Source organism: Sphingopyxis sp. LK2115, assembly GCF_014595975.1.
In the GTDB taxonomy this organism is placed as follows: domain Bacteria; phylum Pseudomonadota; class Alphaproteobacteria; order Sphingomonadales; family Sphingomonadaceae; genus Sphingopyxis.
In genome coordinates this window covers 1-110,883 of sequence record NZ_JABWGQ010000047.1, presented here as the reverse complement: position 1 = coordinate 110,883, position 110,883 = coordinate 1, and the positions used below count along the sequence as shown (strand labels likewise).

The 110,883-nt window shown below is 65.9% G+C and carries 115 protein-coding genes and 2 pseudogenes (1 of these 117 only partly in view); 73 read left to right on the top strand and 44 right to left on the bottom strand.

All coding sequences use genetic code 11. From position 1 onward, the window contains the following. Positions 1-347 carry the 3' end of a YeiH family protein gene (locus tag HUW43_RS10725; RefSeq protein ID WP_223181462.1) on the top strand. The gene continues 754 nt to the left of window position 1, outside the view, so the window shows 347 of its 1,101 coding nt (coding positions 755-1,101); its start codon lies beyond the left edge, outside the window; its stop codon occupies positions 345-347. 125 nt (positions 348-472) lie between these two features. Here HUW43_RS10725 and HUW43_RS10720 read toward each other — a convergent pair whose 3' ends face one another. Continuing rightward, positions 473-1,237 (bottom strand): zinc-ribbon domain-containing protein, encoded by a 765-nt coding sequence (locus HUW43_RS10720; protein ID WP_188237393.1) that lies wholly within the window; start codon positions 1,235-1,237, stop codon positions 473-475. A 157-nt stretch (positions 1,238-1,394) separates the two neighbouring features. On the opposite strand from HUW43_RS10720, the gene ftsE reads away from it, so the two are divergent. Genes ftsE through HUW43_RS10700 form a run of 4 tightly spaced genes read left to right on the top strand, consistent with a single transcriptional unit; the run spans position 1,395 to position 4,308 of the window. Beyond that, on the top strand, positions 1,395-2,123 hold the full coding sequence (gene ftsE / locus HUW43_RS10715; protein ID WP_223181461.1) for a cell division ATP-binding protein FtsE: 729 nt from the start codon (positions 1,395-1,397) through the stop codon (positions 2,121-2,123). Positions 2,124-2,133: 10 nt separating this feature from the next. After that, complete coding sequence (locus tag HUW43_RS10710; protein ID WP_188237392.1) at positions 2,134-3,039, top strand: cell division protein FtsX; 906 nt, start codon at positions 2,134-2,136, stop codon at positions 3,037-3,039. Continuing rightward, entirely contained in the window at positions 3,036-3,566 is a 531-nt protein-coding gene (locus HUW43_RS10705) for a YdcF family protein (protein WP_188237391.1), read from the top strand. The genes HUW43_RS10710 and HUW43_RS10705 overlap by 4 nt, the downstream gene beginning before the upstream one ends. Positions 3,567-3,576: 10 nt before the next feature. After that, positions 3,577-4,308, top strand: coding sequence for a lysophospholipid acyltransferase family protein (locus HUW43_RS10700; RefSeq protein WP_188237390.1), 732 nt, complete (start codon positions 3,577-3,579; stop codon positions 4,306-4,308). A 101-nt stretch (positions 4,309-4,409) separates the two neighbouring features. On the opposite strand, the gene HUW43_RS10695 is transcribed toward HUW43_RS10700, so the two are convergent. Next, a complete protein-coding gene (locus HUW43_RS10695) occupies positions 4,410-5,324 on the bottom strand; it encodes a prephenate/arogenate dehydrogenase family protein (protein ID WP_188237389.1) in 915 nt (304 codons plus the stop codon). Further along, positions 5,324-6,439 carry a histidinol-phosphate transaminase gene (gene hisC / locus HUW43_RS10690; RefSeq protein ID WP_188237388.1) on the bottom strand — a complete coding sequence of 372 codons (1,116 nt, stop codon included), beginning with the start codon at positions 6,437-6,439 and terminating at the stop codon, positions 5,324-5,326. Before hisC ends, HUW43_RS10695 begins: the two co-directional genes overlap by 1 nt. Before the next feature lie 317 nt (positions 6,440-6,756). On the opposite strand from hisC, the gene HUW43_RS10685 reads away from it, so the two are divergent. Together HUW43_RS10685 and metW are read left to right on the top strand one after the other, a co-directional pair. Beyond that, on the top strand, positions 6,757-7,878 hold the full coding sequence (locus HUW43_RS10685) for a homoserine O-acetyltransferase MetX (protein ID WP_188237387.1): 1,122 nt from the start codon (positions 6,757-6,759) through the stop codon (positions 7,876-7,878). Further along, positions 7,878-8,465 (top strand): methionine biosynthesis protein MetW, encoded by a 588-nt coding sequence (metW, locus tag HUW43_RS10680; protein WP_188237386.1) that lies wholly within the window; start codon positions 7,878-7,880, stop codon positions 8,463-8,465. The genes HUW43_RS10685 and metW overlap by 1 nt, the downstream gene beginning before the upstream one ends. Before the next feature lie 209 nt (positions 8,466-8,674). Here the strand turns inward: metW and HUW43_RS10675 are convergent, their stop codons facing one another. Further along, complete coding sequence (locus tag HUW43_RS10675) at positions 8,675-9,310, bottom strand: TetR/AcrR family transcriptional regulator (protein WP_188237385.1); 636 nt, start codon at positions 9,308-9,310, stop codon at positions 8,675-8,677. A 204-nt stretch (positions 9,311-9,514) separates the two neighbouring features. On the opposite strand from HUW43_RS10675, the gene HUW43_RS10670 reads away from it, so the two are divergent. After that, the gene (locus tag HUW43_RS10670) at positions 9,515-11,881 is read left to right on the top strand and encodes a TonB-dependent receptor (RefSeq protein ID WP_188237384.1); all 2,367 of its coding nucleotides are present in this window, start codon (positions 9,515-9,517) and stop codon (positions 11,879-11,881) included. Positions 11,882-12,028: 147 nt separating this feature from the next. Here HUW43_RS10670 and HUW43_RS10665 read toward each other — a convergent pair whose 3' ends face one another. The 5 genes from HUW43_RS10665 to hemC are packed head-to-tail and all read right to left on the bottom strand — an operon-like array spanning position 12,029 to position 16,954. Then, positions 12,029-13,150, bottom strand: a complete 1,122-nt coding sequence (locus tag HUW43_RS10665; protein ID WP_188237383.1) for a CaiB/BaiF CoA transferase family protein — start codon at positions 13,148-13,150, stop codon at positions 12,029-12,031. Then, entirely contained in the window at positions 13,143-14,345 is a 1,203-nt protein-coding gene (locus HUW43_RS10660) for an acyl-CoA dehydrogenase (protein WP_188237382.1), read from the bottom strand. Before HUW43_RS10660 ends, HUW43_RS10665 begins: the two co-directional genes overlap by 8 nt. 47 nt (positions 14,346-14,392) lie before the next feature. Next, complete coding sequence (locus tag HUW43_RS10655) at positions 14,393-15,301, bottom strand: hypothetical protein (RefSeq protein ID WP_188237381.1); 909 nt, start codon at positions 15,299-15,301, stop codon at positions 14,393-14,395. 19 nt (positions 15,302-15,320) lie between these two features. Then, positions 15,321-16,010 (bottom strand): uroporphyrinogen-III synthase, encoded by a 690-nt coding sequence (locus HUW43_RS10650; RefSeq protein ID WP_188237380.1) that lies wholly within the window; start codon positions 16,008-16,010, stop codon positions 15,321-15,323. Then, a complete protein-coding gene (gene hemC, locus HUW43_RS10645) occupies positions 16,007-16,954 on the bottom strand; it encodes a hydroxymethylbilane synthase (protein ID WP_188237379.1) in 948 nt (315 codons plus the stop codon). Before hemC ends, HUW43_RS10650 begins: the two co-directional genes overlap by 4 nt. A 276-nt stretch (positions 16,955-17,230) precedes the next feature. Between hemC and tsaD the strand changes: the two genes are divergently transcribed. The 3 genes from tsaD (at position 17,231) to HUW43_RS10630 (ending at position 20,860) form a co-directional block, all read left to right on the top strand. Continuing rightward, positions 17,231-18,265: a tRNA (adenosine(37)-N6)-threonylcarbamoyltransferase complex transferase subunit TsaD gene (gene tsaD, locus HUW43_RS10640; protein ID WP_188237378.1), complete on the top strand. Its 1,035-nt coding sequence runs from the start codon at positions 17,231-17,233 to the stop codon at positions 18,263-18,265. After that, positions 18,262-19,254, top strand: coding sequence for an NAD(P)H-dependent glycerol-3-phosphate dehydrogenase (locus HUW43_RS10635; protein ID WP_188237377.1), 993 nt, complete (start codon positions 18,262-18,264; stop codon positions 19,252-19,254). The genes tsaD and HUW43_RS10635 overlap by 4 nt, the downstream gene beginning before the upstream one ends. A 76-nt stretch (positions 19,255-19,330) precedes the next feature. Further along, positions 19,331-20,860, top strand: a complete 1,530-nt coding sequence (locus HUW43_RS10630) for a lipopolysaccharide biosynthesis protein (protein WP_188237376.1) — start codon at positions 19,331-19,333, stop codon at positions 20,858-20,860. An 87-nt stretch (positions 20,861-20,947) separates the two neighbouring features. Here the strand turns inward: HUW43_RS10630 and HUW43_RS10625 are convergent, their stop codons facing one another. Continuing rightward, complete coding sequence (locus HUW43_RS10625) at positions 20,948-21,946, bottom strand: adenosine kinase (RefSeq protein ID WP_188237375.1); 999 nt, start codon at positions 21,944-21,946, stop codon at positions 20,948-20,950. A 109-nt stretch (positions 21,947-22,055) separates the two neighbouring features. On the opposite strand from HUW43_RS10625, the gene HUW43_RS10620 reads away from it, so the two are divergent. Together HUW43_RS10620 and HUW43_RS10615 are read left to right on the top strand one after the other, a co-directional pair. Then, a complete protein-coding gene (locus tag HUW43_RS10620) occupies positions 22,056-22,745 on the top strand; it encodes an EI24 domain-containing protein (protein ID WP_188237444.1) in 690 nt (229 codons plus the stop codon). Further along, positions 22,735-23,109 (top strand): hypothetical protein, encoded by a 375-nt coding sequence (locus HUW43_RS10615; protein WP_188237374.1) that lies wholly within the window; start codon positions 22,735-22,737, stop codon positions 23,107-23,109. The genes HUW43_RS10620 and HUW43_RS10615 overlap by 11 nt, the downstream gene beginning before the upstream one ends. Positions 23,110-23,125: 16 nt before the next feature. Here the strand turns inward: HUW43_RS10615 and queG are convergent, their stop codons facing one another. Then, positions 23,126-24,184, bottom strand: a complete 1,059-nt coding sequence (gene queG, locus HUW43_RS10610) for a tRNA epoxyqueuosine(34) reductase QueG (RefSeq protein ID WP_188237373.1) — start codon at positions 24,182-24,184, stop codon at positions 23,126-23,128. Between the two features lie 49 nt (positions 24,185-24,233). On the opposite strand from queG, the gene HUW43_RS10605 reads away from it, so the two are divergent. From HUW43_RS10605 to msrB, 4 genes are all read left to right on the top strand, one after another. Continuing rightward, positions 24,234-25,208 carry an ABC transporter ATP-binding protein gene (locus tag HUW43_RS10605; protein ID WP_188237372.1) on the top strand — a complete coding sequence of 325 codons (975 nt, stop codon included), beginning with the start codon at positions 24,234-24,236 and terminating at the stop codon, positions 25,206-25,208. Continuing rightward, complete coding sequence (locus HUW43_RS10600; RefSeq protein ID WP_188237371.1) at positions 25,205-26,458, top strand: ABC transporter permease; 1,254 nt, start codon at positions 25,205-25,207, stop codon at positions 26,456-26,458. The genes HUW43_RS10605 and HUW43_RS10600 overlap by 4 nt, the downstream gene beginning before the upstream one ends. Positions 26,459-26,548: 90 nt before the next feature. After that, entirely contained in the window at positions 26,549-27,805 is a 1,257-nt protein-coding gene (locus HUW43_RS10595; RefSeq protein WP_188237370.1) for a cytochrome P450, read from the top strand. Between the two features lie 55 nt (positions 27,806-27,860). Next, positions 27,861-28,346: a peptide-methionine (R)-S-oxide reductase MsrB gene (msrB, locus tag HUW43_RS10590; protein ID WP_188237369.1), complete on the top strand. Its 486-nt coding sequence runs from the start codon at positions 27,861-27,863 to the stop codon at positions 28,344-28,346. On the opposite strand, the gene HUW43_RS10585 is transcribed toward msrB, so the two are convergent. From HUW43_RS10585 to HUW43_RS10575, 3 genes are read right to left on the bottom strand one after another with little or no spacing between them, the layout of a single operon-like run. Continuing rightward, a complete protein-coding gene (locus tag HUW43_RS10585) occupies positions 28,304-30,193 on the bottom strand; it encodes a hypothetical protein (RefSeq protein ID WP_188237368.1) in 1,890 nt (629 codons plus the stop codon). The genes msrB and HUW43_RS10585 overlap by 43 nt on opposite strands. Continuing rightward, complete coding sequence (locus tag HUW43_RS10580) at positions 30,190-30,621, bottom strand: GtrA family protein (protein WP_188237367.1); 432 nt, start codon at positions 30,619-30,621, stop codon at positions 30,190-30,192. The genes HUW43_RS10585 and HUW43_RS10580 overlap by 4 nt, the downstream gene beginning before the upstream one ends. 25 nt (positions 30,622-30,646) lie before the next feature. Further along, positions 30,647-32,182: an NAD(P)/FAD-dependent oxidoreductase gene (locus HUW43_RS10575; protein ID WP_188237366.1), complete on the bottom strand. Its 1,536-nt coding sequence runs from the start codon at positions 32,180-32,182 to the stop codon at positions 30,647-30,649. Between the two features lie 170 nt (positions 32,183-32,352). Here HUW43_RS10575 and HUW43_RS16020 point away from each other — a divergent pair. Further along, positions 32,353-32,490, top strand: a pseudogene (locus tag HUW43_RS16020) (patatin-like phospholipase family protein); the annotation flags it as partial. A 136-nt stretch (positions 32,491-32,626) separates the two neighbouring features. Here the strand turns inward: HUW43_RS16020 and HUW43_RS10570 are convergent. The 9 genes from HUW43_RS10570 to HUW43_RS10530 all read right to left on the bottom strand — a co-directional run bounded on the left by HUW43_RS10570 (position 32,627) and on the right by HUW43_RS10530 (position 43,413). Continuing rightward, positions 32,627-35,395: a collagen binding domain-containing protein gene (locus HUW43_RS10570; protein ID WP_188237365.1), complete on the bottom strand. Its 2,769-nt coding sequence runs from the start codon at positions 35,393-35,395 to the stop codon at positions 32,627-32,629. Between the two features lie 32 nt (positions 35,396-35,427). After that, positions 35,428-36,252 carry a molecular chaperone gene (locus HUW43_RS10565; RefSeq protein ID WP_188237364.1) on the bottom strand — a complete coding sequence of 275 codons (825 nt, stop codon included), beginning with the start codon at positions 36,250-36,252 and terminating at the stop codon, positions 35,428-35,430. A gap of 204 nt (positions 36,253-36,456) precedes the next feature. Next, entirely contained in the window at positions 36,457-36,954 is a 498-nt protein-coding gene (locus HUW43_RS10560; protein WP_188237363.1) for a DUF4402 domain-containing protein, read from the bottom strand. A 313-nt stretch (positions 36,955-37,267) separates the two neighbouring features. After that, positions 37,268-38,227, bottom strand: coding sequence for a ParB/RepB/Spo0J family partition protein (locus HUW43_RS10555; RefSeq protein ID WP_188237362.1), 960 nt, complete (start codon positions 38,225-38,227; stop codon positions 37,268-37,270). Then, positions 38,228-39,010 (bottom strand): ParA family protein, encoded by a 783-nt coding sequence (locus tag HUW43_RS10550; protein WP_188237361.1) that lies wholly within the window; start codon positions 39,008-39,010, stop codon positions 38,228-38,230. After that, a complete protein-coding gene (rsmG, locus tag HUW43_RS10545) occupies positions 39,007-39,645 on the bottom strand; it encodes a 16S rRNA (guanine(527)-N(7))-methyltransferase RsmG (protein ID WP_188237443.1) in 639 nt (212 codons plus the stop codon). Before rsmG ends, HUW43_RS10550 begins: the two co-directional genes overlap by 4 nt. Positions 39,646-39,844: 199 nt before the next feature. Then, entirely contained in the window at positions 39,845-41,716 is a 1,872-nt protein-coding gene (gene mnmG / locus HUW43_RS10540) for a tRNA uridine-5-carboxymethylaminomethyl(34) synthesis enzyme MnmG (RefSeq protein ID WP_188237360.1), read from the bottom strand. Positions 41,717-41,791: 75 nt separating this feature from the next. Further along, a complete protein-coding gene (mnmE, locus tag HUW43_RS10535; protein WP_317450859.1) occupies positions 41,792-43,096 on the bottom strand; it encodes a tRNA uridine-5-carboxymethylaminomethyl(34) synthesis GTPase MnmE in 1,305 nt (434 codons plus the stop codon). A gap of 23 nt (positions 43,097-43,119) precedes the next feature. Then, positions 43,120-43,413, bottom strand: coding sequence for a DUF6489 family protein (locus HUW43_RS10530; protein ID WP_188237358.1), 294 nt, complete (start codon positions 43,411-43,413; stop codon positions 43,120-43,122). A 105-nt stretch (positions 43,414-43,518) separates the two neighbouring features. Here HUW43_RS10530 and HUW43_RS10525 point away from each other — a divergent pair, with 105 nt between their 5' ends. After that, positions 43,519-44,217 (top strand): dienelactone hydrolase family protein, encoded by a 699-nt coding sequence (locus tag HUW43_RS10525; protein WP_188237357.1) that lies wholly within the window; start codon positions 43,519-43,521, stop codon positions 44,215-44,217. Further along, on the top strand, positions 44,214-44,612 hold the full coding sequence (locus HUW43_RS10520; protein ID WP_188237356.1) for a nuclear transport factor 2 family protein: 399 nt from the start codon (positions 44,214-44,216) through the stop codon (positions 44,610-44,612). Before HUW43_RS10525 ends, HUW43_RS10520 begins: the two co-directional genes overlap by 4 nt. Here the strand turns inward: HUW43_RS10520 and HUW43_RS10515 are convergent. From HUW43_RS10515 to hemE, 5 genes are all read right to left on the bottom strand, one after another. Beyond that, positions 44,609-44,995 carry a DUF1489 domain-containing protein gene (locus tag HUW43_RS10515; RefSeq protein ID WP_223181459.1) on the bottom strand — a complete coding sequence of 129 codons (387 nt, stop codon included), beginning with the start codon at positions 44,993-44,995 and terminating at the stop codon, positions 44,609-44,611. The two genes, HUW43_RS10520 and HUW43_RS10515, sit on opposite strands and share 4 nt — an antisense overlap. A 90-nt stretch (positions 44,996-45,085) precedes the next feature. Next, positions 45,086-45,808, bottom strand: coding sequence for a TerC family protein (locus HUW43_RS10510; protein ID WP_188237354.1), 723 nt, complete (start codon positions 45,806-45,808; stop codon positions 45,086-45,088). A gap of 22 nt (positions 45,809-45,830) precedes the next feature. Continuing rightward, positions 45,831-47,087 (bottom strand): transcription termination factor Rho, encoded by a 1,257-nt coding sequence (gene rho, locus HUW43_RS10505; RefSeq protein WP_120221684.1) that lies wholly within the window; start codon positions 47,085-47,087, stop codon positions 45,831-45,833. Positions 47,088-47,634: 547 nt separating this feature from the next. Further along, positions 47,635-48,084 carry a CopD family protein gene (locus HUW43_RS10500; protein ID WP_188237353.1) on the bottom strand — a complete coding sequence of 150 codons (450 nt, stop codon included), beginning with the start codon at positions 48,082-48,084 and terminating at the stop codon, positions 47,635-47,637. Between the two features lies 1 nt (position 48,085). After that, positions 48,086-49,114, bottom strand: coding sequence for a uroporphyrinogen decarboxylase (hemE, locus tag HUW43_RS10495; RefSeq protein ID WP_188237352.1), 1,029 nt, complete (start codon positions 49,112-49,114; stop codon positions 48,086-48,088). Positions 49,115-49,472: 358 nt separating this feature from the next. On the opposite strand from hemE, the gene HUW43_RS10490 reads away from it, so the two are divergent. The 12 genes from HUW43_RS10490 to HUW43_RS10435 all read left to right on the top strand — a co-directional run bounded on the left by HUW43_RS10490 (position 49,473) and on the right by HUW43_RS10435 (position 57,870). Further along, positions 49,473-50,285, top strand: a complete 813-nt coding sequence (locus HUW43_RS10490) for a pyruvate, water dikinase regulatory protein (protein WP_188237351.1) — start codon at positions 49,473-49,475, stop codon at positions 50,283-50,285. Then, the gene (locus HUW43_RS10485; RefSeq protein WP_188237350.1) at positions 50,282-50,881 is read left to right on the top strand and encodes a Maf family protein; all 600 of its coding nucleotides are present in this window, start codon (positions 50,282-50,284) and stop codon (positions 50,879-50,881) included. Before HUW43_RS10490 ends, HUW43_RS10485 begins: the two co-directional genes overlap by 4 nt. Next, entirely contained in the window at positions 50,878-51,690 is an 813-nt protein-coding gene (aroE, locus tag HUW43_RS10480) for a shikimate dehydrogenase (protein ID WP_188237349.1), read from the top strand. The genes HUW43_RS10485 and aroE overlap by 4 nt, the downstream gene beginning before the upstream one ends. Then, on the top strand, positions 51,687-52,310 hold the full coding sequence (gene coaE, locus HUW43_RS10475; protein ID WP_188237348.1) for a dephospho-CoA kinase: 624 nt from the start codon (positions 51,687-51,689) through the stop codon (positions 52,308-52,310). The genes aroE and coaE overlap by 4 nt, the downstream gene beginning before the upstream one ends. 19 nt (positions 52,311-52,329) lie before the next feature. Then, positions 52,330-53,028, top strand: a complete 699-nt coding sequence (gene dnaQ, locus HUW43_RS10470; protein ID WP_188237347.1) for a DNA polymerase III subunit epsilon — start codon at positions 52,330-52,332, stop codon at positions 53,026-53,028. A gap of 45 nt (positions 53,029-53,073) precedes the next feature. Continuing rightward, positions 53,074-53,649, top strand: a complete 576-nt coding sequence (gene hpf / locus HUW43_RS10465; protein WP_188237346.1) for a ribosome hibernation-promoting factor, HPF/YfiA family — start codon at positions 53,074-53,076, stop codon at positions 53,647-53,649. Between the two features lie 148 nt (positions 53,650-53,797). Beyond that, positions 53,798-54,262, top strand: a complete 465-nt coding sequence (locus HUW43_RS10460) for a PTS sugar transporter subunit IIA (protein WP_120221693.1) — start codon at positions 53,798-53,800, stop codon at positions 54,260-54,262. A 125-nt stretch (positions 54,263-54,387) separates the two neighbouring features. After that, a complete protein-coding gene (locus HUW43_RS10455) occupies positions 54,388-54,723 on the top strand; it encodes a DUF1491 family protein (protein ID WP_188237345.1) in 336 nt (111 codons plus the stop codon). A gap of 198 nt (positions 54,724-54,921) precedes the next feature. Beyond that, entirely contained in the window at positions 54,922-55,587 is a 666-nt protein-coding gene (locus HUW43_RS10450) for a cell wall hydrolase (RefSeq protein ID WP_188237344.1), read from the top strand. Between the two features lie 71 nt (positions 55,588-55,658). Beyond that, the gene (locus tag HUW43_RS10445) at positions 55,659-56,285 is read left to right on the top strand and encodes a DUF4136 domain-containing protein (RefSeq protein WP_188237343.1); all 627 of its coding nucleotides are present in this window, start codon (positions 55,659-55,661) and stop codon (positions 56,283-56,285) included. Further along, complete coding sequence (locus HUW43_RS10440; RefSeq protein WP_188237342.1) at positions 56,282-57,403, top strand: carboxypeptidase family protein; 1,122 nt, start codon at positions 56,282-56,284, stop codon at positions 57,401-57,403. Before HUW43_RS10445 ends, HUW43_RS10440 begins: the two co-directional genes overlap by 4 nt. Then, positions 57,400-57,870 carry a GNAT family N-acetyltransferase gene (locus tag HUW43_RS10435; protein WP_188237341.1) on the top strand — a complete coding sequence of 157 codons (471 nt, stop codon included), beginning with the start codon at positions 57,400-57,402 and terminating at the stop codon, positions 57,868-57,870. The genes HUW43_RS10440 and HUW43_RS10435 overlap by 4 nt, the downstream gene beginning before the upstream one ends. Positions 57,871-58,095: 225 nt before the next feature. On the opposite strand, the gene HUW43_RS10430 is transcribed toward HUW43_RS10435, so the two are convergent. Continuing rightward, the gene (locus HUW43_RS10430) at positions 58,096-58,554 is read right to left on the bottom strand and encodes an Hsp20 family protein (RefSeq protein ID WP_188237340.1); all 459 of its coding nucleotides are present in this window, start codon (positions 58,552-58,554) and stop codon (positions 58,096-58,098) included. Between the two features lie 191 nt (positions 58,555-58,745). On the opposite strand from HUW43_RS10430, the gene gpmA reads away from it, so the two are divergent. Further along, a complete protein-coding gene (gpmA, locus tag HUW43_RS10425; RefSeq protein WP_188237339.1) occupies positions 58,746-59,432 on the top strand; it encodes a 2,3-diphosphoglycerate-dependent phosphoglycerate mutase in 687 nt (228 codons plus the stop codon). A 54-nt stretch (positions 59,433-59,486) separates the two neighbouring features. On the opposite strand, the gene HUW43_RS10420 is transcribed toward gpmA, so the two are convergent. The 3 genes from HUW43_RS10420 to HUW43_RS10410 all read right to left on the bottom strand — a co-directional run bounded on the left by HUW43_RS10420 (position 59,487) and on the right by HUW43_RS10410 (position 63,217). Continuing rightward, on the bottom strand, positions 59,487-61,577 hold the full coding sequence (locus HUW43_RS10420) for a TonB-dependent receptor (RefSeq protein WP_188237338.1): 2,091 nt from the start codon (positions 61,575-61,577) through the stop codon (positions 59,487-59,489). Between the two features lie 123 nt (positions 61,578-61,700). Beyond that, positions 61,701-62,543, bottom strand: coding sequence for a 2,3,4,5-tetrahydropyridine-2,6-dicarboxylate N-succinyltransferase (gene dapD, locus HUW43_RS10415; RefSeq protein WP_188237337.1), 843 nt, complete (start codon positions 62,541-62,543; stop codon positions 61,701-61,703). Next, positions 62,540-63,217, bottom strand: coding sequence for a pyrimidine 5'-nucleotidase (locus HUW43_RS10410; RefSeq protein ID WP_188237336.1), 678 nt, complete (start codon positions 63,215-63,217; stop codon positions 62,540-62,542). The genes dapD and HUW43_RS10410 overlap by 4 nt, the downstream gene beginning before the upstream one ends. Positions 63,218-63,361: 144 nt before the next feature. Here HUW43_RS10410 and HUW43_RS10405 point away from each other — a divergent pair, with 144 nt between their 5' ends. From HUW43_RS10405 to HUW43_RS10250, 32 genes are all read left to right on the top strand, one after another. Next, complete coding sequence (locus HUW43_RS10405; protein WP_188237335.1) at positions 63,362-65,728, top strand: S8 family peptidase; 2,367 nt, start codon at positions 63,362-63,364, stop codon at positions 65,726-65,728. Positions 65,729-65,768: 40 nt separating this feature from the next. Further along, entirely contained in the window at positions 65,769-67,070 is a 1,302-nt protein-coding gene (locus HUW43_RS10400) for a metal-dependent hydrolase family protein (RefSeq protein WP_188237334.1), read from the top strand. Between the two features lie 43 nt (positions 67,071-67,113). After that, positions 67,114-68,172: an isoaspartyl peptidase/L-asparaginase family protein gene (locus HUW43_RS10395; RefSeq protein WP_223181458.1), complete on the top strand. Its 1,059-nt coding sequence runs from the start codon at positions 67,114-67,116 to the stop codon at positions 68,170-68,172. A 277-nt stretch (positions 68,173-68,449) separates the two neighbouring features. Further along, positions 68,450-68,821, top strand: a complete 372-nt coding sequence (gene rpsL / locus HUW43_RS10390) for a 30S ribosomal protein S12 (protein WP_058805196.1) — start codon at positions 68,450-68,452, stop codon at positions 68,819-68,821. A gap of 73 nt (positions 68,822-68,894) precedes the next feature. Next, positions 68,895-69,365: a 30S ribosomal protein S7 gene (rpsG, locus tag HUW43_RS10385; RefSeq protein ID WP_003042192.1), complete on the top strand. Its 471-nt coding sequence runs from the start codon at positions 68,895-68,897 to the stop codon at positions 69,363-69,365. 96 nt (positions 69,366-69,461) lie between these two features. Beyond that, on the top strand, positions 69,462-71,555 hold the full coding sequence (gene fusA / locus HUW43_RS10380; RefSeq protein ID WP_188237333.1) for an elongation factor G: 2,094 nt from the start codon (positions 69,462-69,464) through the stop codon (positions 71,553-71,555). 118 nt (positions 71,556-71,673) lie between these two features. Then, complete coding sequence (gene tuf, locus HUW43_RS10375) at positions 71,674-72,864, top strand: elongation factor Tu (RefSeq protein ID WP_188237332.1); 1,191 nt, start codon at positions 71,674-71,676, stop codon at positions 72,862-72,864. A gap of 148 nt (positions 72,865-73,012) precedes the next feature. Then, a complete protein-coding gene (gene rpsJ / locus HUW43_RS10370) occupies positions 73,013-73,324 on the top strand; it encodes a 30S ribosomal protein S10 (RefSeq protein ID WP_011543089.1) in 312 nt (103 codons plus the stop codon). Between the two features lie 322 nt (positions 73,325-73,646). After that, complete coding sequence (gene rplC, locus HUW43_RS10365; protein WP_188237331.1) at positions 73,647-74,420, top strand: 50S ribosomal protein L3; 774 nt, start codon at positions 73,647-73,649, stop codon at positions 74,418-74,420. 2 nt (positions 74,421-74,422) lie between these two features. Beyond that, positions 74,423-75,049, top strand: a complete 627-nt coding sequence (gene rplD, locus HUW43_RS10360; protein WP_188237330.1) for a 50S ribosomal protein L4 — start codon at positions 74,423-74,425, stop codon at positions 75,047-75,049. Continuing rightward, positions 75,042-75,350, top strand: coding sequence for a 50S ribosomal protein L23 (locus HUW43_RS10355; RefSeq protein ID WP_188237329.1), 309 nt, complete (start codon positions 75,042-75,044; stop codon positions 75,348-75,350). The genes rplD and HUW43_RS10355 overlap by 8 nt, the downstream gene beginning before the upstream one ends. 21 nt (positions 75,351-75,371) lie before the next feature. Next, positions 75,372-76,208 carry a 50S ribosomal protein L2 gene (rplB, locus tag HUW43_RS10350; RefSeq protein WP_188237328.1) on the top strand — a complete coding sequence of 279 codons (837 nt, stop codon included), beginning with the start codon at positions 75,372-75,374 and terminating at the stop codon, positions 76,206-76,208. Positions 76,209-76,211: 3 nt separating this feature from the next. Then, positions 76,212-76,487 (top strand): 30S ribosomal protein S19, encoded by a 276-nt coding sequence (rpsS, locus tag HUW43_RS10345; RefSeq protein WP_188237327.1) that lies wholly within the window; start codon positions 76,212-76,214, stop codon positions 76,485-76,487. After that, a complete protein-coding gene (gene rplV / locus HUW43_RS10340) occupies positions 76,487-76,867 on the top strand; it encodes a 50S ribosomal protein L22 (RefSeq protein ID WP_120221709.1) in 381 nt (126 codons plus the stop codon). Before rpsS ends, rplV begins: the two co-directional genes overlap by 1 nt. A 1-nt stretch (position 76,868) precedes the next feature. Next, on the top strand, positions 76,869-77,576 hold the full coding sequence (rpsC, locus tag HUW43_RS10335; RefSeq protein WP_188237326.1) for a 30S ribosomal protein S3: 708 nt from the start codon (positions 76,869-76,871) through the stop codon (positions 77,574-77,576). 11 nt (positions 77,577-77,587) lie between these two features. Further along, on the top strand, positions 77,588-78,019 hold the full coding sequence (gene rplP / locus HUW43_RS10330) for a 50S ribosomal protein L16 (RefSeq protein ID WP_120221711.1): 432 nt from the start codon (positions 77,588-77,590) through the stop codon (positions 78,017-78,019). A gap of 4 nt (positions 78,020-78,023) precedes the next feature. Then, a complete protein-coding gene (gene rpmC, locus HUW43_RS10325; protein WP_188237325.1) occupies positions 78,024-78,227 on the top strand; it encodes a 50S ribosomal protein L29 in 204 nt (67 codons plus the stop codon). A gap of 11 nt (positions 78,228-78,238) precedes the next feature. After that, positions 78,239-78,505: a 30S ribosomal protein S17 gene (gene rpsQ / locus HUW43_RS10320; RefSeq protein ID WP_188237324.1), complete on the top strand. Its 267-nt coding sequence runs from the start codon at positions 78,239-78,241 to the stop codon at positions 78,503-78,505. A 68-nt stretch (positions 78,506-78,573) separates the two neighbouring features. Continuing rightward, a complete protein-coding gene (gene rplN, locus HUW43_RS10315; RefSeq protein ID WP_011543078.1) occupies positions 78,574-78,942 on the top strand; it encodes a 50S ribosomal protein L14 in 369 nt (122 codons plus the stop codon). A gap of 2 nt (positions 78,943-78,944) precedes the next feature. Continuing rightward, positions 78,945-79,262 (top strand): 50S ribosomal protein L24, encoded by a 318-nt coding sequence (gene rplX / locus HUW43_RS10310; RefSeq protein ID WP_188237323.1) that lies wholly within the window; start codon positions 78,945-78,947, stop codon positions 79,260-79,262. After that, complete coding sequence (gene rplE / locus HUW43_RS10305) at positions 79,255-79,833, top strand: 50S ribosomal protein L5 (RefSeq protein WP_188237322.1); 579 nt, start codon at positions 79,255-79,257, stop codon at positions 79,831-79,833. Before rplX ends, rplE begins: the two co-directional genes overlap by 8 nt. Positions 79,834-79,886: 53 nt before the next feature. Then, complete coding sequence (rpsN, locus tag HUW43_RS10300) at positions 79,887-80,192, top strand: 30S ribosomal protein S14 (RefSeq protein ID WP_188237321.1); 306 nt, start codon at positions 79,887-79,889, stop codon at positions 80,190-80,192. Between the two features lie 11 nt (positions 80,193-80,203). Continuing rightward, entirely contained in the window at positions 80,204-80,608 is a 405-nt protein-coding gene (gene rpsH / locus HUW43_RS10295; RefSeq protein WP_011543074.1) for a 30S ribosomal protein S8, read from the top strand. Then, the gene (gene rplF, locus HUW43_RS10290) at positions 80,608-81,141 is read left to right on the top strand and encodes a 50S ribosomal protein L6 (RefSeq protein ID WP_188237320.1); all 534 of its coding nucleotides are present in this window, start codon (positions 80,608-80,610) and stop codon (positions 81,139-81,141) included. Before rpsH ends, rplF begins: the two co-directional genes overlap by 1 nt. 3 nt (positions 81,142-81,144) lie before the next feature. Next, complete coding sequence (gene rplR, locus HUW43_RS10285; protein WP_120221718.1) at positions 81,145-81,498, top strand: 50S ribosomal protein L18; 354 nt, start codon at positions 81,145-81,147, stop codon at positions 81,496-81,498. A 2-nt stretch (positions 81,499-81,500) separates the two neighbouring features. Beyond that, positions 81,501-82,193: a 30S ribosomal protein S5 gene (rpsE, locus tag HUW43_RS10280; protein ID WP_223181457.1), complete on the top strand. Its 693-nt coding sequence runs from the start codon at positions 81,501-81,503 to the stop codon at positions 82,191-82,193. A gap of 4 nt (positions 82,194-82,197) precedes the next feature. Next, complete coding sequence (gene rpmD / locus HUW43_RS10275; RefSeq protein ID WP_120221719.1) at positions 82,198-82,383, top strand: 50S ribosomal protein L30; 186 nt, start codon at positions 82,198-82,200, stop codon at positions 82,381-82,383. Between the two features lie 7 nt (positions 82,384-82,390). Continuing rightward, positions 82,391-82,597, top strand: a complete 207-nt coding sequence (locus tag HUW43_RS10270; RefSeq protein WP_120221720.1) for a DUF1737 domain-containing protein — start codon at positions 82,391-82,393, stop codon at positions 82,595-82,597. A 42-nt stretch (positions 82,598-82,639) separates the two neighbouring features. After that, positions 82,640-83,128: a 50S ribosomal protein L15 gene (rplO, locus tag HUW43_RS10265; protein WP_188237319.1), complete on the top strand. Its 489-nt coding sequence runs from the start codon at positions 82,640-82,642 to the stop codon at positions 83,126-83,128. A gap of 315 nt (positions 83,129-83,443) precedes the next feature. Further along, positions 83,444-84,817: a preprotein translocase subunit SecY gene (gene secY / locus HUW43_RS10260; protein WP_188237318.1), complete on the top strand. Its 1,374-nt coding sequence runs from the start codon at positions 83,444-83,446 to the stop codon at positions 84,815-84,817. Positions 84,818-84,864: 47 nt separating this feature from the next. Continuing rightward, the gene (locus HUW43_RS10255) at positions 84,865-85,524 is read left to right on the top strand and encodes an adenylate kinase (protein ID WP_188237317.1); all 660 of its coding nucleotides are present in this window, start codon (positions 84,865-84,867) and stop codon (positions 85,522-85,524) included. A gap of 140 nt (positions 85,525-85,664) precedes the next feature. Further along, positions 85,665-86,360: a hypothetical protein gene (locus HUW43_RS10250; RefSeq protein WP_223181456.1), complete on the top strand. Its 696-nt coding sequence runs from the start codon at positions 85,665-85,667 to the stop codon at positions 86,358-86,360. Here the strand turns inward: HUW43_RS10250 and HUW43_RS10245 are convergent. Together HUW43_RS10245 and HUW43_RS10240 are read right to left on the bottom strand one after the other, a co-directional pair. Beyond that, a complete protein-coding gene (locus HUW43_RS10245; protein WP_188237316.1) occupies positions 86,357-86,887 on the bottom strand; it encodes a YceD family protein in 531 nt (176 codons plus the stop codon). The genes HUW43_RS10250 and HUW43_RS10245 overlap by 4 nt on opposite strands. After that, positions 86,884-87,414 carry a ubiquinol-cytochrome C chaperone family protein gene (locus tag HUW43_RS10240; RefSeq protein ID WP_188237315.1) on the bottom strand — a complete coding sequence of 177 codons (531 nt, stop codon included), beginning with the start codon at positions 87,412-87,414 and terminating at the stop codon, positions 86,884-86,886. The genes HUW43_RS10245 and HUW43_RS10240 overlap by 4 nt, the downstream gene beginning before the upstream one ends. Positions 87,415-87,583: 169 nt before the next feature. Between HUW43_RS10240 and HUW43_RS10235 the strand changes: the two genes are divergently transcribed. Next, positions 87,584-88,069 (top strand): outer membrane protein assembly factor BamE, encoded by a 486-nt coding sequence (locus HUW43_RS10235; protein WP_188237314.1) that lies wholly within the window; start codon positions 87,584-87,586, stop codon positions 88,067-88,069. Between the two features lie 105 nt (positions 88,070-88,174). Here HUW43_RS10235 and HUW43_RS10230 read toward each other — a convergent pair whose 3' ends face one another. Beyond that, the gene (locus HUW43_RS10230; RefSeq protein WP_188237313.1) at positions 88,175-90,439 is read right to left on the bottom strand and encodes an NADP-dependent malic enzyme; all 2,265 of its coding nucleotides are present in this window, start codon (positions 90,437-90,439) and stop codon (positions 88,175-88,177) included. A 276-nt stretch (positions 90,440-90,715) separates the two neighbouring features. On the opposite strand from HUW43_RS10230, the gene mutS reads away from it, so the two are divergent. The 5 genes from mutS to HUW43_RS10205 all read left to right on the top strand — a co-directional run bounded on the left by mutS (position 90,716) and on the right by HUW43_RS10205 (position 98,215). Further along, complete coding sequence (mutS, locus tag HUW43_RS10225) at positions 90,716-93,379, top strand: DNA mismatch repair protein MutS (protein ID WP_223181455.1); 2,664 nt, start codon at positions 90,716-90,718, stop codon at positions 93,377-93,379. Further along, positions 93,376-96,135, top strand: a complete 2,760-nt coding sequence (locus HUW43_RS10220) for a [protein-PII] uridylyltransferase (protein WP_188237312.1) — start codon at positions 93,376-93,378, stop codon at positions 96,133-96,135. The genes mutS and HUW43_RS10220 overlap by 4 nt, the downstream gene beginning before the upstream one ends. Before the next feature lie 71 nt (positions 96,136-96,206). Next, on the top strand, positions 96,207-96,638 hold the full coding sequence (locus HUW43_RS10215; RefSeq protein WP_188237311.1) for a hypothetical protein: 432 nt from the start codon (positions 96,207-96,209) through the stop codon (positions 96,636-96,638). After that, the gene (locus HUW43_RS10210) at positions 96,635-97,135 is read left to right on the top strand and encodes an ImmA/IrrE family metallo-endopeptidase (RefSeq protein ID WP_188237310.1); all 501 of its coding nucleotides are present in this window, start codon (positions 96,635-96,637) and stop codon (positions 97,133-97,135) included. The genes HUW43_RS10215 and HUW43_RS10210 overlap by 4 nt, the downstream gene beginning before the upstream one ends. 9 nt (positions 97,136-97,144) lie before the next feature. Further along, positions 97,145-98,215 carry a beta family protein gene (locus tag HUW43_RS10205; RefSeq protein ID WP_188237309.1) on the top strand — a complete coding sequence of 357 codons (1,071 nt, stop codon included), beginning with the start codon at positions 97,145-97,147 and terminating at the stop codon, positions 98,213-98,215. 43 nt (positions 98,216-98,258) lie between these two features. On the opposite strand, the gene pheT is transcribed toward HUW43_RS10205, so the two are convergent. From pheT to HUW43_RS10165, 8 genes are all read right to left on the bottom strand, one after another. Next, entirely contained in the window at positions 98,259-100,646 is a 2,388-nt protein-coding gene (gene pheT, locus HUW43_RS10200) for a phenylalanine--tRNA ligase subunit beta (protein ID WP_188237308.1), read from the bottom strand. Further along, on the bottom strand, positions 100,643-101,740 hold the full coding sequence (gene pheS / locus HUW43_RS10195; protein WP_188237307.1) for a phenylalanine--tRNA ligase subunit alpha: 1,098 nt from the start codon (positions 101,738-101,740) through the stop codon (positions 100,643-100,645). Before pheS ends, pheT begins: the two co-directional genes overlap by 4 nt. A gap of 140 nt (positions 101,741-101,880) precedes the next feature. Further along, positions 101,881-102,783, bottom strand: coding sequence for a helix-turn-helix domain-containing protein (locus tag HUW43_RS10190; RefSeq protein WP_188237306.1), 903 nt, complete (start codon positions 102,781-102,783; stop codon positions 101,881-101,883). Between the two features lie 77 nt (positions 102,784-102,860). Beyond that, positions 102,861-103,112, bottom strand: a complete 252-nt coding sequence (locus tag HUW43_RS10185) for a hypothetical protein (RefSeq protein WP_188237305.1) — start codon at positions 103,110-103,112, stop codon at positions 102,861-102,863. Between the two features lie 219 nt (positions 103,113-103,331). Continuing rightward, on the bottom strand, positions 103,332-106,598 hold the full coding sequence (locus tag HUW43_RS10180; RefSeq protein WP_188237304.1) for an error-prone DNA polymerase: 3,267 nt from the start codon (positions 106,596-106,598) through the stop codon (positions 103,332-103,334). After that, positions 106,595-108,145: a Y-family DNA polymerase gene (locus HUW43_RS10175; protein WP_188237303.1), complete on the bottom strand. Its 1,551-nt coding sequence runs from the start codon at positions 108,143-108,145 to the stop codon at positions 106,595-106,597. The genes HUW43_RS10180 and HUW43_RS10175 overlap by 4 nt, the downstream gene beginning before the upstream one ends. Beyond that, a complete protein-coding gene (locus HUW43_RS10170) occupies positions 108,036-108,836 on the bottom strand; it encodes an ImuA family protein (RefSeq protein WP_188237302.1) in 801 nt (266 codons plus the stop codon). The genes HUW43_RS10175 and HUW43_RS10170 overlap by 110 nt, the downstream gene beginning before the upstream one ends. A gap of 124 nt (positions 108,837-108,960) precedes the next feature. Further along, the gene (locus HUW43_RS10165; RefSeq protein ID WP_188237301.1) at positions 108,961-109,596 is read right to left on the bottom strand and encodes a glutathione S-transferase family protein; all 636 of its coding nucleotides are present in this window, start codon (positions 109,594-109,596) and stop codon (positions 108,961-108,963) included. 103 nt (positions 109,597-109,699) lie between these two features. Here HUW43_RS10165 and HUW43_RS10160 point away from each other — a divergent pair, with 103 nt between their 5' ends. After that, positions 109,700-110,461, top strand: coding sequence for a competence/damage-inducible protein A (locus HUW43_RS10160; protein WP_188237300.1), 762 nt, complete (start codon positions 109,700-109,702; stop codon positions 110,459-110,461). Here HUW43_RS10160 and HUW43_RS15870 read toward each other — a convergent pair. After that, positions 110,434-110,559 (bottom strand): hypothetical protein, encoded by a 126-nt coding sequence (locus tag HUW43_RS15870; RefSeq protein WP_262926800.1) that lies wholly within the window; start codon positions 110,557-110,559, stop codon positions 110,434-110,436. The genes HUW43_RS10160 and HUW43_RS15870 overlap by 28 nt on opposite strands. Before the next feature lie 62 nt (positions 110,560-110,621). On the opposite strand from HUW43_RS15870, the pseudogene HUW43_RS16015 reads away from it, so the two are divergent. Beyond that, a pseudogene (locus tag HUW43_RS16015) lies at positions 110,622-110,750 on the top strand (hypothetical protein); the annotation flags it as partial. Positions 110,751-110,883 lie beyond the last annotated feature (133 nt).

Here is a 110,883-nt window from a genome sequence, read left to right as displayed (position 1 = left end):
AGCTGGCACGCGTCGCGCTGCTCGCGCCGATGCTGATGCTCGTCGCCCTGTGGCTCGGCCGTGGCGGCGAAGCGGGCAGCGGCGCGCGCATCCCGCTCCGCCTGCCCTGGTTCATCCTGGGGTTCCTTGCCGTCGTCGCGGTCAACTCGCTGGTCGCCATCCCTCGCCCGGTGCTGAACGGCGCGGCCAATGCGGCGCAGGCGCTGTTGCTGCTGGCGATCGTCGCGACCGCGATGAAGGCGCGGCTGCACCTGCTGCTCGATCAGGGCTGGCAAAGCTTTGCGCCGATCATCGTCGCGACACTGACCAGTTTCCTGTTGTCGCTGGGCGCGGCGATGCTGTTATGACGGCGTGACGCCAGACAGGACCGGATTCACGAAGCGTCGGCGATTGTCGATACGCGCCCGCCACGCCGCCCTTGCGAGCGAAGCGATGACGAATACGGATGCGAACGGGTCAACAGGGCCGCTTCTTACCCCCTGGGTAGCGCCCAGCTTACCGTCAGCTGCGTCGCGCGGCGCGGGATGTCGAGCTTTGCCTCGCTGAAATTGACCTTTTCATTGGGCGGCAGCGTCCGCACCGGCGGCTTGATCGTCCAGCTGTAAACGATCGTCCCCTGCGCATCGCGCAATTCGGCAAGAATCGGCGGCACGCGCTGTTCGCGGTCGGTCGGGTTGATGATCACCCCCGACGCGGCGAAATAGATCGTGCCGTCGGCGAGTTCACGGTGATCCTGATTGGGCGGCAGTTCGATCACCAGATCAGGCTCGGCAGTGCCGCCGGGCAGGCCCAGCCCCTCGGCCCAGCCGGGCAGCCCGAACCAGGCGAGCGCGCCCGTCGCCGCCAGCATCAGCGCCGCGGCGCTTGCAGCGATGATCGTCCAGCGCCGCGCGGGGTTGCGGCGCGGGCGGCGGAAGGGCAAGGGCGCGTCGTCGGCCGGGGGAGCCGGACGCGGCGGCGGCTCGGCGGCGAAGGCCGGCGGGGGCGGCACCGGATCGGGTTCGGGAAAGTCGGAATAGGTCGCGGCGGGGGCCGGGGTCGGCGCCGGTTTCGCCTCGGGCGCGGGTTCGGCGGCGACGCCCGGCGGGACGATGGCATCGGGCGGCGGCGGCGCGGCGGCGGGCTGCTGGAACCAGCTATGGCGGCAATTGGCACAGCGCACGGTGCGGCCCGCGGGTCCGATGGCGGTATCGGGAACGACATAGCGCGTGTGGCACGACGGGCAGGCGAGGATCATGGCCCTCTCTAAACACGCTGATTCGCGGTGTTGCAAGCGCCGCGTTCACTCGCGGCTTGTCCTTGGGCAAGAGCCGTGCGAGAGGCAGCGGGATGAGCGGACCAGCGCCCCTGTTCCTCGAGGCCGTGCGCCCCGTCGCGCACCCGAGTGCGACGCGATGACCGACGCGGCCCCGATGCGCCCCGGCGGCGCGATGGTCGAGTTCAGCGGCGTCGGTCTGCGTTACGGCCCCGATGCCGAGGTGCTTTCAGACATCAGTTTCAACCTGCAACCCGGCAGCTTTTATTTCCTCACCGGCGCGTCGGGCGCAGGCAAGACGTCGCTTCTGAAAATGCTCTATCTGGCGCAGCGGCCGAGCCGCGGCATCGTCCGCCTGTTCGGCGAAGATCTGGTCGCGATGCCGCGCCACCGCCTGCCGGGCTTTCGTCGCCGCATCGGCGTCGTGTTCCAGGATTTCCGCCTGATCCCGCATTTGAGCGCGCGCGACAATATCGCGTTGCCGCTGCGCATCGCGGGGGTCGGCGAAGCGGATCTGGCGGGGCCGGTCGGCGAGATGCTGAGCTGGATCGGCCTTGGCGAACGCGCCGACGCCTTTCCGCCGACGCTGTCGGGCGGCGAGCAGCAGCGCGTCGCGATCGCGCGCGCGGTGATCGCGCGCCCGCAACTGCTCGTCGCCGACGAGCCGACGGGCAACGTCGATCCCGACATGGCGATGCGCCTCCTGGGGCTGTTCGAGGCGCTTAATCGCCTCGGCACCACCGTCGTCGTCGCGACGCATGACATTCATCTCATCAGCCGCATCGAAAATGCGCAGATGATGCGGCTCGAAAAAGGGCGCCTTTCTGACCCCACCGGCGCGCTGCGCTATCCGCCGAACCGGGCCTGACGGGTTACCGATGCTGATCCCGCGCGTTCCCGTCCAGCATCGCCGACTGCTCCCCGACCGTCGCCTGTCGGGGCCGACGCCGTGGATCGTCGCGATCCTGATGATGCTGACCTTGCTCGCCGCCGCTGCCGGGGTCGGGCTCGCGCGCGCGGCCAATGCGATCGGCGATGCGATCGCGGGCCGCGTCACCGTCCAGATTGTCACCGCCAATCCGATGACGCGCGCCGCGCAGGCCGCGGCGCTCCGGCGCGCGGCCGACACCGCGCCCTTCGTCCGGTCGGCGCGCACGGTCGAGCGCGAGGAATTGCAGGCAATGCTTGGCCAATGGTTCGGCAGTGCCGAAGGCGACGACCCGCTGCTGCGTTCGCTGCCGCTGCCCGCTCTCGTCGACATCGACTTCGTCGGCGGCGACCGCGCGGGCGCGATGGCGGCGCTCGAAGCGCTGGTCGCGCGCGAAGCGCCGGGCGCGCGGATCATCCCGCATGCCGAATGGCTCGGTCCGGTCGCGCGGCTGATCCGCTCGCTCGCCTGGATCGCGGCGGGGCTGGTCCTGCTGATGACGCTCGCGAGCGCCGCCGTGGTGATCATGACCGCGCGCGCGGCGCTCGGCACCCATTATGCGACGATCGAGATGCTGCACCTGATCGGCGCGACCGACCGCCAGATCGCGCGGCTGTTCCAGCGCCGGATCGCGATCGACACCGCTTATGGCATCGCGCTTGGCAGTCTGGTCGCCGCCGCGATCCTGCTGCTTGTCGGCTGGCAATGGTCGGGGGTGACCGCGGGGCTCGCCGCGACGGCGTCGCTCGGCCCCGTGGGATGGGCGCTCTTGCTGGCGCTGCCGCTATTGGCTATCGCGCTCGCTGCCCTGACGGCGCGCCAGACGCTGCTCGCCGCACTCAAGAAGATGTTATGATCAAGCGCCTGATCTCGCTGCTGTTTCTTGCTTGGGTGCTGGGTTTCGCCTGGTTCGCGCTGCTCTTGCCTTTACCCGCGCCGCCGCAAAAGACCGATGCGATCGTCGTCGTCACCGGCGGCCCCGGCCGCATCGACCGCGCGCTCGAACGGCTTGAGGCAGGCGATGCCAGGCGCCTTCTGATCAGCGGCGTCGCGCGCGAGGTCAAACCGCGCGAACTCGCCGCCGAATATGACCGCCCCATCGCCTTGTTCGATTGCTGCGTCGCGCTGGGGTTCGAGGCGGAGGACACGCGCTCGAACGCCACCGAGGTCGCCGCCTGGGCCAAACGCCGCGATTACAAGAGTATCCGGCTGGTCACGACCGACTGGCACATGCGCCGCGCCGAATATGAAATCGGCCGCGCGGTCGGCAAGGATGTGACGATCGTGCCCGACGCGGTGCGCAGCCAGCCGAATCTGGCGACGTTGTTCCGCGAATATCATAAATATCTCGCGGGGCTGGCGGGCGGCCTGCTCGGCCTGTAAACGCCCCGCCGTGCGCACCGCCCTCGCCCTTTGCCGCTCGATCATCTTCTGGCTGCTGTTCGTCCTGATGAGCAGCGTCGCGTCGATCGGCGCGGTCGTCGCACTGCCGATCTCGCACCGCGCGACGATCGCCTTCGTGCGCGTCTGGGCGCGCTTTCACCGGCTGCTCTGCCGTTTCGTGCTCGGCCAGCGGATCGCCGTGGAGGGCGAGATGCCCGACAGTCCGGTGCTTTACGTTTTCAAGCATGAAAGCGCGTTCGAGACGATCGAGCAGCCGCTGCTCTTCCGCCATCCTGCGGTGTTCGCGAAAGAAGAGCTGTTTTCGATCCCGGTCTGGGGCCAGGCAGCGCATTTCTACGGGCTGATTCCCGTTGACCGCGACGGCGGCGGCAAGGCGATGCGCGCGATGCTCGGCGCGGCGAAGGCCGCGCTCGCCAGCGGTCGTCCGCTCGTCCTCTTCGCCGAGGGCACGCGCGTGCCGCACGGGCAGGCGCCCGCGCTGCGCCCCGGTTTCGCGGGCATGTACCGCCTGCTCGGCGTGCCGGTCATCCCCGTCGCGGTGAACAGCGGCATCGCCTATCCGCCGCGGCGCTGGGTCAAATGGCCCGGCACGATCACCTATCGCGTCGGCGAAACCGTCCCCCCCGGCCTGCCGCGCGACGAGGCCGAAGCGCGCGTGCGGGCAGCAATCAATGCGCTGAACCCGGCCGAGGCGTTGCTGGAAGGCAATGCCGCCCCCTGAATCCCGTTTGCGCCGAGCGCGGTCAGGGCGCGCGACGGGTCGGGCGGTGCAAACCTGTCTCGACTTCGCGCGATACGAACGGATTCCGGGCCTTTTGCCGCCTAATGCCTGCGCCCGAAATCGGGCGCCGCATCATCCTGTCCCTGTTCGATGATCGAGCGCCGGATCGCGCGCGTGCGCGTGAACCATTCCTCCAGCCGCGCGCCGTCGCCGCGGCGGATCGCCTGTTGCAGCACGGTCAGATCCTCGTTGAAGCGCTGGAGCGTTGCGAGCACGGCGTCCTTGTTGGCAAGGAAGACGTCGCGCCACATTACCGGGTCGCTCGCCGCGATGCGCGTGAAATCGCGAAAACCGCCTGCGGAATATTTGATGACCTCGCTCTCGGTGACTTCCTCAAGCTCGCTCGCGGTGCCGACGATCGTGTAAGCGATGAGGTGCGGCAGGTGGCTCGTCACCGCGAGCACCATGTCGTGATGCGCCGCGTCCATCGTCTCGACCCGCGCGCCGAGCGCCTCCCAGAATGACGTCACGGCCGTCACGGCATCCTGCGGCGCGCTCGCAAGCGGGGTCACGATGCACCAGCGCCCCTCGAACAGCGTCGCAAAACCCGCGGCGGGCCCACTGTTTTCGGTCCCCGCGACGGGGTGTGCCGGAATGACGGCATGATCGGGCAAGGCTTTGGCGAGCGCGGCGGCGACCCCCGCCTTCGACGATCCTACGTCAGAGATGATCGCTTGCGGTTTCAGCCCCGGCGCGATCGCCGCCGCCGCTTCGGCCATCCGTCCGACGGGCACCGCAAGCACGACAAGATCGGCATCGGCGACGGCATCCGCCGGGTCGTCGGCGATCATGTCGCAAAGCCCCAGCGCCCGCGCTTCGGCGCGCACCGAATCCTTCGCGTCATAGCCCGTCACCGCAACGCCGGGCAGCCGCGCCGACACGGCGCGCGCGATGGATGACCCGATCAGGCCCAGTCCGACGATCGCGACGCGCGCGACGCGCGACGTTGCAGGCATCAGCCGGCGAGCGCGGCGCGGATCGCCGCCGCCAGACCGCGCGTCTCGTCCTCGGTGCCGATCGTCATGCGCAGCGCCTGCGGAATCCCCTGTCCGGGCAGCCAGCGAACGATATAACCGGCATCCATCAGCCGATGATAGACGGTCTCGGCGCTCACCTGGCCCTCGAACAGCACGAGCAGGAAATTGGTCGCCGACGGGATGACGCGCACGCCATGGTTGCCAAGGCTCTCCAGCTCCTGCGCCAGCCAGGCGCGCCAGCGGGCATTATGCTCGCGGCTGCGGTTCACGAAATCATCGTCGCCGAGCGCCGCGACCGCCGCCGCCTGCCCCGCGCGAGTGACGTTGAAGGGCAAGCGGATACGGTGCAGCGCCGCAATCACGTCGCTGGACGCATAGCCCCATCCGATGCGTTCGGCGGCAAGGCCGTGGATCTTTGAAAAGGTGCGCGTGACAAAGACGTTGGGCTGCGTCCTTGCCAGGTCGAGCCCGCCGTCGTCCTGATCCGGCGTCAGATATTCGGCATAGGCCTGGTCGATCACGAACAGCGCGTCCCTGGGCAGCCCGGCATGAATGCGCGCCACCTCGTCGCGCGTCGCAAGCGTTCCCGTCGGATTGTTGGGATTGGCGAGATAGACCACGCGCGTCTTGTCGGTCACCGCGGCGAGCAGCGCGTCGACGTCGGTGGCAAAATCGCGGTCGTCGGCCTCGACGGGCACCGCGCCGACCCGCCGCGCGGCGATTTCGTAAACGGCAAAGCCGTAGCGGACATAGAGGATCTCGTCGCCCGCGCCGGCATAGGCCCCCGCCGCCAGGTGGAGCAGCTCGTCCGACCCGTTGCCACAGATCACCCGGTCGGGATCGAGCCCATATTTGGCGGCGATCGCCGCGCGCAACGCGACCGACCCGGGATCGGGATAGCGCGACAGCGCGTCGGGCGCCGCCTGCACCGCGGCAAAGGCCGCGCGCGCCTTGTCTCCCGTGCCGAGCGGATTTTCGTTCGCGCTCAGCTTGATGAGCGGGCGGCCGTCGGCTCCCGCCGACTTGCCGGGCACATAGGGGGCGATGCCGCTGATCCACGGCTTTGGCATAAGGGTTGGGGTCGCGTCGGTCATGCCGCGCCGTTTAACGGCTAAGGCCGCCAAGTCCAGTTTGTTGATGGGATTCGCGCAGAGGCGCGGAGCGCGAAGAGGAACGAAAAAGACCCACGCGGAGGGCATTGTCCGGCGCCGAATGGCCCCTTTTCCGGCCATGCTGCGGTGGTGCGGGAAGCCGCGGATCGACGGCCGCTTCGCGGCTGGCTTCATTTCTCCGCGTCGCCGCGTGAATCAAATCCCTGGCGGCTCGGTGTCGCTGCGCGAATAATCCAGCCCCGGCTCTGCGCGCGCGCATCGTTGACATGCCCCCCTTGCCCGCTTAGCCCCGCCTTCCCATGGCGAGCCGGCTGCACGAAATCCAGCATCAGAGCGTGACGATCGAGGCGCCGCTGCCGCTCGACAGCGGCCATCGGCTGCCGTCGGTGACGATCGCCTGGCAAAGCTATGGCGCGCTCAACGCCGACAGGTCGAACGCGGTGCTCGTCTGCCATGCGCTCACCGGCGACCAATATGTCGCTAGCGACCATCCCGCGACGGGCAAACCCGGCTGGTGGGCGCGCATGGTCGGTCCCGGCAAGCCGATCGACACCGACCGCTTTCACGTCGTCTGCGCCAATGTCCTGGGCAGCTGCATGGGGTCGAGCGGCCCGGCGACCCCCGACCCCGCGACCGGCGCGCCGCTCGGCATGGCCTTTCCGGTCATAACCATCGCCGACATGGTCCGCGCGCAGGCGATGCTGCTCGATCATCTCGGCATCGAACGGCTGCACGCGGTCGTCGGCGGATCGATGGGCGGGATGCAGGCGCTCGCCTGGGCGGCAGCCTATCCCGAACGCCTCGCCGCGGCGATCGTCATCGCCAGCGCGGCGCGCCATTCGGCACAGAATATCGCGTTCCACGAAGTCGGGCGGCAGGCGATCATGGCCGATCCCGACTGGCAGGACGGCCAATATTATGGCAGCGCGCGCGCGCCCACCAAGGGGCTCGCGGTGGCGCGCATGGCGGCGCACATCACCTATTTGTCCGAAGCGGGGCTGACCGAAAAGTTCGGCCGTCGGCTGCAGGCGCGCGATATAAAGAGCTTCGGCTTCGACGCCGATTTTCAGGTCGAATCCTATTTGCGGCACCAAGGGCTTGCCTTCACCGACCGGTTCGACGCCAACGCCTATCTCTATATCACCCGCGCGATGGATTATTTCGATCTTGCCGAACCGCACGACGGCCGCCTGGCCGGCGCATTCGCCAGGGCAAGGGATGTGCGCTTCACGCTCGTCAGCTTCGACACCGACTGGCTTTACCCGACCGCCGAATCACGGCGCATCGTCCAGGCGCTGCAGAGCGTCGGCGCGGCGGCGAGCTTCGTCGAACTGTCGGCGCCCTTCGGCCACGACAGTTTCCTCCTCGACGTGCCTGCGCTCGACCGGATCGTGGCGGGCGCGCTGGGGACCGGCCGCTGATGGCGCTGCGTCCCGACCTCGCGATCATCGCCGATGCCGTGCCGTCCGGCGCGCGCGTGCTCGATATCGGCTGCGGGGATGGCGAGCTGATGGTGGCGCTTGGTGCCAAGGGCGTCGACGCGCGCGGGCTGGAAATCGACCCGGCTAATGTCACCGCGGCGATCGCGCGCGGGCAATCGGTGGTGCAGGGCGACGCGAACCGCGACCTTGCCGATTATCCCGATAATGCGTTCGACTATGCGATCCTGTCGCAGACGCTGCAAACGACCGAGCGGCCCGACCGCGTCGTCGACGAACTGCTGCGCATCGCGCCGCGCGCCTTCGTCAGCTTTCCCAATTTCGCCCACTGGCGCGTCCGGCTCGCGCTGTTGTGGAACGGCCGGATGCCGGTGACACGCCTCTTGCCGGTTGCATGGTACGAAACACCGAACATCCATCATGTCACCGTCAGCGATTTTCGCGACCTCGTTCGCGCCAAGCAAATCGGGGTGGAGCGCGCCTGGCACCTGTCAGGCGACAAGCCGACGAGCGACGCCGCGGCAAGCTGGCGCGCCGAACATGCGATCTTTCTGATCGCGCGCGGTTGAGGCGCTCAGGTCGCGACGGCTTTCGACCGGTTGTGGACGTTTATCCAATCGTCATCCCGGCAAAGGCAAGAATCTCGCCGGTGCGTCAATCCGATAGGGTGAGATCCCGGCCTCCGCCGGGATGACGAATAAGGCAAGGGCGGGAACCCGCCCCAGAGCGGCCATTCGGCCAAGCGCGGGCGCAGTCCGCCCAAAGCTGCCAAAGCCCCTCAGTTCCGTTTCTTCAGCCCGTTTGCCACAAAATCATTCGCGATCCGGGCGATTTCGGATATGTCGCTGTCGGTGTTCCACAGACCATAGCGCATTCCCAGAAACACGTTCATGCCGCCGATCGCCCAGGCGTGGATTTCGCCGACGTCGGCGCGAATCTCGCCGCGCACCGCGCCTGCCTCCAGCCGCTGGCGGATGCGCTCGACCGTCGTTTCATAATGGCTTCGATAGCTCGCATAATCGACGAACTCGGCCTCGTCGATGATGCGGTAGATTTCCTTATGCTCGCGCACAAAGCCGAGGAAGGATTCCAGCCCGATGCGTTCGGCGCTGATCTCGTCGGGTGCGGCCTGAACGCGCGGCGTCACATGGTCGCGCAGTTGCTCGCTCATATAGCGGACGAGCGCCTGGAAGATTTCCTCTTTCGAATCGAAATAGGTGTAAAAACTGCCAAGCGCTGTCCCTGCGCGGCGCGTGATCGCGCTGATCGACGCTTCGTGAAAGCCGCGCTCGCCGAACTCGACCGCTGCGGCGTCGAGCAGCTTGCGCAGGGTGCGGCGTCCGCGTTCGGTGCGCGGCGTCTTGTCGCGCGCTTCGCCCGCGCCATCCTCCGCTGCGGCGTGCCGTTGATCCATAATGCCTTCCGCCTCTCCGTCGTTCGGCCGGGCCCTTTGCTCAATCGTGGCATTTCGGCACCACTGGCAAGCAAAAAACGACCGTTGCATATTCCAAGTTGAAACTTGGTTCATCTTTCATTATTGGCTGCGGCACGGCTTGGCAAGCTCCAGGCTCAACGAAAGCAGGGGTGGCGAGGGGCCGCCCGTGATTGGGAGACTTTCATGCGTCCTTTCGCTCGCACGCTGCGCCGCGCCATTCTCGCCTCGAGCACGCTGTCGATGCTCGGCCTTGCCCCCGCCGCCGTGGCGCAGGACGCCGGGGCCGCGCTCGCGGTCGAGGACAGCGGCGATGATGACATCATCGTCACCGCCCGCCGCCGCGACGAACGGCTGATCGACGTTCCGGTCGCCGTCACCGCCATTTCGGGCGCAGCGCTCGAAGCCGCGGGCGCGATCGACATTACCGACGTTCAGAATCAGGCGCCGAACGTTACGCTCGAAAACTCGCGCGGGACCAATTCGACCCTGACCGCCTTCATCCGCGGGGTCGGCCAGCAGGATCCCGTGTCGGGCTTCGAATCGGGCGTGGGCATCTATCTCGACGACGTTTATCTGAACCGCCCGCAGGCGGCGGTTATCGACATCTATGATGTCGAACGCGTCGAAGTTCTGCGCGGGCCGCAGGGCACCCTTTACGGACGCAACACCATCGGCGGCGCGATCAAATATGTGACGAGGCGGCTGCCGCAGGAACCGAGCCTCAAGGCCCGCGCCAGCTACGGCACCTATGACCAGGCCGATCTGGTCGTCACCGCCAGCGCACCCGTCAGCGACCTTCTGCGCGTCGGCCTGTCGGGCGCGCGTCTGTCGCGCGGCGGCTTCGGCGACAACCGCAACCTTCCGGGCGTCGAAAATTACAGCAAGGACGTCTGGGCCGGGCGCGGCAGCGTCGAGTTCGGCGGCCATGGCGAACCCGTCTTCATCCGCATCAGCGGCGACTATACGCGCGACAAGTCGGACCCGCGCAACGGCCATCGCCTGATCCCCGGCCTGTTGTCGGGGGCCCCCGTGCTCGACGACGTCTATGACACGCGCGCCGGGCTCAACAATCCCGATCAGGACGTCGAGGCTTATGGGCTGGCGATGAGCGTGAATGTCGACTTCAGCGACGCGTTCACCTTCCGCTCGATCAGCGCATGGCGCAAGGATTCCAGCTTCACGCCGATCGATTTCGACAGCCTGCCCGCGGTCGATGTCGATGTGCCGGCGGTCTACCGCAACGAGCAACTCAGCCAGGAGTTCCAGCTTCTCTATGAAGGCGACCGGCTGAACGGCCTCGTCGGCTTTTATTATCTCGACGCCAATTCGACGACCGACTTCGACGTCATTCTCGGCACCACCGGCGCTTTGCTTGGCCTGCCGGGACTCAACGCCTTCACCTCGGGCGACGTGACGACGCGCACCTGGTCGGTCTTTGGCGACTTCACCTTCGACATCACCGATCAGCTCAGCCTGTCGGCGGGGGGCCGCTACACCAGCGACAAGCGCCGTTCGCGCATCCTGCGCCAGACCAAGATCGGCGGCACGTCCCCCATTTTCGGCGGCACCGCGATTCCGATCGCGACGGTCACCAATTTCGACGGCAGCGCAAAGTTCACCGATTTCAACCCGCGGGTATCGGTCAGTTTCAAGCCGAGTGTCGATCACATGGTCTACGCCTCCTATGCCCAGGGCTTCAAGGGCGGGAGCTTCGACCCGCGCGGCGACGCACGCATTGCGCCCGACACGAACCGCGACGGCGTCCGCAGCTATGACGAAATCTATGATTTCTTCCTGTTCGATCCCGAAACGGTCGACAGCTACGAAATTGGCTACAAGGGTTCGCTGCTCGACGGCAATGTCCGCGTCGCGCTTACCGGATTCTATGGCGACTACAAGAATGTCCAGATTCCGGGCTCGGTCGGCGTCGATGCGAACGGCGACGGCGTGTTCGAGAGTTTTGCCGGGGTCACGACGAACGCGGCCAAGGCGAGTTTCAAGGGCGTCGAATTCGAAACCCAGGCCCGCTTCGCCCGCGATTTCGCTGGCGCGGGATCGTCGCTCAGCTTCACCGGAAACCTCGGCTTCATCGACGGCGACTATAAGCGCTATATCGTCAACGGCGTCGACGTGTCCGATCTGCGCCGAATCCAGAACACGCCGCGCTGGACGCTCGCCGGCACGCTGGGCGCGACGATGCCCGTCATGGACGGCGATCTTTCGATGTCGACGACACTCAGCTATCGCAGCAAGACCAACCAGTTTGAAACGCCGAGCCCCTATCTTGACCAGAAGGGCTATGCGCTGCTCGATGCGTCGATCGTGTGGACCGCGCCCGACGAGCGGTTCAGCCTCGGCGTCCACGGCAAGAATATCCTCGACAAGCAGTATATCACGTCGGGCTATCAATTTGTTGCGGTCGGCGCCGACGGCACCCCGGTGCTGAACGCATCGGGCCTGCCGACGCCGACGCTGGGACGCGAGGGTGTCGTCACCGCCTTTTACGGCAATCCGCGTCAGCTGTTCGTCACCGGCACGGTCCGGTTCTGACCCTTGGACAAGACAGGAAGGGGGCGCCCGCCGCGGCGCCCCTTTTTCCTGCCGGCCGGTCGGCTCGCAAACCCCCGGTTCGGTGGCAGTCCAGGGGCGGCGAGCGGACCTTGAATGCGAACGTCGTTCTTCCGTCCCAAACGGCCGCTAACCAGCCAGCGGCGGCGCACCCCCCGCCGCGACCATGCGCACGCCGTCGATGACGATCGGACTCGCCACCCCGTCGATCGCCGCGCCGTCGGGGCGAAGGCGCATACCGCGCGCGATAACCTGCGGGTCGGCGAAGAGCTGGGCGAGATCGTTGATCGGCCCCGCGGGCACGCCTTCGGCCTCGAGCGCGAGCGACAGGGGCTGCGCCTCCCACGACGCGATCCTGGCCGCGAGCAGCGGGATCAGCGCGGCGCGGTTCGCCAGCCGCGCCGCATTGGTGGCAAAACGCGGATCGTCGCCCCATTCGGGCACGCCCAATATGGCGCAGAGCCTGCGATATTGCGCGTCATTGCCCACCGCGATCACCAGCTGGCCGTCGGCGGTCGCAAAGAGCTGATAGGGCACGACATTGGCGTGGGCATTGCCCATCCGTTTTGGCGCGACGCCGCTCGCAAGATAATTGGCGGCCTGGTTGGCAAGGACGGCAACCTGCGAATCGAGCAGCGCCATGTCGATATGCGCGCCGTCGCCGGTGACGTCACGCCGCCTTAACGCCGCAAGAATCGCGACTGCCGAATAAAGGCCGGTGAAGATGTCGGCATAGGCGATTCCCGCCTTTTGCGGCGGCCCGTCGGGTTCGCCGGTCAGCGACATGAAACCGCTCATCGCCTGGACGATATAATCATAACCCGCGCGGTGCGCATAGGGTCCGGTCTGTCCGAATCCGGTGATCGAACAGACGATGAGGCGCGGAAAATCGGTGCGAAGCCGCCCCGGATCGAGCCCATATTTGACGAGCGAGCCGACCTTGTAATTTTCGATGACGACATCGGCGTCGGCGAGCAGCGCGCGCACCTCGGCCTGCCCCGCGGCGGTGGCGATGTCGACCGCGACGCTCCGCTTGCCCCGGTTGCAGCTGTGATAATAGGCGGCCCCCAGATTTTCGCCATTGTCGCCGACGACGAAGGGCGGCCCCCATTCGCGCGTGTCGTCGCCGACGCCCGGCCGTTCGACCTTGACCACCTCGGCGCCGAGATCAGCGAGCAATTGACCACACCACGGCCCCGCGAGCACCCGCGCCAGCTCGACGACACGGATACCCTCCAGCGGTTTAGGCAAAGGCCGAAATGCCCGTGATGGCGCGGCCGAGGATCAGCGCATGGACGTCGTGCGTCCCCTCATAGGTGTTGACCGTTTCGAGGTTCACCGCGTGGCGGATCACATGATAATCGGCCGAAATGCCGTTGCCGCCATGCATGTCGCGCGCGACGCGCGCAATGTCGAGCGCCTTGCCGCAATTATTGCGCTTCAGGAAGCTGATCATGTCGGGCGCCAGATGCCCGTCGTCGATCAGCCGACCGACGCGCAGCGCCGCCTGAAGCCCAAGCGCGATTTCGGTAAGCATGTTGGCGAGCTTCAATTGCACGATCTGGTTCGCCGCGAGCGGCCGCCCGAACTGCTTGCGTTCGAGCGTATAACCCCGCGCCGCTTCATAGCAGAACTCGGCGGCGCCCATCGCGCCCCAGCCGATGCCGTAGCGCGCGCGGTTGAGGCAGCCGAACGGCCCCTTGAGGCCCGATACGTGCGGGAGCAGCGCATCCTCGCCGACCTCGACCCCGTCCATCACGATCTCGCCGGTGATCGACGCGCGCAACGACAGCTTGCCCTCGATCTTCGGCGCCGACAGACCCTTCATTCCCTTTTCGAGCACGAAACCGCGGATCGCACCGTCGTGTGCGTCCGACTTCGCCCACACGACAAAAACATCGGCGATCGGCGAATTGGTGATCCACATCTTTGCGCCCTTCAGGCGATAACCGCCCGCAATCTTTTCGGCGCGCGTGCGCATTCCCGCGGGATCGCTGCCCGCGTCGGGTTCGGTGAGGCCGAAACAGCCGACCAGTTCGCCCGCGGTCAGGCCCGGCAGATATTTGCGCTTCTGCTCCTCGCTGCCATAAGCGTTGATGGGGTGAATCACGAGGCTCGACTGCACCGAACAGGCCGATCGGTATCCGGAATCGATCCGTTCGACCTCGCGCGCGATCAGCCCATAGCTCACATAATTGAGACCCGCACCGCCATATTCGGGGTCGATCGTCGCGCCGAGCAGCCCGAGCCGGCCCATTTCCGACATGATTTCGCGGTCGAAGCGTTCCTCCAGGAAGGCCGAGGTCACGCGCGGGAGCAGCTCGCCGGTCGCATAGGCGCGCGCGGCGTCGCGGATCATCCGCTCCTCCTCGCTCAGCTGGGCATCGAGCGCGAGGGGGTCGAGCGGGTCCAGCGCTTCGATGCGCTGCGGATCGGCGAGGGCCATGAAACGGGCTTTCCTAAAGAGGGTGGCACCCCTTGCGGGAATGCACGCTACGGAGTCGGGTCGGCCGTTGTTTTGGCCAGCGCGGCAGCCGGGCTGTCGCGCGGTTCCAATATCGCCGCCGTCTCAATAAGGTCAAGCGCGCGCCGCGCCTCGTGATAGCGGCGCGCGTCGATCAGCCATTCGCCCGCGGCGTCGACGCCGGGCATCGCCTCGACCTCGGCAATGGCCTTGTCGGCCTGCCCGGCAGCGAGATAACGACGCGCGCGATCGAGTCGTTCGGATGCTCTTGGCGACTGGGTGCCCGCCGCGCGGACAACGAACAATTCGCCGAGTTCGCGGCGCAGGCCGGTCCACAGGCTGCCGCCGGATTCGCTGCTGCGGCCGACAAGCTGCGGCGCGAGTGCGTCGAGCCCGGCGCGCAATTGTTCGAGCGTCACCGGATCGCGCGAGGTGTCGATGATCGTCTTGACCGCATTGGGCTGGTCGTCGCCGAAGCGCAGGCGCAACTGCGCCTCGAGATAGCCGAGCGACAAGCCGCGGTCGAGCGCGCGGCGCACCGCAAAGGCGACGAGCAGCCCCTCGGCGCGCGACGCATTGCCCGACGCCGATTCGGCCTGGAGCGTGATACGCGACAGCCGCTGTTCGAGTTCTGCGACGCGCGCCGCCAGCGCACCGGCCCCGTCGACCGGAGCAATGACGAGCGGCGCCCCGGCTTCGGCGGCCTTGACGGCATCACCCGCGATCAGCAGCGGGTCGGCCTCGTTCTTCGGCGTCTCCGCCGTCCGCGCCGCCGGGGCATTGGCGTCGGCCAACCATCGATGCACCGCCCATCCACCGCCCGCGAGTCCGATCAGCAGCGCCAGAAAGGCCGCGATGGCGAGGGCGCGAAACGATAGCCCCCGTGCGGGAACCGCCTCGCCCGGCGGCGAGGAAGTATCGAAATTGTCGATTGCCATATGTATCTTTCGAACGACCCTATTTTGCACCCTTGTGCCACAAAGCGCGCGCCTGTGCCAACATTGCGGCGTCGTTCGCCTCGGCGGCCACCGCAAGGGCGCGCCACCCCTGACCGGCCGCCGCCGCGACCGCCGCGCTGATCGCGACCAGCGACAGATGCGCGCGCGCCGTCCCGGCGAGCACCGCAATCCGTTCCGCCGCGCGCGCCGAATGCGCGAGAAGGATCGCCGGCACCGCGATCAGCGCGCGCCATTGTCCAGGCGGATCGACCGGATCGACCGCATAGCAGGGCAGCGGCGCCAGCGCCGCATCGCCGGTGTGCAGCACCGTCCGGTCGCGCCCGCACAGCCATAGGATTCGCGCGATTTTCGGCGACGTCATTTCGTCAAGAAGTCGCTGCGCATCGGCGGCGCCTGTCATCGCGACCGTCAACCCCGCTGCGCGGGCGGCCTCCGCCGTCGCCGCGCCGACGGCATAGGCGGGAAGCGATGCGAGCGTCGCCAGCCCCGGTCCGGCAAGCCGCGCGGCAAAGGCGCTGGTGAGCAGCAGCGCATCGAAATCGGCGGCGGCGGGCGGGGTCCAGCGGAGCGGCCGCGCGGCAAAGAGCGGCATCGCGTGCACATCAAAACCCAGCGAACGCGCGCGCGCGCGTGTCGCCGCATTGCCCGGTTCAGGCCGCGTGACGATCAGCGGCACGCCGTCGCTCATGGCGCGAACAGCCGACGGATGCTGGGCGGCGCATCGACAAGCAGGCGATGCCCCAGCGCCGCGACGACGCCAGCGTCGGTGACGATGACATGGCCCGCGACACGCTCGGCGCCATCCTCCGAATATAGCTCGGCGTCGAGGCGCAGCGCGCCGTCCGCCTGCCACGCCGCATAAGCCGCGACGGGCGAGCGGCAATCACCCCCCAGCGCGGCAAGCAGGGCGCGCTCCGCGGCGACGGCGCGATGCGTCGGCGCATGGTCGATCGCGGCGAGCAGCGCCATGGCCCGCGCATCGTCGGCGCGGCATTCGACGCCGATCGCGCCCTGCGATGCCGCAGGAAGCACCAGATCCGGGCCCAGCGCCGCGCCGATGTCGTGCATCCCCAGCCGTTCGAGCCCCGCCGCGGCGAGCAATGTCGCGTCGACCTCGCCCGCCGCGAGCCGGGCCAGCCGCGTCGCGACATTACCGCGCAGCAGCACCGTGTCGAGATCGGGGCGCAGCCGCCGAACCTGCGCCGCGCGGCGCGGGCTGCTCGTCCCCAGCCGCGCGCCGGTCGGCAGCTCGGCGATGGTTTGCGCCGCAATCCCTTCGCGCACGACCAGCCGGTCGCGCGGATCGGCACGTTCGAGCATCGCGCCGAGGAAAAAACGCGCGGCGCGCAGCGTTTCGACATCCTTGAGCGAATGGACCGCGACATCGATCGTCCCGGCGTCAAGGGCAGCATCGAGCTCGCGCGTCCACAGCGCCTTGCCGCCGACCTCGGCGAGCGCGCGATCCTGGATCCGGTCACCCGTTGCGGTCATCGGCACGATCTGGAGCGCCGCCATATCGAGCCCGTGCGCCGCGATCAGCGCCGCCGCGGCCATGTTCGCCTGCGCCATCGCCAGCGGCGAGGCGCGCGTGCCGATGCGCAGGGGATTGTCGGGAGTCGGAAGATCGATCATCGCGTCGCTGCTAAGACCAATATCCATGAAAGGAAAGACGGGGGATTGGCGCGGCGACGCGGAAACGCGGAGAAACAGGACGGCCGCGAAGCGGCTGCTCCTGCTGACGTCCCGCTGCAATCCGACATGGATGCGATGGGAATCTTTCGGTCCGACCCGGCTTCTCCGCTTCGCCGAATGACCCGAATCCCCGCGTTCCCCATGCTCTGTATTCACCCTCCCTTCCAACCGCGCTTGCTCCCGCGCACTCCCCGCGGGTAAGGGACAGGCAAGATCATGACCCTCATCCTTGGCCTTGAATCGAGCTGCGACGAAACTGCGGCGGCACTCGTCGATAGCGACCGGCGCATATTGGCGCACCGCGTCGCGGGGCAGGAGGCCGAGCACCGCCCCTATGGCGGCGTGGTTCCCGAAATCGCCGCGCGGGCGCACGTCGACCGGCTCGCGCCGATTATCGAGGGCGTGCTCGCCGATGCCGGCGTGACGCTTGCCGATGTCGATGCGATCGCCGCGACCGCCGGACCGGGTCTGATCGGCGGGGTGATGGTCGGGCTCGTCACGGGCAAGGCGCTTGCGCACGCCGCGAACAGGCCGCTGGTCGCCGTCAACCATCTTGAGGGGCACGCGCTCAGCCCGCGGCTCGCCGATCCGGCGCTCGACTTTCCCTATCTGCTGCTGCTCGTCTCGGGCGGCCATTGCCAGTTGCTGCTCGTCAAGGGCGTCGGCGACTATCGCCGCCTTGCCACGACGATCGACGACGCAGCGGGCGAAGCGTTCGACAAGACGGCCAAGCTGCTCGGCCTCGGCTATCCCGGCGGTCCCGCGGTCGAGCGCGCCGCGGCGGACGGCGATCCGAACGCCGTGGCGCTGCCGCGGCCGCTCGTCGGCAGCGCCGAGCCGCATTTTTCCTTTGCGGGACTGAAAAGCGCGGTCGCTCGCGCCGCGGCGAGCGGCGATCATGCGCTTGCCGACCTCGCCGCCGCATTCCAGCAGGCGGTGGTCGACTGCCTCGTCGATCGCAGCCGCATCGCGCTCGCGGCGTGCCCGGAAGCGAGCGCGTTCGTCGTCGCGGGCGGCGTGGCGGCGAACGGCGCGATCCGCGCTGCGCTCACCGGCCTCGCCGCGCGCTTCGACAAGCCCTTTGTCGCCCCGCCGCTGTGGCTGTGCACCGACAATGGCGCGATGATCGCGTGGGCGGGTGCCGAACGCTTCGCCGCGGGGCTGATCGACCCGCTCGACACCGCGGCGCGGCCGCGCTGGCCGCTCGATCCGGCAGCCGAGGCGGTGCGCGGCGCCGGGGTGAAAGCATGACGTCGTACAGGGGGTTTGGTATCGTCGGCGGCGGCGCGTGGGGCACCGCGCTCGCGCAATTGCTGGCGGCGGACGGCGCGCCGGTGCGTCTGTGGGCGCGCGAGGCCGACGTCGTCGCCGCGATCAATGCCGAGCACCGCAATCCGGTCTTCCTTCCCGACGCGCCGCTGTCGCCCTCGCTCACCGCCACAACCGATCTGGCGGCGATGGCCGAATGTGACGCGCTGTTGATCGTCGTCCCGGTGCCCTATCTGCGCGCGGTGCTCGCCGAACTGCCGCCGGGCGACACGCCGCTGATCTTTTGCAGCAAGGGGATGGAGGCCGTCAGCTTCGCTTTCCCCGTCGACATGGCGCGCGACCTGACGCCCGGCCGCCCGCATGCGGTGCTGTCGGGCCCGACCTTTGCGCACGAGGTCGCCGCCGGACTGCCGACCGCGATCACCCTTGCCGCCGCCGACGCCGCGCTCGCCGCAGAGCTTGCGCAAGCGCTCGCGCGTCCACATTTCCGTCCCTATGTGTCGAGCGATGTGATCGGCGCCGAAATCGGCGGCGCGGTCAAGAATATCCTCGCGATCGCGTGCGGCATCGTCGAGGGAGCGGGGCTCGGCCTCAACGCCCGCGCGGCGCTGATCAGCCGGGGCTTTGCCGAAATGACGCGATTTGGCCTGTCGCGCGGCGCCAAGGCCGAAACACTCGCGGGTCTTGCGGGCCTTGGCGACCTCGTCCTCACCTGCACCTCGTCCAATTCGCGCAATTTCGCGCTTGGCCAGGGACTTGGCCGCGGCGAGAGCATCGATGCGCTGATGGCCGACCGGCGGACGATTGCCGAAGGCGCATTCAGCGCGCCGGTCGTCGCCGCCGCGGCGCGCGCCGACGGCGTCGACATGCCGATCACCGCCACCGTCGCGCGCCTCGTCGCGGGCGAGATGCGCGTGGCCGACGCCGTTCAGGCCCTGCTCAGCCGCCCGCTGCGACCCGAGGGGCAATGACATGTTTCAGTCGATTGCCTGCCCCTCCCCACCGCGCTAGGATGGCCGCGGGGGAGCAGCAGAAGGGGCGCGAGGCTTGAGCCAGACGGACAGCGCAGCCGCGCCCTTGTCGTCCGATGACCCGGCGCGGGACGCGGACACCGCCGCGCTCGCCAAGGGCGGGCGTACCAATTTTTTCGGTTTCATCCTTCGCCTCGTCGCACGCCTGCCGTTCCTTTACGTCGCGGGCCGCTGGTACGGGCCTGAAGCGGTCGGACGTTTCGCCTTTGCCGTGCTGGTCATCGAACTGGTCGCACAGCTCGCGACGCTCGGCCTCAAGCGCGGGCTTGCCGAACAGCTGAGCGCGCCCGGCGCCGACCAGCGCACCGTCGTCTGGGACGGCATGTTCGTCGCCCTCCTCGCCTCTGCCGCCGGATCGGCGCTGCTCCTGCTGCTGCCGCAGCTCATGTATCCGGCGGGCGACATCAACGGGATCGACCGCTGGATGGCATGCCTGGTCTTTGTGATCGCGGGGACCGACATCGCGCTCGCGGCCTGCGCCTACAAGTTCGACATCGGCGCCACGGTGCGCGCGCGGGCAATCGTCGAACCCTGGGTGATCAGCGCCGCGGCGGCGGGATTCTGGTTCGTGTCGGCCGAAAACGGGCTGATGCTCTCCTATGCCGCGGCGATGCTCGGCGCCTTTCTGACCGCGCTCGTCCCGATGATCCGCCATTTCGGCGGCCCCGGCGTCTGGCGCCCGCATCCCGCGCAGCTCATCATGCTGGCGCGGCGCAACGCGCCGCTCGCCGCCGCCGACGCGATCGAATGGGGCACGCGCCGCCTCGACCTCTTCATCCTCGGCCAGTTCACCTCGCCGACGATCTATGGCATTTATTATATGGCGCAGCAGGTCGCCTCGCTGCCGCAAAAGCTCAAGACGAGCTTCGAGCCGATCCTTGGCCCCGTCATCACGCGCAACCTGGCCGAAAAGCGGCTTTCCGCAGTCGCGGCGCAGGTGAGCCAGGTCGGCTTCTGGATTATCGCAGCGCAAGCCGGCGTCGCGCTTGCGCTCGGTATTCCAGGCGAAGCGGTGATGGGCCTCGTCGGTCCCGAGTTTGTGAGCGGCACCGCCGCGCTCGCCTTCCTGCTCGCCGCGGAAGTCGTCGCGGCCACTGCGGTGGTCAGCGAAGCGGCGCTCGTTTATGTCGCGCGGCACCGCAACCTGCTCATCAGCATCGCGACGCTTGCGCTGCAGGCCGCGCTCAGCGTTGCGCTGATCCTGATCGCGCAGTCGATGGGATTGCCGCCCATCTATTACGCCGCTGCGGTCGCGCTCGCGCTGATGCTCGCGCTCGGTTTCGCGTCGCTGGTGAAGGCGCGCCTCCTGTCGCTCATCCTTGGCGCGCCGGTGAACAGCCTGCGCTGGGCACTCGTCTGGGCCACCGCGGGCGCGGCGATACTCGGCTATGGCGCGACACAGCTTCCCGAATGGGCCGAACTCTTGATCGGCGTGCCCTTCATCCTCGGCATCTATGGCTGGCTGATCTGGACGCGGGGCTTCGGGCCTGCGGACCGCGAGTTGTTCAGGAAGCATCCGCCGAGCGAAGCGGTGGCGGCCGGATAGGGCAAGCCGGGTTCGGGATGGATATCCGCCGCTCCTCCCCCGCGCGGGGCGGATCGCTACGTGCGCATTAGGCCGCTTCGGACCGCCCTATCCCAGCCGTTCAGCGACCCTGGCCTTGAGATCGGTCTGCGCGCGCGGCCCGACCTGCGCGATGATTTCGCGCGCGCATACCGCCCCCATCGTCAGGCAATCGGCGATCGAACGTCCGTCGGCAAGGCCCGCCAGAAAGCCCGCAGCGAACAGGTCGCCCGCTCCCGTCGTATCGACGACCGTTTCGATCGGTTCGGCGGGGACTTCGGTGCGCACGCCGCCCTGGATCGCAAGCGCGCCGTGCGAACCGCGCGTGACGACGAGCAACGGCACCTGCGGCGCGATCGTCGCAACGGCGGCCTCGAAATCGTCGGTTTCGGCGAGCGCGCGGATTTCGACCTCGTTGGCAAAGAGGATGTCGAACAGGCCTTCGGCGATCAGGGCACGGAAATCGGCGCCGTGGCGGTCGATGATGAAGGCGTCCGAGAGGGTGAAGGCGACCTTGCGCCCCGCCGCGCGCGCAACGTCGATCGCGCGCCGCATCGCTGCGCGCGACAGCGGCGGATCCCACAAATAGCCTTCGAGATAAAGGATTTCGGCGTCGGCGATCCACGCCTCGTCGATCATCGCCTGGTCGAGCAAATGGCTTGCGCCCAGAAAGGTGTTCATCGTCCGCTGCCCGTCGGGGGTGACAAGGATCAGGCAGCGCGCGGTCGGCGCGCCGTCCTTGAGCGCCGGTGTTTCATAAGCGACGCCCAATGCGCGCAGATCGTGGGTGAACACCGCGCCGAGCTGGTCGTCGGCGACCTGCCCGATAAAGGCGCAGCGTTCGCCGAGCGCCGCCATGCCCGCCAGCGTATTCGCCGCCGATCCCCCCGACATTTCGATCGCCGGACCCATCGCGGCATAGAGCCGCTCGGCCTCGGCGCCGTCGATCAGCCGCATCGACCCCTTGGTCAGCCCCTCCGCCTCGATCAGCGCGTCGTCGGCGCGGGCAAGGACATCGACGATCGCATTGCCGATCGCGACGACATCGAAACGGGCGGTGGCGGCCATGAACTATCCTGTGATGAATGGGAAAAGCTGCGCGCGCCTTTACGGACCGGTGCGCGTCAAGGCAAGCGGAACGCTTGACGTGCCGGGCCGCGCCGACCATCCATCGGCGATGTCCCGCGCGTTCCACGCTTTCCTGCTCGCGGTCCGCGACCTCGCCAGCCCACGCGTGCTCGCGATCCTCGCGCAAAGCCTGGCGCTGACCTTGCTGCTCCTCGCGCTGGCGGGCGCGGCGGTCTTTTTCGGCGCGCGCTGCGCACTCGACCGATGGGGCTGGGCGGGCGCGGCGACGCGCGACATGGCGAGCATATTCGTCGTCCTGGGCCTGATCGCGGGTGGCTGGCTGCTGTTTCGTGCAGTCGCGATCGTCGTCATCGGCCTGTTCGCCGACGGAATCGTCGCCGATGTCGAGCGGCGCCATTATCCCGCCGCCGCGACCCAAGCGGTCGATGTCGGCTGGGGCCAGAGCATCCGCCTCGCGCTCGCCTCGCTCGGCCGACTGATCGGCGGCAATCTGCTTGCGCTCCCGCTCTATGTGGTGCTGCTCGTCACGGGCATCGGCACGCCGATCCTCGCGCTGCTCGTCAACGCGCTGCTGCTGGGCCGCGATCTGGAGGCGATGGTGCTCGCGCGCCATCCGGGTCGCCCGCGCCTCGACCGCGGCGCGCGCTGGCCGCTCGGCCTGCTGTCCGCCGCAAGCTTTGTGGTGCCTGTCGCCAATTTATTGGCGCCACTGCTCAGCGCCGCTATGGCCGTCCACATGCTGCACCTCAGCGACGGGGACAAGAAACATGGCCGATAACCGCCGGTTGGCCGCCATTGCCGGCCTCGCCCTGACGCTGGGCGCCTGCGCGGGCCCGGCGATCCCGCACCCTTCTGCGCGCGCGCCCACGGCGCCGCCGCCAACCGCCGTACGGCCGGTGCAGAACAATGCGCTGATCGGCAGCAGCGTCGATGCGGTCGGGCGGATGTTCGGCAAGCCGCGGCTCGACATCACCGAGGGCGCAGGGCGCAAGCTTCAGTTCGCGGGGTCGCGCTGTATCCTCGACATTTATTTCTATGCCCCGCGCGCGGGCGCGGGTCCGGTCGCAACGCATGTCGATGCGCGCACGCCCGACGGCCGCAACGCCGAAGTGAACAGCTGCGCCGAGGCGCTGCGCCGCTAGCGCGTCGTGCGCCAAATCAGCGCCATGATCGCAGTTCGACGAGCGCCCAGCGCGCGGCGTCGGCAACCATCGGCGATTCGTCGTTCGACAACCGTTCGAGCGCCTGCACGAAGCGCGCATCGCCGCTGTTCCCCGCCGCGATCGCCGCGTTGCGCACCATGCGGCCGCGCCCGATTCGCTTGATCGGCGAACCGGCGAAGACCTGCCGGAACGCCGCATCGTCGAGCGCGAGCAGGTCGCCGAGCGCCGGCGCCGCCAGTTCGGCGCGCGGCAGGAAGGCGCGGTGCCGGTGGGCGCTGACGGCAAATTTGTTCCACGGACAAACGGCGAGGCAATCGTCGCAGCCATAGATGCGGTTGCCGATCGCGCGGCGCAGACCGACCGGAATCGGACCGTCATGCTCGATGGTGAGATAGGAGATGCAGCGCCGCGCATCGAGCCGGTAGGGCGCGGGAAAAGCATCGGTCGGGCAGGCCGACTGGCACGCCGTGCAACTGCCGCAGCGATCGCGCCCCGGCGCCGACGGCACGAGATCGAGCGTCGTATAGATCGCCCCCAGAAACAGCCAGCTGCCATGTTCGCGGCTGACGAGGTTGCTATGCTTGCCTTGCCAGCCGAGCCCCGCAGCCGCGGCCAGCGGCTTTTCCATCACCGGCGCGGTGTCGACGAACACCTTGACCTCGGCATCGCCGGCTTCGCCGACGAGCCAGCGCGCGGTCGCCTTTAGCGCCTTTTTGACAACGTCATGATAGTCTGCGCCCTGCGCATAGACCGAAATGCGGCCGCGATCGGGATGATCGGCGAGCGCGAGCGGGTCGAGCGCAGGGGCATAGCTCATGCCGAGCGCAATCACCGACCGGACCGCGGGCCATAGCCCCCTGGGTGATCCACGCTGTTCGGCGCGGCTTTCCATCCAGATCATGTCGCCGTGACACCCTTCGGCCAGCCATTGCCGCAGTCGCGCGGCCGTGTGCGGCGCGGCATCGGCGGCGGCGATGCCGAACGCCACGAACCCCTCTGCGCGTGCGGCGGCCTCCAGGCGAGCTTCAAGGGGGGGCAAGGGCTTGGCAACCATTGGCGCTCTATACGCGAGCGGCCTCGCCGTGCCATAGCCTGCTATACGAATGATCGGGGACCAGCTTTTGAACGATTTCAGCGTCGAGGCGACCGGCCTCACCAAATATTTCGGCGATTTCAAGGCGGTCGATGCTGTCAGCCTGGCGGTGCCGACGGGCAGCATCTATGGCGTGCTCGGCCCCAATGGCGCGGGCAAGACGACCAGCCTCAGAATGACGCTGGGTATCATCGACCCCGATGAAGGGACAAGCCGCCTGCTCGGCGGCCTGAAGCCGCAAAATGTGCGCAGCCGCATCGGTTATTTGCCCGAGGAGCGCGGCCTCTATCCCGGCATGAAAGCGCGCGAGGCGATCGCCTTCATGGGCGCGCTGCGCGGGCTCGACTGGTCAGAGGGGCGCCGCCGCGCCGCCGCCTTCATGTCCGAACTCGGACTCGAACGCGTGATCGACGAAAAGATCCGCAAGATGTCGAAGGGCATGGCGCAGATGGTCCAGCTGATCGGGTCGATCGTCCACGCCCCCGACCTTATCGTCCTCGACGAACCCTTTTCGGGGCTCGACCCTGTCAACCAGGAACGGCTTGAGATGATCGTGCGGCGCGAACAGATGCGCGGCGCGACGATCCTGTTTTCGACACATGTGATGGCGCACGCCGAGCGGCTGTGCGATCGCATCGCGATCATCGCGCGTTCGGCGCGACGCTTCGAGGGAAGCGTCGACGAAGCGCGCGCGCTGTTGCCGATGCAGGTGCGCTATACGCCGCGCGAAGCAGGCGATGCCGCCGCGATCGCCGCCTGCCTGCCGTCAGGTGCCGAGCGTCGCGGCGACGCCTGGCATTTCGCGATCGAGGACAAGGATGTCGAACCCCTGCTCGCGCGGATCACCGCGAGCGGCCATGGCGTCAGCGGCCTGTCGATCAGCCGCCCCGCGCTGCACGATGCCTTCGTGCATATCGTGCGACAGGTCGACGCCGGTTTCGACGCCGACGCCACCGAGGATGCCATCGAGGAAGCGAGCGCATGACCCCCATTCTGCGAAACATCCTCGTAGTTGCGCGGCGCGACTTTCTGGCGATCGTCGCGACGCCGGCTTTCCTCCTCTTTCTCCTCGCGCCGCTTTTCATGGTTGGCATGGGGCTTGCGGGCGGCGTCGGCGCGTCGCAGCTCGCCGACAGCGCGCGCGGCGCCGAGCGGATTGTTGCGATCGTCGATCCCGCCGATGTCGAGGCGCTGCGCGCCGCCGACCGGCGGCTGCGCGACGCTTTCCGCGGCCCCGATGCGCCGCCGCTGCTCGAGGTGCGGCTCGCCGGGCCGACCATGATCGATCCGCGCACGGTTGCGCGTGAAAAAGGCGCCGATACCTATGCCGTGATGAGCGGACCGCTCGTCGCCCCACATATCGTCGAGCGCAACGCCGACGGCCTTTCGGGCCGCTATCTGGCGCTGCTGGCAAGCGAAGCCTTGCGCGACCGCGCCGCAGGCCCTGTCGCCCCGATCGCGCCGCGCTTTGAAAGCTTGCGAAGCGGGGGAGCCAGTATCGCGGCACAACAATCCATGGGGTTCGGCGCGGTGTTCGTCATATTCCTGCTGACGCTGCTGCTCGCCGGACAGACAGTGAGCTCGCTCGCCGAAGAAAAGGGCAACAAGGTGATCGAGATCCTCGCCGCCGCGGTGCCGCTCGAAACCGTCTTTCTGGGCAAGCTGCTGGGTTTCCTGGGCGTCGCGGTGCTGTTCATCGCTTTCTGGCTGGCGATGGCCTTTGGCGCCGGACTGGTCGCCGCGACCCAGTTCGATCCTGCCAGCCTCGCCGCGGCGGGCAAGGCCGGCAAGGCCGCCGACGCGCTGGCGTCGATGCCCGCGACCGGCTGGCCCTTTTTCCTCGGCATCGGTTTCGCCTATTTCATCCTGTCCTTTCTGCTGCTCGGCGCCGTCTTTCTCGGCATCGGCGCACAGGCGGCAACGGTGCGCGAGATTCAGATGCTCAGCCTCCCGATCACCATTTTCCAGGTCGGCATGTTCAGCCTGTCTGCCGCCGCAGCGGGCGCGCCGGACAGCGGCCTTGCCCGCTTCGCGCAAATTTTCCCCTTTTCCTCGCCGCTCGCGATGGCGGCGCGCGCCGCGACCGACGGCGACAAGGCGGTTCACCTGCTCGCGCTCGGCTGGCAGGCGCTGTGGGTCGCGCTGGTGATCTGGATCGCGGTGCGGCTGTTCCGCGCGGGCGTGCTCAGCGGTGGCGGCAACTGGAAATTCTGGGCGCGCGGCAACCGCGCCTGACCCGTCGTCCCGCCGTTGACAAAGTTGTAAATAGTGGCATTCTGCAACTGAATCGGCCGCGCCAAGACGGCCGCCAGAGAGGAGCTGCCCGTGGCCACCCAGATTCGCCTTGCGCCTGAAACCCCGAATCCGCTCGACGTCAGCCGCGCCGAGCTTTGGAGCGAGGATCGCTGGCAGGAACCGATGCGCCAGTTGCGCGCCGAATCGCCGATCTATTACTGCCCCGAATCGAAATTCGGCCCCTATTGGTCGGTGACCACCTACAAGCCGATCCAGCATATCGAGGCACTGCCCAAGATTTTTTCGTCCAGCTGGGAATATGGCGGCATCACCGTCGCGGGCGACGGGGTCGAGCATCTGAAAGAGGGCGAGATTCCCATGCCGATGTTCATCGCCATGGACCCGCCGCAGCACACGGCGCAACGCCGCACCGTCGCCCCCGCCTTCGGCCCTTCCGAAATCGAGCGGATGCGCGCCGACACCCAGGCGCGCACCGCCGCGCTGATCGATACGCTGCCGGTCGGCGAGACGTTCGACTGGGTCGAAAAAGTGTCGATCGAACTCACCACCGACATGCTCGCGATCCTGTTCGACTTTCCCTGGGCCGACCGGCACAAGCTGACCGCCTGGTCCGATGCGCTGGGCGACATCGAAAGCTTCAACACGCTCGAAGAGCGGCAGGCGCGGCTCGCGATTGCCTTTGAAATGGGCGCGGCGTTCAAGGAGCTGTGGGACCACAAGGCGAAAAATCCCGGCAAGCACGACCTGATCTCGATCATGCTCCAGTCCGACGCGATGAGCCACATGAGCCACGAGGAGTTCATGGGCAACCTCATCCTGCTGATCGTCGGCGGCAACGACACGACACGCAATTCGATGTCGGCCTATGCCTATGGCCTCCACTGCTTCCCCGAAGAACGCGCCAAGCTCGAAGCGAACCACGATCCCGAACTGGCGGTCAATGCGATGCACGAGATCATTCGCTGGCAAACCCCGCTCGCGCACATGCGCCGCACGGCGATGGAGGACACCGAACTGTTCGGTCACCAGATCAGGAAGCGCGACAAGATCGCGCTCTGGTACGCCTCGGCGAACCGCGATGAGAGCGTCTTTCCCGACGGCGACCGCATCATCGTCGACCGCGAAAACGCGCGCCGCCACCTCGCTTTCGGTTATGGCATCCACCGCTGCGTCGGCGCGCGGGTCGCCGAGTTGCAGCTTACGACGCTGATTTCAGAGATGCAGAAGCGCCGCCTGCGCGTGAATGTCGTCGGCGCGCCCGAACGCGTCCATGCAAGCTTCGTCCACGGCTATCGCCGCCTGCCGGTCGAACTCGAACATTATTGACCGGGGCTGAAACCCGGCGCCTGTTTCCGCCGTATAAGGTGGCAGGAGGCAAGACATGATCGCACGACGTCATCTTCTGGGCGGCCTGGCGCTTGGCAGCGGCATCGTCGCCGCGCCGATGCTGTTCGCCAAATCGGCGCGGCCCAAGGCCGAGCCGGGCTGGCGCCTGTCCGAAGCCGAATGGAAAAAGCGCCTGTCGCCGCTTCAATATCGCATATTGCGCGAGGCGGCGACCGAGCGCCCCTTCACCAGCCCGCTCGACAAGGAAAAGCGCGCCGGCACCTTCGTCTGCGCGGGCTGCGCGCTGCCGCTGTATTCGAGCAGGACCAAATATGACAGCGGCACCGGCTGGCCAAGTTTCTGGGCGCCGCTGAAAGGCGCGATCGGCACCGCGACCGACTATGACCTCGGCTATCCACGCACCGAGGTCCATTGTCGGCGCTGCGGCGGCCATCTGGGCCATGTGTTCAACGACGGACCGAAACCGACGGGCAAGCGTTATTGCATGAATGGCGCGGCGCTGCGCTTCCGGCCCGCCTGAACCGGGGTTCGGTCGCCCTTGACCCGCCACACCGCCAGCCCCGCACGCGATTCGATCGGCACCGCTTCGAGCCACGAGGGCGGATTCCCGGCATAAAGCTGCGCGGCAAGCCCGTCCTTTCGCGCGCGGCGATAGCGCGCAAAATCATTGGCGGTCCGGCAATAGACGATCATCGCCGCCTGCTGACGCCGCACCAGCGCTTTGGCCGCGGCCGGATCGCCCGCAAAAACGCGGATCGTGTCGGCCATCGCTTCCTTGTTGCGGTGATGCGGCGTCGCGACCAGCCGATGCGGGGTCCAGAAGACGAGGGGGGCGCCCAGGTCGATAGGGGTCAGCAACGTCGTCGGCGGCAACCGATTGACGTCGGCGATCGCCGCGCCGTCAAGACAGTTATCGCGATAGCGGTTGGCATCGGCGAGCCTGGCCGCAGCGCGCGCCTCTTCCGCCCTCAAGGCGGGGACGGCGAGACTGAGCAGCGCCGCCACGGCCATGCTCCCAAGCAGCGGCAGCGTAAGCGTCGCCATGGCCGAGGCAAGGATGCGCGGCACGGCCGCGCGGATCGTGCGCGCCCATGTCCAGGCGCGCAGGCCGAGCCATGCGCAGCCGGGCAGCGCGAAAAGATGCGCGGTCGAAACGCTGCGAAAAACCAGCAGCGACAGCGCAGCAGCACCCAGCAGCGCGGCAATGACCGTCGCCCAGTTTCGCCGGTCGGCCGCAACCGGGGCGCCGCGCCACGCGAACAGCGCGCCGACCAACCCGATGAACGAAGGCACCAGCACATGGATCATGTCTTGCGCCTTTGCGGCCCAGAGCGGCTGACCCTCGAGGACGTTGCGATACCAGAAATCGACGACGATGGGGTCGAGCGCGGCAAAGGGCCCCTTTGCACACAGGGGTTCGGTCCACACCAGCGCTCCTGCGGCGGCTGCACCGCCCAGGATCAGCAGCAGGAAACGCGTCGACATGCGCGCCGGATTGGCGCTGGTCGCGGCGAAAACCACCGCCGCAGCCGCGACCAGTGCCGCCATATAGGGCGCCGAAAGCGAATCGCACCAGGTGCCGACCAGCCCGGCGGGGCCACGGGTTGCAAACTGAAACAGCATCGCCCCGCCGGCGAGCGCCCCCATATAACCGCAAAGCCGCGCGCGATCGTCGCCGCGGCCGTTGAGCGCCCAGCGCAGCGCCGCGAGGCCCCCGAACAGCGCCGCCATCGGCATCCCCTCGATCGACACCGCGAGCAACGCCGCGGCGAACAGTCCGCCGAACAGCCCCGAACCCCATGACGCCGGGCGCAGCGCCTGTGCCATCACCAGCATCGCAAGCAGGATTTGCCAGCCGTGATGATCGACGCGCAGCGGCCGGAACTGGACCAGTATATAACCCGACATGATGAGGAACAGCGGAACGACATAGGCAATGCGGCGATCCGACAGGTTGCGGTAGCCGAGCGCGCAAGCAACGCTGAGCGCCGCACCGAGCAATGGCGGCCAGGCCGCCATCACGATGCGTTCGGCCATTGCCGGTCCGAACAGCGGTTGCAGCATCAGTATGCCGATCGCCAGCGGCGCGTCGACGATGCGCGACCAGTGCATCAGCACGCCGCCGCCCGCCGGGTTGACGCGATATTGCGTGAGATCCCACCAGCCCTGCCCAGCAAGCAGGTCGCGCACCTGCGCCATGCGCATCGCGTCGTCAGTGTCGCCGAGATCGAGCGTTTCGATCGCCCGCCAGTTTGCGGCGATCGCGATCAGGCTCATCAGACCCCAGACGATCAATGCGATCCGCGTGGGCGTGAACCAGGGGCCGAGCCGGATGCCGCCCGGCGGCATTGCCGCCGCCTTGATCATCCCGCAGCAGCCCGGAACACGATATGGCGGCGCAGCAAATAGGTCGTCTGGAAGCTGACGATGATCGCCACAAGCTTCGCCAGCCGGGGGTCGAGCCCCAGCGCGCTGCCGCCGCCGACGATCGCAGTGGTGACCGCAAGCCCGACGACCGCCGATCCAACGAACAGCAGCTTCTGGCGATGCCGCTCACCCGTACCGCGCGCCGCGGCGCCGTCCGCAAAGACGAGGCGGCTGGAGATCAGCCAGTGGACGAGGATGCCCGCGCAATAGCCTGTAGCCGACGCCGGAACCGGAGCGAGGCCGGCATCGAGCAGGAGCAGGAACAGCCCGGCGTCGCTGCCGAGCGCAAGCGCGCTCGCGAGCAGGTAATTGACCCAGCGGACCTCGCCGCGGCGCACCGATGCGACGAGTCTGAGCGCGGATTGCATCGCGCCTCTCTCCCCGGCCGAACGCTCAGGCGGCCCTGGCGACGCGCGTGGGCACGTCGCGAACCGACGCCAGCGCCGCGCGTTCACCCTCGGTGCCGCTTTCGTGATATTCGGCGTCCTCGTTGACGCCCCAGATATCGTAAAGCTTCTCGCCCGCGACGATGTTGCGCACGGTCAGCATCGCGGTCATCATCGCATGATCCTGGTTGTTATAACGGTGCATCCCGTTGCGTCCGACCATGTGCAGCGTCGGGTAACGCGCCTCAAGCTCGCTGCGCATCGTCTCGACATGCGCGGCATAATCATCGTCATAGACGGGATAGGCCTTTTCCTGCCGCACCACTGCGCCGCCGACGACGTCCTCGGCCTTGCAAAGACCAAGGATCGCCATTTCCCTGGTCGCGAGTGCGATAAGATCGGCATCGCTCGACGACCAGAGCCCGTCGCCCTCAAAACAGAAATACTCAAGACCGACGCAGGCGATCTCCGGGTCGGGGACCATTTCGGGCGACCAGCTGCGGAAGTTCTGCACGCGGCCGACCTGCACCTGGCTGTCGTGGATATAGATCCAGTTGTCGGGGAACAGGTCTTCCGAGCGGACCTTGAGCGCGACGGTCAGAAAGTCGCGATATTTCAACGACGGCGCCGCGGACAGCGCGCACGCGGGCAACGGATGGATGCGGGCCGCCAGTTCGCGCATCGGCGCCGAGCTGATGACGTGCGCCGCGTCGATCACGACGTCGCCGTCGGGGCCGTTGGCGGTCAGCCGCCAGCGCCCGCTGACCTGATCCTGCGTCAGCTGCTTGAAGCTGTGACCCATCAGCACATGGTTGCCCCCCGCAACCACCTTATCGCGCGCGGCCTCCCACATCATGCCGGGTCCGAGTCGCGGATAACGGAAAGTTTCGAGCAGGGTCTTGGCCGCCATGCCGTCGTTGGGCTTCTTGCTGAGCCCCAGGCTGCGCTTCAGCCCGTCGATCACCGCGCCGCCGAGGCTCAGCCCCTTGATCCGCTGTGCCGCCCAGTCGGCCGACATTTCGTCGCACGGCATACCCCACACCTTTTCGGTATAGGTCTTGAAAAAGATCGAATAGAGCTTCCGCCCGAACTGGCCCACCGTCCAGTCCTCGAAACTGCGGACATTGCGGTTCGGCAGCAGCTTCGCCTTGGCATAACTCATCATGCACAGGGTTGATCGGATGACGCCAAGGTTCCACAGCGCCTCGAACGCGCGCAGTGGATAGCTGTAGAACTTGCCTTCATAATAGATGCGGCTCATCCGCGGGCGCTCGATGAAGTCGTCGGGCAGGATCTCGTTCCACAGCTCGACAACTTCGCGGCTCTTCGAAAAAAAGCGGTGGCCGCCAATATCAAAGCGAAAGCCCTCATGCTCGACCGTCCGGCTGATCCCGCCGACATAGACGGGGTCCTTTTCGATCACCGTGACCGAATAGCCTTCCCTGGTCAGCAGATAGGCAGCGGTGAGCCCCGCCGGCCCCGCGCCGATGATCGCCACATCGACGCCCGTCGGGCGGTTTCGCGAACCAATGGCTTCGGACATTCGATCGTTCCCCACAGACAAATCACATTCGCTTCCGCTGTGGCCAATCATGGATAAAAAGTGGTTAACACGGCACCCGATTCTTTGGCTTTCAGCCCCTCTCGCACCGTGGGAAGCCACCGGATTTGCGATAGGATTGCGCATTCGCAGGAGGCGCGCGTCATGGCAGGCTGACTGGCGATCGTTCTGAGCGGGGCGGCGCAAAAGGCGCCTTTCAGGTGGGCGTCGTCCACGAACTCGTCGTGAACCGCGGCGTCCGGCTCGACATTGTCGCCGGCGTTTCGACCGGTGCGATATCCAGGCTCTCTGCGTCGCGCGGTGTCGATGGGTGCCTCGACTTCGACAAAAGGCCGAAGCCTATCCTGAGCCTCTGCATGGCAGCCGAAGGACTCGACACGAATGGAAAGACGGGCAAGTCTCGAATCCACCCCAAAGCCGTCATCGCTACAACCCGCCACTTCGCGGCGGCCCGCGCGCTTCGCCCAGCCCCGGCGACGCATCATCGCCCGCCAGGGCATCGCGCCGCACCGGCTTCAGCATCAGCGTGCCCAGCCGCACGCGCGGGGTTGCCTTGCCCGGCACCGCCGCCACCGTGAAACGGGCGTCGAGCCGCAACGCCGCCGCCGATGCCTTGCCCAGCCGCACCATATACCGACCATAGGCGACGCCCTCGAACAGAAAATAGCCATCGAACTCGGTGACCGTCGCCGCCCGCACGCGGCCTTCGGCGTCGACCAGCTCGACAAGCAGCCCCTCGACCGGGTTGCCGCCGTCGCGCCGCGCGATGCCCTCGATCTCGCCCGCGGCGGTCATCGGTATGGCGATGCGGGTCGCGACGCCCGGCCGCGGCGTGACCACCACCCCCGGCAACGCAGGCTGGACATAGGGGTCGGGCAAGCTGCCCGCATCAACGCCGATCAGCACCGGACGAAAGGGTTCGAGCCCGTCGATCGTCCCACGCCCCGACGCGTCGGTCGCCGCGTCGGCATGGCCGTGACCTGCGGTCAGCGGCACACCTGGCAGCGCCGCTTCGCCCGACTGCCGCACGCCGTCGCCGTTTTCGTCCATCCACACTTCGGCGACCACCTGCCCGCCGCTCGCCAGTTTCTCGCTCGATACGCGCCAGCCGCCGCCGCTATCCGGCCCGAAGCTGAAAGCGAGTGACAGCGACGCCGCCACCGACCCGTCGCTCGCGACTTCGCCAAACCCGCTGAGCTGCAACGCGTTGAAACGGCGCGTATATCCAGCGCCGATGCGCGCGCGATCAAGCCCGCGATCATAGCCGAGTTCGGCGCGCCATTCGGCGTCACCTTTCCCGGCCCATTCGCCGATCAACGTCATGCGGGTATCGCCGCCCTCACCGGCCAGCGCAAAACGCGCCTCGCCGCGAAGACGCACGCGCCCGATGCGCGCGTTGGCGAGCAAGCTGGCGGTCAGATTGTCGGGCGGGTCGGGGCCGACCGGGGCCTTTGTCCGGCTCCAGTCGAGCTGGCCGGTAAAGGTGAGCGCGCGAAAGTTCGCCGATGCGCGGGCACTTGCCTCGATGCTGTCGAACCCCGATCGGCGCTCGACGTGCCGCAAATCGAAATGCAGCGGCAGCATCGTTCGCCCGAGCTTGACCGACTGGTCGAGCGAAACAGAGGTCATGGCATTGACATTGTTCACGAATCTATCCGACACAAACCGACCCCAGCCGCGCATCGCGTCGGCGCGAATATAAGTCTCGCCAAAGGCGGCGAGCCAGCTCGCGCGCGCCGCGCCTCCGCCATCGTCAGCCTGCGCCACGCCGACTTCAAGCAAGGTCGGGCCGATCGAACGCCGCAGCGCGACCTCGCCATAGTTGCGGCGGACATTCTCGATCAGCAGGCTGTGCACATAGGCGGCGATCGACGTGCGCGTATCCAGCCCGCGTTCGATCCCCAACGTGCCGCGCCAGCCGCGACGAAACGCTCCGCGCCGCCGGTTTGCGAAGCTGAAAAGGTCGGTATCCTCCTGCGCGATGCCCGCCCAGTACCAGCTTTGTTGCGGGGGAATCGAATCCATGCCGACCTGCACCTGCCGGATCTCGCGGCGGATCTGCCCCTGTGGGCCATAAAGCACGATCTCGAACCGGTTGGCGCCATATTGCAGCGGCACGTCGATAAACTCGTAGCGGCCGTCGCCCGTCGGCGTGGTAAAGGCGAGCAACTGCCCGTTGCGATACAGCTCGGCATCCCATCCCGCGGGCAGGTCGCCGCGAAAATCGGTCTTGTCAAAGGCGTCGGGCCGCTCGACCGGGCGGTTGGTCACCACCGCGCCGCGGCCGGCGGCCGAAGCGGCGACGATTCCCGTCGACAGAAGGCTGACATCGCCCGCCGCGTAATGCGTCGCCCGCAGCGGCCCCAGCAGCCGCCCTTCGGGGTCTGTGCGGTAAAGGCGCATCCTGAGGCTGTCGGGCACGCCGTCATTGTCCGACGACAGCCGTGCATCGAAGCTCTGCCCGGCCAGTTCGCCCGCCGCAAAAATCTCGTAGCGCGCCTGCACATGGGAACCGCCGCGCCTGTCCGATACTGCGCCCGCCGAAGCGACGACATCGACCGAGGGCGGTGCCCACGCCTGGTACGGCCGCGCCGCCTGCGGCAGGCTGGCGAGGTCGAAGTGCGCCTGTGGGCGGATCGCGGCGGCGCGCGCGCGGCGTTCGGCGGCAAGCTGAAAGGGCAGCTTGTCCTTCGTATCGACGCGCAACACCGCGTTCGACAGGTCAGCGGCGAGCGGCACGCCGAGCCACTCGCTGAGATCATCAAGATCGACGCACCATCCTGCCGCGGTATCGCGGATCGTCGTCGCGCCGAGGCGATAGCGTGCGCTTCCCGCGCGCACCTCGCCCGCGTCGCGATCGATCGACAGGCTGCGCCGCTCGTCGAACACCCAGCCGGTTGCGCGGCGCAACTTCCGGTCGACGCGCACCGCAAGGTCGAGCGCGAGCACGACATCGCCCAGGTCGACGCAGATCCCCTGCGGCGTCTGATAGCCGCGCACCCCGTCGCCGAGGCGATACGGCCCCGACCGCACGTCGAGCAACCAGCTGTCATCCTCATTCGGCGCCCAGCCGTCGGCCGGAATGGAAAGCGACGCGCTGTCGAGCGCCTGGGCGCCGGTCGGGACCATTGCCCCGGCCAGCGCCAGCGCGGCCAGCGCGCCCCTCCGCCATCGGCCAAGCGCCGCGCGAATCATCGCCCTGCCTGCGCCGGTCCGCCCTTATCGGCTCACTTCACCACCCGCTCGGCTTCGTCGATCGTTCCGCCGCCCAGCTCGCGGTCTTCGGTATAGCGAATGCGCACCGGACCCTTGAGCTTCGCCGCGACCTCCTGCGGCACGCGCAGCGACACCTGGCGTGCGGCGATTTCGGGATAGACCGCGATGCCGCGGGCGACGAGCAGCGGCTCGGCCACCCCCGCTCGCGTCACCTCGATGTCGCCATAGACCGAACGATTGCCCGTACGCGTCAGATCGAAGTTGAACGCTGCGCCCTCATCACTCTCGCTCACCCATGCCTCGCCGATCGCCGCCTCGGCGTCGAGCTCACCGACGCGCACGATCACCGGGATGGTGATGCCATAGATCGGCGTCAGCGCGATCGACACGCCCGTGCCCGCGGGCCTGGGTTCGGCGGTCGCAGCGGCCGCGTCGGGAACCGCGCGGAACAGCATGTGCGCGCGATACTCGCCCGGCGGCGTTCCTTCGGGCACGCGCACGCCGACGCGCACGACCTGGGGCTGGTTCGGCGGCAGGGTGACGCGGCGCGGGCTGAAGGCGATCATGTTCAGTGCCGCCTTTTCGGCATCGTTCGCATCGGATTCGGCGATCTCGTCGAGTCCGCCCGCTGCGGTCATCCGCTTGACTTCCAGGCTGATGCGATAGGTCGCGGGCTCGGCACCGATATTGTTGAGCACGACTTCGGTCCCGCGCGACCCGTCGAGAATGACGCGCGTCGGCGCGACCAGCAGGTCGCCCGCGGCGTGCGCGGGCACCGACAGCAGGGCGAGCGCGCCCGCGGCGAGCAGGCGAAAGGCTTTGAAAAGACGCAGCATGGATACGATCCCCACAATCGTTGGCAAGTCGGGGGCTGGCTGGTCCTTGCCCCCGTCGGTTGGTCGCCCCCTGCCTGGCGCAACATGGTTGATATTTCGCTAACCACCCCTTTGCCTGTCCGACAAACGAAAGCGGCCGCCGGGTCCCATCCCGACGGCCGCTTGGCGTTCCGGCGGACGCGGGGCTCGCCGGCCCCCGCCCCCTTACTGATAATTGGCGGTGACGTTGAACGTGCCGCTGTAATCGCCCGCAGTCTGGTTGGCGCCGACGTTCAGCGTGCCCCCGACCTGGAAGCTGCCCCCGCTCGCACCGAGCGTGATCGTCGCGTTCGAATAGGTCAGCGACGAGGTCATCGAGCCGCCGAGTGAGCCATTGAGCGTAACATTCGCATCGCCCCCGACCACGACGACCGCGCCTTCGGTGCCGTTGACATTGAAGTTCGCGGCAGTGGTCGTTCCGGTGCAGGTCAGCCCCGCGCCACAACTGACCGCTCCAGCGGTCGAGACGCTGACGGTCGAAGCGGTCGCGCCGCTGATGATCGTCGCGAACTGCAGGTCGCTGGTGTTGGTGAGCGTGATCTGGCGCAGGATCTTGGCAGTCGCCGTGCCCGTCGCGGTCGCCGCATGCGCCGCCGAGGCGTTGAAGGCGAAAGCAGCAATCGCGGCGCCCAGCAGGGCGCGCTTCATTCCGGTGGTGCGCATATGATTGGTCCCTTGATTCGATAAATGGTCAAAATCCGAATGGAAATCCCACCCCATTCGCCGACCTCTTTAGGCGCCCAGCCGTTCAGGCTTTGCCAGCAACCATGGTTAACAGCAGATTAGGGGGTTGCGGCCCGTTCCAGAATATAATCGCTACAAAACAATGATTTGCATTGTATCCGCCGACGGCGGCGACTTCGGGTTCCGGGCCTTTACGACCCGGCGTGATACAGTTTGGACATTGCTCGCGACGATTCGCGACTCGGTGGATCGCGCCGCATTGCCGAATCGGCCCAAACGCGGGACGCTGACCCTAGATACCTTCGCCCGACAATCGCTGGCAGATCATGTCGAGCTGATCGAGCGACGCGAATTTCAGCGTCAGCGCACCCTTGCCCTCGCCTGCATATTGAATGCCGACGCCGATGCCGAGCAGTTCGGACAGATGACGCTCGACCGCGACGATGTCGGGGTCGCGCCCGCCGGGACCGTCCATGCTCTTATATTCGAGCGGCGCCTTGCGCCCACCGCCCTTGCCCGCGCGCACGAGCGCCTCGACGGCGCGGACCGACAGGCCTTCCCTGACCACCTTGCGCGCGATCGCTTCGGCATCGTCGGCGCCGATCAGCGCGCGCGCATGGCCCATCGCGAGCGCCCCGTCGCCGACGAGCGCCTGCACGGCGTCGGGCAGGTCGAGCAGGCGCATCAGATTGGCGACATGGCTGCGCGACTTGCCGACCAGTTTCGCGAGCGCTTCCTGATTATGTCCGAAATCCTCGATCAGGCGGCGATAGGCGCTCGCTTCCTCGATCGCGTTCAAATCCTGCCGCTGGATATTCTCGACAAGCGCGATCTCATAGGTCGCGGCATCGTCCAGTTCGCGCACGAGCGCGGGGATCTGGTGCAGCCCCGCGCGCTGCGCCGCACGCCAGCGGCGCTCACCCGCGACCAGCTGATAACCCTCGCCATCGGGCGACCGGCGCACGATGATCGGTTGCAACAAGCCACGCAAGCCGATCGAATCGGCAAGCTCGGCGATCGCCTCCTCGTCGAAATGGCGGCGCGGCTGACCGGGCAGCGGGCGGATCGCGCCAACGGGCACATGCTGCACGGAATCGCCCGCAACCGGCGCGGCGCGCGCCGCGCCGCCCGGCGTTGCCAGAACCGGCGCCTCGACCGCGGCGTCGCCGAACAGTGCGTTCAGCCCGCGCCCCAGGCCGGACGGACGTTTCCGCGGCGGAGATGTGATATTTTCTTCCTTTTTTTCAGTCATTTATGCTGCCTTGCGAATCGCGGGAAGCCGGTCGATCAACTCGCGCGCGAGCGCGATATAGGCCGCCGACCCGGCGCAGCGATGATCATAGATGAGCGCGGGGAGCCCGTGGCTCGGCGCTTCGGACAAGCGAACATTGCGCGGGATCACCGTGTCGAACACCACCGGCCCCAGCACCTCGCGCACATCGTCGGACACCTGGTCGGTCAGCCGGTTGCGCCGGTCGAACATGGTGAGCGCGACACCAAGGATCGACAGTTTCTGGTTGAAACGCTCGCGCACGCGCTCAACCGTCGTGAGCAGCTGACTCAATCCTTCGAGCGCAAAAAATTCGCATTGCAGCGGCACGAGCAGCGATTCGGCGGCGATCAACGCATTGAGGGTCAGCATCCCCAGCGAGGGCGGGCAATCGATCAGGCAAATGTCCCATTGCCCCGCTTCGGTGCCCGACAGGGCTTTTTGCAGCCGGTGAAGGCGGTCCTGAAACTCGATCAGCTCGATCTCGGCGCCCGACAGGTCGACCGTCGCGCTGACGATGTCGAGCCGAGGCACGGCGGTTGCGATCGCACATTCGGTCACCGTCGCATCCCCGCGCAGCAATTCGTAGCTTGAACATTCGCGTTGCGACTGCTTGATCCCCAGCCCCGTCGAAGCATTGCCCTGCGGATCGAGGTCGATGATCAACGTGCGCCAGCCCGTCGCCGCGAGTGCGGTTGCCAGATTGATCGCCGTCGTTGTCTTGCCGACCCCACCCTTCTGGTTCGCCACGGCAATGCGAATCATGCTTTCCCTCGCTTTTTCGGCGCGATACGCCCCGTTCCGACCAATATGCCGCTGTCGGCATCGGTACGGCTCTGTTCCACGTGGAACATTCTCTGCCATGCATCGGGCAGCGACGCCAGTTCCTTAACCCCGTTTCGCCCTTTTGGCAGCAACCAGCGCGTCGATTCGGTGGAAAAGCGCGCGGATAAGTCGATGAGCCGGTCGAGCGGCGCAAAGGCGCGCGCGCTGATCGTCGCCGCGGGGCGCGTTTCAACGCGTTCGAGCGGCGCTTCGGCGACCTCCACATGGCCGAGACCCAGCTCGGCCACGACCGTGCGCAGGAAATCGCAGCGGCGGCGGCGCGATTCGACGAGCAGCATCGGTCGCGCGCTCAGGATCGCAACGACCAGCCCCGGCAATCCCGGCCCGCTTCCCATATCGACCCAAAGCCCCCCGACTCTGGTATCAAGTGCGAGCAACTGCGCGCTGTCGGCAATATGCCGCACCCAAATTGTCGGGATCGTCGACGCGGCGATCAGATTCTGCCGCTTGTTCTCGGCGACAAGCATCGCCGCGAAACGCTCGAGGCCGGCCCATTGCGCCGAAGTCGGCGCGAAGCTGCTTGCAATCCAGTCGCGCGCTTCACCTTCGTTCATCAATACGCCGCTGTCAGAACTCACCAGCTGCCCATTCCTGTCTCGTCATTGCCGCTGAGTCGCAGGCGATTTGCGGCGCCGCGCGGGAATCCAGCTTCCTCTTCATGCCTCTGCACCCTTGCGTGAAATTTGGGAAGCCTCTCGCACCGGCGCCACTATGCGCTCTCCGGCATCGTCGCGAATGAAGCTCGCCTCCGATTCAAGCCGCGCGCCGCCGGCTATGCACCATGATCGCCGTGAGCGCCGCAGGTGTCACCCCGTCGATCCGCGACGCCTGCCCCAAGGTTTCGGGGCGTGCCTTGGTCAGCCGTTCGACCATCTCGCGCGACAGTCCGCCGATCGCGCCATAGTCAAGCGCGGGGTCAAGAATGATCGCCTCGTTCGCCGCGAGCGCGCGGAGTTCGGCTTCGTGGCGCGCGATATAGGGCGCATAATGCGCGTCTTCGACGACTTCGGACAGGATCGCCCGATCGATCGATTCGATATCGGGAACCAGCCTCTTCAATCGCTCGACCGTCATGTCGGGAAAACGCATCAGGTCGATTCGCCGCCTCGCGATGCCGTCACCGGGCAGCGGCAATCCGATCGCCGCATAATCGGCAGTCGCCACCGGCGCTTCGAGCAGCGTCTCCGCGCGCGCGCGCGCGGCCATCCGCGCGTCGAACAGCGCCGCGGTCGCGGACCGCACCAGCCCCAGTGCCATCCCCTTCGGCGTCAGCCGCGTCGCCGCATTGTCGGCGCGCAGCCGCAAGCGATATTCGGCACGCGCGGTGAGCATCCGGTAAGGCTCGGTCACCCCCTGCAACACCAGGTCGTCGACCATCACCCCGATATAGGATTCGGACCGATCAAGGATCAAAGGATCGCGCCCCTGGACGGCGAGCGCGGCATTGGCGCCCGCGACCAGCCCCTGCGCCGCGGCTTCCTCATATCCGGTCGTGCCGTTGATCTGCCCCGCGCACCACAGCCCACCGATAGCGCGGACCTGCAATGTTCGGTCGAGCGCGCGCGGATCGATATGGTCATATTCGACCGCATAGCCGGGGACGACCATTTCGACCGTCTCAAGCCCCTCCATCGTGCGCAGCATCGCGAGCTGCACATCGGCGGGGAGCGAGGTCGAAATGCCGTTCGGATAAACAAGATGCGTGTCGAGCCCTTCCGGTTCGAGGAATATCTGATGCCCGTCGCGATCGGCGAAGCGGTGGATCTTGTCCTCGATCGACGGGCAATAGCGCGGCCCCGCCGCACCGATCGCGCCGGTGAACAGCGGCGAACGATGCAGATTATCGGCGATGATTCGGTGCGATTCGGCGTTGGTGCGCGTGATCGCGCAGAAAATCTGCGGCACGATCCGCGCATTGTTCCACGTGGAACAGGTCCAGGTCGCCCCCTCGGAGCTGTCCGACGGTTGTTCGGCAAGCCGCGCCCAATCGATCGTGCGCCCGTCGAGTCGCGGCGGGGTTCCCGTCTTGAGCCGCGCCATTGGCAGATCGGCGGCGCGAAGCTGCGCGGCGAGCCGGAGTGCCCCCGCTTCGCCGATGCGCCCGCCCTCCATCCGTTCTTCGCCGCGAAACAGTCGCCCGCCAAGGAAAGTGCCTGTCGCGAGCACCACCGCGCCCGCGGTCAATCTTGCGCCGTCGCCAAGCTCGAGCCCCGCCACGCGCGCGCCGTTGTCCGCAAGGATCAGCGCAGCGGCTTCGCCTTCGATGATCGCGATAGCTTCCTCCGCCGCGATCAGATCCTGGATCGCCTGCCGATACAGTTTGCGATCGGCCTGGACGCGCGGTCCCTGCACCGCCGCGCCCTTCGACGCATTGAGCATCCGGTAATGAATCCCCGCCGCGTCGGCCGCGCGCGCCATCCAACCGTCGAGTGCGTCGACCTCGCGCATCAGATGGCCTTTTCCCAGCCCCCCGATCGCCGGGTTGCACGACATCGTCCCGATCAACGCGGGGTCGAAGCTGACGAGTGCGACGCGCGCGCCAAGCCGCGCCGCGGCGGCGGCGGCCTCGGTTCCGGCGTGCCCACCGCCGACGACGATGACATCAAAGTTTGTACTGCTATCCATGATCGGCGGCCGCCTTTAGCGCAAAGCGGAGCGCGAATCCACCGCGCCCGGTGGTCCGATGTTCCACGTGGAACGTCACTTGCCGATGCAGAATCGCCCGAACAGCGCATCGAGCATATCCTCGACCCCGGCACGCCCCGTGATCCGGTCCAGCGCGGTCGCGGCGAGCCGGAGGCGTTCGGCGAGCAGGATCAGATCGCCCGCCTCGCGCGAACCGGGATCGACATCAAGCCATTGTTTTGCATCACCTAATGCAGCTCGATGGCGCTGACGCAAGGCGGCTTCGCCCTCGCGCGGCAACAGTGTCCGTGCCATTTCGACGATCAGGTGATGCAGCTTGTCCAGACCCTCGCCTGTCGCCGCCGACAGGATGAGGTCGCATCGCGCGGCCGCTGCTTCGGCCGCCGCATCGCCGCGCCAGCGGTCGGCCTGCGCCGCAATCAGGATCGTGCGCGGGTGGTCGGGCGCTTCCGTGGGCGGCCCGAGCCACAGCAATATATCGGCCGCCTCGATCGCCGCCCTGGCGCGATCGATCCCTATGGCTTCGATCGTATCGGCGCTTTCGCCGCGCAGTCCTGCGGTATCCGAAAAGCGCATCGCGATACCGTCAAGCGCCAGCGACGTTTCGATCACGTCACGGGTTGTCCCCGCGACCGGCGACACGATCGCGAGTTCCCTTTTAGCTAACGCGTTGATAAGAGTCGATTTACCGGCATTGGGTGGTCCCGCGATCACCACGGACAAGCCTTCCGAAATCACCTCGGCAGCCGGCCGCGCCAGCCATGCGCCCAATTCTCCGGCCAGCGTCGCCATCCCTTCCAGCACGCGCTGCGCAACCCCTTCGCCAACGTCGACATCATCCTCATCGGAAAAATTGAGCTCGGCCTCCGCCTCTGCCATCAGCCCGAGCAGCCGATCCTGCCATCCCGCCACTGCGCGCGATACATGCCCGCTCGCATGGTCCAGTGCCTGCACCCGCTGGCTTTCGGTTTCGGCCGCGAGCAGATCGGCCAGTCCTTCGGCCTCGGCAAGGTCGATCCGTCCATTCTCGAACGCCCGCCGCGTAAATTCGCCAGGCGCCGCGCGCCGTAATCCCGGCATCGCCGCCAGCGCCGCCTCCACCGCCGCAACCACCGCGCGCCCGCCGTGCAGGTGCAGTTCGGCGAGGTCTTCGCCCGTCGCGGTCGCTGGCCCCGGAAACCAGAGGATCAGCGCATGATCGAGCGCGCCGCCATCACAGCCCTTCAATCTGGCGAGCGAGGCATGTCGGGGCGTCGGCAGCCGCCCTGCCAACGCCTGCAACGCCTGGGCGGCATTGACCCCGCTGATCCGCACGACCGCGATCGCAGCGGGCGGCATCCCGCTCGACAGCGCGAAAATCGTGTTGCTTGCACGCGCTTGGTTCAGCTTTTGCGTCCCTTGGCGGGTTTGCCGTCAGCCGCGTCGCCACTTTTTGCCGCGCCGCCCATCAGGCCGCCGCCAAACTGGCCGAGCAGCGACTGGACAAGGCCCAGCCCGCTTTCGCCCATCGGCACCCAGCTCTTGACCATCGCCTGCACCATCTCGGGCGTGATACCCTTTGCCATCAGTTCCTTGACGCGATCGAGATAGATGTCGTGGAGCGGTTCGAGGTCGGGAAGGCCGAACAGCCGTCGCGCCTCTTCGGGGGTGCAATCGATCTCGATATTGAACTTCATCGCCTGTCTCCGCCCCGGTCATGGTAAGCCGCTTGAGCCATGGCCGCGGCGCCGCTAGCTTTGCGCTTTCACGGCCAAGAAGCAAGAGTCAGGAGAGATCCCGCCATGTCCGCGACGAACATTACCATCCCCGCGCTCGACGGGACGAACCAGATTCCCGCCTATGTCGCGCGCCCCGACGCCGACAGCTCGCGCGCGGTCATCGTCATCCCCGAAATCTTCGGGGTGAACGCGGGCATCCGCCAGAAATGCGACGATTGGGCGGCCGAAGGCTATCTGGCGATCGCGCCCGACATCTTCTGGCGTTTCGCCCCCGGGGTCGAGCTCGATCCCGACATCGAATCCGAACTCAACGAGGCTTTCGGCTATTTCAGTCGATATGACGCCGACGACGGGGTGAAAGACATTGAAGCAGCGATCCGCTGGCTCCGCAGCCAGGGCGCGAGCAAGGTCGGGTGCGTCGGCTTTTGCCTTGGCGGTCGCCTCGCCTATATGGCCGCCGCACGCACCGACATCGATGCGTCGGTCGGCTATTATGGCGTGATGATCGACCAGATGCTCAATGAAAGCCATGCGATCGCCAACCCGCTGATGCTCCACATTCCGACCGAGGATCATCTGGTCGACGATGCCGCGCAAAAGCGGATCCACGACGGGCTCGACCCGCATCCGAAGGTGACGCTCCACGATTATCCGGGCCTCGATCACGGCTTCGCCGCGACAATGGGCAATCGCCGCAACGACGAGGGCGCGAAGCTCGCCGATAGCCGCACCAGGGCTTTTTTCGCCGAGCATCTGGCATGAGCGCGCATCAGGGGCTCGCCGCCTGGCACGCCTATATGGCGGGCGGCGGCGATCCGCAAACCTTGCGGAGCCTGATCGCCGACGACGCGGTGTTCCACTCACCCGTCGTCCACACCCCGCAGGATGGGCAAGACAAGGTCTTTGCCTATCTTCACGCGGCGAGCCACGTCCTCGGCGGTGAGCATTTTCGCTATTTGCGCGAGATCGTCGATGGCGATCAGGCCATGCTGGAGTTTCTGACCGAGCTCGACGGCATCCAGATCAACGGCGTCGACATCATCCGCTGGGATGACGAAGGAAAAATAACCGATTTCAAGGTTATGGTGCGACCGCTCAAGGCCATCAACAAGGTCTGGGAAAAAATGGCCGCGATGCTTGCAGCGCAGGCGGGCTAGATCAGGCTCAGCTCGGCGAGATCGCGATAGAGTTCGGGCGGCAGCTCGCCGACGCCGCTGCCGTAGCTAAGCCCCTTGGGCGCGTCGGCATCGGTCAGATAGCGCCACCCCTGATGCGCGCGCTTCGGCTGCGGATACACACGCTCCAGATCGGCAGCGCAGACGATATCGACCCGCCCGTCGCTGCGATCGTCGAAGCGCAGGATTTGCACGCGCGCGACGAGCCTATGTCTGACGATGAAATGCAGCTTGCCGCCGACCAGCTCGTTGGCGCGTTTGGGCTTGAAGCGCGTCGGGAAGCGAACCTCGCCACCAGCAGCATAGGCGGCAATGCGCGCCTCCAGCGCCGGATAATCGGAACAGCCGACGGCGACGCGGGTCATGTGAATCTGAGACATCGCAGACAGATGGGAAGTCAATAGGGAAAGGCCAGCCCCTTGCGGGGCTGGCCTTTCATTTCCGTTGGCGGTCGGTCAGCCGAAAAGCGTACCGATGCCGACGCTGGGGTCGATCCAGCCTTCGTAGATCATCTTGAATGCGACATAGACGATCACCGCAAGGCCGAGATAGGCGATCCAGCGATAACGTTCGATATATTTGGCGATGATGTTCGCCGCGACACCCATCAGGGCCACTGCAAAGATCAGGCCGACGATCAGGATGCCCGGATGGTCGCGCGCCGCGCCGGCGACCGCGAGCACATTGTCAAGGCTCATGCTGACGTCGGCGACGGCAACCGCCCAGGCGGCGCCGGCAAAGCTCTTCGCAGGCCGGAGACCCGAATGTTCGTCGCCGACAATTTCCGGAGACCCCGCCGAATGGCCGCCGTCGCGCAGTTCGCGCCACATTTTCCAGGCCACCCAGATCAGCAGCAGGCCACCGACAAAAATCAGTCCGACGATCTGCATCAACTGCGTCACGACAAGCGCGAAGGCAATGCGCAGCACCAGCGCCGCAAGCACGCCGATGACAATCACCTTGCGGCGCTGGTCGGCGGGAAGTCCCGCCGCGAGCGCGCCGACGACGATGGCATTGTCACCCGCCAGCACGATGTCGATCATCAGCACTTGCAGAAAGGCCGCGAAGGCCGCGGGCTCGGTAATGTTCGAAAAATCGTGAACGATTGCGTCCCACATGCCTGCGGGCCCGCCAAATCCGCCGGCGTGCGCGCCGACCTGCATAAAGATATCCAGCATCTTTGCTTAACCCGCCCTGTGCCTATTGGTTCATCGAATCGAAGAAATCTTCGTTTGTCTTGGAATCCTTGATCTTGTCGAGCAGGAACTCCATCGCATCGACGGTGCCCATCTGCATGAGGATGCGGCGCAGCACCCACATTTTGCTGAGCTTGTCCTTCTCGACAAGCAATTCTTCCTTGCGCGTGCCCGATTTTCCGACGTCGAGCGCGGGGAAGATGCGCTTGTCGGCGACCTTGCGGTCCAGCACGATTTCCGAGTTGCCCGTGCCCTTGAACTCTTCGAAAATCACTTCGTCCATGCGGCTGCCGGTGTCGATCAGCGCGGTCGCGATGATCGAGAGCGAACCGCCTTCCTCGATGTTGCGTGCCGCGCCAAAGAAGCGCTTGGGACGCTGGAGCGCATTGGCGTCGACACCGCCGGTCAGCACCTTGCCCGACGAAGGCACGACGGTGTTGTAGGCGCGGCCAAGGCGGGTGATCGAATCGAGCAGGATGACCACATCCTTCTTGTGCTCGACGAGCCGCTTAGCCTTTTCGATCACCATTTCGGCGACCTGGACGTGGCGCGTCGCCGGTTCGTCGAAGGTCGAGGAAACGACCTCGCCCTTCACGCTGCGCTGCATGTCGGTGACTTCCTCGGGCCGTTCGTCGACAAGCAGGACGATCAGATACACTTCGGGGTGATTGTCGGTGATCGCCTTCGCGATATTCTGCAACAGCACCGTCTTGCCGGTCCGTGGCGGGGCGACGATCAGCGCGCGCTGGCCCTTGCCCTGGGGGCTGACCAGATCGATCACGCGCGCCGACTTGTCCTTGACCGTCGGATCGACGGTGTCGAGCGACAATTTCTGGTTCGGATAGAGCGGTGTCAGATTGTCGAAATTGACACGGTGGCGCACAACATCGGGATCATCGAAATTGACGCTGATCAGCCTGGTGAGCGCGAAATAGCGCTCGCCGTCGCGCGGCGCGCGAATCTCGCCCTCAACCGTGTCGCCGGTGCGCAGCCCATATTTGCGGACCTGGTTCGGCGAGACATAGATGTCGTCGGGACCGGCGAGATAATTGGCGTCGGACGAACGCAGGAAACCGAAACTGTCGGGCAAGACCTCGATCGTGCCCGAGCCGATGATCTCCTCACCCTCTTCGGCAAGTTCCTTCAGGATCGAGAACATCAGATCCTGCTTGCGCATCGTCGATGCGCCCTCGACGCCCAGTTCCTCGGCCATCTCGACGAGTTGCGCAGGCGATTTTGTCTTGAGTTCTTTCAGATGCATGGATGGATTCCGGACAGATATTCGGGAGATAATCAGACTAAAGCTCGTTGCACCGCCGGGTGCCTATCCGGCCGGGGGACGGCCGTCGATGATAGCTTCGGCGCGGGGGACGCACCGCCCGCCTGGGATACGGGATTGACCGGCCCCTATAACCCGCTGCGCGCCAAGTCAATCGCGACTGCAACGGGCGGCGATGCGCGCCGACCCGTCGAAAACGCAACAAAAGATACGGACGTGCGCCGCGAATCTGTCTCCTTTGTCGTCCCAGAATCAGCGTTGCAGTCAATGATATGGTGTCGCGCCAGAACGATGACGAACAATCATTGCGGGCGGGCACCGCAAAACAAGGTGGAAAAGCGATTATACGGGGCGTCGGGGACAACAGCTTTGGGTTGGGGAGCAACCGATCAGGTCCGCTATCGGTCGAATTCCGCTCTCTCAGTCATGTGTGCAGGTGTTGCAACGATAGCAGCGGTCAACGGCTGCCTCTGCGGTCCTGTCACCAACCGATCGTTCCCAGCCGACAGGGTAAAAAAGGGACAACAGTTCAGGGCCGGATAACCGCAAGGATGACGATGATCGCCGCGGCGACGCCGGGAACCTCGTTGAGCATCCGCAGCTGCTTTTCGGTGAGCGGCCGCTCTCCCTTGCTGAGCTTCTTGAAATAACCGATCAGCCAGCCGTGATAGCCCGACAGCGCGAGCACCAGGATGAATTTGGCGATGAACCAGGTCTCGCCCCAGTAATTGCCGTTGAAGGCGAGCGTCAGCCCGAAGATCCAGACGATGACCAGCGACGGATTGAGGATGATCCGCCGCAGCCGGTCCTCGCGCTCGATCCATTTCTTGTCCTCGTCGGACCCGACGGCCGCCTGCTGGTGATAGACGAAGAAGCGCGGCATCATGAACAGTCCGGCCATCAGGAAAATCACGAAAATGACATGCGCGGCTTTGACCCAAAGCATCGTTGCTCCCAGAAATCCTGCCCAGTCTGCCATATTATCCGCCGCGGACGCGCTTGATGAGATGTTCGACATGGGCGATCGGGGTGTCGGGAACGATCCCATGTCCCAGGTTGAAGATATGGGGGCGCGACGGGAAAGCCGCAAGGATATGGTCGATCGCACTGTCGAGCGCGCCGCCGCCCGCGACGAGCGCGAGCGGATCGAGATTGCCCTGCACCGGAAGATGTGGCGGCAAGGCGGCATCGGCCCAGCCAGGGTCGACCGTCTCGTCGAGCCCGATCGCGTCGACGCGCGTTTCGTCGGCATAGGCCCGAAGCTTGCCGCCCGCACCCTTGGGAAAGCCGATGATCGGCGTGTCGGGGTGCAGCGCCTTCAATCGCCGGACGATTTCGGCATTGGGCGCGATCACCCATTGTTCATATTGTGCGGGACTGAGACTGCCCGCCCAGCTGTCAAAGAGCTGCACGGCGTCGACGCCATGTTCGATCTGGCCGGCCAGATAGACGACCGTAAGCTCGACGATCGCGTCGATGATCGTCTGGAAGGCCGCGGGATCGGCGAACGCCATCCGCCGCGCCGCCGCCTGATCCTTCGACCCCTGACCCGCGACCATATAGGTGGCGACGGTCCATGGGCTTCCGGCAAAGCCGAGAAAGGTCGTTTCGCCCGGTAGCGCCGCTGCGACGCGCGCGACGGTCGCATAGACCGGACCGAGCCGCTGCGGCGCGGCTTCGAGCGACGCCAGGGCGCTGTCGACGAGCGGCGGCGCGAGCCGCGGTCCCTCACCCGCCTCGAACCACAGATGCTGGCCAAGCGCGTGCGGAATGACAAGAATGTCGGAGAAAAGGATCGCGCCGTCCAACCCGAAACGCCGGATCGGCTGCAGCGTCACCTCCGCGGCGGCATCGGGGTCGTAGCAAAGCTCGAGAAAACCGCCTTTGGTTTCGCGAAGGGCACGATATTCGGGCAGATAGCGTCCCGCCTGGCGCATCAGCCAGAGCGGCGGGCGCTCGTGCCGCACTCCGCGCAACGTCGCGAGAAGGTTCTTCGGTGACGCCTTCACGCAGCCCCTCTTTCTCTCTTCATATATTATCTTGAATATATTGTGGTGGTTTGTTGGTCGGCGGACAAATGTGGCTTTAGGCCGGGACGCCCGTTTTGCCAACAGCTTGACTCCCGGTTCACGGCCATCGCCCAAGGAGTCGCGGCGCGCATTCCCCTTTATTCACAGCATGTGGATAAGATTCATCCCATGTGGATAAGCGATGGAACGGAATCGGAGCGACGCGGGATCAGTCGCCCGTGCCGAAATCATCCCGGCGCTTTTGCCAAACTTATCCACAGCCCAAGGAATTGCCCCCGCGAAGGTCGGGGCGACGGTCGCTATTGCCTTTTTTCCCCCTGCGCCCGAAAGCGGGGCGATGAGCCGCCTGCATCTGCACCTCATATCCGATTCCACGGGCGAAACGCTCGAAAATATCGCCAAGGCGGCGATCGCTCAGTTCGACGATGTCGAGGTTGTGCGCCATTTCTGGCCGATGGTGCGATCTGAATCGCATCTCGACCGCATCATGGCCGAAGTGCAGGCAAGTCCCGGCATGATCCTCTTCACGCTCGTCAACGGCGAGTTGCGCAGCAGCCTCGAGCGCCGCGCGGGAATGCTCAACCTGCCCACCGTGGCTGCGCTCGACGCCGTGACCGACGCCTTGTCGCGAATGCTGGGACAGGAAGCCAAGGCGCGCCCGGGGCGCCAGCATGTTCTCGACGCCGCCTATTTCGCGCGTGTTGAGGCGATCCAGTTCACCGTCGCGCACGACGACGGCATTGGCTGGGAAAATTGGGAACAGGCCGACATCGTCCTTGCCGGTGTGTCGCGCACCTCGAAGACCCCGACGAGCATCTACCTCGCCAATCGCGGGTTCAAGACTGCGAATATTCCGATCGTCCCCGAATCGCCGCCGCCGAGCGCGCTGTTCAACCTGAAACGGCCGATGGTCGTCGGGCTCACGACCGGACTCGACCGGCTGGTCCAGGTCCGCCGCAACCGGCTGCTCTCGCTGAACCAGACGCCCGAGACGAGCTATGTCGACGACGAGCGCGTCAAGGCCGAACTGGCCTTTGCGCGGCGCATGTTCGCCGACAATGGCTGGCCGGTGATCGACGTCACGCGCCGATCGATCGAGGAAACCGCGGCGGCGGTGATCAAGCTGGTCGAGGACCGCGCCAGCGTATGAGCGCGCTCGTTCTCGCCTCGCAAAGCAGCGGCCGTGCCGCAATGCTGCGTGCCGCCGGGCTGGCGTTCGAGACGACGGCCGCGCATGTCGACGAAGAAGCGCTCACCGCTTCGCTGCGCGCCGCGGGGCAGACGCCGCGCGACATTGCCGATGCGCTGGCCGAAGCGAAGGCGGTCAAGATCGCGTCGCGGCTCGCGGGCGTTACGGTGATCGGCGCCGATTCGACGCTCGCGCTCGACGACGGGACGATGCTGACGAAACCGGCAAGCCCCGAAGAAGCCGCCGACCATCTCCGCCGGATGGCAGGAAGCCGCCACCGGCTGTTCAGCGCCGCGGTCGCGGCGCGCGACGGGGCGCCGGTCTGGCGCGCGATCGGCGAGGCAAGGCTGTGGATGCGCCCCTTGTCGGACGCCTTCATCGCCGACTATGTCGCGCGGAACTGGGACGGCATCCGCTGGACTGTCGGCTGTTACGAGATCGAGGGAGCGGGCGTGCAATTGTTCGACCGGGTCGAAGGAGACCCCTGGACCATCATCGGCATGCCGATGCTTCCCTTGCTGGCGTGGCTGCGCGCCACCGGGATCGCCCCGCAATGAGCAAGCCCTATGCCGAGGTCATTGGCGACCCCATCGCCCAGTCGAAATCGCCGCTGATTCATAATTTCTGGCTCGATGCGCTCGGAATCGCAGGCGATTACCGGCGCTCCCACGTCTCGGCTGATGCGCTCGCGGATTATATCGCCGGGGCCCGCGCCGACGCCGATTGGCGCGGTTGCAACGTGACCATGCCCCATAAGCAGGCGATCATGGATCTCGTCGACGATCCGGGCGACATTCGCGGCACCATTGGGGCGATGAACACGGTTGTGCGCCAGCCCGACGGGTCGGTCATCGGCACCAACACCGACGCTGCGGGCTTCTATGCGCCGCTCGCCGAGCTCGACCTTGAAGGAGCGCCGGTCGCGGTTGTCGGGGCGGGCGGTGCGGCGCGGGCGGTGCTGTTCGCGCTTGCGCGGGCGAAGGTCGGACCGGTGACGATCATCAACCGCAGCCCGCTCAAGGCGATGGGCCTGCTCGCCACCTTCGGCCTGAAGGGCGAGGTCGCCGGGTTCGACGCTCGGCTTCCGCCGGTGTCGCTGCTTGTCAATTCGAGCAGCCTTGGCATGACCGGAAACCCGCCGCTCGACCTCGACCTGTCGCCGTTGCCCGGCGATGCGATCGTGTATGACCTCGTTTATTCGCCGCTTCGGACCGGCCTCCTCAACGCGGCCGAAGCGCGAGGGCTCGCCACGGTCGACGGGCTCGACATGCTGATCGGCCAGGCGGCGCTTGCCTTCGAGCTGTTCTTCGGGGCGCCGCCGCCGGAGGGACGTGACGAGGAACTGCGGGCGCTGCTGGTCGCATGAGCCATTTCAAGCGCCCGCACCTGCCGCTTCGCCGCCCTTTCCTGCTCGGCCTCACCGGCTCGATCGGCATGGGAAAATCGACCGCGGCGGCGATGTTCGAGCGCGAGGGCGTCCCCGTCTTCGATGCCGATGCCGAGGTGCATCGGCTGCAAGGCCCCGGTGGCGCGCTGGTTGCGGCGATCGAGGCGCGCTTTCCGGGGACGACCGGCCCCGACGGCGTCGACCGGCAGAAGCTGGGTGCGCGCGTGCTCGGCAATATGCACGAACTCGCGGCACTCGAAGCCATCGTCCATCCGGCCGTGTTCCGGGCGCAGAAACGCTTTCTCGCCAGGCACCGTGCGCGCGACGTGGTGGTACTCGACATCCCGCTGCTGTTCGAAAAAGGCGGCTGGCGGCGCGTTGGCGCGATCGCCGTCGTCTCGGCGCCCGCCTGGATGCAGCGTCGGCGCGTGATGCGTCGCCCCGGCATGACTGCCGCGAAGCTGAAGGCGATCCGCCACCTGCAGGTGCCCGACCGCGTCAAACGTGCGCGCGCCGATTTCATCATCGAGACGGGCCGACCGAAAAGCGAAACGCGCCGTCAGATTCGCTTCATCGCCTCTTGTTTCCACGCGCGATAGGGTCCAGATTATCGCTTCGATGCGCGAGATTATTTTCGATACCGAAACCACGGGTTTCGATCCCAAGACGGGGGACCGGCTGGTCGAAATCGGATGTGTCGAACTGGTCGATCGCCGCGAAACGGGCGTTACCTTTCACGCCTATTTCAACCCCGAGCGCGACATGCCCGCCGCGGCCGAAGCGGTGCATGGCCTGTCGAGCCAGTTCCTGTCGGACAAGCCGCTCTTTGCGGCGCGAGTCGACGAACTGCTCGACTTTTTCGGTGACGCGCCGCTGATCGCGCATAATGCAGCGTTCGATTTCGGCTTTGTGAACGCCGAGCTCGAGCGGATCGGGCGGCCCGCGCTCGACATGGCGCGCATGTGCTGCACGGTGCAGATGGCGCGGCGACTGCATCCGGGCGCCAAGCACAGCCTCGATGCGCTCTGCACCCGCTACGGCATCGACCGCAGCCACCGCGTCAAGCATGGCGCACTGCTCGACGCCGAGCTGCTCGCGCATCTCTACATCGAAATGACGGGCGGGCGGCAGATCGGCCTTGGCCTCGCATCCGCTGCCGCGCCCACGGGCGCACCGACAGCGTGCCCGATCGCGCCGCGCGGTCCGGCGCGACCCTTTCGCGAACCCAGACCGCATAAGGCGTCGGCTGCCGAACTCGCGCGCCACGCCGATTTCGTCGCAGGGCTGAACCAGCCGCTGTGGCTCGATACGGTGTGACGACTCCCCCATTGTCGTCGCGCCGGCCATAGAAGGAGAAGAAAAATGGAAATCCGCGTCTCTGGCCATCAGATCGAAACCGGCGAAGCGCTGCAGGCGCATGTCGCGGACCGGATGAACGCGATTGCCGACAAATATTTCTCGCGCGCGATCAGCGCCCACGCGACCTTCGGCAAGGGTCCGCACGACAGTTTCCAGTGCGACATTGTCGCGCATGTCATGCAGGGGCTGGTGCTGAAGGGCCATGGCCAGGCGCAGGACGCGCATGTTGCGTTCGAGGGCGCGGCCGACCGCATCGAAAAGCAGCTCCGGCGCTATATGCGACGCTTGAAGGATCGCAACAACGGGCCGGCCGGACCCTCGCCGACCATCGACGAGATCGAGGAAAATGCCAGCTACACCGTTTTCGATCCCGGCACCGAAGAGGAAGAGGCGGGCGACGCGCCGGCGATCATTGCCGAAACGCGCGTCGACATCCCCAACAGCAGCGTCTCCGACGCGGTAATGATGCTCGACTTGCGCAACACCAATGCGCTGTTGTTCGTCAACAGCAGGACGGGCGCGCACAATATGGTCTATCGTCGCGATGACGGCACCATTGGCTGGGTCGAACCACGATAAGACTGGATTTTATCTGCCATCCGGCTTAAGGGCCGCGCCCAACGATGCCCGAAGCCCGGATGGCGGCGGGCCTGCCACGACAGATCCGTGATCGCTAGCCAGCCCTTGTTTCTGGCGGTGTCCGGCGTTTACAAGATTTGATCCGACGATGAATCTTTCTTCTCTTCTTTATCCGGCGACCGTGCGCGCGCACGTCCAGATCGATTCGAAAAAGGCGCTTTTCCCCTTTATCGGCGATCTTGCCAGCCGTTCGCTTGGCCTCGATGCCGGCGAAGTGAGCGAAGCCTTGCTCGAACGCGAACGGTTGGGATCGACGGGGTTCGGCCGGGGTATCGCGCTGCCGCACGCCAAGCTGGCCGATCTTGGCGGTGTGCGCGGCCTGTTCCTCCAGCTTGCACGGCCAATCGATTTCAACGCGGTCGATGGGTTGCCGGTCGATCTGCTTTTCGTGCTGCTTTCGCCGCTCGATGCCGGCGCTGACCATCTGAAAGCGCTCGCCGGCGTGTCGCGGATGCTGCGCAACGATGCGATCGCCGAACGGCTGCGCGGCGCCAAGAATGACGAGGCGCTCTATGCGCTCCTCGTCGACACCGAAGCGCGTGACGCGGCCTGACGAGCGATCGGTCGGGCCTCCACGAAGGCAGGAACTCATCGCGCGCCGCCACGCTTTCGGTTTCGTTGGTTTCAGGCCGACATTTTCGGCGATGGACCGCAGCCTTCGCATCGGCGGGGGCTGACATGCGCCTCAAAAGCCGTTTCCTCGTCGATCTGTTGCTGCGCCGCACCGAAGCGGCGGGCGGCTTCGCGGCCGTGCTGGCCAGAGGCGACGACGACGCGGGTGTCATTCTGGTCCAGTGCAGCGACCGCGGCGAACCCGGAGCGCTGCTCGAACGGCGATTCTCGGCCGACGGCAAATATATATGGGAGGAAGTCGGCCCGGCGGACACCAAGGATGGTGAATCCCGCGCCAACTATCGCGAGCGGCGGCGAAAGGTCGATCCCGATCTGTGGGTCGTCGAACTGGACATCGCAGATGCGGCACGTCTCGTCGCGGAGTGGGGCGCGTTGACTTGACTCTGTTGCGGCGCACAATAGCTGGCGCCCATTCGATAACGCGAAGGTCGGTCCGCGGGTTGCATCGCCACGCCATGCTCCCGAAAAAACGGACTGGACACGCAGTCGGACGATGACCGCAGGCGGCGATACAGGATCAAGGTCCCCCGTCTGTTTTTGACAAGGCTCGGTTCATCGGCCGCACTTTTGACGGACAATATGAGTCGCATTCTGAACGTGGCCAGCGTGGCTGCCGTCGGCATGACTGCCGCCACCATGCTGCTTCTGGCGGAACCGGGCTTTGCAAGCGACCTTGCTGCCGACGCCAATCTTCCCGCCATCACCCTGCCCGGCGCGGCGTCGTCGGAGCCGCAAAAGGCGGATTTGCCGACCGAGGCCGAGCTGCCCGTCGAGGAACAAGGCGATGCCGAGCGCGACGCCACCCCCGAAAGTGAAAACACGCCGCCGGTAACCGCGGCGTCGCTCGCGGCGCTTGTCGCCGCGACGCCAAAACCCGCCACGATCGACCGGGAGCTGCGCTGCCTGGCCGGGGCGGTCTATTTCGAATCGCGCGGCGAATCGCTCCCCGGTCAGCTCGCGGTCGCGCATGTCGTGATCAATCGCGCGCGGTCGGGCCGCTTCCCCGCCAGCCTGTGCGGCGTCGTTCACCAGAAGCGTCAGTTCAGTTTCGTGCGCGGCGGTCGGATGCCCGCGATCCGCGAAGGCGCACAGTGGGACAAGGCGGTGGCGATCGCGCAGATCGCGCTCGACGGCAGTTGGAAGAATCACGCGCCGGGCGCGCTTTTCTTTCACGCGCGCCACGTCGCACCCGGCTGGCGCAAGACGCGCATCGCGCAGATCGACAATCACATCTTCTATCGCTGACCGGCGGGCAGGCGCGCTCGTTCGCCATCCCGTTCATTGCCAAGCCATAAATACTGGCGCATGATACGGCCATGATGCGTCATCTTTCCGTCGCCCTGCCCTTCGCAGCGGCGCTTGCGCTTGGCGGCTGCGCCACCGCCGTTCCGCCGGTCGAGGTCACCCGTTTTCACAGCAATGCCGTGGCGGGCTGGGCGCCGGGGACACGCTACACCGTCGATACCGCGCCGCTGGGCGACGCTGCAGCGATGCCGGGCACCGCCGCGCCCTCGCTGGAATGGTCCAGCTATCGCGGCGCGGTCGAACGCCAGCTTCAATTGCAGGGCCTTGTTGCAGCGCCCGACGGCGCGCGTGCGCCGCTCAAGGTCCGCATCGGCTTTGACCGTGCGGTTCACGAAAGCGTGGGCAAGCGATCGCCGGTGTCGGTCGGCGTCGGCGGTTCGACGGGCAGCTATGGTTCGGGCGTCGGGCTCGGCGTCGGGATCAACCTTGGCGGCGGCTCCAGACGCATGGCCGACCTCCAGCTTTCGGTGCGCATCGACGATGCCGCGACGGGTCAGGCGCTGTGGGAGGGCCGCGCACTGACCGCGGTTCCGGTGAAGGCGCCCGCCAGTCAGCCGAGCCTTGCCGCGGCGAAATTGGCCGAAGCCCTATTCAAGGACTTCCCCGGCGAATCGGGACGCACTATCAGCGTTCCATGACCATCACCATCAACGCCGCTTTCGACAGCGGCAATATCGTCGTGGACGCCATCGACGGGACGTCCGCCCGCCTGTCGATCCGCAAGGATCGCGAATCGGACTTTTTCCAGTGGTTCCATTTCCGCGTCGCCTGCGCGGTCGGCGACCCGCTCGATCTTGCGATCACCGGCCTCGAAGGCTCGGCCTATCCCGACGGCTGGCCCGGCTATGCGGCGTGCGCGAGCTATGATCGCGAAAGCTGGTTCCGCCTCGACACGGCCTATGATGCCAATGTGGACGGGGGCCGTTTGACCATCCGGCACACGGCCGAAGGCCCGCTGCTCTGGATCGCCTATTTCGCGCCCTATTCGATGGAGCGGCACCACGACCTGATCGCATCGGTCGCCGAATGCGAGGGCGTAACCTATCGCTGCCTTGGCACCAGCCTTGAAGGCCAGCCGATCGACTGCCTTGAAATGGGCAGCGGGGATATTCAGGTCTGGCTCTATGCGCGCCAGCATCCGGGCGAGAGCATGGCCGAATGGTGGATGGAGGGTGCGCTCGAAATGCTCACCGACCCTGCCGACCCGCACGCGCGCTCGCTCCGGCAGAAATGCCGTATTCATATCGTGCCGAACATGAATCCCGACGGTTCGCGCCGTGGCCATCTGCGCACCAACTATGCGGGGGTGAACCTCAACCGCGAATGGCACGAACCGACCGCCGAACGCAGTCCCGAAGTATTGTGCGTGCGGAATGCGATGGACGAAAGCGGCGTCGACTGGGCGATGGATGTTCATGGCGATGAGGCGATCCCGGCGGTCTTTCTGGCGGGATTCGAGGGCATTCCGTCGCTGAAATCCGAGCAGATGGAGAAGTATAAGGCGTTCGAGGCCGCGCTCGCGGCGAATACCCCCGATTTTCAGCTCGATCTCGGCTATGCCGAATCGGCGCCCGGCCAGGCGAATCTGTCGATGTCGACGACACAGCTTGCCGAACGCTTCGGCGCGGTGTCGATGACGCTTGAAATGCCGTTCAAGGACAATCGCGACCTGCCCGATCCCTCTCATGGCTGGTCGCCCGAACGGTCGAAGCGGCTCGCGCACGCCTGCCTGCAAACGCTGGACCATATTTTGTGAGCGACGCCTGGCGGATCGTCGAGGATGATCTGTCGGGCGCCGCGATCCGTGCACTGCTCGAGCTGCATTTTGCGGGAATGCTCGCCAATTCGCCTGCGGGAAGCTGTCACTTCCTCGATTTCGACGGGTTGCGCGCGCGCGACGTGACCTTCTGGTCGATCCACAAGGATGGCGCGCTCGCGGGCTGCGGCGCGCTCAAGATGCTTGATGCAAAGCATGGCGAGATCAAGTCGATGCGCACCGCCGAGGGCTTTCTGCGCCAGGGCGTCGCCGCGCGGATGCTGGGCCATATCATCGCCGAAGCGCAGCGCCGCGGCCTCGAACGGCTCAGCCTCGAAACGGGGTCGGGCGCCGCCTTCGAGCCGGCGATTACCTTGTATCGCCGCTATGGCTTTGCGGATTGCGAGCCGTTCGCGGGCTATAAGCCCGACCCGTTCAGCCGCTTCATGACGCGCGCCTTGCGATAAGGGTTCGCCCAAAGCCGCCAGGCCACAAAGACTCCCCACCCCGTTCACCCCTTGACAAGCTCAGCACGAAGGGAATGGAGAGATGCTTTGCGACGTCGTGGTGTTGCGCGATCAAAAAAAGAAGGCGGCACCGCCGCTGCGCGTCGCCCGAAACGAGACCGCCCGGCAAAAATGAGGTCCGGAGGCGACTCCGGACCCCGCAATTTCGATAGGAACGGGCGTCGCTTATGCCGCCTTCTTGTTCTCGATCACCGGCGTGGCGCCGCCGCCGATCGCGATCTTGTGCGGCTTCATCGCTTCGGGCACTTCGCGGACCAGATCGATGGTCAGCAGGCCGTCGGCAAGGTCGGCGCGCTCCACACGCACGAAGTCGGCGAGCTGGAAACGGCGCTCGAACGCGCGCGTCGCAATGCCGCTATAGAGCAAGTGTCGTTCCTCGCCTTCGGCGACCGGTGCCTTGCGGCCGCTTACGGTCAGCATATTCTGCTGTGCGGTGATGTCGATCTCGTCCGCTTTGAAACCGGCAACCGCGACGGTGATGCGGAAATGGTCATCGGCGACCTTTTCGATATCGAACGGAGGATAATTTTCCGCGCTGGACGCGCCGGTTTCGAGGAAATCGAAAAGCCGGTCGAAACCGACGGTCGAACGGCGATAGGGGGTCCAGTCAAAATTGTTACGCATGGGTCATTCCTTCCTTGTTCAAAGCGAAGCAAAGGGACCGCGGAACGCGCCCGCGATCACCACCCGACCCCGTTCCGGCGGCCGGATAGGATCAATCTGGTAGCCGCCGAAACCATTTCAAGAGGGGCGTTGGCCTTTACCGAAAAGCCGCGCTAAAGGGCGGCGAAACCGCTCCATCCAAAGGATATGACATGCCCCAGCTCATCCTCATCCGTCACGGCCAGTCGCAGTGGAATCTCGAGAACCGCTTCACCGGCTGGTGGGATGTCGATGTCACCGAAAAGGGCGCGGCCGAAGCCTGGGCTGCGGGCGATCTGATGAAGGCCAAGGGCATCGCTCCCGACACCTGCTTCACCTCGGTCCAGACGCGCGCGATCAAGACGCTCAATCTGGCGCTCGAGGCGATGGGGCGCCTGTGGCTTCCGGTGACGAAGGACTGGCACCTCAACGAGCGCCACTATGGCGGGCTCACCGGGCTCGACAAGGCGGAGACCGCGGCGAAGCATGGCGACGATCAGGTCAAGATCTGGCGCCGCAGCTTCGACATTCCGCCGCCGCCGCTCGAAGCCGGGTCCGAATGGGATTTGTCGAGCGACCCGCGTTATGCCGGCATCGCGATTCCGGCGACCGAAAGCCTGAAAGACACAATCGCGCGGGTGCTTCCCTATTATGACGCCGCGATCGCCCCCGAGCTGGCGGCGGGCAAGACGGTGCTGATCTCGGCGCACGGCAACAGCCTGCGGGCGCTGGTCAAGCATCTGTCGGGCATTTCGGACGCCGACATCACCGGCCTCGAAATCCCGACCGGCCAGCCGATCGTATACGAATTGAACCCCGATCTGACCGCGCGTGAACGCTATTATCTGAGCGAGCGGTAAAAGGCGGCCTCACGCCCCTCTCTCCTCACCCCGGCGCGGCCGGGATGACGGTGCTCAAAGCGTCCCGGTCACGGTGAGCTGGAAATATCGTCCAAACTCGCGCCGACGGCTTTCGCTGAACGCAATCGGCCCGTTGCGCCGGTCGACAAAGACCGTGCGGTCGAACCGGTTCTTTTGCCCGGCAAGATTGCGGTACGTCAGCCTGACCGTGAAACCCGCGACATCCTTATGCTCGACAAAGGCGGTAACGAAGCCGCCGTCGTCGAACTCATGCTCAATCGCATTGAGCCGTACATTGGGGCTGAATTGTTCGTCGAAGTAACTGGCTCCCCAGGCGATCGGCGAACCCGGGATGTCGTGGCGCAGGCTGACATCGACCAGATATTCCTGCCCCTCGCTCTGATCGCGCCAACTGCCCGTCAGCGGATCCCGCACGCGGTTGCGGCGCCAGGTCAGGTCGCTGTTGATGCGCGCGCCTTTCCAGCCCAGCCGGTCGAGCAGCAGCGTCGCCTTTGAACTGATGCGATAAAGATGCGCACCTGGCAGGTTGCCGCGGCCTTCGGTGGTTGGCGACAGCGGGATCTGGTCGACCAGATCCTGCGCATAGGCATAAGCGAAGGCGATCGAAGCGTTGCCCCACGCGCTCAGGTCCTGAACGAACTCCAGCTCGGTGCGGTTGACCACCGGCGGCACCAGCAGGCCGTTGCCGCCGTTGCCCTGGCCGTTGGCGACATCGACCGAACTTGCAAAATCGAAGAAGTTGAGTTGGTCGACACGGCGCTGGATCTGATAGTTGATGGTGGTCCGCGGCCCGACTTTCCACGCCAGCGCGAGCTTGCCTTTCGGCCGCACAAAGCGGCGCGTCAGGCCATCGGGACCCGATGACGACAGCGCGCTATACTCGGCGCCAAGGTTGATCTGCGCGGTGAGGTTCGATGCCAGCGCGCGCCCCCAGGTCAGCGATGCTTCGCCGCGTTTTTCCTCGACCCTGGTCTTTTCACCACCGAAGATGACCGGCAGGAAGCTGCCGTCGGGCTGGAGCGTGGCGAACTCGGCCTCGACATCGAGCGTATTATACGCCCCCTCCAGCGCGACCTGCCAGTCGGTGCCGCCCGCGGTGCGCCAGCCATATTCGCCGCGCAGGATGGATTCGCCCTCGTCGGCAATCTGCGTGAACCGCTCGCCGCGGCGCCCGCCAATCGCCCTGTCGACGATGAACGTATCGACGGTGGGACTATGTTCGAACCGATAGAGTCCGATCAGCTTGAGCCGTCCCTTGCCCAGTCCAAATTCATAGTCGCCGCCGACGTCGAAATTATGCTCGTCTTCAACCGATTTGAACGTCTCGCGCAAAGCGCCGTTTGTTGGCCCCACCGCAATGCTGCTCGCCGCGTCGACGAACTTCTGCAACTGGCCGCCCAGATTGACATTCCACTTGTCGCCGCCGCCCGTGGTGCGCGCGAGAGCCAAGGCGAGACGCGGCCTGTCACCGCTGTAGCTGGCCAATTCGTCACGCGTCGATTGCCGCACCCCATTGCCGTCGAACCGTTGCTCCGGGCCCCAATGGCCATTCCGGTTGGCTTCATTCTTCAGGCTGAGCGTCACATTGGTGCCGCCGATCGTGCCGGTGGTCGAAACCTCGCCGTTGAGCCAATTGTCGTCGAGCCGTGGGCGCCAATCAGGTTGCCAGCGGATTGTGGTCGTGAATCCGGCCTCGTCGGTGCCCGCAACCAGAACGACGTTGGCAACCTGGCCCGTCAAGCCTGGAACATTCAGGCTGGCCCCGTCGACGATATCGACATAGGCGACCTGCGAGGCCGCAATGCGTTGCAACGCGCTGCGCGCATCGGTCGATTTATTGGCGATACGCTCGCCGTTGATCAGGACATTCTCGGTCGCCGCACCCAGCCCGCGGGTGCCCCCGTTGGTGCCGGTGACGATCAGGAATCCCGGCACCTTTTCTACCATGTCGAGCGCGGTGCGCGGCGAAAAGCTGGCGAAATCGCCGGGGGTATAACGGTGCGCGCCGTTGGTTGGCGCGTCGGTCGCCGGCGGAGCGACGGCGCCGATCTCCTGCGCCAGGGCGGTGGGACTTGTCAGCGCGAGCGCGACCGCCGATGCTGACGCACCCGAAAAAACACGCATAGTCGATCCCCCATCGCAGCCAGCGACCGTTCGCCGCACCGCGCGCCGTCTTGGGCAGGGCTGTCGTAAAACTATGCCAAACTTCTACCAAACTGAGACACTCTTCGACGAGTGGCGAGCGATTCAGTCGCGCAAAAGCTCGTTGATTCCCGTCTTGGCGCGCGTCTTGGCATCGACGCGCTTGACGATCACCGCGCAGTAAAGCGACGGGCCGGGCGACCCGTCGGGCAGCGGCTTGCCGGGCATCGCGCCGGGAACCACAACGGCGTAAGGTGGCACTTCTCCAATGAAAATCTCGCCCGTCGCGCGGTCGATGATCTTGGTCGATGCGCCAAGGTAAACGCCCATCGACAGGACCGCGCCCTCGCGCACGATCACGCCTTCGGCGACCTCGGCGCGCGCGCCGATGAAGGCGCCGTCCTCGATCACCACCGGCCCGGCCTGCAACGGTTCAAGCACCCCGCCGATCCCCGCGCCGCCCGACAGGTGGACGTTGGCGCCGATCTGCGCGCAGCTGCCGACGGTCGCCCAGGCATCGACCATCGACCCCTCGCCGACCCGTGCGCCGATGTTGACGAAACTCGGCATCAGCACCGCGCCCTTGCTGATAAAGGCGCCGCGGCGGACGATCGATCCGGGGACGGCGCGGAAGCCCGCATCCCGAAAGCGATTAGCGCCCCAGCCTGCAAACTTTGAAGGCACCTTGTCCCACCAGGTCGCGCCGCCGGCGCCGCCCTCGATGATCGCCATGTCGTTGAGTCGGAACGACAGCAGCACCGCCTTCTTGAGCCACTGGTTGACCTGCCACACACCGTCCGCGTCGCGCTCCGCGACTCGAAAGCGGCCGTCGTCAAGCCCGGCAATCGCGGTATCGACCGCTTCGCGCACCGCGCCGGTCGTGGTGAGGCCCAGCGTGTCGCGCGCTTCCCATGCGGCGTCGATCGTGGCTTGAAGGTCGGCGGTCATGAAACTCCCCAGGGTGAAGGCAGGTTGTCGAGCCAGTCGGCAATGTCGGTCGCGCGGAAATCGACATGGCTCGGCAGATGGTCGCGATGGCCGCTTTCGCTGCCATTGTCCAGCCACACCGTCGTCATCCCCAGCGCCTTCGCCGGCGTCAGGTTGCGCGCCATATCTTCGACGAACAGGCTTTTCGCCGGTTCGACGCCGAGGTGTTGGACCATCATGGCATAGGCCGCCGCGTCGGGCTTGGGCGTATAGCGGGTGATACGAATGTCGCAGATACCGTCGAACAGGTCGGCGATCCCGCGCGCGTCAAGCACGCGCGCGGCATAATCGGCGTCGGCGTTGGTGAAGACCAGCCGACGGCCGGGCAGCCGTTCGAGCCCGGCGCGCAGCCGCGGGTCGGGGGTCAACCGGTCGAGCGCGATATCGTGCACATCGACCAGAAAGTCTTCGGGATTGACACCATGATGGCGCATCAGCCCCGCCATCGTCGTGCCATGGTCGTGGAAATATCGCTTCTGCACGCGCCGCGCCTCGATCGCATCGACATCGAGCAACCGCATGATGAAGGCGCCCATGCGTTCGTCGATCAGGTCGAACAGCTTCGCCGAGGGCGGATAGAGCGTGTTATCGAGATCGAAGATCCAGGCGTCGATATGGTCGAGCGGCGGCGGCATGGCCGGCGCATAGAGGGTGGGACAGGGAGGGGCAAGGCCGTGCGTTTTACCTTCCGGCAATGTCTATGGCACAAAGCGGTGCGATGTTATCCAGATCGTCGTCCCGGCCTTTGCCCGGACGACCTAAATATCAGGGGAATCGCGATGGCCGACGCGAAGCGACGCAAGCATATCCGGCGGATGGCCGCGCGCCCCCTGCCGCTTTTGCTCGGCCTTGCGTCGCTCACGCTCGCTGCGTGCGGTGGCGGTGCTGGCCCTTCGCCGACTCCGGCCCCGCCGCCAGCCCCGGCTCCGACGCCGACCCCGACACCCACGCCGACTCCGCCACCGACGGGCAATTTCGACACGGCCGAGGTGCGCCGCTCCGACGGCGTCAATTTCCATGGCGCGATCACCGCCTATCGGGCTGGGGCGAGCGGGCAGGGGATTTTGGCGGGAGTGATCGACGACGGGATCGACGTGGACAGCCCCGAATTTGCCGGGCGCATATCGCCACTCTCGGCGGACCTTGCCGGGTCGCGCGGGATCGACGGCGAGGGGAGCCACGGCACCAATGTCGCGCAGGTGCTGCTCGGCGGGAAAAATGATGCGGGCACGATGGGTATCGCCTTCAATGCGAACCTGCTCGTGTTGCGCGCCGACCAGCCCGGCAGCTGCGCGACCGAGGATCCGTCGAATGACGAAAGTGGCTGCCGCTATCCCGAAAGCGCGATCGCGGCGGGACTCGACCGCGCGGTGAGCGCGGGCGCGCGCGTCGTCAACATCTCGCTCGGCGGCGACGATCCGCCCGGTGCGACGCTCCGCGCCGCGGTGTCGCGCGCGACCGCGGCGGGGATCATCGTCATCCTCTCGGCGGGGAACGAGGGCGATACGACCGCGGGCGGCAACGACCCGAACAACCCCGGCCGCTTTGCGCAGGGGCTGCGCGATGCGGGCGGCGGGCTGGTCATCATCGCCGGATCGGTCGACAAGAATGGCGCGATTTCGGATTTCAGCAATCGCGCGGGGGCCTATGCTTCCTCTTATCTGTCGGCGCTCGGTGAAGGCGTGTGCTGCGTCTATGAAAATGGCGCGCTCAAGACCGAAGGCAATTTCGTCTTCCTGCTCAACGGCACCAGCTTCGCCGCGCCGCAGGTTGCCGGGGCCGTCGCGCTGATCGCGCAGGCTTTCCCCAATCTGACCAGCCAGCAGATCGTCGAGCTGCTTTATCAATCGGCGCGTGATGCGGGGGCGGCGGGCGACGATGCCGTCTATGGCCAGGGCATCCTCGACATCGCGCGCGCTTTTCAGCCGATGGGGGCAACGACGCTGGCGGGCACCCCGACGGCGGTGGCGCTGGGCACGCCGCTCGGCATTTTGGGCGGGCCGATGGGCGATGCCGGCGGCGGTGCGACGGGGCTTGTCACCGACGGATTCGGCCGCGCCTTCCATGTCGATTTCGGCCAGTCGCTTGCGCAGCGCCGCCCCGATTTCAAACTGACGGGGGCGATCGGCGGGCTCGTCCGCCAGCAAAGCGCAGCCAACCGGTCGCTGGCGCTTTCGCTCGTCACCGCGCCGGGAGCAGGCGGCAGCGACGCCCTTGCGGGCTTGTCCTTTCACGATGCGCGGCGGGCGCGCGCGCTCGCCGCCTCGGTGATGACGCGGCTCGGCCCGCGCACGCGCCTCGGCTTCGCGGCGGGGCGCGGGACGGGCGGGCTGCTTGCCGGCGAGCGCGGCGAAAGCGGCCATGCCATGCTGATCGGCGACGCCGCGCACGAAGGGATCGGCTTTGCCGCAAACCCCGGTATCGGGACGATAATTCGTCATAATATCACGAAAAATCAATATATTAACTTATATGGCGAAACTGGTTTGGTGGCGGGCTTGCGCTGGCATGACGACCCGCTGCTTCGCTATCGTTTCCACCGCGACAGCCATTATCAGCGCTTTGGCGCGTCATGGGACGGCCGTTTCGGTCCGCTGGGTGCAGCATTGGGTGCAAGCTGGCTTCGCGAATCGGGCAGCCTGCTCGGCGCGCGGCTCGGCCCGCTTTTCGGCGCGGGCGGCGCGACCAGCCTTGTCGGGGATGCGCGGCTGGCGTTCGATACGCCGCGCGGCTGGCAAATCGCCGCCGCCTGGCGGCAGATGTGGACGCGCCCTGACGCGCGCGGACTCGTCGCCGGGGGCGCGCTCTGGTCGAGCGCTTTTTCGCTCGATGTCGCAACGGTGGGACTGGCGCGGCCGGGCGACCGCGCCGCGCTGCGGTTCGCGCAGCCGCTGCGCGTCGCGCGCGGCGGCATCGACCTGATGCTGCCGGTCGCTTACGACTATGCCAGCGGCAGCGCCGATTTCGGTCGCCGCGCCTATAACCTCGCCCCCACCGGCCGCGAACTGGTGGTCGAGGCGAGCTATGCGCTGCCGCTGTTCGGCGGCGACGTCGTCGCCAACGGCTGGTGGCGACGCGATCCGGGGCATATCGCCGCCATGCCCGACGATAAAGGGGCCGCGCTGCGCTTTACGATGGGCTTCTGATCGGCTTTAACGGCCTGCGACACCGAATAGGGGACGCAGGATGAAGCCTTTCCATCTGACTTCGCTCGCGCTGGTGGGCGCGGCGCTTGCCACGCCGCTCGCTGCCCAGGCACCCGCGCGCATCGTGATTCACGCCGGGCATTTGCTTGCCGAGCCGGGCAAGCCCGCGCGCGGCGCTGCGACGATCGTGGTCGAAGGCGGCAGGATTGTCAGTATCGCCGACGGCCACCAACCCGCCGGGGCGGGCGCGACGCTGATCGACCTCAAGGACAAATATGTCCTGCCGGGACTTATCGACAGCCACGTCCATCTGACCAGCGACGCGGGCGGACTCGCGGGCCAGCTCGAGGAAATGACGCTCAGCCCCGCGGCGCAGGCGTTCAATGCCGAGGTCAACGGGATGAAGACGCTCCGCGCGGGCTTCACCACCGTGCGCAACCTCGGCGACGGCGACGGGGTGACGCTGGCGCTGAGGGACGCGATTCGCGCGGGCAAGGTGCAGGGGCCGCGCATCGTCGATGCGGGGGCGAGCATTTCGGGCAGCGCGGGGCATATGGACGGTTCCCTGGGCTATCGCGACGAGTTGCGGCCCTTTTTCGCGGGCGCGGGCAACACCTGCAACGGCGCCGACGATTGCCGCCGCGCGGTGCGACTCCAGATCGGGCGCGGCGCCGACGTCATCAAATTCGCATCGACCGGCGGGGTCAACAGCCGGATCGGGGCGGGCCTGGGCAAACAGATGTTCGACGACGAAGCGCAGGCGATCGTCGATACCGCGCATATGTTCGGCAAAAAGGTCGCGGTCCACGCGCACGGCGCCGACGGCATCCGCCTCGCGCTCGCCGCCGGGGCCGATTCGATCGAGCATGGCACGATCCTCGACGAGGCGACGATCGCCGCCTGGGCGAAATCGAAAACCTATTATGTTCCGACGCTTTCCACCGTGAACGGGTACAAGGAACGGCTGGCCGCCAACCCGGACGCCTATGAACCCGATGTGCTTGCCAAGATCCGGTGGCGCATCGCGATCACCGGAAAGAGCCTGGAGCAACTTGTGCCGCGCGGCGTGCGCATCGCCTTCGGTACCGATGCCGGTGTGTCGAAGCACGGCCGCAACGGCGACGAGTTCGAGCTGATGGTCCAGCACGGCATGACTCCTGTCGAGGCGCTGAAGGCCGCGACGGTGAACGCCGCCGACCTTCTCGGTCTCGCCGACGAGATCGGCACGATCGCGCCAGGCAAGAGCGCCGACATCATCGCGGTCGCAAGCGATCCGCTCGCCGATGTGCGCGTGCTCAAGAAGGTCGATTTCGTGATGGCAAGGGGCCGGGTGGTCGATTGAGCCGCATGCTTCGCATCGCTCCCGTTTGCTCAAGGAATGAACGATGATCCTTTCGCTTGTCGCCGCCGCGCTCGCCGCTGCACAGACCGCCGCACCGCAGCCCTTTGCCGATGCGGTGACGCCGCCCGGTGAAACGCGCGCCGACACCGCCGAGACTCCGGCGACAACCGGCGGATGGACGCTCCTCGTTCACGGCGGTGCGGGCACCATCCGCCGCGACCGTATCACGGCGGAGCAGGACGCCGACTATCGCGCGGCGATCGACGCGGCGCTCATGGCGGGGCGGGCGGTGCTGGCAAAAGGCGGCAGTGCGCTCGACGCGGTGCAGGCGGCGGTTGAGCTGATGGAGGACGACCCGCTGTTCAACGCAGGGCGCGGCGCCGTCTTCACCCACGACCGCACCAACGAACTCGACGCTGCGATCATGGACGGCCGCACGCGCGCGGCGGGGGCGGTCGCGCGGTTGACGACCAGCCGCCATCCGGTCGCGGTGGCGCGCGCGGTGCTGCGCGACGGGCGGCATGTCATGCTGACCGGTGCCGACGCCGACCGATTCGGCGCCGACCGCGGGGTCGAGCAGATGGATCCCGCCTGGTTCGCGACACCGCATCGCCGCGAGCAGATCGACGAGTTTCTGCGCCGCGAGGCGGGTGCGAAGGCCGTTTCTTCGTATGACATCGACCAGAAGTTCGGGACCGTCGGCGCGGTGGCGCGCGACGCGCGCGGTCATCTTGCCGCGGCCACCTCGACGGGCGGTCTGACGGGCAAAAGATGGGGACGGATCGGCGATGCGCCGATCATCGGCGCGGGCACCTATGCCGACGATCGCGCTTGCGCGGTGTCGGCGACGGGGGCGGGCGAATATTTCATCCGCGTCGGCGTTGCGCACGAAATCTGCGCGCGGGTGCGGCTGGCGGGGGAATCGCTGCAACAGGCGGCCGACGCGGTGATGGCCGAGGTGCTGGCGCTCGGCGGATCGGGCGGGGTGATCGTCGCGGGGCCGGACGGCCGTTCGGCGTTCAGCTTCAATACCGAGGGCATGTATCGCGGCCGACTGACCAGCGACGGCGTGCATGAGGTGGCGATCTATAATGACGAATAGGCCGCCGAGCGCACACCCCATTGACCGGGGGGCCGTTCGCGGCTAGAGGGCCGCCAGTTCGGGAATAGCGCTTTGTCGCGGTTTTCGAGTCACAACAGCGCTTGAACATTGCTGGCGCGGATGGAGCCTCCGGAAGATCATGCGATCGGCCGGGGTCTTTTGCTGTTATCAGGTCGGCCGTTTTCCGCCATTTAAGGCGGGGCGGGGCCGGAGCTTCATCCCCCGCGGCAGAGTAACCGTTCGCTTTGATGGGCGAACACAAAAAGGTGAAGCATTCATGCCCACGATCAACCAGCTGGTCCGCAAGGGCCGGACTCCCCAGAAGGTGAAGTCCAAGGTCCCGGCGATGGACGCAAACCCGCAAAAGCGCGGCGTTTGCACCCGTGTCTATACGACGACCCCGAAAAAGCCGAACTCGGCGCTCCGCAAGGTCGCGAAGGTCCGCCTGACCAACAGCCGCGAAGTCATCACCTACATCCCCGGCGAAGGCCACAACCTCCAGGAACACAGCGTCGTGCTGATCCGCGGCGGCCGCGTCCGCGACCTTCCCGGTGTGCGTTACCACGTCCTGCGCGGCGTGCTTGACACGCAGGGTGTGAAGGACCGCAAGCAGAGCCGTTCGAAATACGGCGCGAAGCGGCCCAAATAAGGCCCCGCTTCTTCGGCATTGGATCATCCCGCGCTGCCTTTGTGCCGGGATGCTGTTGTAAAAGGAATTACCCATGGCTCGTCGTCGTCGTCCTGAGCGCCGCGAAATCCTGCCCGATCCCCGTTTCGGGGACGTTGTGCTGTCGAAATTCATGAACAGCGTCATGCTGGACGGGAAGAAGTCCGTCGCCGAAAGCATCGTTTACGGTGCGCTCGAGGCGGTCGAGGCCCGCGCCAAGAAGGAACCGCTGGGCGTGTTCCACGAAGCGCTGGCGAACATCCGCCCGAACATCGAAGTGCGCAGCCGCCGCGTCGGCGGTGCCACCTATCAGGTTCCGGTCGAGGTCCGCCCCGACCGCGCGCAGGCGCTCGCAATCCGCTGGCTGATCACCGCGGCGCGCAACCGCAGCGAAACCACCATGGCAGCCAGGCTGTCGGGCGAGTTGCTCGATGCCTCGAACAATCGCGGTAACGCGGTGAAGAAGCGCGAAGACACGCACCGCATGGCCGAAGCGAACCGCGCTTTCAGCCACTACCGCTGGTAAGGGGCGGCGGGTCTTTGGCCCGTCGCGCAATCGCAACAAAACTTCCTATATCGGGGGCGGCGCCAAAGGCCTCCCCCCAAATCCAAGGAAAAAATCATGGCACGCAGCCATCCGCTCGAACGCTATCGCAATTTCGGTATCATGGCGCACATCGACGCCGGCAAGACCACGACGACCGAGCGCATCCTCTATTACACCGGCAAGTCCTACAAGATCGGCGAAGTCCATGACGGCGCGGCGACGATGGACTGGATGGAGCAGGAGCAGGAACGCGGCATCACCATCACGTCGGCCGCGACGACCTGTTTTTGGAAGGCCGATGAGGGCAAGGGGCCCGAACATCGCCTGAACATCATCGACACGCCCGGACACGTCGACTTCACGATCGAAGTCGAACGCTCGCTTCGCGTCCTCGACGGTGCGGTCGCGGCGTTCGACGGCGTGGCGGGCGTCGAGCCGCAGTCCGAAACGGTGTGGCGCCAGGCGGACAAGTACAAGGTTCCGCGGATGTGCTTCATCAACAAGCTCGACCGCACCGGCGCCAATTTCTATTATTGCGTCCAGACCATCATCGATCGTCTGGGTGCGACGCCGGCCGTCCTCTATCTGCCCATCGGCGCGGAATCGGACTTCAAGGGCCTCGTCGACCTTGTCAACGAGCGCGCGATCATCTGGAAGGACGAAAGCCTCGGCGCCGAATTCTTCTATGAAGAGATTCCCGCCGACCTCGTCGACAAGGCTGCCGAATATCGCGAAAAGCTCGTCGAGCTTGCCGTCGAACAGGACGACGCCGCGATGGAAGCCTATCTCGAAGGCAATCTTCCCGACGTTGCGACGCTGAAGGCGCTGATCCGCAAGGGGACGCTGAGTCAGGCGTTCGTCCCGGTGCTGTGCGGTTCGGCGTTCAAGAACAAGGGCGTCCAGCCGCTGCTCGACGCGGTCGTCGATTATCTGCCTTCGCCGCTCGACATTCCCGACGTTCAGGGCATCAACCCGACCACGGAACAACCCGATTCGCGCGCGACGTCGGATTCGGCACCGCTGTCGATGCTCGCGTTCAAGATCATGAACGACCCGTTTGTCGGCTCGCTCACCTTCGCCCGCATCTATTCGGGCACCCTCACCAAGGGCAGCTATCTGAACTCGGTGAAGGACAAGAAGGAAAAGATCGGCCGTATGCTGCTGATGCACGCGAACAGCCGCGAGGACATCGAGGAAGCCTTCGCCGGCGACATCGTCGCGCTCGCGGGCCTCAAGGAAACCACCACCGGGGACACGCTCTGCGCCGCCAACGCGCCGATCATCCTCGAACGGATGGAGTTCCCCGAGCCGGTGATCGAGCTGTCGGTCGAACCCAAGACCAAGGCCGACCAGGAAAAGATGGGCATCGCGCTCAGCCGCCTTGCGGCCGAGGATCCGTCGTTCCGCGTGTCGACCGACCATGAATCGGGCCAGACGATCATCAAGGGCATGGGCGAGCTTCACCTCGACATCCTTGTCGATCGCATGAAGCGCGAGTTCAAGGTCGAAGCGAATGTCGGCGCGCCGCAGGTGGCGTATCGCGAATCGCTCGCGAAGCCGGTCGAGGTCGACTACACGCACAAGAAGCAGTCGGGCGGTTCGGGCCAGTTCGGCCGCGTCAAGGTCAGCGTCGCCCCCGGCGAACGCGGCAGCGGCATCACTTTCATCGACGAGATCAAGGGCGGCAACATTCCGCGCGAATATATCCCGTCGGTCGAAAAGGGGATGCGCGAGGCAGCCGAAAACGGCCACATGATCGGCTTTCCGATCATCGACTTCGAAATCCGGCTGACCGACGGGGCCTATCACGACGTCGACTCGTCGGCGCTGGCGTTCGAAATCGCGGGGCGCGCGGCGATGCGCGAAGTCGCGGCGAAGGCGGGCATCAAGCTGCTCGAACCGGTGATGAAGGTCGAAGTCGTCACCCCCGAGGAGTTTATGGGCGACGTCATCGGCGACCTCAACAGCCGCCGCGGACAGATCCAGGGCACCGACAGCCGCGGCAACGCCCAGGTGGTTGAAGCGATGGTCCCGCTTGCCAATATGTTCGGCTACGTCAACCAGCTGCGGTCCTTTACCCAGGGACGCGCGCAATACACGATGCAGTTCTCGCACTATGAAGAAGTGCCGAACAATGTCGCGGAAGAAGTGAAGGCCAAAATGGCCTGACAGGTCTGGGCCGCGCGGGCTTGCACCGCGCGGCAAAGCCTACTAAGGGCGGCGCCTGATTCAGCGGGCTCGTCCGGACTGATCAACGGAAACACATCGAACAAGAAGGTTCAATATCATGGCCAAGGCTAAATTTGAGCGGACGAAGCCGCACTGCAACATCGGCACCATCGGTCACGTCGACCATGGCAAGACCTCGCTGACCGCCGCGATCACCAAGGTGCTCGCCGAAGAGGGGCTGTCGCAGAAGGTCGATTTCGAAAACATCGACAAGGCGCCCGAAGAGCGCGAGCGCGGCATCACCATCTCGACCGCGCACGTCGAATATGAAACCAAGAACCGCCACTATGCGCACGTCGACTGCCCGGGCCACGCCGACTATGTGAAGAACATGATCACCGGCGCCGCGCAGATGGACGGCGCGATCCTCGTCGTGTCGGCTGCCGACGGCCCGATGCCGCAGACCAAGGAGCACATCCTGCTTGCGAAGCAGGTCGGCGTTCCGACGATGGTCGTCTTCCTTAACAAGGTCGACCAGCTCGACGATCCCGAACTGCTCGAACTCGTCGAACTCGAAATCCGCGAAGAATTGTCGAAGCGCGATTTCGACGGCGACAATATTCCGATCATCGCCGGCTCGGCGCTCGCGGCGCTCGAAAGCCGCGACGACCACATCGGCAAGGAAGCGATTCTGAAGCTGATGGAAGCCGTCGACAGCTGGATCCCGCAGCCGGAACGTCCGCTCGACAAGCCCTTCCTGATGCCGATCGAAGACGTTTTCTCGATCTCGGGTCGCGGCACCGTCGTCACCGGTCGTGTCGAAACCGGCGTCGTCAAGGTTGGCGAAGAAGTCGAAATCGTCGGCATCAAGGACACCAAGAAGACGGTCGTTACCGGCGTCGAAATGTTCCGCAAGCTGCTCGACCAGGGGCAGGCCGGCGACAATATCGGCGCGCTGATCCGCGGCGTCGGCCGTGAAGAGGTCGAGCGTGGCCAGGTTCTGGCGAAGCCCGGCTCGATCACGCCGCACACCGAATTCACTTCGGAGGTCTATGTCCTGTCGAAGGACGAAGGCGGCCGTCACACGCCGTTCTTTGCCAACTATCGTCCGCAGTTCTACTTCCGCACCACCGACGTCACCGGCGAGGTCATCCTCCCCGAAGGCACCGAGATGGTCATGCCGGGCGACAACGTCCAGCTGTCGGTCAAGCTGATCGCTCCGATCGCCATGGACCCGGGCCTGCGCTTCGCGATCCGCGAAGGCGGCCGCACGGTCGGCGCAGGGGTTGTGGCGACCGTCACAAAGTAATATAGGGCCGCGAGCCGCGCGATTCGGACCGATTCGCGCGGCTCGTAGCTTAAAGGTTTTTGATGGCCGATCCGGCTTCCGTCGCGGAAGCGGGAGCAGGCCATTTCGGCTCTTTCGCATCGTTAGACGGGATTCGACTGGAACAGTCATGGAAACGCAGAATATACGCATTCGCCTGAAGGCCTTTGATCACCGCGTGCTCGATCAGGCCACCACCGACATTGCCGACACGGCACGTCGCACGGGCGCGCTCATTCGCGGCCCGATCCCGCTTCCGACGCGCATCGAAAAATTCACCGTGAACCGCGGTCCGCACATCGACAAGAAGTCGCGCGAGCAGTTCGAGGTGCGCACCCACAAGCGGCTGCTCGACATCGTGCAGCCCACCCCGCAGACGGTCGACGCGCTGATGAAGCTCGATCTTGCCGCGGGCGTGAATGTTGAGATCAAGCTGGCCTGATTGGCCGGCGTGCTTCGGACTTGATCCGGAGCCCAGGGTAGAAGCGGCCGCCAGGCCGCGCTGAAACCGCCCTGGGTTCCTGCTTTCGCAGGAACAGATTCAGGTTTCGGTGGATACCGCCGGTCGCTTCCATCGGAAGCATCTCTGACCGGGCTGCGTCCCCCGTCTCGTCGCCAGCTCCTTCGGGATCGGCGGCACCTCAGCCCGGACGGGGCGATGCATCGAAATGATGGGCTGGGTGGGTGGCCGCCGGGTTTCGACCCGTGGCTTCCCGCAAGCCGTGCGGAATGGTCCGCCCGGCCTCTGTTCAGGAGTATGGATCATGCGGACTGGCGTGATCGCGAAAAAAATGGGGATGACCCGCCTGTTTCAGGACGACGGCCGCCATGTGCCCGTCACCGTCCTGAGCCTTGAAGGCTGCCAGGTCGTCTCCGTGCGCGATAAGGAACGCGACGGCTATGTGGCCGTGCAACTCGGTGCCGGCTCGGCGAAGGCGAAGAATGTCGCCAAGCCGCAGCGCGGCGCTTATGGCAAAGCCGAAGTCGAGCCCAAGGCGAAGCTCGTCGAATTCCGCGTCGCCGACGACGCGACGCTCGACGTGGGCGCCGAACTGTCGGCCGATCATTTCGTCGCCGGCCAGATGGTCGACATCCAGGGCGTGACGCAGGGCAAGGGCTTTGCGGGCGCGATGAAGCGCTGGGGTTTTGGCGGTATGCGCGCGACCCACGGCGTTTCGATCAGCCACCGTGCGCATGGTTCGACGGGCAACCGCCAGGATCCTGGCCGCGTTTTCAAGAACAAGAAGATGGCGGGCCACATGGGCGCGCGCAATCGCACCCAGCAGAATCTCGAAATCGTCCGCACCGACGTCGAGCGCGGCCTCCTCTTCGTCAAGGGCTCGGTTCCCGGCTCGAAGGGCGGTTGGCTGCTCGTCCGCGATGCGGTGAAGCTGCCGCGTCACCCCGATGCGCCTTATCCGGCGAGCATCAAGAGCGCGGCCAACACCAACACTGCCCCGGCTGACGCGCCGGTCGAAACGCCGGCCGAAGAGGCTGTCGTCGACACCGCGGCCACCGACGGCGCACAGGAGTCCTGATCATGAAGGTCAAGGTTCAGACCCTCGATGGCAAGGCTGGCGCCGACATCGACCTTAACGACGACGTTTTCGGCGTCGATGCGCGTGCCGACATCCTGCACCGCGTCGTTGCCTGGCAGCTCGAAAAGCGGCGCGCTCCGGCGCGGGCCGCGCGCGAGCGCAGCGACGTTGCCCGCACCGGCAAGAAATTCGGTCGCCAGAAGGGCGGCGGCACCGCGCGTCACGGCGACCGCAAGGCGCCGGTCTTCATCGGCGGCGGCAAGGCGCACGGCCCGCGGGCGCGCACCTTCGGCCATTCGCTGAACAAGAAGATTCGCACGCTCGGCCTCAAGATGGCGCTGAGCGACAAGGCGAAGGGCGGCAAGCTCGTCGTTCTCGACTCGCTCGAACTCAAGGACGCGAAGACCAAGCTGCTTGCCGACAAGCTCGGCAAGCTCGCGCTTGGCAATCGCGCGCTTTTCATCGACGGGGACGCGGTGCACGAAAGCTTTGCGATGGCTTCGGCCAACCTGATTGGTGTCGATGCGCTGCCCGCGATTGGCGCCAATGTCTATGACATCGTCCGTGCCGACACGCTGGTCCTGACCCGCGCGGCGGTCGAAAAGCTGGAGGCACGCTGCAATGGCTAAGGCAAAAACAGTCGACGCGCGTCACTATGACGTGATCCTCGCTCCGGTGATCACCGAAAAGTCGACGCTGCTCAGCGAAAACAACGCCGTGGTGTTCAAGGTCGCGCGCGACGCGACCAAGCCCGCGATCAAGGCCGCCGTCGAGGCGCTGTTCGATGTCAAGGTGGTGGGCGTGAACACGCTCGTCGCCAAGGGCAAGACGAAGCGCTGGAAGGGCAAGCCCTACACCCGCAGCGACGTGAAGAAGGCGATCGTCCGCCTGGCCGAAGGCCAGTCGATCGACGTCACCACCGGCGTCTGACGGATAGGGGAAGGCAGAAAAATGGCACTCAAATCCTATAATCCGACCAGCCCCGGACAGCGCGGCCTGATCCTTGTCGACAAGTCGGCGCTGTGGAAGGGCAAGCCCGTCAAGGCGCTGACCGAAGGCAAGCGCAAGACCGGCGGCCGCAACAACAAGGGGCATGTGACCTCGCGCGGCATCGCCGGCGGGCACAAGCAGAAATACCGCTTCATCGACTTCAAGCGTCGTAAGTGGGACATGCCGGCGACGGTCGAGCGGCTGGAATATGACCCCAACCGCACGGCGTTCATCGCGCTGGTCAAATATGAAGACGGGACGCAGGCCTACATCCTCGCGCCGCAGCGCCTGGCGGTCGGCGACACGATCGTCGCGGGCAAGAAGACCGACGTGAAGCCGGGCAATGCGATGGAACTTGCGCAGATGCCGGTCGGCACGATCGTCCACAATATCGAGATGAAGCCGGGCAAGGGCGGCCAGATCGCGCGTTCGGCGGGCACCTATGCGCAGGTCGTGGGTCGCGACCGCGGCCTGGTGATCGTGCGCCTGGGATCGGGCGAACAGCGTTACATCCGCGGCGAGTGCATGGGCACGGTCGGTGCGGTGTCGAACCCCGACAACCAGAACACCAACCTTGGCAAGGCCGGCCGCAATCGCTGGATGGGCAAGCGTCCGCTGACGCGCGGTGTCGCGAAGAACCCGGTCGACCACCCGCACGGCGGTGGCGAAGGCCGCACCTCGGGCGGCCGTCATCCGGTCACCCCCTGGGGCAAGCCGACCAAGGGCGCCCGGACCCGTCATAACAAGTCGACCGACAAGATGATCATCCGGTCGCGTCACGCGAAGAAGAAGAGGTAAGCCATGGCTCGCTCGGTCTGGAAGGGTCCGTTCGTGGACCTTCATCTCCTCAAGAAAGCCGAAACGGCCCAGGACAGCGGCAGTACTGCGCCGATCAAGACCTGGTCGCGCCGGTCCACCATCCTGCCGCAGTTCGTCGGGCTGACCTTCAACGTCTACAACGGCCGCAAGTTCGTGCCGGTGTCGGTCAATGAAGACATGGTCGGCATGAAGCTGGGTGAATTTGCGCCGACGCGCTTTTTCCCCGGCCACGCGGCCGACAAGAAGGGCAAACGCTAATGGGCAAGCAAAAGTCCCCCCGCCGCGTTGCGGACAATGAGGCGCTCTCGGTCGGCACGCAGATTCGCGGCTCGGCGCAGAAGCTCAACCTCGTCGCCGCGCTGATCCGCGGCCGCAAGGTCGAAGACGCGATGAACGTCCTCGCTTTCTCGAAGAAGGCGATGGCGGTCGACGTGCGCAAGGTTCTCGCCAGCGCCGTCGCCAACGCGGAAAATAACCACAACCTCGACGTCGACGCGCTCGTCGTCAAGGAAGCGAGCGTCGGCAAGTCGCTCTCGATGAAGCGCTGGCATGCACGCGGCCGCGGCAAGTCGACCCGGATCGTCAAGCCGTTCAGCCGCATCCGCATCGTCGTGCGCGAACAGGAAGAAGAGGCGTAAGATGGGCCAGAAGAGCAATCCGATCGGCCTGCGCCTGCAGGTCAACCGCACCTGGGACAGCCGCTGGTTCGCCGAGGGCCAGGATTATGGCCGCATGCTGGTCGAGGATCTGAAGATCCGCCAATATGTGTTCAAGACCCTGCCGCAAGCCGCGATCTCGAAGGTCGTGATCGAGCGTCCCGCAAAGCTGTGCCGCGTGTCGATCTATGCCGCCCGTCCGGGCGTCATCATCGGCAAGAAGGGCGCCGACATCGAAAAGCTGCGCAAGAAGCTGGGCGAGATGACGGGCAGCGACGTGTCGCTGAACATCGTCGAAATCCGCAAGCCTGAAGTCGACGCCAAGCTCGTCGCGCAGGGCATTGCCGACCAGCTCGAACGCCGCGTCGCCTTCCGCCGCGCGATGAAGCGCGCGGTCCAGTCGGCGATGCGCCTTGGCGCCGAAGGCATCCGCATCAACTGCGCCGGCCGTCTGGGCGGCGCGGAAATCGCGCGCACCGAATGGTATCGCGAGGGCCGCGTGCCGCTGCACACGCTGCGCGCCAATGTCGATTATGCCGAGGCCGAAGCGCACACCGCCTATGGCGTGTGCGGGATCAAGGTGTGGATCTTCAAGGGCGAGATCCTGGGTCACGACCCGATGGCGACCGACCGTCTGATGCTCGACGCGCAGACGACCGGCGTCCGTCCGGCGCGTGAAGATCGCCGCTAAGGAACGCTGACATGCTGCAACCGAAAAAAACCAAGTTTCGCAAGGCGTTCAAGGGCCGCATCCATGGCAATGCCAAGGGCGGAACCAGCCTGAACTTCGGCTCCTACGGCCTGAAGGCGATGGAGCCCGAGCGCATCACCGCGCGCCAGATCGAAGCGGCGCGCCGCGCGATCAGCCGTGCGATCAAGCGTCAGGGTCGCCTGTGGATCCGCGTGTTCCCCGACGTTCCCGTATCGTCGAAACCCGCCGAAGTCCGCATGGGCAAGGGCAAGGGTTCGCCCGAATATTGGGCGGCCCGCGTCAAGCCCGGCCGCATCCTGTTTGAACTCGACGGCGTTCCCGGCCCCGTGGCCGCGCTGGCGTTCGAGCGTGCGGCGATGAAGCTGCCGATCAAGACGAAGGTCGTCGCCCGCCTCGGCGACACCTCGCACCTGGAGGGTTAAGGACATGGCCAAGACCGAAGATTTCAAGGCCAAGACCGACGATCAGCTCGCCGAACAGCTTGGCGAGCTGAAGCGCGAGGCATTCAACCTCCGCTTCCAGGCGGCGACCGGCCAGCTCGAAAAGCCCTCGCGCGTCAAGGAAGTGCGGCGCTCGATCGCCCGCATCAAGACCGTGCAGACCGAGCGCGCGCGCTCGGCCGCGAAATAAGGAGACACGTCATGCCGAAGCGCATTCTGACCGGCACGGTGGTGTCCGACAAGGGCGACAAGACCGTCGTGGTCAAGGTCGAACGGAAGGTGAAGCACCCCCTTTATGGCAAGATCATCCGCCGTTCGAAAAAATATCACGCCCACGATGAGGACAATGCCATCAAGGCTGGCGAAACCGTCCGCATCGAAGAAACGAAGCCGATTTCGAAGCTGAAGACCTGGAAGGTTCTCGACAAGGTCGAAACCCGGGCCAAGACGAAAGCGGCCGAGGCCTGAGGGCTTCGTCAGATTTTCACGGAACCGCCGGGACGGCCCGGTAGGCCAAGGAAGAAGGAAATGCATCGATGATCCAGATGCAGTCACAATTGGAAGTCGCCGACAACAGCGGCGCGAAGCGCGTCCAGTGCATCAAGGTGCTGGGCGGGTCGAAGCGCCGCACCGCCGGCGTGGGCGACGTCATCGTCGTGTCGATCAAGGAAGCACAGCCGCGCGGCAAGGTGAAGAAAGGCGACGTGCATCGCGCCGTCATCGTTCGCACCGCCAAGGATGTGCGCCGCGCCGATGGATCGGTGATCCGTTTCGACAGCAATGCCGCCGTGCTCGTCAACAAGAATGAAGAGCCGATCGGCACCCGTATCTTTGGCCCCGTCGTGCGCGAACTGCGCGGCCGCGGCTATATGAAGATCATCAGCCTGGCGCCGGAGGTGCTCTGACCATGGCGAACAAGATCAAGAAGGGCGATACGGTCGTCGTTCTGTCCGGCAAGGACAAGGGCAAGACCGGCGAAGTCGTGCAGAGCCTGCCGAAGGATGGCAAGGTCGTGGTCGCGGGCGTCAATGTCATCACGCGCCACCGCAAGCCGAGCCAGCAGAACCCGCAGGGCGGTCTTGAGCGCAAGGAAGCGCCGCTGTTCGCGAGCAAGGTCGCGCTCGCCGACCCCAAGACCGGCAAGCCGACGCGCGTGCGCTTTGAAACCAGGGACGGCAAGAAGGTCCGCGTGGCCGTGAAGTCCGGGGAGACGATCAATGGCTGACAATTACACCCCGCGCATGAAGAAGCTGTATGACGACAAGATCGTCAAGGCGATGACCGAGAAATTCGGTTACAAGAATGCGATGGAAGTGCCGAAGATCGAAAAGATCACGCTCAACATGGGCGTCGGCGAAGCGACGCAGGACAAGAAGAAGGTCGAAGCCGCGGCAGCCGAAATGGAGCTGATCGCCGGCCAGAAGCCCGTCGTCACCCGCGCGAAGAAGTCGATCGCGCAGTTCAAGCTGCGTGAAGGCATGCCGATCGGTTGCAAGGTCACCCTGCGCCGTGAACGCATGTATGAGTTCCTCGACCGGCTGATCACGATCGCGATGCCGCGTATCCGCGACTTTCGCGGCGTGTCGGCGAAGAGCTTCGACGGCCGTGGCAATTATGCCATGGGCCTGAAAGAGCAGATCATCTTCCCCGAGATCAACTATGACCGCATCGACCAGGTTCGCGGCATGGACGTGATCGTCACCACCACCGCTCGCACCGATGAAGAGGCCCGCGAACTGCTCAGGCTGTTCGGCTTCCCCTTCCCGATCGAAGCGCAGGAAAAGGAAGCCGCCTGATCCCTTCCACGGGACCGGGCCGGCTCTTTCAAGAAGGAAAGAGAACTTAAGTCATGGCGAAACTGAGTTCGGTAAACAAGAATGAGCGTCGCAAGAAGCTGGTGAAGAAATATGCCGGCCGTTATGCGAAGCTGAAGGCGATGGCCGCGGATACCTCGCTCGACGATGGCGAGCGCCTGATCGCGCGCCTCAAGATGGCGGAAATCCCGCGCAACGGCAACCCGACCCGCATCCGCAACCGGTGCGAGCTGACGGGCCGCCCGCGCGCCTATTATCGCAAATTCCGGCTGTGCCGCGTGCAGCTTCGCGATCTGGCCAACAAGGGCCTGATCCCGGGCGTTGTGAAGTCGAGCTGGTAAGGGACTAGAAGATGGCAATGACCGATCCCCTGGGTGATATGCTCACCCGCATCCGCAACGGCCAGCAGGCGAAGAAGGACAGTGTCCTGACGCCGGCTTCGACGCTGCGCGTCCGTGTTCTCGATGTCCTCCAGCGCGAAGGCTATATCCGCGGCTACAGCGAAGAAGCGCTGGGCGCCAAGGGCCAGCACAAGGGCATTCGCATCGAACTGAAATATTTCGAGGGCCAGCCGGCGATCCGCCACGTGGCCCGCGTGTCCAAGCCGGGCCGCCGCGTCTATTCGGGCTCGAAAGAGCTGCCGATCGTGCGCAACGGCCTTGGCATCACCATCGTGTCGACCCCGCGCGGCGTCCTGTCGGACGCCGAAGCCCGCGAACAGAATGTCGGCGGCGAAGTGCTGGCGGAGGTGTTCTGATGTCGCGCATTGGTAAAAAGGCAGTCGAGATTCCGAGCGGCGTCACCGCCGCGATCGACGGCGGCACGCTGTCGGTCAAGGGGCCGAAGGGCACGCTCGCCATGTCGCTGTCCGACAACATCAAATATGAAGTCGGCGACGGCAGCATTTCGGTGCAGCCCGCGAACGACAGCCGCGAAGCACGCGCCTTCTGGGGCATGCAGCGGACTTTGGTGCAAAATCTTGTCACGGGCGTGACCGAGGGCTTCACCAAGGTGCTCGAGATCACCGGCGTCGGCTATCGCGCCAACGCGCAGGGCAAGAATCTGAAACTGCAGCTCGGTTACAGCCACGACGTCGATTTTGCGGTGCCCGAAGGCATCGAGATCAAGACGCCGGACAACACGACGATCGAGATCAGCGGCATCGACAAGCAGAAGGTCGGCCAGGTCGCGGCGGAAATCCGCCGTTGGCGCAAGCCCGAACCCTATAAGGGCAAGGGCATCAAATATCGCGGCGAGTTCATCTTCCGCAAAGAAGGCAAGAAGAAGTAAGCCATGGCACATCTTACCCCTTTCGAAAAACGCCGCCAGCGCGTTCGCACCGCGCTCCGCCAGCGCGCCGCCGGGCGTCCGCGCCTGTCGGTTCACCGTTCGGGCCGCCACATCTATGCACAGCTCATCGATGACGCCGCGGGCACGACGCTGGCCGCCGCCTCGACGCTCGACAAGGATGTCCGCGGCAAGACGGGCGCGACCACGGCCGCTGCTGCCGATGTCGGCAAGCGCCTTGCCGCCGCCGCCAAGAAGGCGGGCGTGACGCAGGTTGTGTTCGACCGTGGCGGCTTTCTGTTCCACGGGCGCATCAAGGCGCTGGCCGACGCCGCGCGCGAAGGCGGATTGGAGTTCTAATGATGGCTGACGAAGTACAGAACGCCGAAGGCGCTGGCGAAGCGACCGAAAACACCGGCGCCCCCCGCCGTGGCCGGGGCGGCCGCGATGGCGGTCGTGGTGGCCGCGAAGGCGGCCGCGGTCGCCGCGACGATCGTCGCCCGCAGGGCGAGGATGGCGGCGAAGAGCTGATCGAGAAGCTTGTCCACATCAACCGCGTGTCGAAGACGGTGAAGGGCGGCAAGCGCTTCGGCTTTGCCGCGCTCGTCGTCGTCGGCGACGGCAAGGGCCGTGTCGGTTTCGGTCATGGCAAGGCGCGTGAAGTGCCCGAAGCCATCTCCAAGGCGACCGCAGCCGCGAAGAAGGCGATGATTCGCGTTCCGCTGCGCGATGGCCGCACGCTGCACCATGACGGCCGCGGCCACTTCGGTGCGGGCAATGTGACGCTGCGTTCGGCGCCCGCCGGGACCGGCATCATCGCCGGTGGCCCGATGCGCGCGGTATTCGAATCGCTGGGCGTGGCCGATGTGGTGACCAAGTCGGTCGGCACGTCGAACCCCTATAACATGATCCGCGCGACGTTCGAGGCGCTCGGCGAACAGACCAGCCCGAAATCGGTCGCGCAGCGCCGCGGCAAGAAGGTTTCGGACCTGATCAAGCGCGGCGGTGCGTCCGACCGCGCGGCCGAGGCTGAAGCCGCGGCGGTGACGGAGTAAGACGATGGCCGACAAGAAGATCAAGATCCGCCAGATCGGCTCGCCGATCCGTCGTCCCAAGGACCAGCGCAAGATCCTGACCGGCCTCGGGCTGGGCAAGATGCACCGCGAGGTCGAACTGGTCGACACGCCCGAAGTGCGCGGCATGATCCGCAAGCTTCCGCATATGGTGGAAGTCGTCGAGGGCTAAAAAGGCCATGAAGCTCTACCGCCTGTTGACCGGTCCCGACGATGCCGCCTTCTGCGCGCGGGTCGAGGGATTGCTCAACCGGGGGTGGCAGCTTCACGGCAGTCCCGCGATCACCAGTGTCGACGGCCGCGCGCATGTCGCGCAGGCCATCGTGATGGAAAAGGCCGGGCCTTATCCGGGCTTCCAGCCATCGAGTGAAATCGAACCGGACTGACACCGGTCCATAGCGCGAACATAGCGAAAGCGAGTGCAAGACATGACAATCAAGCTTAACGAACTTCGTGACAACAACGGCGCCCGCAAGGGCCGGATGCGCGTCGGACGCGGCATCGGATCGGGCAAGGGCAAGACCGCGGGCCGCGGCCAGAAGGGCCAGAAAGCGCGCAGCGGCGTCGCGATCAACGGCTTCGAGGGCGGCCAGATGCCGCTCCACATGCGTCTGCCCAAGCGCGGCTTCAACAATATCTTCGGCAAGGATTTCGCCATCGTCAATCTGGGCATGATCCAGAAGCTGGTCGATGCGAAGAAGATCGACGTCAAGAAGACCGTCGATCATGCCGCGCTCAAGGCGGCGGGCGTCGCGCGCGGCGGCAAGGACGGCGTGCGTCTGCTTGCCAAGGGCGAACTGACGGCCAAACTGACCTTCGCGGTCGCCGGTGCGTCGAAGGGCGCGATCGCGGCGGTCGAAAAGGCCGGCGGCAAGGTCGAACTTCCCGCCAAGGCAGACGACGCCAAGGGCGAATAAGAGATTGCAGAGGGGCGGTTCGAAAGGGCTGCCCCTCAACATGTGGCGACATCATTTCCGGTTCGTGTCGAGCCGATCGACTGCCTTGCAGCCGCTCAGGATAAACTTCAGCTCCGGTTGAAGTCGAGACACCCATCGGAACAGCGCATGATCGAGGGGCATCTCGACTTCGCTCGATGCGAACGGTTGATCAGGCCGGTAGCGACGGGTTGCGCTGCAAATATGGCCTTTCCCCTTGCGCTTCGTGACCGGCGAACGCACATAGGCGCCGGGTCGCGGGGGGCGCGGTCCGGACTATCCTCGAGGAAAACACCCATGGCCTCTCGCGCCGACCAGCTTGCTTCCAACCTCAATTTCTCGAAATTCGGTCAGGCGACCGAACTCAAGAACCGCATCTGGTTCACGATCGGCGCGCTGATCGTCTTTCGCTTCCTGTCGTTCGTGCCGCTGCCCGGCGTCGACCCGGTCGCGCTGGCGAACCTTTATTCGCAGGCGGCGTCGGGCGGCGTGCTCGACATCTTCAATACCTTCTCGGGCGGCAGCCTGGAGCGCATGAGCATCATCGCGCTCGGCGTCATGCCCTATATCACCGCGTCGATCGTCGTGCAGCTTGCCGCGGCGCTCTCGCCCAGCCTTGCCGCGCTCAAGAAAGAGGGCGAGAGCGGCCGCAAGAAGCTCAACCAATATACGCGCTACGGCACAGTCGTGCTCACCGCGATCCAGGGCTATTTCATTGCCGTCGGGCTCGAAACGCTCGGCGCGTCGCAGGGCATTGCCGCGGTCGTCGATCCCGGCATGATGTTCCGCGTCGGTGCGGTCATCTCGATCGTCGGCGGCACGCTTTTCCTGATGTGGCTCGGCGAACAGATCACCAGCCGCGGCATCGGCAACGGCGTCTCGCTCATCATCATGGCGGGCATCCTTGCCCAGTTGCCGCGCAGCTTTGCGCAGATGTTCACGCAGGTGCGCGAAGGGTCGATGGGCGGCGGCACCGTCGTTGCGGTCATCGCCGGGGGCATCGCGATCATCGCCTTCATCAGCTTCATGGAGCGCGCGCAACGCCGCGTCCTCGTCCAATATCCGAAACGCGCGACGCAGCGCGGCGTGATGCAGGCCGAACGCAGCCACCTGCCGCTGAAGGTCAATACCGCGGGCGTGATTCCGCCGATCTTCGCGTCGTCGTTGCTGCTCATGCCGCTCACGGTCACGCAGATGATGGGCAATGATGTCCAGGGGGATACCGCGTGGGGCGATTTCCTGATCACGCTCAACCAGTATCTCGCGCATGGCCAGCCGCTCTATATGGCGCTCTATGCCGCGGGCATCATCTTCTTCTGCTTCTTTTACGTCGCGGTCGTCTTCAACCCTGAAGAAACCGCCGAGAATCTGAAGAAGCAGAATGGCTTTATTCCGGGTATCCGTCCGGGCAAGAACACCGCCACCTACCTCGATTTCGTGCTGACGCGCATCACGGTGATCGGCGCCGCCTATCTCGCGGTCATCTGCCTCGTTCCAGAATATTTCATCGCCCAGTCGGGGCTGCCCTTTTACCTCGGCGGCACCAGCCTGCTCATCATCGTCAACGTCACGATCGATACGATCAGCCAGATCCAGAGCCACATGCTTGCGCATCAATATGGCGATCTTATCAAGAAGGCGAAATTGAAGGGCGGCGTTGCGCGGCGCTGACGCCTTCGTTAGGGCAGTCCGCGACACGCACGGGAACAGGGGCTTCCATGACGCTCAATATCATTTTGCTCGGGCCGCCGGGGGCAGGCAAGGGCACGCAGGCTTCGCGGCTCGAGAATGAGCATGGCATGGTGCAGCTGTCGACCGGCGACATGCTGCGCGCCGCGGTCAAGGCCGGCACCCCCATCGGGCTTCAGGCCAAGGCGGTGATGGACGCGGGCGAGCTGGTTTCCGACGCGATCGTATCGGGCCTGATCGGCGAGCGGCTTGACGAACTCGGCCCCGATGTTTCGGTGATTTTCGACGGCTATCCGCGCACCGCGGCGCAGGCCGACGCGCTCGACGGCATTTTGTCGGCACGCGGCCGCAGGCTCGACCATGTGATCGAGCTGCGGGTGGAGGAGGACGCGCTCGTCGACCGCATCACGGGTCGCTTCAGCTGCGCCAAATGCGGCGAAGGCTATCACGACCGCTACAAGCTGCCCAAGCTGGCCGACACCTGCGACGTCTGCGGCGCGCACGACTTCAAGCGCCGCCCCGACGACAATGAGGAAACGGTGCGCACGCGCATGGCCGAATATCGCGCCAAGACCGCGCCGATCCTGCCGATTTACGAGGCGCGCGGCATCGTCACCCATGTCGACGGCATGGCCCCGATCGACCAGGTCAACGACGCGATCGAAACGATCCTCTCCACCGCTGGATAACGCCCGCGCTCAATCGTCATTGCGAGGGTCGCAGGCCCGTGGCAATCCAGAACGGTGCAGGGCCGCTCTGGATTGCGTCCCCCGGCGTTCGTCGGGGTCGCAGTGACGAAGCCCGGATACGGCAAGCGGGGGAATGGGTGATGAACGTCAAAAAAATGATGGCGGCAGCAATCCTGGCAACGGGTGGACTGACCCTCGCGCCCGGCGCGACCGCCAAGGTCATCGACCAGAGCGAGATCGGTTTCACCGTCGCGCACACCGCGCAGGTCGCGGCGGCGCCCGCGGATGTGTGGAAAATGCTGCGGATGCCGCAGAACTGGTGGTCAAAGGATCATAGCTGGTCGGGTGACGCGGCGAACTTCTGGCTCGATTCGCAGGCGGGGGGCTGTTTCTGCGAAAAGCTGCCCGATACCGGGTCCGGGCTCGGCAGCGTCCAGCATGCGCGCATCCTTTTCGCCAGGCCCAACGAGTTGCTCCGCCTGTCGGGCGCTTTCGGGCCGCTGCAGGGCGAGGCGCTGTCCGGCACGCTGACCATCCAGATCAAGCAAACCCCCACGGGCAGCGCGCTGCGTTTCGATTATGTCGTCGGCGGCTATATGCGCTTCAAGGTCGCCGACGTCGCGCCCGCGGTCGACCGCGTGATCGGCGAGCAGCTCAAGGGGCTGGCCGAAGCGCTCGGCGGCGCGCTGCCCCCGACGCGCGACGATAAGGCGGCGGATGCGCCGGCGGCGGAAAGGTCGGCGGGCGAGGCGAGGGGCAACGACGAGCGCGGTCTCGACGGCGCGGTCGCCGACCTGGTCGAGGATGTCGAACAACCGAAGCCCGACGATCGTTAACCCCCCGGCTTGCCGCGCAGCTTGGCGAGCGCCGCAAACGGCCCCGCCGCTTCTTCGCTCAGCACGCCCTTTTCGGTGAGGATGCGGTCCGCGTCGGGGTGGCGCGGAAAGGGGTCGAGCGCGAGCGACAGCGTTTGCACTGCCGCCTCGCCAATATCGGCGCGGTCGCCGTCGAGCGGCAGCAGGTCGAGTTCGTCGCGGCCGATCTCCACCTCATCGTCGGCGTGCGCGGGGGCATCGACATCGCGCAGGAAGCGCAGGTCGAAGGGTTCGGCGATGCGCGCGGCGACGGGCAGGGCGGTGGCGGCGCATGCCTGCACCACCTCTGCCCTGACCTCGCCGGTGGCGGCGAGCCCCCCGGCGACGGCGCGCAGGCTGGCGGCGAGCGCAAAATGATCGAGCGCGATCAGGCCGAGCCGCGCCGCGATTCGCGCGCGCGTCGCGACGTCGGCCTCGACCGCGATCGTCCGCCCCTGCGCCGCGTCGGCAAGCGTGACGACCAGCGAAAACTCGCTCGCTGTGCTCACCGCTCGGCTCCGGGCAGATGGTCGGCGGCGACCAGCCTGGCGACCGGCATCGCCGCGAGCGCGCCGCGCAACTCGGCCACCTTCGTCATCACATGCGCCAGCGCCGCGTCGCCCGGCGCCTTGCCGCGCCACAGGTTGCGAACCAGCGCGGCTTTGAGCGCGTCCGACCCGTCGGATGCGCGATAGGCGCCCAGACGCCCGCCGAGCGCACCCATCATGCGTCCGACCTGCTTGCCGACGACCATGTCGCCGAAACCGATCTGACGCATCTGCCCGTCCATGTCGCTTACGAACAATTCGGTGAGCTGCACCCCGGCGAGTGCCTGATCGGGATCGTCGTCGATCCGGTGCAGCACCAGCGCCATCACCAGGCTGACCATGTCGAATCGGCCGTCGAGCGTATCGGGAACGCCGCCTTCGGCATACCAGTGCGGCGCGCGCGCAGTGGCGACAATCGCCTGCCACAGCGGACGGCGCGCCTCGCGCGGGTCGGGTTGGGATCGGAACAATTTGCGGAAGGAAAACATCGCTGCTGCTTAGGCGGATTCGCGTCGCCCGAAAAGGGGCGCCGGTCAGCTTGTGGCAAGCTTTGCCGCGGCACAAGCGGCTTGTGCGCGCTCACCGCTTGCGGTTAAGAGGCGCGAGAGCCAGCGCCTCCGCCCGATGCAGCGGCGGACCGGCGCAATGGAGATTGATATGCCGAATGCGATACCTGCCTTGTCCGCCACCCGCGCGCACCTCGTCGCCCTGGGGCTTGCCGCCCTGCTTGCGACCAGCGGCTGCGCGCAGCTCAAGGGGCGGCAGGGCTATGTGGTCGATCCGGCGCTGACCGAGGCGATCACCCCCGGTGTCGACAATCGCGAATCGGTCGAACGCACGCTCGGCCGCCCCACCTTCGTCGGCCAGTTCGGCACCGGCGAATATTATTATGTCTCGCGCGAAACACGCCAGCTTGCCTTTGCCAAGCCGCGACCGATTGCGCAGCAGGTGCTGCGCGTGCGCTTTGATGCGGCGGGCAACGTCGCCGCGGTCGACCGCACCGGGCTCGAACTGGTGAGCAAGATCAGCCCCGAAGGCGACAAGACGCCGACGCTCGGCCGCGAACGCAGCTTCTTTGAGGATATTTTCGGCAACATCGGCGCGGTCGGCGCGCCTGGCGCCGGCGCCCCGACGGGACAGTAAAGGCTACGGATGTCCAGCCGTTGCCCCCGCGAAGGCGGGGGCGGCGGGCGGGCTTGCGTTACGCCGATAGCGGACCCCGCCTTCGCGGGGGCAACGCGCCTTTAGTTACTGCGCGATTCCGCCCGCAGCGAGCACCGCCAGCGTGACGAGGTCCGACGCGGTCGACGCCATCGTCGCGACCTGCACCGGATGTTCCATGCCAACCAGCATCGGGCCGATAATGGCGCCGCCGCCGAGTTCGCGCAGAAGCTTTGCCGACAGGTTCGCCGATTGCAGCCCCGGCATCACCAGCACATTCGCGGGTCCCGACAGGCGGCAGAAGGGATAGTTTTTCATCACCTTGGCGTTCAGCGCGACGTCGGGCGCCATTTCGCCTTCATATTCAAAGGCGGGTTGGCGCCGGTCGAGGATCGCCACAGCCTCGCGGATATTTTCCAGCCAGCTCCCCTCTGGGTTGCCGAAGGTCGAATAGGAGAGGAAGGCAACGCGCGGTTCGTGCCCCATGCGCCGCGCGACCTGCGCGGTGCGTTCGGCGATGTCGGCGAGCATTTCGGCCGACGGCCGCTCGTTGACCGTCGTGTCGGCCATGAAGATGGTGTGATGCTGGTCGACCAGCACATGAATGCCGAACGGCGTCTTGCCTTCGGCATGGTCGATCACGCGGCGGATTTCGCGCATCGTCTGCGAATAGGTGCGCGTCGTGCCGGTGATCATGGCGTCGCCCAGCCCCATTTTGAGCAGCAGCGAGCCGAAGATGTTGCGGTCGCGGTTGACCATGCGTTCGACGTCGCGGCGAAGGTAGCCGCGTCGCTGGAGCCGCTCATAGAGCATGTCGACCATCGCGGGGACATGCGGCGAATTGACGCTGTTGTGGACCTCGAAACTCTCTGCATCGGCGACGCCCATCGCGCGCAGCTTGTCATGCAGCCCTTCGCGCCCGACGAGCACGGGTGTCCCATAGCCGCCGTCGCGGAACTGGATCGCGGCGCGCAGCACCGTTTCTTCCTCGCCCTCGGCAAAGACGACGCGCTTCGGATTGGTGCGCGCGGCTTCATAGGCGAGCGTCAGCACCGACGTCGTCGGGTTGAGCCGCGCGCGCAGCCGCGTGCGATATTCATCGAGGTCGGCGATCGGTTTCTGCGCGACGCCGGTGTCCATCGCCGCCTTGGCGACCGCGGCGGGGACGATTTCCATCAGGCGCCGGTCGAAGGGGGAAGGGATGATATATTCGGGGCCAAAGCTCGACGCCCGCCCGCCATAGGCCGCGGCAACCTCTTCGGGCACCTGCTGGCGCGCGAGGTCGGCGATCGCATAGGCCGCGGCAATCTTCATCTCCTCGTTGATCGCGGTTGCATGGACGTCGAGCGCGCCGCGGAAGATGAAGGGGAAGCAGAGGACATTGTTGACCTGGTTCGGATAGTCCGAGCGCCCCGTCGCGATGATCGCGTCGGGCCGCGCTGCACGCGCATCGGGGGGAGAGATTTCGGGATCGGGGTTCGCCATCGCAAAGATGATCGGCGCTGGCGCCATGTCCTTGACCATTTCCGGCTTGAGCGCGCCTGCGGCGGACAGGCCCAGGAACACGTCGGCGCCGACGAGCGCTTCGGTCAGGTCGCGCGCGTCGGTCGGGACCGCGTGCGCCGACTTCCACTGGTCCATGCCGTCGGTGCGCCCCTGATAGATGGTGCCCTTGCGGTCGCACATGATGACATTTTCATGTTTGACGCCCATCGCCTTGATCAGCGCGGTGCACGCAATCGCCGCCGCTCCTGCCCCGTTGACGACGACCTTGACCGTCGCCAGATCGCGCCCGGTCAGGTAACAGGCGTTGATCAGCCCTGCGGCGGTGATGATCGCGGTGCCATGCTGGTCATCGTGGAACACCGGGATGTTCATGCGCTCTTTCAGCGCCGCCTCGATGATGAAGCAATTGGGTGCGGCAATATCTTCGAGATTGATGCCGCCAAAGCTTGGCGCGAGCAGTTCGACCGCCTCGATGAAGCGCTGCGGATCTTCGGTATCGACCTCAAGGTCGATCGAATCGACGTCGGCGAAGCGCTTGAACAGCACCGCCTTGCCTTCCATCACCGGTTTTGACGCCAGCGCGCCGAGGTTGCCGAGCCCCAGGATCGCGGTGCCGTTCGAAATGACGGCGACCAGATTGCCCTTGACCGTATAATCATAGGCGGCAGCGGGATTTTCCGCGATCGCCTTTACCGGCACCGCGACGCCGGGCGAATAGGCCAGCGACAGATCGCGCTGCGTCGCCATCGGCTTTGACGCGACGATCTCGATTTTTCCGGGCCGCCCATATTCATGGTAGAGCAGGGCCTCGCGATCCGAAAACTGCACCTTGCTGCCGCTGTCCATTCGTCATCCTCTCGATAAAGTCACAAGATGCGCGCCCGAGCCTTTCCCCTAGCGCCGCCTCGCGAAAATGTAACCGCCAATGTTGGGTGCGGGTGGCGATGGGGTTGATGAAGGTCTGGAAACGGCCGGTTTTTTGGACGTTTATCCGATCATCATCCTGGCGTTCGCCGGGATGACGAACAAGGCAGGGGCGGGACCCCGGCCCACGGCCGTCGTTCCACCCGCTTTCCCCCTTCCAACCTTGCCATGCCGCCCCCAATCACTAAGCAGGGGGCGATGGCTGCCACCGCTCCCCGACCCGCCAACAGCAACGCCGCGACGTCCGGCGCGACGCCCATGATGGCGCAATATTGGGCGCTGAAGGAAAAGGCGGGCGATTGCCTGCTTTTCTATCGCATGGGCGATTTTTTCGAGCTTTTCTTTGACGACGCCAAGGCAGCGGCATCGACGCTCGACATCGCGCTGACCTCGCGCGGCGAACATGGCGGAGCGCCGGTGCCGATGTGCGGCGTGCCCGTCCACGCCGCCGAATCCTATCTTGCACGCCTCATCCGCGCGGGACACCGCGTCGCGATCGCCGAGCAGGTCGAAACCCCGGCGGAGGCCAAGGCGCGCGGCGGGTCGAAGGCGCTCGTCGCGCGCGACATCGTGCGCTTCGTCACCGCGGGCACGCTGACCGAGGAAAGCCTGCTTGACGGGCGCAGCGCGAACCGCCTCGCCGCGCTGGCGCAGGTCGGCAGCGAGGGCGAGGTAGCGATTGCCGCCGCCGACGTTTCGACCGGGCGCTTCGAAGTCGTCGCGGTGCGCACGGAAGCGGTCGACGCCGAACTTGCCCGCCTTGCACCCTCCGAACTGCTGCTCAGCGAGAGCGCGGACGCGCTGCCCATATCGTCGGCGCGGCAGGTGGTGCGTCGGCCGTCGGCGGACTTCGCCAGCACCGGCGCGCAGAAACGGCTCGAATCTTTCTTCGGCGTTCGGACGCTCGATGGTTTCGGCCAGTTTTCGCGCAGTGAAATCGCCGCGATGGGCGCGCTCCTCGCCTATCTCGACCATGTCGGGACCGGCGGGCCGACCTTCCTCCAGCCGCCGGTGCGCGTGTCGGCGTCGGACCGCATGGCGATCGACGCGGCGACGCGCGAAAGCCTCGAACTCGTCCGCACCATGGCGGGAACGCGCGAGGGCAGCCTGCTCGGCACGATCGACCGCACCGTCACCGCAGCGGGCGCGCGGCTGCTCGCCGACGATCTGGCAAGCCCGCTCACCGACCGCGCCGCGATCCTCGACCGGCTCGATCTCGTCGATGCGCTCGCCCGCGATGCGTTGTGGCGCGGCGACCTGCGCGCGGCGCTCCGCGCCCTGCCCGACGCCGGACGCGCGCTCGGCCGCCTCGTCGCGGGGCGCGGCGGCCCGCGCGACCTGGCACAGCTGCGCGACGCGCTCGAAGGCGCGCGGCGCCTGCGCGAACGGCTCGCGCAGCGCGCCGACCTGCCGCCTTTGCTCGCGCGGCTGCTCCCCGGCCTCGACGGTCATGGCGCGCTCGTCGACGAACTGACGCGCGCGCTCGTCGAAACGCCGCCGGTCGACGCCGCGCAGGGCGGCTATATCGCCGAAGGCTATGACCATGCGCTCGACGCGCTGCGCGAAACCGCGCGCGACGGGCGCAAGGCGATTGCCGCACTCGAGGCGCAATATCGCGACCGCACCGGCATCGCCTCGCTCAAGATCCGCCACAATGGTGTGCTTGGCTATCATGTCGAGGTGCCCGCAAAGCATGCCGACGCGCTGATGGCGCCCGACAGCGGCTTCACCCATCGCCAGACGCTTGCGGGGGTCGTCCGGTTCAACTCGGCCGACCTCCACGACGCGGCGATTCGCGTGACGCAGGCGGGCGTCCATGCCGTCGCGGCCGAGGGGGCGCATCTCGAAGCCTTGACCGCCGCCGCGGTGGCGCGGCGCGAGGCGATCGCCGCCTCGTGCGACATACTCGCGCGGATCGACGTCGCCGCGGCGCTTGCCGATCATGCGATGAGCCACAATTGGTGCCGCCCGGAACTGGCGGACGAACCGTGCCTTGATGTGGTCGGCGGGCGGCATCCGGTGGTCGAGGCGGCGCTGGCCAAGGCGGGCGAACGCTTCGTGCCCAATGATGTCGCGCTGTCGGAGGCCGATCGCCTCTGGCTCGTCACCGGTCCCAATATGGGCGGCAAATCGACCTTCCTCCGCCAGAACGCCCTCATCGTCGTGCTCGCGCAGGCGGGCGGTTTCGTCCCTGCGGCATCGGCGAAGCTCGGCCTCGTCGACCGGCTGTTCAGCCGCGTCGGCGCCAGCGACAATCTGGCGCGCGGGCGATCGACCTTCATGGTCGAGATGGTCGAAACCGCAGCCATCCTTGCGCAGGCGACGCCCGACAGCTTTGTCATCCTCGACGAGGTCGGGCGCGGCACTTCGACCTACGACGGGCTCGCGCTTGCCTGGTCGGTGGTCGAGGCGGTGCACGAGGTGAACCGTTGCCGTTGCCTCTTCGCGACGCACTATCACGAACTCACGCGTCTCGCCGAAAGCCTCGAAGCGCTGTCGCTCCACCATGTCCGCGCGCGCGAGTGGCAGGGCGATCTGGTGCTGCTCCACGAGGTCGCCGACGGCCCCGCCGACCGCAGCTATGGCCTTGCCGTCGCGCGCCTTGCGGGGGTTCCGGCCGCCGTCGTCAGGCGCGCCGAGGCGGTGCTCGCCAAACTCGAAGCGGGGCGCGAAAAAACCGGCGGGCTCGCCGCGGGGCTGGACGACCTGCCGCTTTTCGCCGCGACGCTTGCCGCCGAACCCGTCGCCGCGCAGGATGCGCTGCGCGAGGCGCTTGCCGCCATCGACCCCGATGCGCTCGCCCCGCGCGACGCGCTCGACGCGCTCTATCGCCTCAAAAAACTGCTGGCGGTCGAGGCATGAGCGATCTCTTCGCCCATCTCGATCAGCGCCGCGCGATCATCGACCGCCGTGCGCTCGCGGGGCGGCTCGATATGATCGCCGCCGAAACCGGCGATGCGGGCCAGCGCCGCCGGGCGATGGTCGCGCTGCTCAAGGCGGCGCTCGATGATGGCCGCGCGGAGATCGAGCGGCGGCTGATCGAGCACCCGTCGTCGGGGCGCGTCGCGGCGCAGGCGACCGCCTTTCTGATCGACCAGATCGTCCGCCTCAGCCACGATTTCACCATCCATCACCTTTACCCCGCGAACAACCGTTCGGCGGGCGAGCGAATCACGCTGATCGCGGTCGGCGGCTATGGCCGCGGCGAAATGGCGCCGCACAGCGACATCGACATCGGCTTTTTGACCCCGTTCAAGCAGACGAGCTGGACCGAGCAGGTGATCGAGGCGCAGCTCTATACGCTCTGGGACCTGGGGCTGAAGGTCGGCCATTCGTCGCGTTCGCTGGACGAAATGGTGCGTGCGGCAAAGGACGACCTTACCATCCGCACGGCCTTGCTCGAAGCGCGCTTTATCTGGGGCGACCGCGACCTTTACGACCAGGCCGCGGCGCGTTTCGGTGCCGAGGTCGTCGCGGGCAACGCGCGCGCCTTTGTCGCCGACAAGCTTGCCGAGCGCGACGAGCGGCATAAAAGGATGGGCGATTCGCGCTATGTCGTCGAACCCAATGTGAAGGAAGGCAAGGGCGGGCTGCGCGACCTGCATACGCTCTTCTGGATCGGCAAGTTCATCCACCGCGTGCGAACCGTGCCCGAACTGGTTGATGCGGGATTGCTCTCGGCGCGCGAGCTTCGCCAGTTTGCGCGCGCGGAAAACTTTCTGCTCGCGGTCCGCTGTCACCTCCACATCCTTGCGGGTCGCGCCGAGGACCGGCTGACCTTCGATTTCCAGCGCGAGATCGCTGCCCGCATGAAATTCGCCGACCGTCCAGGCAAGAGTGCGGTCGAACGCTTCATGCAGCTCTATTTCCTCCACGCCAAAAGCGTCGGCGATCTGACCGGCACCTTCCTCGCGCATCTTGACGACCAGATGGCGGCGCGCGGGCGGCGTTTCCTGCCGACAATCCGGCGGCGACCGGGCAAGCTCAACGGCTTCGTCCTCGACCGCGGCCGACTCGCGCTGCCTTCGGATGATTTTTTCGCGGCCGACCCGGTGCGGCTGATCGAGATTTTCGCGCTCGCCGACAGGCATGGCCTCGAAATCCATCCGCAGGCGATGCGCCAGGCGCGCCACGATGCCAAGCTGATCGAGACGCAGGGCGTGCGCCGTGAACGCCGCGCCAACGAACTGTTCCTCGACGTGCTGACCAGTCCGCGCGACCCCGAAACGGTGCTGCGCTGGATGAACGAGGCGGGGGTGTTCGGCCGCTTCGTGCCCGATTTCGGCCGCGTCGTCGCGCAGATGCAGTTCGACATGTATCATCATTATACCGTCGACGAACATACGATCCGCGCGATCGGGCTGCTGGCCGACATCGAACAGGGGCGGCTCAAGGAAGATCATCCGCTGTCGACCGCGATCATGGGCCAGATCCATTCGCGGCGCGTCGTCTATGTCGCGGTGCTGCTGCACGACATCGCCAAGGGGCGCGGCGGCGACCATAGCGTGCTCGGCGCCGAACTGGCGCTTCGCGTCTGCCCGCGGCTGGGGCTGAGCGAGGCCGAGACCGAAACCGTGTCGTGGCTCGTGCGCTATCACCTGCTCATGTCGGCGACCGCGTTCAAACGTGATCTCGCCGACTTCAAGACGATCCTTGACTTCGCGCAGGTGGTGCAAAGCCCCGAGCGCCTGCGGCTGCTGCTCGTCCTTACCGTCGTCGACATCCGCGCGGTCGGACCGGGCGTGTGGAACAGCTGGAAACGGCAATTGCTCACCGAACTGTACGACGCCGCCGAAGAAGTGCTGCGCCTCGGCCACAAGCAAAAGGGCCGCGAACAACGCATCGCGAGCAAGAAGGAAGCGGTCGCGGCGCAGTTCGGTTTTGACCGCAAGACCTTTGACAAGGTCGCAAGGCGCCTGCCCGAAAGTTACTGGATTGCCGAGCCGGTCGAGGTTATCGCCGCCAACCTCGTCCATATTCGTCAGGCGGGCGATGCGCCGCTGCACATCGCCGCCGTCCCCGACGACGATCGCGGCGCAACGCTGGTGATGGTGCTCGCCGCCGACCATCCGGGGCTATTCTATCGCATCGCGGGGGGTATCCACCTGGCGGGCGGCAACATCATCGACGCACGCATCCATACGACGCGCGACGGCCTCGCGCTCGACAATTTCCTTGTCCAGGATCCGATCGGCCGTCCGTTCGACGAGCCGGGGCAGATCGCACGCCTCACCCGCGCGATCGAGGATGCGCTCGCCAACCGGCAGAAACTGCTGCCCAAGCTCGAAGCCCGCGCGCTGCCGCGCACCCGCGCCGAAGCGTTCCGCGTCGCCCCTAATGTTTTCGTCGATAACAAGGCGTCCAATCGCTTCACCGTGATCGAGGTCAACGCACAGGACCGCCCGGCGCTTCTCAACCAGCTCGCCTATGCGCTCTTCCAGTCGAAGGTCACCGTCCACAGCGCCCACGTCGCCACCTATGGCGAGCGCGCGGTCGACACTTTCTATGTCACCGATCTGATCGGCGACAAGATCGACAGCGCCGCGCGGGTGAAATCGCTGGAGAAACGCTTGCTGGAAGCGGCGGGAAGCACGAGCGAGGACGCGGTGGCGGCGTAGGAGGCTGCAAGTATTGACCTCCACGACCAGGGTGCATATATGTTCTTAAAATGTTCTCAAGGGCGCAGTCGATGGTGGGTGGTGGAACGAAAACCGGATTTGTCTCGGCCTTGAAGGTGGTCGGCGTTGTCGGACTTTGTCTGGTCTCGGGTGTGGTTGGCGGCTCATTAACACAGCATTTCGGGACGAGCAGCTACTCCCTGTCGTATGCCGACTTTGTGTCAATCATGCTCACGGCTGTGTCATTGTTGATGACGGTACTGGCGATATTTCTCGCGGTGGTTGGGTTTCTGGGCTGGACGACCATTGAGCAGAAGGTTCATGGAAAGACGGAGGACTTTCTTGCTAGTGGCTTTGAAAAAGGCGGCCGGTTAGATCGAGTCGTTGTTGAAATGATTGAACGCAAAACCGAAGAAATCATGTTCCGCGGCATTCAGCCTGTCGGAGATGATGATTTGAACGGGAATGAAGAAGATAAGGGTGACGATGGTGGGGCTGTATGAGTCTGCTGGCTGATAACCGGGTCAGAAAGAATGAAGCCGAGATTGTGAGGCGCTATACGTCCTGCTTTCCGGTGAAGGTGGGAGAGCTGGCGAATGAGCTCGGCCTAAAAGTTGTGCGCGCGCCTATGCCTCCAAAGATTTCCGGTCTTATCCAGCCTTGTGCCGATGCCCCGGCGGGTTTTGAAATCCGAGTTAACAAATATGAGATGCCGGAGCGTCAGCGATTTACGGTTGCGCATGAGATTGCCCATTACTTGTTGCATCGAGACGACATCGGCGCCGGCGTGGTGGACAGCATCATGTATCGTTCCAACCTGACGTCTCGGAAAGAAACGGAAGCTAATAGGTTGGCGGCTGATATTGTTATGCCTGCCAAGGTTGTAGGCAGGGAGTTGGAGCGGATTGGTGGTCATAGGACAGATGACGCGGTAGAAAAACTTGCCTCTCTGTTCCGGGTTTCAATTCCTGCTATGAAGGTACGATTAGGGGTAGCCTAGGGGCAATAGATGCTAGAACAGTTTCCTTATTGCCCAACGCTTCACGCCAGAGTTGCCGAAATTAAGGCTCTGACGCAACTTCCGGCAGCGACAAAGGACAGACTGTTTCCTTTGATTATCGCGAGACCTTGGCCCAATGCAAAACATCTTAATAGAACTTGGAAGAAAATAGCGGAGGCGCTCGGTAATCGCCGCTTTGCTCTAGACCTTGATCGAATGCGACAGAACTCTGGTGGCAAACTCGCGGCAGCGGCCGAATTTGATGCATTGTTTGTCAGCCGAAACGGGTTTGCAAATTACTACGACACAGTTTCTGACATAACTGAAGCCATTCCGGTATTGCGGATTAGCGGAGGCGAGGCGACGCAATTTGATGCCCAGGCCCACCATATAGACGACTTGGACCGTGGACTGGTTGTTCGAATTGAATATGGGATTGTTACCAACCCGATCGCGTTGGTCGAACAAGTTCTTGACCGGTTTAATGACGTGTCATTTTTCGTGGATGCGGGTTGGTCTCGTGATATTTTGAGCCGAGAGGCATGGGTATCTGCGATAGTTGCGCGAATTGCTCGCGATAATCCGGAGATAGAGGTCGTTATATCGGGTAGCACCTTCCCCGATTCATTCTCCAACATCGGTGATCGTGGTACAAATCCGGTCGGTGAGCGCTATTTATACGATAGCCTTGTCCGGCGACATAATTCCGCAACCTTGATTTACGGAGATTGGGGGAGCACTCGCCCGCCCTCCACCGATCAAGTTCCCATGCGCAATGTACCAAGGATCGACCTCCCCAAACAGAGCGAGTGGGTGTCGTTTCGGCGCGATAAAGAGCTGGACGAGCAAGAGGACTATTCTGACATAGCTCAGCGGGTAGTGACCGATATCGATTGGCCCATCGATCTCGACATTTGGGGCACATATACAATCGAATGGACGGCGAGCGGGGAGCCAGGGGCGATAAGAAGTCCCGCTACAGCCGCCGCTGCACGGATCAACATTCACCTGCATCGGCAAGCGTTCTTCGGGGCAAACGACCTTGTCGTGGACGGTGACGAGCCATTCACAGATGATTGAGCTTAAGCCAAAAGACTAGCTTCGGCGCGCGCCTTTGCGGGAGTCACCCCCGCAGCACCGCCCCCACCTTCGCCGCCGCCGCCACCACCTTGTCCGCGATCGCCTTCAGCTCGGCGTCGGTGAAGCTCTTTTCCGCCGGTTGCAATTCGACCTCGACCGCCAGGCTCACCTGACCTTCGGGCACACCCTGGCCGGTGAAGCGGTCGAACAGGCGGGCGCCCACGATGTTCGACTTGTCGGCGCCGCGGATCGCGCGGACCAGTTCGGCGGCGGTCAGGCTGGTCGGGGCGAGGAAGGCGAAGTCGCGGCGCACCGCTTGCAAGGCGGGGGGCGCGAACGCCGCGCGCGCGGGGCCGCTCGCGCGTTTTACGGGGATCGCATCGAGGAAGATCTGCACCGCCATCACCGGGCCGTCGACGTCGAAATGGCGCGTCAGCGCGGGATGGAGCGCGCCGAATTCGGCGAGCACGGCCTTGGGGCCAAGGCGCAGCGTTGCCGACTGGCCGGGGTGCCAGACCTGGCCTTTGCTCACTGGTTCCATCACTTGCAAGCGGTCGCCCGGCGCGCCCGCTGCGTCGAGCAATGCCAGCGCCGCGGCCTTTGCATCGAACGCATCGAACGGCGCGGCCTTGCCCGCCTGCCAGCCGCGCGCGTTTTTGTCGCCCGCCATCAACACGGCGAGTGTCGGACGCTCGGCATCGGCCAGATAGCGGCGGCCGATCTCGAACAGGCGGATGCTGACCGCGCCGCGGTTCTGGTTACGCGCGGCTGCGGCGAGCAGGCCGGGCAGCAGCGACGGGCGCATGACCTTCAGCTCTTCGCTGATCGGGTTGGCGAGCGACCAGTGGCCGCCGCCAAAGGGCGCCGCCTCGCCGTCGCTGATGAACGACCAGGTCACCGCTTCGTGAAAACCCACCGCCGCCGCGGCGCGGCGCAGACGGCGTTCGAGCATCTGTTCGGCGGTCGCGGTCGGTTTTGCGACCCCGTCCGCGCGTGGCAGCGGCACCGATTCGATCGCGTCAAAGCCGTTGATGCGCGTCACTTCCTCGACCAGATCGGGGGCACCGTCGATGTCGCGGCGCCAGCTTGGCACCTGGACCTGCCAGCGGGCGCCCTGTTCGATGATCGTGAAGCCCAGCGCGGTCAGGATTTCCCTCTGCCGTTCGGGTGCAATCGCGATGCCGCCCAGCGTCGCCGACAGCGTGGGATCATAATCGACCGTCCTGACCTCGACGGGCGGCGCGCCCGCGCGGGTCACCGCCGACGGCGTGCCGCCGCAGATGCTCAGGACATGGCCGGTGACGATCGCGGTCGCATCGTCGAGAAAGGCCGGATCGACGCCGCGCTCGAAGCGGCTGCGCGCATCGCTGGTCAGGCCCAGCGCCTGTCCGGTCAGCGCGATGCGTTCGGGGGTGAACCAGGCGATTTCGATCAGCACGTCGGTTGTCGTCTCGCTGCACCCCGAATGTTCGCCGCCCATGATCCCGGCGATGTCGTGGACCTCGCGGTCGTCGGCGATCACCGTCATACGGTCGGTGAGCCTATATTCCTTGCCGTTCAAGGCGGTGACCGTCTCGCCATCCCGCGCGCGCCGCGCGACGAGCGCGCCGCTGAGCTTGGCGCGATCATAGATGTGGCTTGGGCGGCCGAGGTCGAACATCACATAATTGCTGATGTCGACGAGCGCCGAGATCGAGCGCTGGCCGACCGCTTCCAGTCGGCGGCGCATCCATTCGGGTGCGCTGCCGTTGGTGACGCCGCGGATCGTGCGGCCGAAAAAGGCCGGACAGGCTTCGATGTCGTGCGTTGCGATTTCGGTCGCCGGGGCGCCTTCCCCGTCGATCGCCGGGACAGCGAGCGGTTTCAGCGTGCCAAGCCCCGCGGCGGCAAGGTCGCGTGCGATCCCGCGCACGCCCATGCAATCCTGCCGGTTGGGGGTGATCGAAATGTCGATCACCGGGTCGCCCGCGCCGCTGTAATCGGCGAAGGGGGTGCCGATCGGCGCGTCGGCGGGAAGCTCGATAATCCCGTCATGGTCGTCGCCCAGCTCCAGCTCGCGCGACGAGCACATCATGCCGTTCGATTCGACCCCGCGCACCGCCGCGACCTTCAGCGCCATGCCGCTTGCGGGCACCACTGCGCCGGGCAGGCCGAGCACGCCGACAAGTCCCGCGCGCGCATTGGGCGCGCCGCACACGACGGTGAGCGGCGCGCCGCCGTCGCCGGCATCGACGGTCAGCACCTGCAATTTGTCGGCCTGGGGATGTTTTTCCGCGGTCAGGACGCGTGCAACGCGAAAACCGCTCAGCTTGTCGGCGGGATTTTCGACGCCTTCGACTTCGTGACCGATGCGGTTGAGCGTGGCGACGACATGTTCGACGGTGAAATCGCCGTCGAGATGGTCTTTTAACCAGTCGAGGGTCAGTTTCATGCCGAAATCCCCCCGCTCAAAGTGGGGACGCTCAGCGCGCCGAATCCGTAATGCGCCAGCCAGCGGAGATCGCCATCGAAGAAAGCGCGAAGGTCATCCATGCCATATTTGAGCATCGCGAGCCGATCGACCCCGACCCCGAAGGCGAAGCCCTGCCATTCGTCGGGATCGAGCCCGCAATTGGCGATCACGCGGCGGTTGACCATGCCGCTGCCGAGCAGCTCCATCCACGCATGGCCCGCATCGTCGCCGTTGCCGCCGACGATGCGGCGGCCCTTTTCATGGGCGTAGCCGACATCGACCTCGGCCGAGGGTTCGGTGAAGGGGAAATAGGAGGGGCGCAGCCGCAGCACGATGTCGTCGCGCTCGAAATAGGCCTTGAGGAAGGTTTCGAGCGTCCATTTGAGGTGCCCCATATGGATGCCGCGGTCGATGACGAGGCCTTCGATCTGGTGGAACATCGGCGTGTGCGTTGCGTCGCTGTCGCTGCGATAGACGCGGCCGGGCGCGATGATGCGGATCGGCGGTTGCTGCGTCATCATCGTGCGGATCTGCACCGGCGACGTATGCGTGCGCAGCAGCATCGCGCGACCCTCGGCATCCTTGTCGGGGAAATAGAAAGTGTCGTGCATCGCGCGCGCCGGATGCGTTTCGGGAATGTTAAGCGCGGTGAAATTGTGCCAGTCGTCCTCGATCTCCGGCCCCGTCGCCACCGCGAATCCCATGTCGGCAAAAACTTCCGCCAACTCGTCCATCACTTGCGAGACGGGATGAACGCTGCCGCGCGGAGCCATGTCGGCCGGCAGCGTCATGTCGACCGCTTCGGCGGCCAGCCGTGCCTCCAGCTCCGCGGCGTCGACCGCCGCCTTGCGCGCCGCGATCGCGGCGGTCACGCTTTCGCGCAGCGCGTGGATGACCGGGCCCTTCGCCTGCCGCTCGTCGGGGGTCATGCCGCCGAGCGTCTTCAGCAGCGCGGTGACGCTGCCTGCCTTGCCGAGTGCCGCTATGCGCACCGCCTCGATCGCGCTCGCGTCGCTTGCGTTCTCGATTTCGCGCAGGATCTGCGCCTCGATGGCTTTGATGTCGCTCGTCATCATTCGTCCCGTTCCGGCGGCGCTGTCGCGGCCGGCCGCATCATAGTGTCGATTGCAAGGATAGGCGGCTGCCCGCGCGTCCGTTGCCAGCCGCTTGCACCGAAGCCCCCGCGCGGGTCAAGCCCGATGGCGGGCACAGGCTATTCCGGCGGTTTGTGCAGCCCCTGCACCGGCGCTCCTGCCGCCGCGGCGCGTGCGAAAGCGGCGGCGCCCAGGATCGGTTTGGGCCGCGCGGCATAGGCGCGCGGACTCATGCCCATGAATCGATGAAAGTCGCGGGTAAACTGCGCCTGATCGTAATAATGGTGATCCATCGTTTCGATCCACGCCATCGACGGGTCCAGCATGAAGCGTCCGAGCGAGCGCAGGAAGCGCTGACGGCGGAGCAGCAATTTGGGTGCGAAGCCGAAGGCGCGCAGGCTCAGTCGCTCGACTGACCGTTCGGACAGGCCGAGCCGCGCCGACAGGTCGGCGACGCTTGTCACCTCGTCGTCGATCAGCGCGCGATGCGCGGCGACAATGGCGGGATCGTCGGACGGGGCCGACGCCAGCAGCGCGCAGAAATGCGCGTCGATCAGCGCGGCCGTCGCCTCGATATCATTGACGTGCGCCAGTGCATCGGCAAGCGGCGCAAAGGGGGCAAAGGCGGTGTGCGCCCGGCCATCGCAATAGGCATCGGCAAGCGCATCGGCCGCAAGCGGCGTCAGCTTCGCCCAGCCCGCGGGCAGGATGCCGACGCCCCACACGCGCATGTCGCCCGCCTGGAAATGGGTTGCGCGGCTGGTCGGCCCGGTTACGACGAAGGATGGCGCTTTGGCCACCGGCTGCTCGCCGATCGCGACACGCGGCGTGTCGCCTTGAATAAAGCGCAGATTGGCCCATTCGGGATGCAGAAAATCCTCGATCCGCGGGGCGCCGTTCAACACGACTTCGGTCAGATAGATGGCGCTGAGATAGGGCGACAGCGCGCGCGATGGCGGGAAGAATCGTGTCGTGACCCGCGCGACGGCGGCAAGGGGTGCGGATGCGTCGCGCGGCGCCATATGTCCCGGCTTAGCGCATAAAAGGCATGAAAAACAGTGCGAGACTGCCGCTTCGTGTCGGCTTATTACAATTTTATCTATTTTCTCTGCGCCATAATTGCTTTGTCCGATGCCAAAGCGGGCGAAAATGCATAATCGCGGTGCGGCGCCAGCTGGAGGGGGGTGGCGTGGACCTGCAACGGACGAGCGATTGTCGCAAACTTCGTCCCGGCCGTCAGCTTTCTGCGACCCATGGCTATTCGGTACGGACGGGGGGCGATGGTTTCCCATTGAAGCCATTGTCGGGGCGGCGTGATGCGAAAGCTTTGCGCCGCCTCATCCTGCGACATGCCTGCTTCCGTTGCTCATGGGCAGGAAATGCGCGCCATGTGTCGGATCGCAGACAACCCCCATTTTGACCGGCGGCCGTCTTTGCCTCCGGCTCGCCGGCTTCTGAATGCCGATCGGCCCCAGCTCAGGTTCGGTCTGGAACGAACCAAAACCTGCGCTCTGGATTCCTGTTTTACCGGGTGTTCCCAGGCGTCGGATGATTCCGACCGACTTGAAAACTAATGGAAATCGCGCGATTTGGGCAGGATCCGGACATCGCGCGGATGGCCGTGATGCGGCGTCCGGCCGCGCGGATATTGCGGATGCCCGACCTCGTCGGCGCGCGCGAGATCGGGGTCAAAGACGCGGTTCGTGCCCAGCATATCGAGCATCGCCGTGCGGTCGACGATGCGCGTCGCCATCAGGTGGACCACCCCTTCCTTGCTCCGCTGCACCTCGCCTTCGGCGAGCATCAGCCGCGACGCCATGACGGCGCGGCGATAGCGTTCGAAATGTCGCGCCCACAGCAGGACATTGACGATGCCGCCCTCGTCCTCGATCGTGATGAAGATCGCATTGCCCTTGCCCGGCCGCTGGCGGATCAACACGACCCCCGCGGTGCGGACGATCGCGCCATTTTTCGCCGCCGCGACTTCGGCCGCGCTCAGCACGCCTTCGCGTTCGAGATCGCGGCGCAGGAACGCCATCGGATGCCCTTTCAGCGACAGGCGCGTCGTCTGATAATCGGTGAGCACATGTTCGACCATCGGCGTCGGCGGCAGCGCGGCATCCTCCTCGGCGCCCAGTTCGTTCGCTTTGGCGGCGCCGAACAGCGGCAGCACCCCCTGCCGCACCCGCCGCGCGTCCCACAGCGCCGGGCGGCGACCCTGCCCCATCGAGCGGCACGCATCGGCATCGGCGAGCAGGCGCAGTGCGCGGGGCGGCAGGTTCGCGCGGCGTGCGAGTTCCTCGACCGAGGCGAAGGGCGTGGTGCGCGCCGCGACGATCTGCGCCGCCCATTCCGCGCGAAACCCGTCGACCTGGCGGAAGCCGAGCCGCAGCGCGAGGCTGCCGTCCGCGCGCCGTTCCAGGCTGTTGTCCCAGTGGCTGGCGTTGACGTCGGCCGCGCGCACCTCGACCCCATGTTCGCGCGCGTCGCGGACGAGCTGCGCGGGGGCGTAGAATCCCATCGGCTGCGAGTTGAGCAGGCCGCAGGTAAAGACGGCAGGATGGTAATGTTTGATCCATGACGACACATAGACGAGCCGCGCAAAGGACTGGGCGTGGCTTTCGGGAAAGCCGTAACTGCCGAACCCCTCGATCTGCCTGAAGCAGCGTTCGGCGAAATCCTGTTTGTAGCCGCGCGCGACCATGCCGCCGATCATCTTGTCGCGGAAATTGTCGATCGTGCCGACGTTGCGAAAGGTCGCCATCGCGCGGCGCAGGCCGTTGGCCTCTTCGGGCGAGAAATCCGCCGCGACCATTGCGAGCTTCATCGCCTGTTCCTGGAACAATGGCACGCCAAAGGTCTTGCCCAGCACGGCGCGCAGTTCATCGGGCGGGTGCGGCGGGGCGGGCGCGGGAAACTCGACCGGCTCCTCCCCGTTACGGCGCCGCAAATAGGGGTGGACCATGTCGCCCTCGATCGGGCCGGGGCGCACGATCGCGACCTGCACGACCAGATCGTAAAACTCCCTGGGCTTGAGGCGCGGCAGCATGTTGATCTGTGCGCGGCTTTCGACCTGGAACACGCCGATGCTGTCGCCGCGCTGGAGCATTTTATAGACGTGCGGATCGTCGCAATCGATGTCGATTTCCAGCGTATGATCGCCCAGCCCGTGCACGCGCATCAGGTCGAAGCATTTGCGGATGCAGGTCAGCATGCCGAGCGCGAGCACATCGACCTTCATCAGCCCCAATGCGTCGATATCGTCCTTGTCCCATTCGATGAAGGTGCGGTCCTTCATCGCGGCATTGTGGATCGGCACCAGTTCGTCGAGCCGCCCCTGCGTCAGCACGAAGCCGCCGACATGTTGCGACAAATGCCGCGGCGCCTTCAATAATTCGCCGACGAAACGATGCAGCCTTTCGATCTCGCCATTGTGCGGGTTGAGCCCGGCCTCGGCGAGCCGCTCGACCGGAACCTCGTCGCCCCAGCTTCCCCAAATGGTGTCGGCAAGCCGCGCGGTGACATCCTCGCTGAACCCCAGCGCCTTGCCGACCTCGCGGATTGTGCTGCGCGGGCGGTAATGGATGACCGTCGCGGCGATCGCGGCGCGGTCGCGGCCATAGCGGTCGTAGATATACTGGATCACCTCCTCGCGCCGCTCATGCTCGAAATCGATGTCGATGTCGGGCGGCTCGTCGCGTTCGGCCGATACGAAGCGCGAGAAGAGGAGGTCGTGCTTCATCGGGTCGACCGACGTCACGCCGAGCAGGAAGCAGACGATCGAATTGGCGGCCGACCCGCGCCCCTGGCACAGGATCGGCGGGTTCTGCGCGCGCGCGAAGCGGACGAGGTCGTAAACGGTGAGGAAATAACAGGCATAGTTCCGCCGCCGGATCAGGCGAAGCTCGTTGCCGATCAGCTTGCGGACCTTGGGGTTCAGCGGAACGCCATAGCGTTTCTCCGCCGCACGCTTCACCAGATGGTGCAGATAGGGGAAAGGCTTCCACCCCGGCGGCACCGGCTCGTGCGGATATTCGTAACGCAGATCATCAAGCCTGAAGCCGATACGCGCGAGCAGGCTGGCGCCGGCTTCGATCGCTTTGGGATGCTGCGCGAAAAGCCGGTGCATTTCGGCTGGCGACTTCAGGTGGCGCTCGGCATTGGCGGCGAGCAGCCTGCCCGCCTTGTGAACCGTCGTTCCTTCGCGGATGCAGGTGATGATGTCGTGGAGCGGGCGCTGCGCGGCGGTCGCATAGAGCGCGTCACAGGTTGCGAGCAGCGGCACGCCGGTCGCCGCCGACAGGCGCTGGAGCCGGGCGAGCCGCCGCGCATCGGCACCCGACCGCGACATGGTGGCCGCCAGCCACACCGATTTGGGCCGCGCGGCCCTGAGCGTGCGGAGCAGCGCCGCGTCGCCCGCCATCGCGATCAGCAGCAGATCGTCGCAATGCGCAAGCAGGTCGCCCAGTTCGAGGATGCAGTCGCCCTTCGCTGCGCGCAGATTACCGACCGAGAGCAGGCGGGTGAGCCGCCCCCAGCCGTGGCGGCTGACCGGATAGGCGATAATGTCGGGGGTGCCGTCGGCGAAGACGAGCCTTGCGCCGACGACCAGCCGGAAACCTTCCACCATCGCGGGATTCTTGACCTGCTGCTCTTTCAGAAAGGCCCATGCGCGCACCACCCCGGCGACGCTGTTGCGGTCGGCGATGCCGATGCCCGCCATGCCGAGCCTGATCGCCTCGGCAACCATCTCATGCGGGTGCGAAGCGCCGCGCAGGAAGCTGTAGTTGGTCGCGGCGACCAGTTCGGCAAAGGGCGTTCCGGGTGCCGCGTTCATGCGAACAATCCGTGGATATACCAGCACGGGTCGGGTTTTTCGTCGTAAAGCCCGTGGCGAAAGAGCCAGAAGCGGCGGCCCTGTGCATCCTCGACGCGGTAATAGTCGCGCGTCAGCCCGCCATTGTCGCGTCGCCGCCACCATTCGGGGGCGATGCGTTCGGGGCCTTCGTAGCGGCGGATCGCGTGCAAGACGCGGTGCCAGCGAAAGCGCTGCGGCGGGCCGTCGGGCACTTCGGCGATGACCTCGATCGGCTGCGGCGGGTCGAAGAGGTGAAAGGGGCGCGTCGGCGGCTCGCCGGGTTCGCCCGCCTGCCAGGGCAGCGGCGGCGGCGTGTCGATCGCGGGCAGTTCGAGCTGCGCCTGTTCGGGGATGTGCGTGTCGGCGGGGCGCAGCCGCCGCACCCGCCTGCGCCCGAGCCGCGTCGCGAGCCGGTCGGCGAGCTCGTCGATTGCGGCATCCTTGACCGCGCCGCCTTCCAGCCCAAGCTGGCTCGCGCCAAATGTTTCGAGCCGCGGCACGGTGAGGCGGATCATGTCGAAGCCGAAACCGGGGTCGAGCGGATCGGCAAGGCCGTCCATCCGCTCGGCGAACAGGCGCATGACAAGTCCCGTGTCGCGCGTCGGAAGCCCCGTTTCGATGGCGATGCTGCGCGCAAGGCCGTCGCTGCGAAAGAAAGTCGCGCGAAAATGGCGCCCGCCCTTGCCGCGTTCAGCGAGGATCCGGGCCGCCTCGCCGACCAGTTCGGCCAATATTCTGACGGCGTGCGCGCTGCTGCCGAGCGGCTCGGCGAAGCGGCGCTCGGCTGCGACGGGCGGCGGCGCCACGCGCGGGTCGAGCGGGCTTGGCGCGTCGCCCAATATTCGCCGCAGCGCCATCGCGGCGTCGGCGCCGAAACGCGCGGCAAGGTTCGCCATCGGGCGGCTCGCCAGGTCGCCGATCGTCTTGAGGCCCGCACGCACGAACGCGGTCGTCGCCTCGGCGTCCAATTCGAGCGCGGCGACGGGCAGGCGGCGGATCGCGCTGGCTTCGTCGGGCGCGGGGCGCGCCTGGTAGCGCGCAAGCGCGCGCGCGGCGTCGGCGGTGGGGCCGAACGCATGGCGGAGTGTGATGCCGAGGCGCGCGAAGCGGCTTTCGACATCCGCGACCAGTCCGGCCTCGCCGCCGAAAAGATGCGCGGCGCCCGCGATGTCGAGGATCAGCCCGTCGGGGGCGTCGAGCGCGACGAGCGGCGTATAGCGCGCGCAGCCCTGCGCGAGACGGTCGAGCCAGTCGTGATCGGACACGGGATCGTGGGACACGACCACAAGTTCGCCCAACTGCGCGCGCGCGTCGGCGAGCGGCATGCCGGGGCGCAGCCCGGCCGCGCGCGCGGCGGCGTCGACGCTGGCAAGGCGCATTGCACCGCGCTGCTTCACGGCAAAAACCAGCGGCGCGTCAGGCGGCTTCGGCGCGGTGCGCAGCCAGCGCTCGGCGGGCAGGAAGGGGAAGAAGAGCGCCAGATAGCGCCGCGTCCCCGACGCCTTGCCCGAAACTTTGTTCGTCATGGTTCCAGTCCAGTCGCCAGCGTGCGCCCGCGGCGCCGCCGCGCCAGCGCAGCAGTTCGAGGTTGAAGGCGGGCGCGCCGGGGGCATCGGCGTCGAGCGCGTGTGACGCGGCGGCGGTGACGCTCCAGCGCGTTTCGGCGACGCTCGGCGCGGGCGCGGCATTGAGACGGAGCATCAGCAGCGTGGTGCCCGCATCGCTAGCACCCAGCGCGAGCCGCCGCCCGGCGGTGAGATCGAGCAGCGGAAACCGCCCCCAGCTTTCGACGATCACCGCCGCCGATCCTGTGCAGCGGACCGCGTCGCTGGCACAGGCAAGCAGTGCCTTGGGGTCGGCCGCTTCGACGAGCAGCAGCCGGTCGGGATCGCCGCCGAGTTCGGCGATGCCGGGGGCATAGATATGCCCTGCTCGCCGCGCCGCATCGGCGGTGCGCAGCCAGATCAGCGGTGCCCGACCCGGCGAGCGCAGCGCGAGCAGCGCGGCAAAGGCGGCGGCGCTTGTCGCGTCGAGCGCGTCGGCAGCGAAAAATTCATGGACCCGCCCGGTCGCGAGCCCACCGCCGAGCGCATCGTCAAAGGGCGCATGGCCGCTCGCCAGCCAGCCCGCGGCCGGACGGCTTTCGAAACCGCTGCTGGCGGCGATCCGGGCGATGCGTTGGCGCAGCCCGGCGAGGGGGTGGGACGACTCGCGCATATTTGTTCCCTATATGTTCTATTGATGCTTTTGGAGCGGCGCTTGTCAAGGGAATCGAGCGCGGTTCACGGTACGCCATCTGTATCGCCGCGCACGGATCGCCCCTTCATGCCAGCTGCGCCGCCTAGGCCGGATCCGCTGCCTGCATCTCGGCGATCAGGGCATTGTCGATCGCCTTGGCGCGCTTGTATGCCGGGCGTTCGCGCAGCGGTGCGACATAGGCTTCAAAGGCCGGGCGCGACGCGATCGTCCCGAATTGCAGTCCCCAGTCGATCTGGCTGCCGACATAGACGTCGACGGCGCTGAAACGCTCGCCCGCGACAAAGGCTTTGCCCGCAACCGCGCTCTCCAGCGCGTCGAGCACCGCGGCGAGCGAGCCGAAGCCCGCCATGCGCTGTTGTTCGGCGTCGGGTTCGAATCCGAACATCTTTGCGGTGATCGCCTGCTCGACCGGTCCCGCGGTGAAGAAGAGCCAGCGATAATAGTCGGCGCGGTCGGCGGGCGCTGGCGCGAGTCCCTTTTCGGGAAAGGCATCGGCCAGATAGGCGCAGATCGCCGCGCATTCGGTGATGGTCCTGCCCTTGTGGACGATCGCTGGAACCTTGCCCATCGGGTTCACCGCCAGATAGGCGGCGTCCTTCATCGTCGTCCCATAATCGAGGATGCGCGGCTCATAGGGGACGCCGACCTCCTCGAGCATCCAGCGGACGATCTGCCCGCGCGACATGGGGTTGGTATAGAAAATCAGCTCGTCGGCCATGATGATTCTCCGTCGATGTTGCGAGTCGATGTGGAACATATCAGGAACATATGCGCTGCGCCACTGCTCTTGTTTTGTCATGCCGGCGCGGTAAGGCAAGGCGATGACCGACGAACGCATCTGGACCGCCGCCGTGCTGGTGATCGGCGACGAAATCCTTTCGGGCCGCACGCAGGACAAGAATGTGTCGCAGATCGCGACCTGGCTCGACGTGCAGGGGATCCGCCTGCGCGAAGTGCGCATCGTGCCCGACGTCGAAGATGAAATCGTCGATGCGCTCAACGCGCTGCGTGCGCGCTACGACTATGTCTTTACCACCGGCGGCATCGGGCCGACGCACGACGACATCACCGTCGATGCGGTTGCCAGGGCGCTCGGCGTCGGCGTGATCGTCCACCCGCAGGCCCGCGCGATCCTCGAACGTTATTACACTGCGCGCGGCGGCGAGCTTACCGAAGCGCGGCTCCGCATGGCGCGCACCCCCGAAGGCGCCGAACTGATCCCCAACCGCATGTCGGGCGCGCCGGGCATCCGCATCGGCAATCTGTTCGTGATGGCGGGGGTGCCGCACATCACCGCGGGAATGCTCGATGCGCTGACCGGCGAGCTTGAGGGCGGGGCGCCGCTGGTGGCGCATACGATCGGCGCCTGGGCGGCCGAAAGCGAGGTCGCCGACCTGCTTCGCCGCGGCGAAAAGGAACATCCGGGGGTCGCGATCGGCAGCTATCCCTTTTTCCGCGAGGGCAAGGTCGGCGCCAATTTCGTCATCCGCTCGGTCGACGCCGCGGCGGTCGCGGCATGCACCGCGATGCTCACCGCAGGGCTCGAGGCGCTGGGCTATGCGGTGACCGACGGCGGCATCTGATCCGCGGTCTGCATCGCGCGCGGCAGGCGGCGCAGCGTCACGATCGCCAGCAGGCCGAAAATCGCGGCGACGATGAACGCTGCGCCGGGGAAATGCACCGGGGCGGCGTCGGCCGTGAAATGGCCGTCGATCGCTCCGGCGCTGGGCGAACCAGTTCAAGGAGATGGTCGACTTTGGCGTTCAGTGGGTCGTCCCCGCCAAACTGACCGATTCCTTCCCTAAGGCGATCCGTCCCCATCTCCAGACCTTCGAGAGCTTTATCGGCGATATAAGACTGCTGGGAAGCTGATCGTTTCTGCTCCCCCGCCGGCTCCCCAAGGCCCAAACGCAACAAAGGCCGCCTCTCGGCGACCTTGCTAACTATCTGCATCTGAAAACTGGAGCGGGCGAAGGGATTCGAACCCTCGACCCCAACCTTGGCA

Coding starts and splice junctions, on each gene's coding strand:
- HUW43_RS10720 (WP_188237393.1), bottom strand. CDS start 1,237: ATGATCCTCGCCTGCCCGTCGTGCCACACGCGCTATGTCGTTCCCGAT.
- ftsE (WP_223181461.1), top strand. CDS start 1,395: ATGACCGACGCGGCCCCGATGCGCCCCGGCGGCGCGATGGTCGAGTTC.
- HUW43_RS10710 (WP_188237392.1), top strand. CDS start 2,134: ATGCTGATCCCGCGCGTTCCCGTCCAGCATCGCCGACTGCTCCCCGAC.
- HUW43_RS10705 (WP_188237391.1), top strand. CDS start 3,036: ATGATCAAGCGCCTGATCTCGCTGCTGTTTCTTGCTTGGGTGCTGGGT.
- HUW43_RS10695 (WP_188237389.1), bottom strand. CDS start 5,324: ATGCCTGCAACGTCGCGCGTCGCGCGCGTCGCGATCGTCGGACTGGGC.
- hisC (WP_188237388.1), bottom strand. CDS start 6,439: ATGACCGACGCGACCCCAACCCTTATGCCAAAGCCGTGGATCAGCGGC.
- HUW43_RS10685 (WP_188237387.1), top strand. CDS start 6,757: ATGGCGAGCCGGCTGCACGAAATCCAGCATCAGAGCGTGACGATCGAG.
- metW (WP_188237386.1), top strand. CDS start 7,878: ATGGCGCTGCGTCCCGACCTCGCGATCATCGCCGATGCCGTGCCGTCC.
- HUW43_RS10675 (WP_188237385.1), bottom strand. CDS start 9,310: ATGGATCAACGGCACGCCGCAGCGGAGGATGGCGCGGGCGAAGCGCGC.
- HUW43_RS10670 (WP_188237384.1), top strand. CDS start 9,515: ATGCGTCCTTTCGCTCGCACGCTGCGCCGCGCCATTCTCGCCTCGAGC.
- HUW43_RS10660 (WP_188237382.1), bottom strand. CDS start 14,345: ATGGCCCTCGCCGATCCGCAGCGCATCGAAGCGCTGGACCCGCTCGAC.
- HUW43_RS10655 (WP_188237381.1), bottom strand. CDS start 15,301: ATGGCAATCGACAATTTCGATACTTCCTCGCCGCCGGGCGAGGCGGTT.
- HUW43_RS10650 (WP_188237380.1), bottom strand. CDS start 16,010: ATGAGCGACGGCGTGCCGCTGATCGTCACGCGGCCTGAACCGGGCAAT.
- hemC (WP_188237379.1), bottom strand. CDS start 16,954: ATGATCGATCTTCCGACTCCCGACAATCCCCTGCGCATCGGCACGCGC.
- tsaD (WP_188237378.1), top strand. CDS start 17,231: ATGACCCTCATCCTTGGCCTTGAATCGAGCTGCGACGAAACTGCGGCG.
- HUW43_RS10635 (WP_188237377.1), top strand. CDS start 18,262: ATGACGTCGTACAGGGGGTTTGGTATCGTCGGCGGCGGCGCGTGGGGC.
- HUW43_RS10625 (WP_188237375.1), bottom strand. CDS start 21,946: ATGGCCGCCACCGCCCGTTTCGATGTCGTCGCGATCGGCAATGCGATC.
- HUW43_RS10620 (WP_188237444.1), top strand. CDS start 22,056: ATGTCCCGCGCGTTCCACGCTTTCCTGCTCGCGGTCCGCGACCTCGCC.
- HUW43_RS10615 (WP_188237374.1), top strand. CDS start 22,735: ATGGCCGATAACCGCCGGTTGGCCGCCATTGCCGGCCTCGCCCTGACG.
- queG (WP_188237373.1), bottom strand. CDS start 24,184: ATGGTTGCCAAGCCCTTGCCCCCCCTTGAAGCTCGCCTGGAGGCCGCC.
- HUW43_RS10605 (WP_188237372.1), top strand. CDS start 24,234: ATGATCGGGGACCAGCTTTTGAACGATTTCAGCGTCGAGGCGACCGGC.
- HUW43_RS10600 (WP_188237371.1), top strand. CDS start 25,205: ATGACCCCCATTCTGCGAAACATCCTCGTAGTTGCGCGGCGCGACTTT.
- msrB (WP_188237369.1), top strand. CDS start 27,861: ATGATCGCACGACGTCATCTTCTGGGCGGCCTGGCGCTTGGCAGCGGC.
- HUW43_RS10585 (WP_188237368.1), bottom strand. CDS start 30,193: ATGATCAAGGCGGCGGCAATGCCGCCGGGCGGCATCCGGCTCGGCCCC.
- HUW43_RS10580 (WP_188237367.1), bottom strand. CDS start 30,621: ATGCAATCCGCGCTCAGACTCGTCGCATCGGTGCGCCGCGGCGAGGTC.
- HUW43_RS10575 (WP_188237366.1), bottom strand. CDS start 32,182: ATGTCCGAAGCCATTGGTTCGCGAAACCGCCCGACGGGCGTCGATGTG.
- HUW43_RS10570 (WP_188237365.1), bottom strand. CDS start 35,395: ATGATTCGCGCGGCGCTTGGCCGATGGCGGAGGGGCGCGCTGGCCGCG.
- HUW43_RS10565 (WP_188237364.1), bottom strand. CDS start 36,252: ATGCTGCGTCTTTTCAAAGCCTTTCGCCTGCTCGCCGCGGGCGCGCTC.
- HUW43_RS10560 (WP_188237363.1), bottom strand. CDS start 36,954: ATGCGCACCACCGGAATGAAGCGCGCCCTGCTGGGCGCCGCGATTGCT.
- HUW43_RS10555 (WP_188237362.1), bottom strand. CDS start 38,227: ATGACTGAAAAAAAGGAAGAAAATATCACATCTCCGCCGCGGAAACGT.
- HUW43_RS10550 (WP_188237361.1), bottom strand. CDS start 39,010: ATGATTCGCATTGCCGTGGCGAACCAGAAGGGTGGGGTCGGCAAGACA.
- rsmG (WP_188237443.1), bottom strand. CDS start 39,645: ATGAACGAAGGTGAAGCGCGCGACTGGATTGCAAGCAGCTTCGCGCCG.
- mnmG (WP_188237360.1), bottom strand. CDS start 41,716: ATGGATAGCAGTACAAACTTTGATGTCATCGTCGTCGGCGGTGGGCAC.
- HUW43_RS10530 (WP_188237358.1), bottom strand. CDS start 43,413: ATGAAGTTCAATATCGAGATCGATTGCACCCCCGAAGAGGCGCGACGG.
- HUW43_RS10525 (WP_188237357.1), top strand. CDS start 43,519: ATGTCCGCGACGAACATTACCATCCCCGCGCTCGACGGGACGAACCAG.
- HUW43_RS10520 (WP_188237356.1), top strand. CDS start 44,214: ATGAGCGCGCATCAGGGGCTCGCCGCCTGGCACGCCTATATGGCGGGC.
- HUW43_RS10515 (WP_223181459.1), bottom strand. CDS start 44,995: ATGACCCGCGTCGCCGTCGGCTGTTCCGATTATCCGGCGCTGGAGGCG.
- HUW43_RS10510 (WP_188237354.1), bottom strand. CDS start 45,808: ATGCTGGATATCTTTATGCAGGTCGGCGCGCACGCCGGCGGATTTGGC.
- rho (WP_120221684.1), bottom strand. CDS start 47,087: ATGCATCTGAAAGAACTCAAGACAAAATCGCCTGCGCAACTCGTCGAG.
- HUW43_RS10500 (WP_188237353.1), bottom strand. CDS start 48,084: ATGGCAGACTGGGCAGGATTTCTGGGAGCAACGATGCTTTGGGTCAAA.
- HUW43_RS10490 (WP_188237351.1), top strand. CDS start 49,473: ATGAGCCGCCTGCATCTGCACCTCATATCCGATTCCACGGGCGAAACG.
- HUW43_RS10485 (WP_188237350.1), top strand. CDS start 50,282: ATGAGCGCGCTCGTTCTCGCCTCGCAAAGCAGCGGCCGTGCCGCAATG.
- aroE (WP_188237349.1), top strand. CDS start 50,878: ATGAGCAAGCCCTATGCCGAGGTCATTGGCGACCCCATCGCCCAGTCG.
- coaE (WP_188237348.1), top strand. CDS start 51,687: ATGAGCCATTTCAAGCGCCCGCACCTGCCGCTTCGCCGCCCTTTCCTG.
- dnaQ (WP_188237347.1), top strand. CDS start 52,330: ATGCGCGAGATTATTTTCGATACCGAAACCACGGGTTTCGATCCCAAG.
- hpf (WP_188237346.1), top strand. CDS start 53,074: ATGGAAATCCGCGTCTCTGGCCATCAGATCGAAACCGGCGAAGCGCTG.
- HUW43_RS10460 (WP_120221693.1), top strand. CDS start 53,798: ATGAATCTTTCTTCTCTTCTTTATCCGGCGACCGTGCGCGCGCACGTC.
- HUW43_RS10455 (WP_188237345.1), top strand. CDS start 54,388: ATGCGCCTCAAAAGCCGTTTCCTCGTCGATCTGTTGCTGCGCCGCACC.
- HUW43_RS10450 (WP_188237344.1), top strand. CDS start 54,922: ATGAGTCGCATTCTGAACGTGGCCAGCGTGGCTGCCGTCGGCATGACT.
- HUW43_RS10445 (WP_188237343.1), top strand. CDS start 55,659: ATGATGCGTCATCTTTCCGTCGCCCTGCCCTTCGCAGCGGCGCTTGCG.
- HUW43_RS10440 (WP_188237342.1), top strand. CDS start 56,282: ATGACCATCACCATCAACGCCGCTTTCGACAGCGGCAATATCGTCGTG.
- HUW43_RS10430 (WP_188237340.1), bottom strand. CDS start 58,554: ATGCGTAACAATTTTGACTGGACCCCCTATCGCCGTTCGACCGTCGGT.
- gpmA (WP_188237339.1), top strand. CDS start 58,746: ATGCCCCAGCTCATCCTCATCCGTCACGGCCAGTCGCAGTGGAATCTC.
- HUW43_RS10420 (WP_188237338.1), bottom strand. CDS start 61,577: ATGCGTGTTTTTTCGGGTGCGTCAGCATCGGCGGTCGCGCTCGCGCTG.
- dapD (WP_188237337.1), bottom strand. CDS start 62,543: ATGACCGCCGACCTTCAAGCCACGATCGACGCCGCATGGGAAGCGCGC.
- HUW43_RS10410 (WP_188237336.1), bottom strand. CDS start 63,217: ATGCCGCCGCCGCTCGACCATATCGACGCCTGGATCTTCGATCTCGAT.
- HUW43_RS10405 (WP_188237335.1), top strand. CDS start 63,362: ATGGCCGACGCGAAGCGACGCAAGCATATCCGGCGGATGGCCGCGCGC.
- HUW43_RS10400 (WP_188237334.1), top strand. CDS start 65,769: ATGAAGCCTTTCCATCTGACTTCGCTCGCGCTGGTGGGCGCGGCGCTT.
- HUW43_RS10395 (WP_223181458.1), top strand. CDS start 67,114: ATGATCCTTTCGCTTGTCGCCGCCGCGCTCGCCGCTGCACAGACCGCC.
- rpsL (WP_058805196.1), top strand. CDS start 68,450: ATGCCCACGATCAACCAGCTGGTCCGCAAGGGCCGGACTCCCCAGAAG.
- rpsG (WP_003042192.1), top strand. CDS start 68,895: ATGGCTCGTCGTCGTCGTCCTGAGCGCCGCGAAATCCTGCCCGATCCC.
- fusA (WP_188237333.1), top strand. CDS start 69,462: ATGGCACGCAGCCATCCGCTCGAACGCTATCGCAATTTCGGTATCATG.
- tuf (WP_188237332.1), top strand. CDS start 71,674: ATGGCCAAGGCTAAATTTGAGCGGACGAAGCCGCACTGCAACATCGGC.
- rpsJ (WP_011543089.1), top strand. CDS start 73,013: ATGGAAACGCAGAATATACGCATTCGCCTGAAGGCCTTTGATCACCGC.
- rplC (WP_188237331.1), top strand. CDS start 73,647: ATGCGGACTGGCGTGATCGCGAAAAAAATGGGGATGACCCGCCTGTTT.
- rplD (WP_188237330.1), top strand. CDS start 74,423: ATGAAGGTCAAGGTTCAGACCCTCGATGGCAAGGCTGGCGCCGACATC.
- HUW43_RS10355 (WP_188237329.1), top strand. CDS start 75,042: ATGGCTAAGGCAAAAACAGTCGACGCGCGTCACTATGACGTGATCCTC.
- rplB (WP_188237328.1), top strand. CDS start 75,372: ATGGCACTCAAATCCTATAATCCGACCAGCCCCGGACAGCGCGGCCTG.
- rpsS (WP_188237327.1), top strand. CDS start 76,212: ATGGCTCGCTCGGTCTGGAAGGGTCCGTTCGTGGACCTTCATCTCCTC.
- rplV (WP_120221709.1), top strand. CDS start 76,487: ATGGGCAAGCAAAAGTCCCCCCGCCGCGTTGCGGACAATGAGGCGCTC.
- rpsC (WP_188237326.1), top strand. CDS start 76,869: ATGGGCCAGAAGAGCAATCCGATCGGCCTGCGCCTGCAGGTCAACCGC.
- rplP (WP_120221711.1), top strand. CDS start 77,588: ATGCTGCAACCGAAAAAAACCAAGTTTCGCAAGGCGTTCAAGGGCCGC.
- rpmC (WP_188237325.1), top strand. CDS start 78,024: ATGGCCAAGACCGAAGATTTCAAGGCCAAGACCGACGATCAGCTCGCC.
- rpsQ (WP_188237324.1), top strand. CDS start 78,239: ATGCCGAAGCGCATTCTGACCGGCACGGTGGTGTCCGACAAGGGCGAC.
- rplN (WP_011543078.1), top strand. CDS start 78,574: ATGATCCAGATGCAGTCACAATTGGAAGTCGCCGACAACAGCGGCGCG.
- rplX (WP_188237323.1), top strand. CDS start 78,945: ATGGCGAACAAGATCAAGAAGGGCGATACGGTCGTCGTTCTGTCCGGC.
- rplE (WP_188237322.1), top strand. CDS start 79,255: ATGGCTGACAATTACACCCCGCGCATGAAGAAGCTGTATGACGACAAG.
- rpsN (WP_188237321.1), top strand. CDS start 79,887: ATGGCGAAACTGAGTTCGGTAAACAAGAATGAGCGTCGCAAGAAGCTG.
- rpsH (WP_011543074.1), top strand. CDS start 80,204: ATGGCAATGACCGATCCCCTGGGTGATATGCTCACCCGCATCCGCAAC.
- rplF (WP_188237320.1), top strand. CDS start 80,608: ATGTCGCGCATTGGTAAAAAGGCAGTCGAGATTCCGAGCGGCGTCACC.
- rplR (WP_120221718.1), top strand. CDS start 81,145: ATGGCACATCTTACCCCTTTCGAAAAACGCCGCCAGCGCGTTCGCACC.
- rpsE (WP_223181457.1), top strand. CDS start 81,501: ATGGCTGACGAAGTACAGAACGCCGAAGGCGCTGGCGAAGCGACCGAA.
- rpmD (WP_120221719.1), top strand. CDS start 82,198: ATGGCCGACAAGAAGATCAAGATCCGCCAGATCGGCTCGCCGATCCGT.
- HUW43_RS10270 (WP_120221720.1), top strand. CDS start 82,391: ATGAAGCTCTACCGCCTGTTGACCGGTCCCGACGATGCCGCCTTCTGC.
- rplO (WP_188237319.1), top strand. CDS start 82,640: ATGACAATCAAGCTTAACGAACTTCGTGACAACAACGGCGCCCGCAAG.
- secY (WP_188237318.1), top strand. CDS start 83,444: ATGGCCTCTCGCGCCGACCAGCTTGCTTCCAACCTCAATTTCTCGAAA.
- HUW43_RS10255 (WP_188237317.1), top strand. CDS start 84,865: ATGACGCTCAATATCATTTTGCTCGGGCCGCCGGGGGCAGGCAAGGGC.
- HUW43_RS10250 (WP_223181456.1), top strand. CDS start 85,665: ATGAACGTCAAAAAAATGATGGCGGCAGCAATCCTGGCAACGGGTGGA.
- HUW43_RS10240 (WP_188237315.1), bottom strand. CDS start 87,414: ATGTTTTCCTTCCGCAAATTGTTCCGATCCCAACCCGACCCGCGCGAG.
- HUW43_RS10235 (WP_188237314.1), top strand. CDS start 87,584: ATGCCGAATGCGATACCTGCCTTGTCCGCCACCCGCGCGCACCTCGTC.
- HUW43_RS10230 (WP_188237313.1), bottom strand. CDS start 90,439: ATGGACAGCGGCAGCAAGGTGCAGTTTTCGGATCGCGAGGCCCTGCTC.
- mutS (WP_223181455.1), top strand. CDS start 90,716: ATGGCTGCCACCGCTCCCCGACCCGCCAACAGCAACGCCGCGACGTCC.
- HUW43_RS10220 (WP_188237312.1), top strand. CDS start 93,376: ATGAGCGATCTCTTCGCCCATCTCGATCAGCGCCGCGCGATCATCGAC.
- HUW43_RS10215 (WP_188237311.1), top strand. CDS start 96,207: ATGGTGGGTGGTGGAACGAAAACCGGATTTGTCTCGGCCTTGAAGGTG.
- HUW43_RS10210 (WP_188237310.1), top strand. CDS start 96,635: ATGAGTCTGCTGGCTGATAACCGGGTCAGAAAGAATGAAGCCGAGATT.
- HUW43_RS10205 (WP_188237309.1), top strand. CDS start 97,145: ATGCTAGAACAGTTTCCTTATTGCCCAACGCTTCACGCCAGAGTTGCC.
- pheT (WP_188237308.1), bottom strand. CDS start 100,646: ATGAAACTGACCCTCGACTGGTTAAAAGACCATCTCGACGGCGATTTC.
- pheS (WP_188237307.1), bottom strand. CDS start 101,740: ATGACGAGCGACATCAAAGCCATCGAGGCGCAGATCCTGCGCGAAATC.
- HUW43_RS10190 (WP_188237306.1), bottom strand. CDS start 102,783: ATGGCGCCGCGCGACGCATCCGCACCCCTTGCCGCCGTCGCGCGGGTC.
- HUW43_RS10185 (WP_188237305.1), bottom strand. CDS start 103,112: ATGTCGCAGGATGAGGCGGCGCAAAGCTTTCGCATCACGCCGCCCCGA.
- HUW43_RS10180 (WP_188237304.1), bottom strand. CDS start 106,598: ATGAACGCGGCACCCGGAACGCCCTTTGCCGAACTGGTCGCCGCGACC.
- HUW43_RS10175 (WP_188237303.1), bottom strand. CDS start 108,145: ATGACGAACAAAGTTTCGGGCAAGGCGTCGGGGACGCGGCGCTATCTG.
- HUW43_RS10170 (WP_188237302.1), bottom strand. CDS start 108,836: ATGCGCGAGTCGTCCCACCCCCTCGCCGGGCTGCGCCAACGCATCGCC.
- HUW43_RS10165 (WP_188237301.1), bottom strand. CDS start 109,596: ATGGCCGACGAGCTGATTTTCTATACCAACCCCATGTCGCGCGGGCAG.
- HUW43_RS10160 (WP_188237300.1), top strand. CDS start 109,700: ATGACCGACGAACGCATCTGGACCGCCGCCGTGCTGGTGATCGGCGAC.